Origin of the sequence: Shewanella sp. K8 (assembly GCF_028823715.1) — a bacterium.
GTDB classification, from domain to species: Bacteria; Pseudomonadota; Gammaproteobacteria; order Enterobacterales; family Shewanellaceae; genus Shewanella; species Shewanella algae.
In genome coordinates this window covers 1-99,367 of record NZ_JAPEHY010000017.1, presented here as the reverse complement: position 1 = coordinate 99,367, position 99,367 = coordinate 1, and the positions used below count along the sequence as shown (strand labels likewise).

General features: G+C 54.5%; 78 protein-coding genes and 1 riboswitch. Of the genes, 39 read left to right on the top strand and 39 right to left on the bottom strand.

What is annotated here, in order from left to right; translation table 11 throughout:
- Nucleotides 1-240 precede the first annotated feature (240 nt).
- Both ON072_RS11105 and ON072_RS11100 read right to left on the bottom strand, forming a co-directional pair.
- On the bottom strand, nt 241-429 hold the full coding sequence (locus ON072_RS11105) for a hypothetical protein (RefSeq protein ID WP_025008933.1): 189 nt from the start codon (nt 427-429) through the stop codon (nt 241-243).
- Nucleotides 430-617: 188 nt separating this feature from the next.
- Complete coding sequence (locus ON072_RS11100; RefSeq protein WP_144380369.1) at nt 618-2,726, bottom strand: winged helix-turn-helix domain-containing protein; 2,109 nt, start codon at nt 2,724-2,726, stop codon at nt 618-620.
- Between the two features lie 197 nt (nt 2,727-2,923).
- Between ON072_RS11100 and rluA the strand changes: the two genes are divergently transcribed.
- Nucleotides 2,924-3,601, top strand: a complete 678-nt coding sequence (gene rluA, locus ON072_RS11095; RefSeq protein WP_261753019.1) for a bifunctional tRNA pseudouridine(32) synthase/23S rRNA pseudouridine(746) synthase RluA — start codon at nt 2,924-2,926, stop codon at nt 3,599-3,601.
- Between the two features lie 108 nt (nt 3,602-3,709).
- Entirely contained in the window at nt 3,710-4,171 is a 462-nt protein-coding gene (asnC, locus tag ON072_RS11090) for a transcriptional regulator AsnC (RefSeq protein ID WP_025888669.1), read from the top strand.
- Between the two features lie 152 nt (nt 4,172-4,323).
- On the opposite strand, the gene ON072_RS11085 is transcribed toward asnC, so the two are convergent.
- The 4 genes from ON072_RS11085 to ON072_RS11070 form a co-directional block, all read right to left on the bottom strand.
- Nucleotides 4,324-8,193, bottom strand: coding sequence for a S8 family serine peptidase (locus ON072_RS11085; protein ID WP_274626053.1), 3,870 nt, complete (start codon nt 8,191-8,193; stop codon nt 4,324-4,326).
- A gap of 192 nt (nt 8,194-8,385) precedes the next feature.
- On the bottom strand, nt 8,386-9,492 hold the full coding sequence (locus ON072_RS11080; RefSeq protein WP_261753018.1) for a succinylglutamate desuccinylase/aspartoacylase family protein: 1,107 nt from the start codon (nt 9,490-9,492) through the stop codon (nt 8,386-8,388).
- Nucleotides 9,482-10,849, bottom strand: coding sequence for a lysine-sensitive aspartokinase 3 (lysC, locus tag ON072_RS11075; RefSeq protein ID WP_025008930.1), 1,368 nt, complete (start codon nt 10,847-10,849; stop codon nt 9,482-9,484). Before lysC ends, ON072_RS11080 begins: the two co-directional genes overlap by 11 nt.
- Nucleotides 10,850-10,985: 136 nt before the next feature.
- Nucleotides 10,986-11,162: riboswitch (Lysine riboswitch) on the bottom strand.
- An 82-nt stretch (nt 11,163-11,244) separates the two neighbouring features.
- Nucleotides 11,245-11,679 carry a DUF3293 domain-containing protein gene (locus ON072_RS11070; protein WP_025008929.1) on the bottom strand — a complete coding sequence of 145 codons (435 nt, stop codon included), beginning with the start codon at nt 11,677-11,679 and terminating at the stop codon, nt 11,245-11,247.
- 560 nt (nt 11,680-12,239) lie between these two features.
- On the opposite strand from ON072_RS11070, the gene arcA reads away from it, so the two are divergent.
- On the top strand, nt 12,240-12,956 hold the full coding sequence (gene arcA, locus ON072_RS11065) for a two-component system response regulator ArcA (RefSeq protein ID WP_025008928.1): 717 nt from the start codon (nt 12,240-12,242) through the stop codon (nt 12,954-12,956).
- A 333-nt stretch (nt 12,957-13,289) separates the two neighbouring features.
- On the opposite strand, the gene fusA is transcribed toward arcA, so the two are convergent.
- The 3 genes from fusA to ON072_RS11050 form a co-directional block, all read right to left on the bottom strand.
- Nucleotides 13,290-15,380: an elongation factor G gene (gene fusA, locus ON072_RS11060; protein WP_096140981.1), complete on the bottom strand. Its 2,091-nt coding sequence runs from the start codon at nt 15,378-15,380 to the stop codon at nt 13,290-13,292.
- A 261-nt stretch (nt 15,381-15,641) separates the two neighbouring features.
- Nucleotides 15,642-17,075 carry a diguanylate cyclase gene (locus ON072_RS11055; protein ID WP_107005081.1) on the bottom strand — a complete coding sequence of 478 codons (1,434 nt, stop codon included), beginning with the start codon at nt 17,073-17,075 and terminating at the stop codon, nt 15,642-15,644.
- Nucleotides 17,076-17,229: 154 nt separating this feature from the next.
- The gene (locus ON072_RS11050; protein ID WP_144379650.1) at nt 17,230-21,783 is read right to left on the bottom strand and encodes an ATP-binding protein; all 4,554 of its coding nucleotides are present in this window, start codon (nt 21,781-21,783) and stop codon (nt 17,230-17,232) included.
- Between the two features lie 121 nt (nt 21,784-21,904).
- Between ON072_RS11050 and ON072_RS11045 the strand changes: the two genes are divergently transcribed.
- Nucleotides 21,905-22,816 carry a LysR family transcriptional regulator gene (locus ON072_RS11045; RefSeq protein WP_025008920.1) on the top strand — a complete coding sequence of 304 codons (912 nt, stop codon included), beginning with the start codon at nt 21,905-21,907 and terminating at the stop codon, nt 22,814-22,816.
- Between the two features lie 150 nt (nt 22,817-22,966).
- On the opposite strand, the gene blaOXA is transcribed toward ON072_RS11045, so the two are convergent.
- Nucleotides 22,967-23,836, bottom strand: coding sequence for an OXA-55 family carbapenem-hydrolyzing class D beta-lactamase (gene blaOXA / locus ON072_RS11040; RefSeq protein WP_144128642.1), 870 nt, complete (start codon nt 23,834-23,836; stop codon nt 22,967-22,969).
- 447 nt (nt 23,837-24,283) lie between these two features.
- Between blaOXA and ON072_RS11035 the strand changes: the two genes are divergently transcribed.
- The 12 genes from ON072_RS11035 (at nt 24,284) to ON072_RS10980 (ending at nt 39,169) form a co-directional block, all read left to right on the top strand.
- Nucleotides 24,284-25,432, top strand: a complete 1,149-nt coding sequence (locus ON072_RS11035) for a pyroglutamyl-peptidase I family protein (protein ID WP_144160678.1) — start codon at nt 24,284-24,286, stop codon at nt 25,430-25,432.
- Between the two features lie 72 nt (nt 25,433-25,504).
- Entirely contained in the window at nt 25,505-26,074 is a 570-nt protein-coding gene (locus ON072_RS11030) for a SprT family zinc-dependent metalloprotease (protein ID WP_044735159.1), read from the top strand.
- 95 nt (nt 26,075-26,169) lie between these two features.
- The gene (locus tag ON072_RS11025) at nt 26,170-26,925 is read left to right on the top strand and encodes an endonuclease (RefSeq protein WP_370629046.1); all 756 of its coding nucleotides are present in this window, start codon (nt 26,170-26,172) and stop codon (nt 26,923-26,925) included.
- An 18-nt stretch (nt 26,926-26,943) separates the two neighbouring features.
- On the top strand, nt 26,944-27,675 hold the full coding sequence (rsmE, locus tag ON072_RS11020; RefSeq protein ID WP_144379651.1) for a 16S rRNA (uracil(1498)-N(3))-methyltransferase: 732 nt from the start codon (nt 26,944-26,946) through the stop codon (nt 27,673-27,675).
- A gap of 43 nt (nt 27,676-27,718) precedes the next feature.
- Nucleotides 27,719-28,678, top strand: coding sequence for a glutathione synthase (gene gshB / locus ON072_RS11015; protein ID WP_025889743.1), 960 nt, complete (start codon nt 27,719-27,721; stop codon nt 28,676-28,678).
- Between the two features lie 7 nt (nt 28,679-28,685).
- Nucleotides 28,686-30,002 carry an alkaline phosphatase gene (locus ON072_RS11010; RefSeq protein WP_144163891.1) on the top strand — a complete coding sequence of 439 codons (1,317 nt, stop codon included), beginning with the start codon at nt 28,686-28,688 and terminating at the stop codon, nt 30,000-30,002.
- Nucleotides 30,003-30,126: 124 nt separating this feature from the next.
- Nucleotides 30,127-31,161: a class I SAM-dependent methyltransferase gene (locus ON072_RS11005; RefSeq protein WP_144128648.1), complete on the top strand. Its 1,035-nt coding sequence runs from the start codon at nt 30,127-30,129 to the stop codon at nt 31,159-31,161.
- Between the two features lie 301 nt (nt 31,162-31,462).
- Nucleotides 31,463-33,133, top strand: coding sequence for a DUF342 domain-containing protein (locus ON072_RS11000; protein WP_144191489.1), 1,671 nt, complete (start codon nt 31,463-31,465; stop codon nt 33,131-33,133).
- 94 nt (nt 33,134-33,227) lie between these two features.
- Nucleotides 33,228-33,590: a DUF4144 family protein gene (locus tag ON072_RS10995; protein WP_054743541.1), complete on the top strand. Its 363-nt coding sequence runs from the start codon at nt 33,228-33,230 to the stop codon at nt 33,588-33,590.
- 119 nt (nt 33,591-33,709) lie between these two features.
- Complete coding sequence (locus tag ON072_RS10990) at nt 33,710-34,837, top strand: site-2 protease family protein (protein WP_170946674.1); 1,128 nt, start codon at nt 33,710-33,712, stop codon at nt 34,835-34,837.
- A gap of 196 nt (nt 34,838-35,033) precedes the next feature.
- Nucleotides 35,034-36,095, top strand: coding sequence for an efflux RND transporter periplasmic adaptor subunit (locus tag ON072_RS10985; RefSeq protein ID WP_144191491.1), 1,062 nt, complete (start codon nt 35,034-35,036; stop codon nt 36,093-36,095).
- On the top strand, nt 36,095-39,169 hold the full coding sequence (locus tag ON072_RS10980; protein ID WP_144379653.1) for an efflux RND transporter permease subunit: 3,075 nt from the start codon (nt 36,095-36,097) through the stop codon (nt 39,167-39,169). Before ON072_RS10985 ends, ON072_RS10980 begins: the two co-directional genes overlap by 1 nt.
- A gap of 92 nt (nt 39,170-39,261) precedes the next feature.
- Here the strand turns inward: ON072_RS10980 and ON072_RS10975 are convergent, their stop codons facing one another.
- The 10 genes from ON072_RS10975 to ON072_RS10930 all read right to left on the bottom strand — a co-directional run bounded on the left by ON072_RS10975 (nt 39,262) and on the right by ON072_RS10930 (nt 54,791).
- Nucleotides 39,262-42,051, bottom strand: coding sequence for a M16 family metallopeptidase (locus tag ON072_RS10975; protein ID WP_144379654.1), 2,790 nt, complete (start codon nt 42,049-42,051; stop codon nt 39,262-39,264).
- A 68-nt stretch (nt 42,052-42,119) separates the two neighbouring features.
- Entirely contained in the window at nt 42,120-44,480 is a 2,361-nt protein-coding gene (locus ON072_RS10970) for a TonB-dependent receptor plug domain-containing protein (RefSeq protein ID WP_144163897.1), read from the bottom strand.
- A gap of 353 nt (nt 44,481-44,833) precedes the next feature.
- Nucleotides 44,834-45,691 carry a pirin family protein gene (locus ON072_RS10965; RefSeq protein ID WP_144191520.1) on the bottom strand — a complete coding sequence of 286 codons (858 nt, stop codon included), beginning with the start codon at nt 45,689-45,691 and terminating at the stop codon, nt 44,834-44,836.
- 99 nt (nt 45,692-45,790) lie between these two features.
- On the bottom strand, nt 45,791-46,714 hold the full coding sequence (locus ON072_RS10960) for a phosphatidate cytidylyltransferase (protein ID WP_025008904.1): 924 nt from the start codon (nt 46,712-46,714) through the stop codon (nt 45,791-45,793).
- On the bottom strand, nt 46,711-47,349 hold the full coding sequence (locus tag ON072_RS10955; protein WP_144379655.1) for a lysophospholipid acyltransferase family protein: 639 nt from the start codon (nt 47,347-47,349) through the stop codon (nt 46,711-46,713). Before ON072_RS10955 ends, ON072_RS10960 begins: the two co-directional genes overlap by 4 nt.
- 19 nt (nt 47,350-47,368) lie before the next feature.
- Nucleotides 47,369-47,797, bottom strand: coding sequence for a hypothetical protein (locus ON072_RS10950; RefSeq protein WP_025008902.1), 429 nt, complete (start codon nt 47,795-47,797; stop codon nt 47,369-47,371).
- Complete coding sequence (locus ON072_RS10945) at nt 47,790-49,175, bottom strand: phosphatase PAP2/dual specificity phosphatase family protein (RefSeq protein WP_261753016.1); 1,386 nt, start codon at nt 49,173-49,175, stop codon at nt 47,790-47,792. The genes ON072_RS10950 and ON072_RS10945 overlap by 8 nt, the downstream gene beginning before the upstream one ends.
- Nucleotides 49,175-50,944 (bottom strand): bifunctional alpha/beta hydrolase/class I SAM-dependent methyltransferase, encoded by a 1,770-nt coding sequence (locus ON072_RS10940; RefSeq protein WP_144379656.1) that lies wholly within the window; start codon nt 50,942-50,944, stop codon nt 49,175-49,177. The genes ON072_RS10945 and ON072_RS10940 overlap by 1 nt, the downstream gene beginning before the upstream one ends.
- A gap of 25 nt (nt 50,945-50,969) precedes the next feature.
- Nucleotides 50,970-51,584, bottom strand: coding sequence for a CDP-alcohol phosphatidyltransferase family protein (locus ON072_RS10935; RefSeq protein ID WP_071238429.1), 615 nt, complete (start codon nt 51,582-51,584; stop codon nt 50,970-50,972).
- A gap of 195 nt (nt 51,585-51,779) precedes the next feature.
- Entirely contained in the window at nt 51,780-54,791 is a 3,012-nt protein-coding gene (locus tag ON072_RS10930; RefSeq protein WP_261753033.1) for an ImpA family metalloprotease, read from the bottom strand.
- A gap of 247 nt (nt 54,792-55,038) precedes the next feature.
- Between ON072_RS10930 and ON072_RS10925 the strand changes: the two genes are divergently transcribed.
- Nucleotides 55,039-56,637, top strand: coding sequence for a TerC family protein (locus ON072_RS10925; protein ID WP_208123760.1), 1,599 nt, complete (start codon nt 55,039-55,041; stop codon nt 56,635-56,637).
- A gap of 370 nt (nt 56,638-57,007) precedes the next feature.
- Nucleotides 57,008-58,987, top strand: coding sequence for a GGDEF domain-containing protein (locus tag ON072_RS10920; RefSeq protein ID WP_107353069.1), 1,980 nt, complete (start codon nt 57,008-57,010; stop codon nt 58,985-58,987).
- A gap of 2 nt (nt 58,988-58,989) precedes the next feature.
- Here ON072_RS10920 and ON072_RS10915 read toward each other — a convergent pair whose 3' ends face one another.
- Nucleotides 58,990-59,718 (bottom strand): DUF3581 domain-containing protein, encoded by a 729-nt coding sequence (locus ON072_RS10915; protein WP_123116914.1) that lies wholly within the window; start codon nt 59,716-59,718, stop codon nt 58,990-58,992.
- Nucleotides 59,719-60,119: 401 nt separating this feature from the next.
- On the opposite strand from ON072_RS10915, the gene ON072_RS10910 reads away from it, so the two are divergent.
- From ON072_RS10910 to ON072_RS10900, 3 genes are read left to right on the top strand one after another with little or no spacing between them, the layout of a single operon-like run.
- The gene (locus tag ON072_RS10910) at nt 60,120-61,319 is read left to right on the top strand and encodes a porin (RefSeq protein WP_261753015.1); all 1,200 of its coding nucleotides are present in this window, start codon (nt 60,120-60,122) and stop codon (nt 61,317-61,319) included.
- Between the two features lie 42 nt (nt 61,320-61,361).
- Nucleotides 61,362-61,919, top strand: coding sequence for an FMN-binding protein (locus ON072_RS10905; protein ID WP_274626052.1), 558 nt, complete (start codon nt 61,362-61,364; stop codon nt 61,917-61,919).
- Nucleotides 61,916-62,665 (top strand): PepSY-associated TM helix domain-containing protein, encoded by a 750-nt coding sequence (locus ON072_RS10900; RefSeq protein ID WP_274626051.1) that lies wholly within the window; start codon nt 61,916-61,918, stop codon nt 62,663-62,665. The genes ON072_RS10905 and ON072_RS10900 overlap by 4 nt, the downstream gene beginning before the upstream one ends.
- A 2-nt stretch (nt 62,666-62,667) precedes the next feature.
- Here the strand turns inward: ON072_RS10900 and ON072_RS10895 are convergent, their stop codons facing one another.
- The 4 genes from ON072_RS10895 to ON072_RS10880 form a co-directional block, all read right to left on the bottom strand.
- On the bottom strand, nt 62,668-64,470 hold the full coding sequence (locus ON072_RS10895) for an ABC transporter transmembrane domain-containing protein (RefSeq protein ID WP_391564783.1): 1,803 nt from the start codon (nt 64,468-64,470) through the stop codon (nt 62,668-62,670).
- Between the two features lie 62 nt (nt 64,471-64,532).
- The gene (gene hutZ / locus ON072_RS10890; protein ID WP_025008892.1) at nt 64,533-65,066 is read right to left on the bottom strand and encodes a heme utilization protein HutZ; all 534 of its coding nucleotides are present in this window, start codon (nt 65,064-65,066) and stop codon (nt 64,533-64,535) included.
- Nucleotides 65,063-65,554: a heme utilization cystosolic carrier protein HutX gene (hutX, locus tag ON072_RS10885; protein ID WP_234504051.1), complete on the bottom strand. Its 492-nt coding sequence runs from the start codon at nt 65,552-65,554 to the stop codon at nt 65,063-65,065. Before hutX ends, hutZ begins: the two co-directional genes overlap by 4 nt.
- Before the next feature lie 68 nt (nt 65,555-65,622).
- Nucleotides 65,623-67,674 carry a TonB-dependent hemoglobin/transferrin/lactoferrin family receptor gene (locus ON072_RS10880; protein ID WP_274626055.1) on the bottom strand — a complete coding sequence of 684 codons (2,052 nt, stop codon included), beginning with the start codon at nt 67,672-67,674 and terminating at the stop codon, nt 65,623-65,625.
- Nucleotides 67,675-68,101: 427 nt separating this feature from the next.
- On the opposite strand from ON072_RS10880, the gene ON072_RS10875 reads away from it, so the two are divergent.
- From ON072_RS10875 to ON072_RS10840, 8 genes are all read left to right on the top strand, one after another.
- Nucleotides 68,102-68,908 (top strand): energy transducer TonB, encoded by an 807-nt coding sequence (locus tag ON072_RS10875; RefSeq protein ID WP_107005101.1) that lies wholly within the window; start codon nt 68,102-68,104, stop codon nt 68,906-68,908.
- A 14-nt stretch (nt 68,909-68,922) separates the two neighbouring features.
- Nucleotides 68,923-69,639: a MotA/TolQ/ExbB proton channel family protein gene (locus ON072_RS10870; protein WP_028779489.1), complete on the top strand. Its 717-nt coding sequence runs from the start codon at nt 68,923-68,925 to the stop codon at nt 69,637-69,639.
- Entirely contained in the window at nt 69,636-70,043 is a 408-nt protein-coding gene (locus tag ON072_RS10865) for an ExbD/TolR family protein (RefSeq protein ID WP_025008886.1), read from the top strand. Before ON072_RS10870 ends, ON072_RS10865 begins: the two co-directional genes overlap by 4 nt.
- 64 nt (nt 70,044-70,107) lie before the next feature.
- Nucleotides 70,108-70,947 (top strand): heme/hemin ABC transporter substrate-binding protein, encoded by an 840-nt coding sequence (locus tag ON072_RS10860; protein WP_044735179.1) that lies wholly within the window; start codon nt 70,108-70,110, stop codon nt 70,945-70,947.
- A gap of 2 nt (nt 70,948-70,949) precedes the next feature.
- Nucleotides 70,950-71,969 (top strand): FecCD family ABC transporter permease, encoded by a 1,020-nt coding sequence (locus ON072_RS10855; RefSeq protein WP_243881687.1) that lies wholly within the window; start codon nt 70,950-70,952, stop codon nt 71,967-71,969.
- 59 nt (nt 71,970-72,028) lie between these two features.
- Complete coding sequence (locus ON072_RS10850) at nt 72,029-72,823, top strand: heme ABC transporter ATP-binding protein (protein WP_391564784.1); 795 nt, start codon at nt 72,029-72,031, stop codon at nt 72,821-72,823.
- A gap of 170 nt (nt 72,824-72,993) precedes the next feature.
- Nucleotides 72,994-73,335 carry a DUF2956 domain-containing protein gene (locus tag ON072_RS10845; protein ID WP_025888641.1) on the top strand — a complete coding sequence of 114 codons (342 nt, stop codon included), beginning with the start codon at nt 72,994-72,996 and terminating at the stop codon, nt 73,333-73,335.
- 206 nt (nt 73,336-73,541) lie between these two features.
- Complete coding sequence (locus ON072_RS10840) at nt 73,542-74,600, top strand: hypothetical protein (RefSeq protein WP_208160117.1); 1,059 nt, start codon at nt 73,542-73,544, stop codon at nt 74,598-74,600.
- On the opposite strand, the gene ON072_RS10835 is transcribed toward ON072_RS10840, so the two are convergent.
- Entirely contained in the window at nt 74,502-74,807 is a 306-nt protein-coding gene (locus tag ON072_RS10835; RefSeq protein ID WP_025008880.1) for a winged helix-turn-helix domain-containing protein, read from the bottom strand. The two genes, ON072_RS10840 and ON072_RS10835, sit on opposite strands and share 99 nt — an antisense overlap.
- 225 nt (nt 74,808-75,032) lie before the next feature.
- Here ON072_RS10835 and ON072_RS10830 point away from each other — a divergent pair, with 225 nt between their 5' ends.
- From ON072_RS10830 to ON072_RS10820, 3 genes are read left to right on the top strand one after another with little or no spacing between them, the layout of a single operon-like run.
- Nucleotides 75,033-75,581, top strand: coding sequence for a PH domain-containing protein (locus tag ON072_RS10830; protein ID WP_054743608.1), 549 nt, complete (start codon nt 75,033-75,035; stop codon nt 75,579-75,581).
- A 5-nt stretch (nt 75,582-75,586) separates the two neighbouring features.
- Entirely contained in the window at nt 75,587-77,065 is a 1,479-nt protein-coding gene (locus ON072_RS10825) for a PH domain-containing protein (protein ID WP_274626054.1), read from the top strand.
- 25 nt (nt 77,066-77,090) lie between these two features.
- Complete coding sequence (locus ON072_RS10820; RefSeq protein ID WP_274626050.1) at nt 77,091-77,654, top strand: DUF924 family protein; 564 nt, start codon at nt 77,091-77,093, stop codon at nt 77,652-77,654.
- A gap of 25 nt (nt 77,655-77,679) precedes the next feature.
- On the opposite strand, the gene ON072_RS10815 is transcribed toward ON072_RS10820, so the two are convergent.
- Nucleotides 77,680-78,111 (bottom strand): universal stress protein, encoded by a 432-nt coding sequence (locus ON072_RS10815; RefSeq protein ID WP_025008878.1) that lies wholly within the window; start codon nt 78,109-78,111, stop codon nt 77,680-77,682.
- 89 nt (nt 78,112-78,200) lie between these two features.
- Here ON072_RS10815 and ON072_RS10810 point away from each other — a divergent pair, with 89 nt between their 5' ends.
- Complete coding sequence (locus ON072_RS10810; RefSeq protein ID WP_186295211.1) at nt 78,201-79,445, top strand: lysozyme inhibitor LprI family protein; 1,245 nt, start codon at nt 78,201-78,203, stop codon at nt 79,443-79,445.
- A gap of 51 nt (nt 79,446-79,496) precedes the next feature.
- Here the strand turns inward: ON072_RS10810 and ON072_RS10805 are convergent, their stop codons facing one another.
- A complete protein-coding gene (locus ON072_RS10805) occupies nt 79,497-79,880 on the bottom strand; it encodes an STAS/SEC14 domain-containing protein (protein ID WP_028779496.1) in 384 nt (127 codons plus the stop codon).
- A gap of 199 nt (nt 79,881-80,079) precedes the next feature.
- Here ON072_RS10805 and ON072_RS10800 point away from each other — a divergent pair, with 199 nt between their 5' ends.
- Both ON072_RS10800 and ON072_RS10795 read left to right on the top strand, forming a co-directional pair.
- The gene (locus ON072_RS10800; protein WP_028779497.1) at nt 80,080-81,528 is read left to right on the top strand and encodes a coniferyl aldehyde dehydrogenase; all 1,449 of its coding nucleotides are present in this window, start codon (nt 80,080-80,082) and stop codon (nt 81,526-81,528) included.
- Nucleotides 81,525-82,139, top strand: a complete 615-nt coding sequence (locus ON072_RS10795; protein WP_261753011.1) for a TetR/AcrR family transcriptional regulator — start codon at nt 81,525-81,527, stop codon at nt 82,137-82,139. Before ON072_RS10800 ends, ON072_RS10795 begins: the two co-directional genes overlap by 4 nt.
- A 205-nt stretch (nt 82,140-82,344) precedes the next feature.
- Here ON072_RS10795 and ON072_RS10790 read toward each other — a convergent pair whose 3' ends face one another.
- From ON072_RS10790 to ON072_RS10740, 11 genes are all read right to left on the bottom strand, one after another.
- Entirely contained in the window at nt 82,345-83,130 is a 786-nt protein-coding gene (locus tag ON072_RS10790) for a CsgG/HfaB family protein (RefSeq protein ID WP_025008874.1), read from the bottom strand.
- The gene (locus tag ON072_RS10785; RefSeq protein WP_025888631.1) at nt 83,127-83,519 is read right to left on the bottom strand and encodes a curli assembly protein CsgF; all 393 of its coding nucleotides are present in this window, start codon (nt 83,517-83,519) and stop codon (nt 83,127-83,129) included. Before ON072_RS10785 ends, ON072_RS10790 begins: the two co-directional genes overlap by 4 nt.
- 12 nt (nt 83,520-83,531) lie before the next feature.
- A complete protein-coding gene (locus ON072_RS10780; RefSeq protein ID WP_037436138.1) occupies nt 83,532-83,954 on the bottom strand; it encodes a curli production assembly/transport protein CsgE in 423 nt (140 codons plus the stop codon).
- Nucleotides 83,955-84,118: 164 nt separating this feature from the next.
- Nucleotides 84,119-85,453, bottom strand: coding sequence for a sensor histidine kinase (locus ON072_RS10775; RefSeq protein ID WP_144220450.1), 1,335 nt, complete (start codon nt 85,451-85,453; stop codon nt 84,119-84,121).
- Entirely contained in the window at nt 85,450-86,880 is a 1,431-nt protein-coding gene (locus ON072_RS10770; RefSeq protein ID WP_144220449.1) for a sigma-54-dependent transcriptional regulator, read from the bottom strand. Before ON072_RS10770 ends, ON072_RS10775 begins: the two co-directional genes overlap by 4 nt.
- A gap of 126 nt (nt 86,881-87,006) precedes the next feature.
- Entirely contained in the window at nt 87,007-88,206 is a 1,200-nt protein-coding gene (locus ON072_RS10765; RefSeq protein ID WP_025008869.1) for an ABC transporter permease, read from the bottom strand.
- Nucleotides 88,207-88,216: 10 nt separating this feature from the next.
- The gene (locus tag ON072_RS10760) at nt 88,217-89,527 is read right to left on the bottom strand and encodes an ABC transporter permease (protein WP_025888626.1); all 1,311 of its coding nucleotides are present in this window, start codon (nt 89,525-89,527) and stop codon (nt 88,217-88,219) included.
- Nucleotides 89,528-89,538: 11 nt separating this feature from the next.
- Nucleotides 89,539-90,261 (bottom strand): ABC transporter ATP-binding protein, encoded by a 723-nt coding sequence (locus ON072_RS10755; RefSeq protein ID WP_044735187.1) that lies wholly within the window; start codon nt 90,259-90,261, stop codon nt 89,539-89,541.
- A 35-nt stretch (nt 90,262-90,296) separates the two neighbouring features.
- A complete protein-coding gene (locus tag ON072_RS10750) occupies nt 90,297-90,545 on the bottom strand; it encodes a hypothetical protein (protein WP_208139248.1) in 249 nt (82 codons plus the stop codon).
- A 10-nt stretch (nt 90,546-90,555) separates the two neighbouring features.
- Nucleotides 90,556-91,818: an efflux RND transporter periplasmic adaptor subunit gene (locus ON072_RS10745; RefSeq protein WP_025008866.1), complete on the bottom strand. Its 1,263-nt coding sequence runs from the start codon at nt 91,816-91,818 to the stop codon at nt 90,556-90,558.
- 268 nt (nt 91,819-92,086) lie between these two features.
- Nucleotides 92,087-92,851 (bottom strand): cobalamin-binding protein, encoded by a 765-nt coding sequence (locus ON072_RS10740; protein WP_261753031.1) that lies wholly within the window; start codon nt 92,849-92,851, stop codon nt 92,087-92,089.
- A 369-nt stretch (nt 92,852-93,220) separates the two neighbouring features.
- Here ON072_RS10740 and ON072_RS10735 point away from each other — a divergent pair, with 369 nt between their 5' ends.
- From ON072_RS10735 to ON072_RS10720, 4 genes are all read left to right on the top strand, one after another.
- Nucleotides 93,221-94,627 (top strand): glycerophosphodiester phosphodiesterase, encoded by a 1,407-nt coding sequence (locus ON072_RS10735; RefSeq protein WP_244997873.1) that lies wholly within the window; start codon nt 93,221-93,223, stop codon nt 94,625-94,627.
- A 10-nt stretch (nt 94,628-94,637) separates the two neighbouring features.
- The gene (locus ON072_RS10730; protein WP_261753010.1) at nt 94,638-96,989 is read left to right on the top strand and encodes a PEGA domain-containing protein; all 2,352 of its coding nucleotides are present in this window, start codon (nt 94,638-94,640) and stop codon (nt 96,987-96,989) included.
- A gap of 12 nt (nt 96,990-97,001) precedes the next feature.
- Entirely contained in the window at nt 97,002-98,675 is a 1,674-nt protein-coding gene (locus ON072_RS10725; RefSeq protein ID WP_261753009.1) for a hypothetical protein, read from the top strand.
- A 73-nt stretch (nt 98,676-98,748) separates the two neighbouring features.
- Nucleotides 98,749-99,312, top strand: a complete 564-nt coding sequence (locus ON072_RS10720) for an imm11 family protein (RefSeq protein ID WP_109248346.1) — start codon at nt 98,749-98,751, stop codon at nt 99,310-99,312.
- The last annotated feature ends 55 nt before the right edge of the window (nt 99,313-99,367 follow it).

Genomic DNA, 99,367 nt, shown 5'->3' with positions numbered 1-99,367 from the left:
CCCGACTTGACGATCACCACCTCCATAGGAGGTGGTTTTGGGGTGACAATAAAAAGGGGCGCGGTTTCCACCGTGCCCCTTTGGCTTGGAAAGGGAGAGTTATTTGTCCTTAGGGTCGAGCAACCTTGATTCTTCGGACGCAAGAACCAAGTTTAAAAACAGGTAGTACACCAATACAAAAGCGCTCAGTGAACCAACCAAATAGAGAGTGACCTGCAACATGATGGCCTCCAATGACGGTTATAGATTGATGGACTCATCGGGGATCTTGTAAATCACACACTCTGGATACGGCTCACACAGAGATGGCGTATTGACTTCATCCTTGCCCTTGGTGGGTGTCGACGCCAGCAGTAACGGTAAAGCAAACAGAGTAGAAAGTAACGCAAATCCAATCGCATTTTTCACAAACTGATTCAAACTTTTCATCGTCTTTTCTCCTGCTGGGAAATGGGTGGGCGCAAACTGCGCCCGAGATTGCTTTGACCTTTTGGCCCGGTACTCAGGGTAAAAACCAAGCGCTTTGGTGGTCAGGCAATCAACCTTGTCCCTAAAGCTATCTCAGGCAGGGAAAAGCACCATAATGAAAAGGTGACGGAAAGGTGATGTCTTATAAATCAGTTAATTACTTCAACTATATCTGTATTGGCAGGCCCCAATAATGCCAGCGAAATCTGGCCGTCATCTGTCACTGACAGCAATCTTGGGGAAACTTTCTCCATCGGAATGTCGCGCCCCTCTCTCTTGCCCGTGTGGAGATCTATCTTGAGAATGCCCATGGCATTGTCGTTGGGCCGCAGCAACCAGAGTGCCTCGGAAGCCAGTTGCCAACTGCTGCCGAAGTGGGGGGTGTATTGGTCATAAAAGAGTTCTTCGACGCCCTGTTTCAGGCGCCAAATCCCTTTCTTGTACAGGCGGGTAAAATAAAGAGTACCGTCGGCGGCGTACTTGGCGGAAAAGCCATCCGTCAGCAAAGGTTGCTGCTCGCCACTGTCCAACAGCAGACTGTTTATCTGCCAGCGACCATCGACGCTGACGGCTGCCAGCAGTTCATTGCTGCTGCGCCCCCAACTGACATTACGAACATTGCCCAGCTGAGGGAAAAACTTGAGTTCACCGTTTTCAGGGTTGAGGACAAACACCTGTTGGTTGAGGCTGCCGGCCACCAGCTTGTCATCGGCTGAATAACTGAGTTCATCTATATGGGAAAAAGTGCTCAGGCGACTCAGTTGTTTCTCCGTGCCCTGTTCGTCCCGACGCCATAGTTGTGGCAATCCGCTGCGATTGGAAACAAAGATCAGCTCCTTGCCATCGTGGCGTAAGGTACCGGCGGTATCACGGCGACTGGACGCCACAAAGCGCTGCGGTTTGGAAGTCTCATCAAAGGGCGATGACCAAAACCAGATCTCCTCTTCAAACAGTTCACCGACAACCGCCGCCATGCGTCCGGCACTATTGGCCGAGGGAGAATTGATTTCCTGCAACACGCTCGTCAGCCGGGTTAACTTACGGGGTTTGAGTTGCAAGCGGTGAAGTTGTCCCTCTTCACCTCGGTATACCAAGGCGTTACCGCCTTTATCCCAGGCGATACTGCGCAGTGGATACCCCACCCGCTGCAGGTTTTGCCAATCACCAGATTCGATATCGAACAGTAAGATCTGGGTGTCGAACCAGTTGATACTGCGCAGCACGGCCAGACTGTGACCGTCGGGAGACAAGGCCAGGGCATAGTCACCGCGTCCCACCACATGTGGTTGACTCAACTGCTGACGCCGACCGTCGCTGAGGCTGAGCAGAAAAACGCGCTTGAAACCTTCAACCCCTTCGGCATCGACATAAAACAGCGAGCGGTTAGAGGGACTCCAGGCGATGCTGGTCGACTGCGTCGTCTGATGGCACTGGCTGACTATGCGGCTTCGCATCCCCTCTTCGGTCAGCTCTGTCACCATAATGCGACAGCCCTGAGTCTCACTGAATGCCAAATAAGCCAAGGCCTTGCCATCATGGCGCCAGGCCGGGTAGCGCAGACTGTAATCACCCACAACCGGAATGGTTTTGATGACTCTGTCTCCGAGTGCCATCAGCTCAATATGCCACTTATCGGCGTTCAGTTCCCGATAGGAAAATGCCAGCATGCTGCCATCGGGGGACAGGCTGGGGTCCACCTCCTGACCATTGAGCGAAGTCAGTGGAGTCAGACGCCGGATGGCCACATCTGTCAACTCAAGCTGGGGGTTTTCCTGGGCAGGAGCCAGATAGAGCCAACTGGCAATACCCGCCGCCAGCACTCCGAAGGCGCCGCCCAAATAGCCCCACTTGCTGCCGCCAGCCGCTATCTTTTGCTCAGTCTCGGCGTCTGCCAGTGTTGCCGGTAAAGGTTCATCCTGCGAATCGTCATCGAGCGTCGTCTCGCGTACTTTCGCTATCAACACATAGCCCTGCTTGGGCACTGTCTTGATAAAACGTGGCTCTCTGGGATTATCCTGCAGATGCTGACGCAGCAAGCCGATAATGCGGTTAATGGCATTATCGGTAATTATGCCGCCGTGCCAAACCTCCTGGATCAACATTTCACGACTCACCAGGGTGTTGGCATGATGGATAAGACACAGCAATACCTGCATCACCCTGAGCTCGAGCCGCACTTGAGCCTCTTCGCGGCTCAGCGTACTCATCTGAGGGTCAACCAACCAATCTTCCAACAGGTAACCTGAGCGCCTTCCCATATCAATCCATTTTCAATTCAAACACTAAGATACTAATTGCCCATGTTGTAAAAGAGAAGTAAAGCGCTCAAATTAACCAAAGGCAGGTGCGAATAATTCCCAGCCTGCTCTGAAGCCTGGATGCAACAACGCCCAAGAGCTTGCATCTACCTGCAGCCGCGGTTATCTTTGCCGTCCATTTTCATTGAGGCCATGACATGCCAGATTTTGTCTACAATCCGCCAACCGAACCTTGGCTGGATATTCTCTATCAAGACAAGGACATCATAGTCATCAATAAACCTTCAGGACTTCTCTCGGTTCCCGGACGGGATCCGGCCAATCACGACAGCGCCTATGCCAGAGTCCTGGCCGAACATCCACAGGCACAAGTGGTTCACCGCCTGGATATGGCCACCTCGGGCGTGCTCTTGCTGGCACTGAGGCGCAGTGCCGAACGGGAGCTGAAACGTCAGTTTCGAGACAGGGAAACCCAAAAGAGTTACTACGCCAGAGTCGCCGGCCATATCAAGGCCACTCAAGGCAGTATAGAACTACCACTCATCTGCGACTGGCCCAACAGACCCAGACAGAAAGTCGATCATCAAGTGGGTAAGCCGTCATTGACCCACTATGAAGTGATTAGCAAGGGGCGCTATTCAACTCTGGTCATGCTGATCCCCATCACAGGGCGCTCACACCAACTCAGGGTGCATATGATGGCATTGGGTCATCCCATTCTGGGCGATGGTTTCTACGCCGACTCCTGGGCAAAAAGATTGGCTCCCAGATTGCTGCTGCATGCCGCCAGCCTCAGCATCAAGCATCCTTACTCGGGCGAACCCATGAGCTTCAGTGCACCTGTGCCTTTTCTCGCGCCCGAAGGTGAGCAATAACGGCTAACGTCACCATAGATGTTGAGCCAAAAGTCGCCATAAGACTGGCAATTTTACAATAAAACACGTAGATTCATGCCTGATTACAAGCAATTTAGGCGTGATGCTGTGGATACATCATTTCAAAGAGATCAACTGGACAATCAGATCCTGGAAGCCCTGATGCAGGATGCACGAACTCCTTTTGCCGAGCTGGCCAAACGCTTCAGCGTCAGCGCAGGCACGATTCATGTCAGGGTCGAAAAGATGAAACAGGCAGGTATTATCACCGGTGCCCAAATAACGGTTAACCCCAAAGCTCTGGGCTATGATGTCTGCTGCTTTATCGGCATCAATCTCAAGAGTGCCGGTGACTATCCCGCCGCCATCTCCAAGCTCAATGAGTTGGAAGAAGTGGTAGAGGCCTACTACACCACAGGCAACTACAGCGTATTTGTCAAAGTGATGTGTCAATCTATAGATGCCCTGCAGCACGTGCTGATTAACCGTATCCAGTCGATAGACGAAATTCAATCTACCGAAACCCTGATAAGTCTGCAGAATCCAATTGTCAGGGCGGTAAAACCTTAACAACAGATAAAGAAAAGGCTGCCAAATTGGCAGCCTTTTTCAGTTTAAGGCTTAGGGAAGGTGCAAAGGACTATGGCCATTTGCTGCAAACCACGCCTTGCATCCAGGCCTGTAAGCCAACGCAGAGCACACAGGACTTGCTCGCACCTTCCTTAGCTCGATTTCCTGCGCAGCCACCCCAAAGGCAGCAATAGCAGCGACAACCAACCCAGCGAACCACCACCGTCACGCTCGAAGTCAAAGACCACTATGCTGACAGTTTCTGTGGTGCTGTTACCCTTGGAGTCACTCACCTTCAGATTGAAAGTCAGCAAATCGCCAGAGCCTCCCACTTCAGGTGCCGTCAGCTCCAGCTTGGCCGCCGAGCTGTCAAACTTCAGTGGTGCACCGGCAATCTGAGTCCATTGATAGCTGACAGCATCGCCATTGGGATCGGCCGAGGCAGACGCATCGATAACAAAGCTCTTGCGCTCTGCCACTCGGTCCGGTGCATCAACTTTGATAACAGGGGCCCCTTCTTTAACATCGAACAGATACTCCTGAGTCAGCACCTCGGCGGTATCATTGACTACGGTATTGCTCAATATCAGCTTATTGCCCTGCCCCTGTTTACGCGGGATAAACTTGAAGCTCAGCGTTTTGGCCGGATCGCCGGTTTGCATCACATGAGTCCAACTCAATACTCCTTGAGCCAGTTCTCCTTGGTCGCTGATAGCCGTGACTTCATGTCCTTCCGGCACCATGGCCTTGATTTGATATTCCCGAGCCTCCGGGGAAGCATTGGCAGCAATAGTTACAGCCATGGTTACTGGCTGTCCGGGGGCCATCTCTCCACTGAGCACACTGGCCGCAGGCATTTGCACATCATCAACGACTCGGCTGAAAGCAACCGGCAAGTTCTTGGCCGCGATGCTGGTATCGCTGGACGTCAGAGTTACTACGGCATAACCCAGGTCGCTGGCGGCAAAATTATCCTTCCAGGCAAACTTCAGTGAGAAGTCCTCGTTATCACCCGTCTTGGTCAGAGTAAAGTTGTCCTGAGCCGGACCTGCCTCTACCACTGAAGTTTTCAGGGTGAAGGGATCTTCGGCATTGGCGGCTGAGGCCTCATAGTTTTGCACAAAGATATAGTAATCACCGGCTTCTGGATTACTGATGCTGACAGATTCATCAGAACCGGCTCTGGCCGATTGGCCAACAAGGGCATCCAGCGCCCCGTCACCGTCCCTGTCTATTGCCACATAGAGATCCAAATCCGGAGAGTTGGTGGCAGTAATGGCCGTATTGAACAGCTTGGCACCATCTTCAACACTGTAAACAACGTAGGCAACGCCGTCGGTAATGTCGTCCAGGAAGCTACCAACATCCGAATCTTGCTTCAGCACGCCTTCAAAGCTGTCGGCCAGTGCCAAGGCAGATACCTCTGCATCCAGTCCCGTCATATCCAGCGATTTGAGCTGGCTGAAAGTCAGCTCATCGGCATCTCGTCCTGCCCGGATGGTAAAGCTGTCCGGCAGGTTGTCACGGGAAGCCTTGACCGCCACCGGCATAGCCGCATCAGGGTGGTTGCTCGAGGTCAACAGCAGGTTACCAAACGCCCAATCACTGGAGCTCACCCCTGTGATATCGGCAGTGACAGTCACCACCTGTGACTGCCCCTTGGTCAGAGTGAAGTTTTCAGGCGAAACCGTTATTTTCAGCCCTTCAGTCGTCGCCACCCCGGCAGCGCTCCATACGCCGTCTTTGGTCGCCGTGACTTTTCGAGTCCAACTGCAACTGTTAACACATTGGCTAGTGGACATGCTGGGAAGATTCAAACGTCTGGGATCACCACCGAGTTCTGGATTGGCAAACTCATAATTGTCCGCCAACTCATCCATGATGAGCCCTGTCTTGGCGGCCAAATCGACCCGGATCCGGCCGGCACCCACATCAAACGGATCCGCGGTAGTCTTGCCATCGGCCTTGGTCATAGCACTGGCCGTAGTTGCCGTCAGCATCAAGGCTGAACGGATATTATCCGGTGTCCACTCAGGATGAGCCGACTTCAGCAGCGCCCCGGCGCCCGCCACATGAGGGCTGGACATGGAAGTACCGGACATCAAGGTATAATCGGCAGGATCTGTCCCTGTTACTTCATGGCCATACTGCTCATCGGCATAAGCGGCATAGATGTCCACACCCGGTGCTGAAATCGAAGGCGCAATCACATCGAAGTAACGATTTGGCCCGAGTAGAGAGAAGTCGCCCAACACATCTGCCTGACGCTCAACGGCCGATGGAGTGGCATTGATTTTGGCCACCAGCCCTGGCGTGGCCGCCAGCGCATCCACAACAGCCAAGCCATCAATATTACCGATGAAAACAGAAGGGATACTGGTGTTGCCCAGTCCGGACATCTTGGTTCTGACGTTGCCTTCACCGTCTTTGTTAAAGACGATAACCCCTACTGCCCCCGCATCTTTGGCATTATTGACCTTATCGGCAAAGTTACAACCGCCGCGCTTAATCAGCGCCAACTGTTCCTTGAACGCATCGGCGGCAAAGGCGTTACAACCTTCGAAATTATCAGCTGCCAAGTCACCGGCATACACCAAAGGTGCACTGATATCTGTAGTCATTACCGGCCCGGTTCCCTGAGTGTAGTCCAGTTGGTCACCGTTGAACTCCAGAATGGAACGCACTTCCCGGTTGTGGGTAGATGCCGCGACTGAGGTATACCAGGGCGCATTTTTGGGTGAAGAAAAGGGAACTTGGCTAACCGAAGCAGAGGTATTTCCGGCCGATACGGCAGAGAAGATGCCGGCATTACGGGCAGCCAGGAAGCTCATCTCTGTCGCGCTTGACCAAGGGAAACCACCGCCGCTGATGGAATAGTTGATCACATCCACACCGTCGGCAATGGCATCATCCAACGCTTTGAGAATCGCCGATGTGGGACAACCTGAATATCTATCGCCATTGTTGCCCGGACGGCAGATCTGATAGGCAACAATGTTGGCATGGGGGGCGACCCCGGAGATCTGTGTAAATTCGAGCCCGGTCTCAATGCCATCCCCCTGAGCCTCACCGACTTCACCGGCAACATAGGGAACATTCTTAAGGATATTGCCCGCAGCAGTACTGGCAGTATGAGAACCATGGCCCCCATAATCCTCACCATTCTTGGCAGGAGGTGTTGGGCCAAAGACCTCTTCATCATCATAACTATCGGTAATCTCGGGATAACTTCTGACCCCGATTAGCTTGTCGTTGCACATGTCAGAAAACTCTGCTGCACAGTCACCGACGTAGACCCCCTGTCCCCAGGGGTTAGTATGGTCGTAACCATCTCCCCCAATGTCGGCAAAGGATGGATGATCACTGTTGATCCCCGAATCGATCACCCCGACTATGACCCCTTCTCCCATAGCCCGGGTCCCTGTTGCACTGCCGTCCCACACTTTGGGAGAACCTATCATGCTCTGGCTGCTGTCGGTATCCATTGAATAGAGACTTTCCCGCTCAATGAACGCCACTTCGGGTAACTTGGACAGGGCTTCAGCCTGCTGCTGATCCATGGTGACCGCCAGGCCATTAAAGGCATAGTGATATCTGGCCTTGGCCTGCAACTGAACCCCTTGAGCCGCGGCACTCATTAAAAAGTTCTGTTGTTTGGCATTCAAATACTTCACGTAGGACTTCACCGCCACACTGGCGGTATTCAGCTTGGGAGCCTTTTGGGGCGCCAGCCCTTGGCTTCGTTGTGGACTGGTGGCTTCAAGCCCGGCAATACCACCGGCATAATTCGCCACAGAGGGATCTTTAAGGCGCACTATATAAGTGTATTTACCCTCTGCAAGTCCAGGCTCTTTGACAAACTTATGTTGCCCCCCCCTTTGCTGTTGTCCTTTGAGGCCGCTGGACGCACTAAGCAGATCCGACGAAATAAATGGATCCGATACGCTCACTGGCGCGGCTTCTGAATGGAATGCCATAGATAACAGCGCTGCTGAAACGGCTATTGCAACTTGACTCTTCACTTGTCTACTCCCTATAAGACTGCTTATTGTTGTTTTATGTTTCCATGCTCAAAAACACTCCCTTAATACAAAGGGATTAATTCTTGTAACATCAATTGATACAAACAAGAAACAAAATACACAAAATATTACAAATTATCAGCTAGTTACAGAATGGCAGACGCTAAAAAGGATTTCATATCCGGCTCTGACTTAACCAGAAAGAGTGAAGTAGTTGGTCATCACCTTGTAGAGCTCAGTTCCCTGGTGCACAGACGCCGAGGCAAAATGCAGCACAGGGATCACATCCTCATTGAGCGAGAGCCTGGTGACTTCAGTGCCGGCATCGACTCGGTCGAGCCTGAGCATATTGACCAGAGGCGCACCCGCAGCCAAAGGTACTCCCGGCTCGGCCAGATACTCCACCATACCTGCCATAGGTGCGTGAAACTTTCGATAGTCTTTCAGCATACAAGCAAAACGCAACATCACCTCGGGCTGTATGCTCTGGGCTATCACCTCTCTATAGCTCAGATAACTTAATATGCCTTCCGCATCTCGGCTGGCATCGGCAAGATCGATACGCTCCTGGCTGCCAAGCTCCAAAGTAAAGGCCGACACTGCGACTTTCAGCTCTCTGCCCCGGCTATTGGCATAGTCGCTGAGCTGCCACCAGGGATTGAAGGCCGCTTCATCCATGGCGCCGCCAAAACCTTTAGGCATCACCAGGGTATAGGGAATATGAAAGTAGCCGGCAGCGGACAGCTCATATTCGGGGCAATAGAGATGTTTACAGGACTTGGGGCCGGTGTGCAGATCCAGCACTATGTCAGCGCCGTGCGCCAGTTTTTGCAGATTGAGCGCCAATCTCTGCCCGGTCGTCACTCCCCAGGGATTGGCCAATGCCTGTTCACAGTTGGCAATAAGAAGACGACGAAAAGCGTCAAACAGTGCTGGCTCCGGCAGCTCACTATGCTGCAGATACCAGTCATCCAGGTGGACAGCCTGATCCAGATAGGCTCGGTTCCAGTTGATACCTGTGATGGGATCGAAACGGCCCAAGGTAAACTCACCGCTTTTCTGGTTAATCCCCAAGGGGTTGGCCAGAGGCACCAGGGTGATATCTCCCAGAGGCGGATGAGCCTTGAAGTACTGCAGCAATTGCAAAATCACCGCATTGCCCTGCACCTCGGCGCCATGCACATTGGCCTGAATATAGACGCTGGGCGCCGCATCGCTGGTACCTTTGAAGCGATAAACAGGTATGGTCAAGGGCTGGCCGGCAGCCAGCTCCCCAACCGGCAGATGTTCAAGCTGCATCCTGAGCCCCTTCAAACAGGTTACGATGCAAAGCGGCAACAACATCACCGGCTTCGGCTTCCGACACCAAGACACAAAGATTGTGCGGACTGGCGCCCTGACAGATCATCCTGACGTTGTGGGGTTCGAGCACTTCAAATACCCGGCGACAGATCCCGGCAGTAGTGGCTATCTTGTTGCCTATGATGGCCACCAGAGCCAGCTTATCTTCCACCCGCACACGGCAGTTTTGCGACAATTCCTGCAGCAGGGCTTCGGTCAGAAGCCCCTTGCCGGCCGAATCTGAGCCCGTTTTGTCCAGCGTCAGCGACACGTTCACCTCTGAGGTGGTAATGAGATCGACACTGATCTTGTGCCGCGCCAACACGGCAAAGGTCTCTGCCAAAAAGCCCTGGGCATGCAACATCTGCAAACTGTGCAAGTTAAGTAGGGTCTGATCTCGTCTCACCGCAACGGCCCTGAATACCGGCTCATCTTCCACTTGGTGACGGATCCAGGTGCCACCTTTTTCCGGTGCCCGACTGGAGCCGACAAACACCTGGATCTGTTGACGCACCGCCGGCAAGATGGTGGCAGGGTGCAACACCTTGGCACCGAAAGTAGCCATCTCTGCCGCCTCATTAAAACTGATTTCTGCGATAGGCCTGGCGTTGGGAGCCAGTCGGGGATCCGTGGTGTAAATCCCTTCTACATCGGTCCAGATCTCGACCGCATCGGCTTCCAGCGCCTCAGCCAAAAGGGCCGCAGAATAATCGCTGCCACCACGCCCAAGCGTAGTGGTTCGGCCATCGGCATCGGCGCCGATAAAGCCCTGGGTCACCAGCAGTTGCTGCTCAAGCAAAGGTTGCAATTTCTCTGTCGCCAGTCGCTTCAACTCGGCGATTTGTGGCTCGGCCTTACCGAAATGGCTATCGGTACGCATCACCTGGCGCACATCAAAGGCGCTGGCCTTGGCACCACGTTCTCTCAATACCGCGGCAAACAGCGCTGAAGAACACTGTTCGCCCAAAGATAGGATCTCATCGACCATAGCATGACTCGGCGCCTGCAATAACCTGGCACTGAGCGTTGCCATGCGGCTGAGCAAAGCATCCAGCGCCGCGGCAACATCTGCCGGTCTGCCAAGTTTATCCAGAATTGCGTATTGAATGGTGGCTATCTCTTTCAATAGCTTGAGACGGCGCTCATCCCCCATGTCTGCCTGGGACAGCTCCACCAACAGATTGGTTACGCCACTGGATGCACTGACCACAACCAGACGGGTGGCCGGGTTTCCAAGCACTATATCGGCACAGCGATTCATCGCCTGATAATCGGCAACTGAGGTACCACCAAACTTGGCAACAACAAGAGACATCAGCGCATTCCCCCACAGGCAGGTAACAGGGAAAGGTCGATAACGAGAATAGATTTCATGAGTTAAGCTCCGAACAGATAACGTTCGAAGAGCCTGGTGCAGAGATAACGCACCCTATAGCAGGGAAACAGCGATCGTCACCAGAAGCTCTCCACCAAAACCAGGTGACAGTCGCCAGGATTCAGCCTGACCAACCGACCGGAAGCATAGCCAATACGCATCCCGACCTCGGCGTTAATCTCCCTCATGAGCCGTCATTGGAGAATTGGCCTCCTCTGACTCACTACCTAGTTAACGCACCTCTTCTGTTCCTTTCTCGCGAAAGGGATGAAAAAATTAGCAATAAAGTCCTTATGAAGTCAATGCTAATTTGCGCAGGATGAAATTTCCTCAACTCATCCGTCACTGAGCTCGGGTAACTCGCTGACCAGGCGCGCCCTGGCAGCAAACTGTCCAAGCGCCACCTCTCGCTCCCCTTTCAGGCAAGGCACCAAGGTCAAGAGCCCACTATCAACGTAGTAAAGGGCATTTTGGCGATACTTTGATGCCAGTTCGATTGCCGCGGCCTTATCCAGAAACAGAGCCCAGCTTTTTTCCATATGACTGAGATCATCGGCAGCGCCTATGATCGCCCGGTAAGGAATGCCCAGCTTATCAATATCGTGTTGTAGCTGCCGATCGAGAAGGCGGTTTTGGCAAGAAGTGAGTTTTTGCCCAAGGGGATTATGGGCGGTGACAATAGCGAAAGGAACAGCGGAAGAAAACGACTGAGTCAATAAAAAGCATGCGCTCTGGTAGTACTGCCAGAGACTTTCAAATGCAGCATCCATTGTAGTATCTGTCTCTAATGAACCGGATTTATTCTAGCAAAGGCTTTTGCATTCCCCTAGCCCCGTGAGCAAGCTCACAGTAAGACAAAATACAAAATGCTTATCTTTCAATAGGTAACGTAAAAACTTGTGATATAGATCATAGTTAAACATTAATTTGTTAACATTTCATTTGTTAACAAATGCCCAATCCTAGTACAATGGATTGTATCGACAGAGGCTTAGAGTTAAGTGTGTGACCCGGCTAGCGCCATTACGCTACAGCATAAGTCTCTATCGATAACGACTCTGTACCAAATGTAATCTGGTTTTAAGATGACATTTTCTGGATTTTCCATGTCTTTCAGGAACTAAATCCCGCCACTGGGAATCCTAGACAGTACAGTTCGCGCCTCTCCGGGTGGAGAGCATACTTTTTGCTAATCATGAAGTGTGTTGCCGTTTCATTTCAGTTTTGAACAGCACTTACGTGAACCCTGTGAATGTTGGCGTTTTAGAGAGTATAGCGGAGCGTCACCCGCGCTCATGGTTAGATAAACTGATTTAATTAGGTAAATAACATGCAAAACCCGCACATTCTGATCGTTGAAGATGAAGCCGTTACCCGTAACACGCTGAGAAGTATTTTCGAGGCAGAAGGTTATGTGGTAACCGAAGCCAATGATGGCGCAGAGATGCACAAAGCCTTGCAGGAAAACAAGGTGAACCTGGTGGTTATGGATATCAACCTGCCAGGTAAGAATGGTTTGCTGTTGGCGCGGGAATTGCGCGAAATCAACAATATCGGTCTCATCTTCCTTACTGGCCGTGACAACGAAGTGGACAAGATCCTTGGATTGGAGATCGGTGCCGATGATTACATCACCAAGCCGTTCAACCCTCGTGAACTGACCATTCGTGCCCGTAACCTGCTGACTCGAGTCAACAGCTCTGGCGCTGAAATTGAAGAAAAGGCTGCCGTTGAATACTATCGTTTCAATGGTTGGAGCCTGGAAATCAACAGCCGTTCTCTGGTGAGCCCACAGGGTGAATCTTACAAGCTGCCACGTAGCGAATTCCGCGCTATGCTGCACTTTGTGGAAAACCCAGGCAAGATTCTCAGCCGCGCTGAGCTGCTGATGAAAATGACCGGCCGTGAGCTCAAGCCACACGACCGTACTGTTGACGTGACTATCCGTCGTATTCGTAAGCACTTCGAAAGTGTGCCTGATACACCGGAAATCATCGCCACCATCCACGGCGAGGGCTACCGTTTCTGCGGTAACCTGGAAGACTGATAAACACGCGTTATCGGCCCTGCACAAAGCCAGCTTATCGAGCTGGCTTTTGTTTATCTGCTCACCTATTTCGGTTCCCCCAGCTACTGATATTCGCAGTGGCTTCCTCACGGCAATTCTCTGCCAATCCCAGCTCCTTTATCTCCTTTATCTTAGGTAGCTCCTTTGCCACATATGCCACTTTCGGAAACAGTTGCCATACGATTGCCCATTGATATTCATCGGCATCCGCCGAGCTGAATGCAAGTTTGATTCTGCTGGCTTCGCGGCACTAGATATTCGCCCATAAAAAAACCCGCCATCAAGGCGGGTTTTTATCAGGATAATTAATCCTTATTTCTTGGCTGCGTTACGAGCCTTGGTTTCTGCGATAACAGTCTCAGCCACGTTGGCAGGACATGGAGCATAGTGAGAGAACTCCATAGAGAACTGACCACGACCAGAAGTCATGGTACGCAGGTGACCGATGTAACCGAACATTTCTGCCAGTGGCACGTCAGCCTTAACACGTACGCCAGTCAAACCAGCTTCCTGATCCTTGATCATACCGCGACGACGGTTCAGGTCACCGATAACGTCACCAACGTGATCGTCTGGAGTGAACACGTCAACCTTCATCACAGGCTCCAGCAGCTGAGGCTTGGCCTTAGGCATAGACTGACGGAATGCACCCTTGGCAGCGATTTCAAACGCGATTGCTGAGGAGTCAACTGCGTGGTAACCACCGTCGAACAGTTCAACTTCAACGTCCAGTACTGGGAAGCCAGCCAGAGGACCTTCGTTCATCATGTCTTCGAAGCCGCTTTCAACTGCTGGCCAGAATTCACGAGGTACGTTACCACCAACAACGCTGGAGGTGAACTTGAAGCCACTACCAGCTTCGCCTGGACGGATGCGGTAGTCGATCTTACCGAACTGGCCAGAACCACCAGACTGCTTCTTGTGAGTGTAGCTGTCTTCAACGGCTTGAGTGATGGTTTCACGGTAAGCTACCTGTGGAGCACCAACAGTCAGTTCAACACCGTGAGTACGCTTCAGGATGTCTACTTTGATGTCCAGGTGCAATTCACCCATACCCTTAAGGATGGTTTCACCAGTTTCTTGGTCGGTTTCAACCTGGAATGATGGATCTTCTGCAACCATCTTACCCAGAGCAACACCCAGCTTCTCAGAAGCGCCTTTGTCCTTAGGAGTTACAGCGATAGAGATCACTGGCTCAGGGAAGATCATAGGCTCCAGAGTACATTCGTGCTTAGGATCACACAGAGTGTGACCAGTCTGAACGTTCTTCATACCTACAACAGCGATGATGTCACCGGCTTGAGCAGAATCGATCTCTTTACGATCGTTAGCGTGCATCTCAACCATACGGCCAATACGCTCGGTCTTACCGGTAGCAGAGTTCAGGATAGTGTCACCTTTCTTCAGCTTACCAGAGTAGATACGGATAAAGGTCAGGGCGCCGAAACGGTCATCCATGATCTTGAACGCCAGTGCGCGCAGTGGCTCATCGGCAGATACAGTAGCTACTTCACCGGTTTCTTCACCAGTTTCTGGGTCAGTCAGAGGCTGAGGCTCAACTTCTGTTGGAGATGGCAGGTAGTCAACAACTGCATCCAGAACCAGCTGCATACCCTTGTTACGGTAAGCAGAACCACAGTATGTGGGGAAGAATGACAGGTTGATGGTACCTTTACGGATACAACGCTTCAGGTCTTCGATAGAAGGCTCTTCACCTTCCATGTAGGCTTCCATCAGGTCGTCGTCCTGCTCAACGGCAGTCTCGATCAGTTGCTCACGGTATTCTTCAACCAGATCAACCATGTCTTCTGGAACTTCTTCTACAGAGTAGTTTTCTGGCAGACCAGACTCATCCCATACATAGGCTTTGCGGTTCAGTACGTCAACAACACCCTTGAACTCGTCTTCGATACCGATAGGCAGAGTCATAACCAGTGGTGTCGCAGCCAGAACGCGCTTGATTTGACCAACAACACGCAGGAAGTCGGCACCCATACGGTCCAGCTTGTTTACGAAGATGATACGGGCAACTTCAGATTCGTTAGCATAGCGCCAGTTGGTTTCGGACTGAGGCTCAACACCGCCGGAACCACAGAATACACCAACACCGCCGTCCAGAACTTTCAGAGAACGATATACTTCAACGGTGAAGTCAACGTGTCCGGGGGTATCGATGATGTTGAAGCGGTGATCTTTCCAGAAGCAACTTACCGCAGCAGACTGAATGGTAATACCGCGCTCAGCTTCCTGCTCCATGAAGTCAGTAGTGGTGGTACCGTCATGGCTGTCACCCATCTTGTGGATTTTGCCGGTCAGTTTCAGGATACGTTCTGTGGTAGTGGTTTTACCCGCGTCAACGTGAGCAAAAATACCAATGTTTCTGTATTTTGATAAGTCAGTCATGATTCAACTTCAAATGATTAGTTAATAGGAGACGGAGTATGCCACTTCAAAGCTGCGACAGACGGAACCCCATAAATAAGGCGCGTATTATAACACCGAAACCCCTATAGGCTGCAATCAGCAGTTTCAATTTTCACCAGTTTGTCATCACAGACGGGCAACAAAAATAAAATTCATTAAATTCAACATCTTGAAATTCAATATTTTCTATATTCGAGCGATTAATGCAGAAATTGATTGTATAAAAGCGCCGCTACAGCGCTAAGCTGACGAATTTGAGCTGATTTTATCGGCTCGATCGGATTCGGGATCGCAGCAGATCCTATTGCGACCTTCCGACTTGGCCCGGTACAAGGCCAAATCTGCCCGATCAAATGCACTCCAGATCGATTCACCGGCTTTAAGTTCTGTCAGTCCAAAACTGCAACTCAGGCTAACACCGGCTGAAAAGGGATAAACCTTCATCGCCAGTGCCAGACGCTCACATAAACGCCCCGCCTGCACACAGTCGGTATCCGGGCAGATGATCATAAACTCCTCACCACCCCAGCGTGCCACCAGATCCTGTTCACGGGCACCATCTTTGAGCAGAGCCGCCAGTTCGCGGAGAATCGAATCTCCCACACTGTGGCCATGACGATCATTGATCTCTTTAAAAAAATCTATGTCTATTACTATCAGCGACGTGTGCCCTTGCGCCGAGTTACTGCGGTGTTCGGCGGCGAAGTGTCGGTGGAAATAGTGACGGTTATATAACTTGGTCAAAGGGTCGTGGGTCGAAATGAACTCCAGTTCTCTGTTGGTTTCCAGCAACTGATTGCGCAATTGTTCCAGTTGTTGATTCTTGGCTGTCAACTCGCGGTTGTATTTACTGATCCAGCGGTTACGTGCCAGCAAGGCACCGAAGATCAATGTTGCCACCGCCAACAACTGCCAGAACATTCGGTAATCTGTCTGTTCCAGCACCGCCATATTGCTCCACTGCCGGTACAGCCTGGCCCTGTGTTCATCGGAAATCTGCGCCAGTAAATGATTGAGCTCGGGTAACATCCATTTGGCATTCTCTGTTACCGCCATCCGGAACTGATCCTCTGGCCCGGCCCAACCAGCGATTTTGAGATTGAACAACCCACTCTGCTGAATGCGGGCATTGATGGAATACATAGAGCCGATAAATAGATCCGCCTCACCGCTGGAGACCATCTCCAATCCCTGCTGCTCTGTCTCGGCCAGAATAATGCGGATCTTGGGATAGTTCTGGCGCACATAATCCAGCAAGCGGTAACCTCTGGGGATTGCCAAGCTTCTATCACCGACCTGTTCCATACTTTGCAGAAAGGGTTGCTCGTGGCGGGAAACCAACACATTGGGAGAACGGCTATAGATATCGCTGAAATATAAGAACTCAGCGCGCCTGGGAGTGTAGTTGAGCATGGGGGTGAATACACAGCGTTGCTGCTTCAAGTAGGCTAATGTCTGTTGCCAGCTCTCGGTGGGCACCAGCTGAAACTGCCAATCTGTCTGCTGATCGATAAGCTCAAGAAAGCCGGAAGAGATCCCCACGTGCTTGCCTTGGTCTATGCCTTCATAGGGCATCCAGTCGGGGTCGACACAATAGGGAATCGTGACTGCATTGACTGCGGCCGTTGCCAGTAAAAGGCTGCCAAACAATATGGGCCGCAAATATCTCAGCAATCTGTAAGCTCCGGCGATTCAGGATACATTCAATATTAGTTCAAAAACATCAGCTTCTGGTCATATGCTGCGCCATCTGAAATTGAATCCAACCGTTAAGAAACAAAAGACCCGCACATGGCGGGTCTTTTCGGGTTACTGACAATCAGCAGCCTCAGTCTTCCACAGGGGAGACCACAAACAGCAGATCGCCTTGAGAGACCTGTTGGCCATTGCTGTTGAGGATCCGCTCAATGCGGTATTTCTTATCCTCTGGATACAGCTCGGCACCCTTGCGGTTGAAGCCTGCCAGTGTCACCTGAGAGAACATCTTCATCGCTTCGGTCAGTGCCAGCGTTTGATCGACAGTCACTATGTCGCCTTCCTTGACGAAGTCGGCTTCGCCCGGCGCCGGAGAGGTATAGAAGATACCCGCGCCCTGAGCCAACACCTTGAGCTCGTTGGACTCACCCACACGCAGCGATTCGGTATCCACACCTTGAGTTTCGGCGGCGGCTTCCATTTCGGCGATCAGGGCTGGGATATCCAGCTCGGCCATCAGGCGCGGCAGATAGTTGGTGTCATACACGCCTTCACGGAAGGTCTCGTCGGCCAGGATCCGCTTCAGCAGCGGGATGTTGGTGGCGATCCCCTTGATGACCACCTGATCCAGATAGTCATACATCTTGGCAATCACATCGTCCCGGCTTTCACCGCGGATGATGATCTGGGCAATCAGGCTGTCGTAGTATGGCGACACTTCTTTGCCATCGGCCGCGATAGAGATGATTTCCACATCATCGCGCTCGGGCATCACGCACTCAGTGATAAGCCCCGGGTTTGGCACCAGCTGCAGTATGCCCTGGCTATCCAGCGCAGCCTTCTCGGCTGTCACCCGCACTTCCATCGCATAGCCAATTTCCTGCGGCTGCAGATCTTCAATGGAGCGACCGGCTGCCACATCGAATTGCGCACTGACGATATCAATACCTGAAGTCGCTTCGGTTACCGGGTGCTCTACCTGCAGACGGGTATTCATCTCCATGAAGTAGACTTCGTTGGCATCCAGGTTATAGATGAACTCAACGGTACCAGCACCCATATAGTCGGTGGCATCACCCAGAGCACGGGTGTATTCCATCACTCTCTGCTTGAGTTCTTCAGGCAGCATGGTGGAACCGGACTCTTCAATCACCTTCTGGTTGTTACGCTGCACCGAGCAGTCACGCAGACCCAGTACCTTGGTGTTGCCGAACTTGTCACGCAGCAACTGAACTTCGATATGACGCAGTGAAGTCACATATTTTTCCAGGTACAGGTCACCATTACCAAAGGCGGCAGCCGCTTCGGTGGAGGTTTTCTGGAACAGGCCAATCATATCCTCGGGGCGCTTAACCACTTGGATCCCCTTACCGCCACCACCTTGTACCGCTTTGAGCAGCACTGGGTAGCCGATTTCGTTGGCCACGTTAACCGCTTGCTCGGCGTTGGTCAAAATACCGTGAGAGCCTGGTACCACGGGCACATTCTGCGCCTGAGAGGTCTTGATGGCGTTGGACTTGTTACCCATGGTTGTCATCGAGTGCACACTTGGACCAACAAAGTTCACGCCGTTGTTCACACACAGGGCGGCGAACTGTGGGCTTTCCGACAGGAAGCCGATACCTGGGTGCAGTGCGTCTACCTGCTCATACTCGGCCACTTTCAACACTGAGTAAGCGTTCAGGTAGGACTCGTCGGAAGTGTTACCGCCGAGACAAACCAGCTTGTCGTTTTCCTTGAGCATGTCGGCAGGAACCGAAGTCATATCAGGATCGGACGCCACCAGTACCACATTAATGCCATTGTCGTGAGCCTTGCGGATCAGTTTCACCGCAGTACAGCCTCGGGCATGTACAAGCACCTTGTCGATAGGTTTCATCAGGGCACGAGGATCGTCCTGAACTATCTCCTCACTGACCTCTTCAACTTCAACCACCAGAGTCGACAGTGCATTGGTCAACACATCACTTATCTCGGCGTTAGGCATAGGCATCAGAGGATCTATGCTCTTGAGCTGTTCATCGAGCTGAGTGCTGAATGGGTTGTTGACCAGGCCATTCATCGCTCCGGGCACCTTGGACAGGTAGTTGGACAGAGTCGAAGTGGATGGCAGGTAAGCTGGTACCACCATCTGACCGGCAAACGGCATATTGGTACCGGACAGATAATAAGTCTGCACCAGAGGGTGAGTCACGAAGGATGCCTGGGCTCCACCGGTACAGTCACCGAAACCGAACATCAGCACAGGCAGTTCGTTGTCACGCACGAAACGGGTAATACGGTCGTTTACCACGGCCATGGAGAACAGCGCAGCAGCCCCTTCTTTGGTCTGCATACCGCCGGAGCTGATAAAGCAGATCACCGGCAGCCTGCGCTTGGCACACTCAATAAGCAGCGCAGAGAACTTCTCGGCACTGGCCATATCGAAGGCACCGGCCTGGAAGGCGGTGTTGGATACAGCAACCCCGACACGCAACGCCTTGCCGCCATGTTCAAAGTCCGCCAGACCCGTGATCAATCCACAGGGGCGAATGCCCTTGTCGAGTGCATCTTCAATAGAGAGACGGAAGCCCGGGAAGTTGAGCAGGTTGGCCGACATCTTGTCGCCATTGATCTCATCGAAGTTCTTGAAGAACTTGGCGATGATATTCTCCCAGGTCATATTGCCGGCTTTCTTCTCGTCACGCAGCACCTTCTGGATCAACAGATCCTGATACCCCATGGTCAAACGGTTCCAGAAGTCCTTACGACGACCGATACGCACCGGGTTGATGGCACCTGTGTACTTGCCCTTGTCCTCTTCGCTGTCGAAGTATTCCGGCAGCAGACGCTCGAAGAAGTAAGTCAGGATAACGAACAGCGAATCGTTCAGTTGTGGGAAACCCACACTCTTCCACTGCTCTGTCTTGGTCAGCAGTTCGGCACGGTTGGACTGTGACATGAAGTACTTCAGCCACTTGTAGAACTTGCTCTTGTCGTTGGCGGTATCCTGAGTGGAAATCGCCCGGTCGATAGACTTGTGCAGCAGGCCATCAACAGACTGACGCGACAGGCTCTTGGCCATCATGGCTTCCTTGGCGATAGAGGCCAGGTTACCCACGACATTGTCGTACAGCGCGTTAAAGATCAGGATGTTGTAACACTGCCAAATGAAGTCTTCACGCAGCTCTTCATTGACCACTACATCCAGTACTGTCAGCTGGTTCAGTTCAGGCCAAGGCGCCTGAGTCACTTCTGCCGGCAGAGTTTCCAGATAGTGGATAAGCCCCTTGAAGTTGTTGGCGGCATTACTCTTCCAGCGGTGATACAAAGACCAACCTATGTTGAACAGCAGCGCCTTACGGGCCTTCTTGTAGTTCTCTTTCGGCTCACCCAGGATCAGACGGGTCAGCATGTTACGCTCGGTGGAAACATCATCACGCTTGGAGATGAAGTTACTCCACAGCTTGTTGAGTTCTTCGTCGTAAACCAGCTTATCCGGGCTGGACAGCCAAGCCTGGAACACCTTCTCCTGCTCCTTCTGGATCCGGGCCAACAGATCCCCTTCGGGCACACTCACTTTGGACAAGCGACCATACTGATCCATGGAGATGGAGTGAATACGGCTACGCAGAGTCAAATAACGCAGATAACGGTAGGCGCTGCCGAACAGGTTAAGGTGCATGGTCGGGCTGATGGCAACCGACATTTCCGCGTTGGACTCCAATGCCTTGAGGCTCTTGGAAGGTTCGAGGAAACGCTTGAGGCTGCGATCATAGTGTTCGCGCAGGTCATCGGATTCTTTTACAAACTGCACTGCGGCACATTCAATGGCTTCGATGGCGCTGATGATGGCGCGGCGCAGGTTGTGCTGACGCTCGTCGCGATCATAAGGAGAGAAATCCACAATGCCGTCGATACAACCTGAGGTATAGAGCTCTTCCGGGGACACACCCACAGACTTGGCACACTCCTGCCATGAAAGGTTGTACTTGCGGGCGATGCTCTGCAGGCCCTGAGGCTGAATGGTGTTGAAAATACCATCACGCAGCGACAACAGTATATTGGCCGCCGCCAGTGGGATAGCACCACCCGAGTAGCCGGCGCCAATCACTATACCCAGAGTCGGCACATCGACGTTGGCACTCTCGGCAATCGCCTTGGAAATAGAATGCGCCTGGTTGTGACTGTTGGCCACCTCACCGGCATCGGCTCCGGGGGTATCTATCAGGTAAACTATGGGCATGGACAATTCGGCAAAATGGCGAATCGCCTCACAGGCCTGCAGGTGGTGCTCGGGCATCCAGGCACCGTTGGCCGTGGTGCGCTCCTGGGCGATAAAGCCGATGCGGCGGTTACGACCACCAAAGTTCAGCTCTATTTCGGCGCTGTAGAATGGGCCGTTGTGGCTCTCGGCGATCATCTTGCCTTTCAGATCGGCAATGATTCGCTTGGCACCTGGGCGGTTCTTGTCCTGGGTAGGCTGGATAACTTTGGCAACATAGCCATCCACATCCAACTGCGCCAATGACTTTAAGTTACTCTGGATGGCATCGTCATCCAACAGACCCTTTATCTCTTCAGAAAGGCTCTGTTTGCTGTGCTCTGGGAACAGCGAAAAATCCTTAGCCAAATGCTCCGCCTGCAGAAACAGGGGATCCGGAGTCTGGGCTTGAGTCGTGTTTGCGGGCTGCTTCTTGCTGGTCATCTATCGATCCTCTGCTAAGCCTCTGAAATTTTTTAGCCAATAAATATACCTTTGTTATCCCGTCAAATGCCATTAAACTGCCTTAGACGCTATGTTCCATTTTTGAGACAGTAATAAAAACATGCCAGATTTGAATGGGATGCTCCTATTTGCAGCAGTGGTCAGAGCAGAAGGCTTCTCTCAGGCGGCCCGTGAAACCGGCCTGCCAAAGTCTACCATTAGCCGAAAAATCGCCCAACTGGAACAACAGCTTGGGGTCCGTCTGCTGCAACGAAATACCCGCTCAATAAGCCTCACTCAGGTGGGCGCGCTCTTTTATCAACACTGTGACAGCATCTGCAACGAAGTGGAAGCGGCAAAGGCCACAATCGAGAATACCCATAACGATGTTTCCGGTTCATTGCGGATTGCGATCCCGGTTTCATTCAGCCAAGAGTTAATCGCCAATCTCTGCAGCGGCTTTATGCGTCTCTACCCCGGCGTCGAACTGGATGTACAGTTTACCGATGCCGATGTGGGCTTGGTAGGCGAAGGCTATGATATCGCCATCAAGTATGGCCCACTGCAGCCTTCGGATCTTGTCGCCCGGCTCCTGTTTGAACGTCAGCCGATTCTGGTGGCTGGCCCCGGCTATCTCAAGTCCAAAGGAACGCCGGCAACCCCGAGAGATCTGGCCCGTCACGATGGTATCTTGCTGGGTACCTCACGCTCGGCCCCCATCTGGCCGCTGGGCAAGGGGAGCCGCAAAACCATGGCCAGCTTCAGGCGCCGCACTCGAGTGAACAGTGCCATCATGGTCAAGCAGCTGGCACTGGATGACTTTGGCATCGCCATGTTGTCCCATTCGGTATGCAAGAACGAGCTGGCCAGCGGCGCCCTGGTGCCGCTGCTGCAGGAGTGGCCCATAGAACCCTTCAAGGTCTATGGCGTCTATTCCTCCCGTCGACAACTGGCGACCAATATCAGTGTGTTTCTGGACTTCTTTACCAAGCGCTTCAACAGTCAGGAGTCGCTGCAATCTTTGATGATGTAGCCAATCTTTGATGATGTAGCCAATCTTTGCTGATGAAGAAGGCTAAAGACCCCAGCCTTGGCCGGGGTCTTATATATGAATCAATAACACAGCACACAAGTTGGCCTTCTCTGACTTATGTCTTGGTTCTCTATTCCGTGCCAGCCAGACTCAAGGCAGCAGCTGTTCCTGCTTGAGCACCTGTTTCACCAGTTGTTGGCGTAACGGTAACTGGCTGGCCGAGGCCAGATCCAGGTTAATGGCGAAATAGACAGTGTTGTCGTCCAACTCCAACCAACCGACCCACCAACCTATGGCCGGCGTACGCCGCACACCATAGCCTGTCTTGGCGCGAATAATATAGTCAGTACTCGCTTCGGTCAGCATCATCTGTTTGACAATTCGCTGGCTGCGCTCGGACACAGGTAACTTGTTGTCATGCAGTTGCCTTAGAAAATCCACTTGTTGAAATGCTGTAATTCTCAGTTGGCCGTCGAGCCAGAAGCTGTCCGCTTGGCCACCGATATCCTGATTGCCATATTCCAGCTGCCGCACCATAGCCGCCATCACTTTGGGGCCTATCTCCCTGGCCAACTGCTGATACACAGGCACCACAGAGTACTTCATTGCGGTGCGAAAACTCTGGTCCCTGTTCCAGGCGGCAATTTCACGAACCTTTCCGTCCCAGCTAAAACGACTGGTTTCATCGCGCACCGCCCCGGTTTCCAACGCAATAAGGCTGGAGGGGATCTTGAAGGTGGAAGCCGGAATAAAGCCTTCGGCGGCGCGACTTAGATTGTTGGAGAGCCCCAAAGAACGCTTTTGATCCCAAAGCAGTAAACTGCCTTTAACACCTGCGGACTCGAACAGCTTGTCCCAGCGGCGTACCTCTTGCCAACCCTCGGCCGTGACCTCAGAGCCGACGTCACTGACCTTGGTCTGCTCAGCTGCCACAGCCTGCGTTTGTTGAGCCAATAAACACAGCAACATGGGCAGCAGCAAACGCTTACTCAGGCGCTTTCTGTGCAAACCTTTATTCATCTCATTCCCCTATTATTCCCGGCGGTCAAAGCAACAAGCATACAGCCCTGGGGTGAATAATGGTCTGGCAAAGCCCTGCTCAATTGTGGCAACAATCTGGCAAGGTAACAGATAGCTTTCCAGTTGCTGACGAGTGTTGCATACTTGAGGAAGGTGCAAACAAGTCCCATGTGTGCTCTGCGTCGGCTTACAGGCCTGGATGCAAGGCGTGGTTCGCAGCAAATGGCCTTAGTCCTTTGCAAGAAGCACAACACAGCAGGCAGACCTGTAAACCACGCCCTTCGGGGCTTTCACAGCAACCGGCTCTCTGCGTTATCTGACTTCGACAGGCCCCGGCATGCCTTCCGTCAGATGCCTTGAACGCCAATTGCTGTGCAAGCCAGAGTGCCACGAGGACTTATTCGCACCTTCCCTAACTTTACAACTCTATAAGCGAAAGGAACTGCCATGTTTAAGCCCAGCCTGGCCATAGCCCTGCTGTCGGGTACTCTGGTTTCTCTGTCGGCTCAGGCCGGTGTCGAAGAGGATCGCCTGCCTGCCGCCAACGAAAAAATGCCTCAAGTCGTCCAGCGCTATCAGGCATTGACAGATGATCTGGTAACGAAATACCGCCAACATACCGATGAGCTCAAGGTTACCCAGATGGTGGCGCACCAGGGGCAACGCCTGTGGCAACAGGCGGTCAGAGATGTGCAGTCAGGTCACAGCGACGACCGCTCCCTTTACTGGAGCCGGTTGCAGATGCGAGCAGAGCTGGGCAAACAGTCGCCCAAGTTCAATATCGCCTCCTGGCAAAGAGAAATACTGACCAAGGCGGTGGAAAAGTCATCCCGAGGTTTCAGCGATATCGACTTTAAGGATGATGCCAGCATCAAGATACTGCTAACCGGATTCGACCCCTTCTTTCTCGATCGCAATATAGAGCAGAGCAACCCTTCAGGTCTGGTCGCCCTGGCATTGGATGGTTACCGCTTCTCGGTTAACGGCCGCCAGGCACAGATAGAGACAGTGATGATCCCGGTACGTTTCGCTGACTTTGATGAGGGCATCATAGAGTCGCTGTTGACCCCGGTTTATCGCGACAAGAGTGTCGACATGGTGGTCACTGTCAGTATGGGGCGCAGCGACTTCGATCTGGAACGCTTTCCGGGCCGCAACCGCAGCGCCGAAGCCCCGGACAACCGCAATGTTTTTACCGGCGCCAGTAAACAGCGACCTCTGCCACCCAAGCTGGAAAACGACACCCTCAATGGCCCTGAGTTTGTCGAGTTCTCCCTGCCGGTAGCAGCCATGCAGAGCGTAAACGGCCGCTGGAAAGCCAACGACAACCATATTGTCAGCACCCTTTCCCGTGGCGAGTTTCAGGCAAGCAGCCTGAGCGAACTGCAAAACAGCACTTCGGTGGAGGGGTCTGGCGGCGGTTACCTGTCCAATGAGATCTCCTACCGGGCTATCCTGCTGCAAAACCAACTCGGTAGCCGTATTCCCACCGGGCATATTCATACCCCGAGAATTGCCGGTTTCGAGCCCGCTACCGAAGAAGCGATAGTCGAGCAGGTCAAAGCCATGCTGACAGCGGCGGCCAAAAGTTTATAATCCCTGATTCAACAGAGGCGCAGTTGCGCCTCTGCTTATTTGCCACCAATTAATGCCAATTCGAGTTTTCTCATGCTGAGTCAGTTGTTCAGATCCCTTAAAAACGCCGGCACTTCTGAATACAACCAAGCACCTGAGCCACAGCCTCAAGCTGCCGCTAGTGAGGCGCAGCAGGCAGTGCTCGATGCAATAGAACTTTGCTATCTCAAGGCGGAGGCCGCCCTGGGCCGAGCGCTAAAGCGCCCTTCGGTCAGCTTTGCCCTGCGAGGCCGCAGCGCCGGTACCGCTCATCCAACCGAGAACCGCTTGCGCTTCAATCCGGTGCTACTGGAGCAAAACCTGCACACCTTCACCCATGAGGTGGTTCCACACGAGATTTGCCACCTGCTCTGTTTCCAACTGCATGGCAAGACCCGACCTCATGGCAAGGAGTGGCAAAGCCTGATGCGGCGGATTTATGGCCTGGCGCCGCGTACCACTCACTCGATGGATATCAGCTCGGTCAAACCCAGAACCCTGCCCTATCAATGTGGCTGCGGTGTAGTAGAGCTGAGCATTCGCCGTCATAACAAGGTCGTGCGGGGCCAGGCTAAATATCAATGCCGCCGCTGCGGCCAACTGCTTAGCCCTCAGCCATCCTGAGCCAAGTTGCCAAGCCTGGCGGCTTCTTTTACTATCTGCTGCAACAATTCCAAGTCTGGCACCTGAGGTATCGGCTGTCGGCACCCGAAGTTATGATTTTAGGGAATAGCGTGATTTCATTGCACCTGCGGCCACTCGTGGCCCTGCCGCTGCTTTTGGCGGCCTCTTCTGTGCTGGCATCGCCCAGCCATCCAAGCAGTTTTTCCGAAGCCAAGAAACGCGCCAAGGTGATTTACAGTCAAACGCTGCCGGCAGTCAGTTTCTACTGTGGCTGTGCCATCAAAATGGAAGGCAAGAAATGGCAGCCGGATTTGGCAAGTTGCGGTTATCAGATTCGCAAACAAGAGACCCGTGCCAACCGCATCGAATGGGAGCATATAGTACCTGCCTGGGAGTTTGGCCATCAGTTGCAGTGCTGGCAAAACGGCGGCCGTAAGAACTGCAGCAGCAAAGATAAGACCTTTAAGCGCATGGAGGCCGACCTGCACAATCTGGTGCCGGCCGTGGGAGAGGTCAATGGCGACAGATCCAACTTCAGGTTCAGTCAGTGGAACGCCAAGCCAAGCCAATATGGCCAGTGTCAGATGACAGTCGACTTCAAGGGCCGTAAGGCAGAACCGCCAGCGCAGGCAAGAGGACGCATCGCCCGTACCTACCTTTATATGCAGCAGACCTATGGGCTCAAGATAGCCTCCAGCCAATTAAAGTTGTTCAAGGCGTGGGACAAAAGCTATCCAGTTGATACTATTGAGTGCCGGCGAGATCAGGTAATAGCCGCCTCTCAGGGCAATCACAACCCATTGGTGCAGAAAGCCTGCAACCAAAGCGGCCTCAGCGGCAGCGCAGAATAAGCCTAAGGAATACAGAGCATGAGAGTGCCGAGAATTTATCACACAGGCCCGATAACCCCAGGCAAAGTTCTGTCATTGGATGATGACGCCAGCGCCCATGTCGGCCGAGTGCTGCGCATGAGCAGCGGCGAGCAAATAAGCCTGTTCAATGGTGACGGCAAAGACTATCCGGCCACTATCGTCAGCGCCGGAAAGAAAGCCGTGGATGTACACGTGCTGTCTGCCATGGACAATCCCTCTGAGTCCCCCCTGGATCTGCACCTTGGGCAAGTGATCTCCCGCGGCGATCGCATGGACTTCACCTTACAAAAATCGGTAGAGTTGGGGGTTAACACCATCACGCCACTGTTTTCAGAGCGTTGCGGCGTTAAACTCAGCGGCGACAGGTTGGAAAAGAAACTGCAGCAGTGGCAAAAAATTGTTATCAGCGCCTGTGAGCAATCCGGCCGTAGCCGGGTCCCTGAAGTGAGACCGGTAATGGAGCTGGCAGCCTGGTGCGCCGAGCCCACGACGGCACTGAAACTCAATCTGCATCCCAGAGCCGCTCACGGCATCAATGGCCTTGAGCTGCCAAACAACAAGGTGCGGCTCTTGATAGGTCCGGAAGGCGGCCTGTCGGAGCAGGAAATTGCCATGACAGAAACCCAGGCATTTACCGAAGTTCTGCTCGGCCCCAGAGTACTGCGCACAGAAACCGCGGCGCTAACCGCCATTACCGCATTGCAGCTCAGATTCGGCGATCTGGGCTAACCATTTTCTGCCCTGTGGGCGCAACGAATAAAGGAAAGGCATCATGATCAAGCTCGGCATAGTGATGGACCCCATCAAGGATATCAACATCAAGAAAGACTCCAGCTTCGCCATGTTGTTGGCGGCGCAGTCCCGCGGCTATGAGCTCTTCTATATGGAGATGCAGGATCTGGCACTGCTGCAGGGTGAAGCCTGGGCCAAGATGCGGCCGCTCAAGGTTCAGGAAGATCCCACTGATTGGTACCAGTTGGGTGAAGCGACCGACACGCCGCTCAAGGAGCTGGATGTGATTCTGATGCGTAAGGACCCACCGTTCGATACCGAATATATCTACGCCACTTACATGCTGGAGCGCGCCGAAGAGGCCGGGGTATTAATAGTCAATAAGCCACAGAGCCTGCGTGATGCCAATGAAAAGCTGTTTACCGCCTGGTTCAGCCAGTTTACCCCCACGACACTCGTCAGCCGCGATCCGCAGCGGTTACGCGCTTTCCATGCCCAACATGGCGATGTGATCCTCAAGCCATTGGACGGCATGGGCGGCACATCCATATTCAGGGTCAAGCAGGACGACCCCAACCTGGGGGTTATTATAGAAACCCTGACAGATTACGGCCAAAACTATGCCATGGCGCAGGTGTTTATTCCCGAGATCACCAAGGGTGACAAGCGTATTCTGGTCATCGACGGCGAGCCTGTACCCTACTGTTTGGCGCGTATCCCCAAGAAGGGTGAAACCCGCGGTAACCTGGCGGCCGGTGGCAGCGGTGTTGCCCAGCCTCTGTCTGAAAGTGACTGGGCCATTGCCAGAGCCCTGGGCCCTGAGCTTAAAAAGCGCGGCCTGATCTTCGTCGGTCTGGATGTGATTGGGGATAAGCTCACCGAAATCAATGTCACCAGCCCAACTTGCATCAAAGAGATTGAAGCGGCTTTCGATGTCAATATCACCGGCATGCTGATGAATGCCATTGAGCAAAGACTGCAACAAAAACAACAAGGATGAGACTCTGATGAAACTGAGCCAACTCACGGGCGCATTGCTGGGACTGTCATTGCTGCTGCCACTGGCAGTCGATGCCAATCAGTTGCCCAATCCCGCCCCTTCCAGACCCCAAAATATCGTGATCATGGTCGGTGATGGCATGGGGCCGGCTTATACCAGCGCCTACCGGTATTTCAATGACAACCCGGATACCGAAGAGATAGAACAGACGGTATTCGATCGCCTGTTGGTCGGTATGGCCAGTACCTACCCCGCCAGAGTCAGTGGCTATGTCACCGACTCCGCCGCCGCGGCAACTGCGCTGGCAACCGGAGTAAAAAGCTATAACGGCGCCATCTCGGTCGACACCCAGAAGCAGCCGATCCCGACCATAATGGAAAAGGCCAAGCAGCGGGGCATGAGCACGGGTGTGGCAGTCACTTCCCAGATAAATCACGCCACGCCGGCGGCCTTTCTGTCTCACAGTGAAAGTCGCAAAAACTATGTCGAGCTGGCCAACAAGTATCTGGAGACGGATGCCGATGTGATGCTGGGGGGCGGCCAGAAATACTTCGATCAGGAGCTGCTGGCCAAGTTTGATGCCAAGGGCTATCAAATTTTGCAGGAGTTCAGCGCGCTTGAAAGCATCAAACAGCCCAAGGTAATGGGCCTGTTTGCAGAAGTGCAACTGCCTTGGGTGCTGGACGACAAGGATGGCCATCGCCTCAGCACCATGACAGGCAAGGCACTGGAGCTCTTGTCACAAAACCCCAACGGCTTTGTGTTGCTGGTTGAAGGCAGCCTGATCGACTGGGCTGGTCACAACAACGACATCGCCGCCGCCATGGCGGAGATGGATGAATTTGCCCATACCATGGAAGTGGTCGAACAGTTCGTGCGCCAAAACCCCAATACCCTGATGGTGGCCACCGCAGATCACAATACCGGTGGTCTCTCCATCGGCAGCAAGGGCAAATATGCCTGGAACCCAGAGGTGCTCAAGGGGCTGTCTGCCAGTATTGATACCCTTGCCGCCGCTGCGTTGACCGCAGAAGACTGGCAAGCGCCGCTGGCTCAAGGCCTGGGTTTTGAGCTGGAACCCGCGTTGCTTGAACAATTGACCAAGGCCAGAATGCAAGGCAAAGAGACGCTGGCCAGCGCTATCAAACAGGAAGTGGATCGCCGCTCCAACACAGGCTGGACCACCGGCGGCCATACGGGTACAGATGTGCAGGTGTTTGCCACAGGCCCGGGCGCCGAGCTATTTATCGGCAACCAGGACAACACGGATATCGCCTCCAAACTGATAAGCTTGCTGCCCAAGGGGCAAAGGTCTGCTCAGTAATGCTTAACCTTGCAAAAAGCGGCCTTGGCCGCTTTTTTTATGTTTGCCGGCCATAACTCTTGCCCGCTGCCACCACTGATTGGCTATAATGCGCGGCAGATTTTATCCTTGGAAGTCCCCAATGTTGCTGACACCGCCATCGCAATTACTGCTGCGCAACAGTGCGCTATTTGAAGGCCAAAGCCTGCTGCTGCTCAACCATGAGAGCGACAACTGCGCCAGAGAGCTTTTGAACCTGTGCCCGAGAGTCGATGCCCTGGCGCTGGATTTCAATCACTTCCAACAGCTTAAGTCGCAAGCCAAGGCCGAGCTTCATTGTTACTTTGGCCACCAGTTGCCCCATACTGACAGGTTCGAGACGGTTGTGGTCTACTACCCCAAGGCCAAGCCGCTGCTCGCTTATCTGCTGGAACTGGCGGCGCTGCACCTGCAACCGGGAGGTCAACTACTAGTCATAGGGGAAAACAAAGGCGGGATAAAGTCGTTTGCCAAACAGCAAAGCCGCTGGTTCAGCAATGCGGCCAAACTGGACAACGCCCGTCATTGCCTGCTGTTTGCCGCCGAGGCCATCGCCAGCCCAACTGCGCTGGATATTGAAGCCTTTGTCAGCCATTACAGCTTGCCCACTCCCCAAGGGGACATACAAATCTGCAATATGGCCGGGGTATTCAGTGAAAAACGCCTGGATCTGGGCACTGAGCTGTTGCTGTCTCATCTGCCCAAGCTCGAGGGACGGGTGCTGGACTTTGGCTGCGGCGCCGGAGTGATTGCCGCCGCCCTGCTCAAGGTCCAGCCGGAGCTTAATCTGGATTGTGTCGACATCAACGCCATGGCGCTGCTGTCCTGTGAGCAGACACTGAAGGCCAACGGCCTGAGCGCCAAAGTCTATCCATCCGATGGCTTGAGCGCCACTCAAGGCGAGTTCGACGCCATCATCTCCAACCCGCCGTTTCACGATGGCTTGGCAGCCACCACCCATATTGCCGAAAGCTTTATCGCCGACAGCGCCAACAGGCTAAAAGACAGAGGAGTATGGCAGATAGTGGCCAATCGTCACCTGCCCTACGGCGACACAATCGCGGCCCATTTCGGTAACGTGAACGTGATTGCCGAAAACAACAAATACAAGCTTTACCGGAATATCAGTAACAAAAAGTAACGCCGGGCAATTTAAGTAACTTTTCGCTAAGAGATCAAAGATTTTTATAAGTATTCAGGGCTATTATCTTTTGAGCAACTGCTAATAATATGTTAACAACAGGCTTCGTTTTGGCGAGCTTATGTTGCTATACTCAACAGCAGTCGGGAAAATAATAATAGTACCATTCCGTACAGAAGTTGATTCAGTCGATACGCGCCTGTTGTCTCGCCATAGCATAGTTATGGCGTCAACAAACAGCTTGGTACTCGATGTTTAAACTTCGAAAAGGAAGGGTATAACTAACCTGGATAACTTTAATATGCTGGCGCCGGATCTCGTTGAACTCAGCAGCAATAAGCAATTTGCCGAGCTGAGGCTCATCCCCAAAACCCATGGCCCCGTGACCGAGGAAGCCATACGTCATCTGTTGGCCCTACCAGACTTCGCCAATCTCTGTCCGCTGGATAGTCAAATCGCCAAAGCCGTCAAGGACATCAATAAGCTTTACGCTGAAGAAGATGGTCAGTTCGAGCAGTTCTTTCAGATAGCCGAGCGCCGTGACGGCCAGATATCACTCCAGCCCAGTAAAGATAAGATGCAAGCCGGTATGACCCTCACTGCCGCCTGGGGCGGTAAAGAGATCACCTTGCCGGACATTCTTCGCCGCCTGAAAGAAGAGAAGATCTGCATGGGACTGTCGAAAATCAAGATAGAAACCATGCTCAAACGCCTGAAGCAGAGTAAACCAGGCGAAACCATAGAAGGCACTATTGCCTGTGGCAAGGCGGCGGTGAACGGCAACCATGCCAGATTGGATCGTAAAGTGCCCCTGGCCCGTGAGCGCCTGCTGCACCCACAGGAGCGGGAGGATGGCACAGTGGACATGCGTAACCTGGGCGCAGTCATCATGGTCAATGCCGGCGATCTCTTGATGGAAAGGATCCCCGCCACTCAAGGAACCCCAGGATACAATGTCTTCGGCGAAGTATTGCCGGCCAAGCCGGGGAAAGATCTGGAGATGGTGGCCGGCAAAGGTACAGAGTTCAGCGCCAAAGACAGCAACAAGCTTATCGCCACGGTTGCCGGTCAGCCGGTGGAAGTCCGCAACGGCATGCAGGTAGATGATGTATTGCAGATAAAAGATGTGGACGTGGGCTACGGCAATGTCGACTTCAAGGGCAGTATCCTTATCAGTGGCGACGTCCACGAGGGGATGCAGGTCAAGAGCAGTGGCGATATCACTGTAATGGGTTTTGTCGACTCGGCATCCTTGATGGCCGAAGGGGATGTAACCGTCAGCAAGGGCATCATAGGCAGGCAGATCCGCGCCAATGAGTTGTCGACCCAAATCAGAGCCAAGGGGCAGATATCGGCCCAGTTTGTGCAATATTCCGATCTCCAATGCCAGGGCGATATCCTGGTGACCAAGCAGCTGCTGCACAGCAATAGCCGTACCGACAGTAAACTCACAGTCAGCGACGCCAACGGCCGCCGCGGAGATCTGGTGGGAGGAATTGCCAAGGCGGAAAAAGGCATCAAGGCCGTCGCCATAGGCGCTACAGCGGATACCAAGACAGATCTCTTCTGCGCCATGCGTTTGGGAGAGTACCGCCAAAACCTCAAAGATCTGGAAGAAAGTGTCCGGATTTTGGTGGTAGCCGGTTTGGATATGGAAGCCAGACTGAGAAAATTGCCACCCAAGAGCGAATGGCAGGCAGATCCGGCCATGGTCGAGCAGGTCAAAATGATGCTGGAAGAGAAACACCGTGTCGATGATGAGCGAGTGCGGGAAGAAACCGAACTCGAGCTGCTGAAGGCGGAAACCGAAGGCTACTATCGCCATTACTTTGTCGAAGCCCTGAAGCATATCTACTCCAATGTGGAAATTCACATAGGCCCGGCGCAACAGCGCACCCAGAGGGAACATGGCCCCTGTGTGGTTCAAAACCAAAACGGAGAAGTCCATTTCGACTACAGCAGTCGCGGCTGATATTAAACCGGGCCTCGGTTCGGCGCGGGATAATTAATCGCAACGCCAGGCCGTTGTGATAAGGTGTTGGAGACAACTTATTCCTGGAGCCCCTATGACACAGCCAGCCTGGCCAGCCATTCTGAAACCGGCAGATTCGGACGAACTGGTGTATCTCGAGAATGAAAGAGACTGGCTGGAATATATCTGCCTGAATCAACACCTGAGTTGCCAGGGTGATCAACTGATAGATTCCGGCGGCTTATGTTATCCCATACTTCCGGCCATTCGCTGTGACGAACCTGTACTGGCCTCATTGCCACAAATAGGCCCGAGCCATGCACAGCTCGAACTCACAGATCTCAAGCTGTTGGTGCAAAAGCACGCCGCCGCGCTCGGCAGTTGCTGCGTTGCCAAGTTAGCCTTTATCACTTTTCCCCAAGGACTGGAGATGGTGCGTTATCTCGACAGTCTCTAAGGCGTTCTGGCAAAGGACTGGGGCCATTTACTGCGAACTGCGCCTTGTATCCAAACCTGTAAGCCGATGCAAAGCCCCCACGGACATGTTCGCACCTTCCCTGACAAAGCCCGGTGCCCATGGGTATAATCGGCGCGTTTTCTCTCACCGGAGTCATAGATTTGCAACTTCTGAAAATAGATTGCTTAGGGAAGCCCCTGAGGCTGGAAGGTTCCATGGCGGGTTGGCAGCAACTTTTTTGGGATAACCAATTAGTCTCACAACAAGCCGCCAGCGCCGATGACCAAGGCATTGGCAGCCATGAGTTCAGCCTCAGTCGCGCCGATGGCAGCAGCATCAAGGTACGCCTGGAAACCCAGCTCAACTGGCAACCCTTTGAGCTGAGCTATCGCTTGCTCATCGATGAGCAAGTCACGATTGAAGGCAGCCGCAATAGCAAAGATATTGAGCGGCAAACACCGGACATAGCGCCGGTAAAACAGCAGAAACTGAGTCTGGTGGGGCTGGTGTCTCTGGGCTTCAAACTGCTCAAGAGCGCCAAGGTGATCAAGGTCGTTCTGGCAGGAGCCAGTATTGCCGCCTACTCCTGGCTGTTTTCCCTGCAGTTTGCCCTGGCTCTGATAGCCTGCCTGGTGTTTCACGAGTACGGCCATATCCGGGCGATGAAATATTTTGGCATGAAGACCAAGGGTATCTACCTCATCCCCTTCATGGGCGGCCTGGCCTTGTCCGATGAGAAGATCAACACCCGCTGGCAAGACGTGGTGATCTCCATCATGGGGCCAACCTTTGGCCTGTTGATGTCCCTGGCGGCACTCGTGGCCTACTGGATCACAGGCAATCCCTTCTTTGCCGGTCTGGCGGCCTTTAACGCCTTGCTCAACCTGTTCAACCTGCTGCCTATTTTGCCGCTCGATGGCGGACATATTCTCAAGAGCATCAGCTTTTCGATGAACAGTGCTATCGGCCTTATCGCCTGTATTCTGGGTGCTGCCATAGGGGTATTTATCAGCTACAGTCTGGGGCTGGCACTGCTGGGGTTCCTGTTGTTGATAGGCAGCGCCGAGATTCTGTTTGAGTGGAAACAGCGTCATCACAGTCATCTGCTGCCGCTGGACAGGTATGGGCAAGTGTTTTCCATTGTCTGGTATCTACTGACAGTGGCGGCCCTGGTGGCTGTTATCTGGCACCTGGCCGGCAGCGGTGATGACATGCTGGGACTGCCACTCAAGATATTGCAAAGCTGATTTAACACTCAGATTGCAAGGCTGCCACAGCCGCGCGTCCTGGGTGCTACATTCAGGCAAATTAGTGCTTGAAAATCTCTATTGGGATCAAAAATCACAAAGATAGATCACCAATGCCTTAAATTGTCGGAATGCCCTGGATCCTGATTAAGGTAAACTGAATTGCTTACCGCTTAATCCATGATACAGGGCGTTTATGAAAACACTTTCAGGCTCCAGTCTTTGGTTACTGATCTTTTGTCTGCCAATTTCCCTATCACTCTCGGCGCAGGAGGTTCAACCCCCTCCGGTAACCGTAGAAGCGGTGAAACAGGCATCCTTTAGAGATGTCGCCAACGAAGTCGGTAAAATTCGGGCTATCGACTCTGTGGCCCTCAGTTTCAACGCCAGCGCCAAACTCACGGCGATCCACTTCAAAAACGGAGACATGGTCAAACAGGGTGACTTGATTGCCGAACTCGACAGTGTCAAGGCGCAAGCCGATGTCGACAAGGCCCGCAGCACGCTGGCTCTGGCGAAAACCAAACTGGAGCGAGTCAGAGGCCTGCTAGCCAAAGAGCCGGATTCACTGTCAAAACAAGATGTGGATGAGCTGGAAGAAAATGTGCAACTGGCCGCCGCCGATTTCAAACAGAAACAGGCCACCCTCGCCGATTACAGCCTCATCGCCCCCTTCGATGGCCAATTAACTTCCTTTACCCCCTCTATCGGTGCCCAAATAACCGCAGAAACACCTCTGGTAACCCTGTACCGCTTGGATCCGGTTGAAGTGCATTTTGCCATCAGCCAAGTCGAGTTCGGCAAGGCGCAGCGAGGTCAGGAGGTGCATCTCACAGTGGAGGCCTACAAGGGACGCGAGTTCAAAGGACTGGTCAGCTATGTAGCGCCGGCTGTCGATGAGAGTTCGGGCAGGGTGGAGGTTCATGCGCAACTGAAGAACCCGGATCATGCCTTGGCTCCCGGAATGTTTGCCAACGTCAAACAGATATTCAGCAAGGGGATCAAGCACTTGTTGGTGCCACAAAATTCCGTCATTGCCAATAATGAAGAACGCTTTGTCTGGGTACTGCAAGGCGACAAAGTCAGCAAGCGCCCTGTGTCACTTGGGCGCAACACCAATGACGGTTATGTCATCATCAAGTCGGGGCTGCAAAACTCAGATACTGTGGTGCGAACAGGCATGCAGAATCTGCAAGAGGGAGGTGAAGTCAGAGTCCTGACCAATGCCTTATTGGCCACCGAAGAGGACCAACTCTGATGCGCCTGCCGGAAATCTGTATTCGCCACCCAATTTTCGCCTCGGTGATTAGCATAATGATAGTGCTGATCGGCCTGGTGTCTTTCGGCAAACTGCCGATTCAATACTTCCCTGACTACAACACTCACTCGGCTTCGGTCAGCGCATCCATCAATGGCGCCAGCGCCGAATTCATGTCCGAGAATGTCGCCGATAAGCTTATCGACGCCGCCTCCGGGCTGGATAAGGTCGATACCATGACCACCGACTGTCAGGAAGGCAGCTGCACTCTGTCCATCAACTTCAGCAAAGAGATAGATGACATCGAATACACCAATTTGATGAACAAGCTGCGCTCCAGCGTTGAAGCCATCAACGACTTTCCCCAAAGCATGATAGACAAGCCCAGAGTGACAGATGACGTGTCGGCGACCCATTCCGCCAGCAATATCATCAGCTTTGTCAACGAGGGCGGTATGACCAAGCAGCAGATGTATGATTACATCAGCCAGCAGCTTGTACCTCAATTCAAACATCTGTCCGGTGTGGGCGCTGTATGGGGCCCCTATGGCGGCTCACAGCGCGCCGCCAGGGTTTGGCTGAACCCGGATCAGATGAAGGCGCTCAATATCAAGGCCGCCGATGTGGTGGCCACCCTGAGCACCTATAACGCCACTTTTACCTCGGGCACCATAGTGGGCAAGTCCCGCGACTTCTCCATCAACCCGCTCAGCCAGGTTGAAAACATAGAAGATATTCGCGATCTGGTAATCCGGGTCGATAACGGCAAAATAATCCGGGTGAAGGATATCGCCAATGTCGTGATGGGCGAGGAGAGCCTGCGGCCCAGCCTTTTGAGCATTGGCGGACATCAGGCGATGTCGCTGCAAATACTGCCGCTGGCCAACGCCAACCCTGTGACAGTGGCACAAACCATACGTGCCGAAATCGACAGGATGCAACACCAGTTGCCGGCCGGTCTCAAGATGCAGTTGGTCTATAACCAAGCCGACTTTATTCAAGCCTCTATCGAAGAGGGTTTCTCTACCTTACTGGAAGCCATAGTGCTGGTGTCACTGATTGTGGTGCTGTTTCTCGGCTCACTCAGAGCCGCTTCGATTCCGATTATCACCATTCCCGTCTGTGTCATAGGGGTATTTGCCGTTATGGCCTGGCTGGGGTTCAGTATCAATGTACTGACCATATTGGCAATCATCCTTGCCATAGGTCTGGTGGTGGACGACGCCATAGTGGTGGTGGAAAACTGCTACCGCCATATAGAAAAAGGTGAAACGCCTTTTAACGCTGCAATCAAGGGCAGCCAGGAGATCATCTTTCCCATCATAGCCATGACACTGACACTGGCTGCCGTTTATCTGCCGATAGGTTTGATGTCCGGACTGACGGCCGATCTGTTCCGCCAGTTTTCCTTCACTCTGGCGGCGGCGGTGATCATCTCAGGGGTGGTGGCCTTGACCCTCTCGCCCATGATGAGTGCCTACTTGATTCAGCAAAGCCACAAACACCCGGCCTGGTTTCAGCGGGTCGAGTTGGGGCTGGAACGTTTGATTGAGCGCTACAGCCAGGAACTGGAGCTCTGGTTCAACCGTAAGCGTCTGTTGGCCGCAATCGCCTTGCTGTTGGTCGTTTCGGGTGGCGTACTCTATTGGTACATGCCCAAGGTACTGCTGCCCACAGAAGACAGCGGCTTTATCGACGCCAGCGCCAAGGGCCCCACCGGCGTTGGCCGCCAATATCACCTGAATCACAACGCCGAGCTCAACAGCGTTATGGATGACAACCCCAATGTAGCCGCCAATCTGGCTTATATCGAAGGCGGCCCGGTCAACCATGTGCTGCTGAAACCTTGGGGAGAACGCAGCGACACCGCCGCCGAAGTGATAGATCAACTGATAGCCAAAGCCAAACAGCAGGTGTCGGCCTACAACATGTCGTTCAGTGTTCGCTCCGCCGACGGCTTGAATATCCCCACCAATCTGCAACTGCAGTTGATGACGCTGGACAGAGACAAAGATGCCTTGGCCCACACCGCCGAGAAGGTGGTTAAACTGCTGGAGGACTATCCTGGGCTGACCAATATCAACAACTCGACCCTCAGGGACTTGCCACGCTTCGATCTCAGCATAGATCGCAATGCGGTGATCCTTTCCGGCGCCAGCTACAGCGATGTGACCAATGCACTGTCGACCTTTTTAGGCTCGGTCAAAGCCGCCGATCTGCACTCGGACGACGGCTTCACCTACCCTATCCAGGTTCAGGTTAACCTGGAGATGCTGGGAGACTTCAATGTGCTCAGTAAGCTGTATGTCACCTCTGAATCGGGTGAGGCGCTGCCGTTGTCGCAATTTGTCACCATAAAGCAGGCAACCGCTGAGTCGAATATCAAGACCTTTATGGGTCGCGATGCCGCCCTGATCAGCGCCGATCTTATGCCGGGTTACTCCCCGGGAGAGATCAAACTCTGGCTGGATGAGCAACTGCCGTCGCTGCTGGCTCCATCTCAGGGCTACGCCTACAACGGCATCATCAAAGAACTGATGGACTCCCAGGCAGGCACTCAGTCACTGTTTTTGCTGGCTTTGGTGTTTATCTATCTGATCCTGGCGGCGCAGTTTGAGAGCTTTGTCGATCCCTTGATCATTCTCCTCACTGTGCCCCTGTGTCTGGTGGGAGCCTTGCTGACTCTCAACCTCTTTGGCCAGAGTATGAATATCTATTCCCAGATAGGTTTGTTGACTCTGGTAGGCCTGGTGACCAAACACGGGATCTTGCTGGTCGAGTTCGCCAATAAGCAGCGCCAGGCCGGCAAAAGTGCCCTCGATGCGGCCATGGCCAGCGCCCGCTCAAGGCTGCGTCCTATTTTGATGACCTCGCTGGCGATGATCCTCAGCGCCATCCCATTGGCCATAGCCTCTGGCCCCGGCTCTCTTGGACGGATAAACATAGGCCTGGTCTTGGTAGGTGGCTTGTTGATGGGCACCTTCTTCTCGCTGTTTGTGGTGCCTGTGGCCTACTTGGCCATGAGCCAGTTAAAACAAAAAGATGTGCTGGCCAAGCTCAGAGGCAAGATCTAAGATTTTCGCCAACGCTCTATCACTTCTTACTCACACACTTTCCAACTCGCAAAAAAGCGCCACCCCGGGGGTGGCGCTTTTTTGCCTGAGTTTTACTCGCTTGCCGGCAGCATCACGGCCTCAAAGACCCGGCTTTGCCGGATAAACTGCTTAAGCAGGTTATTCAGCTCAGCGGCAGTGACCTCCTCATTGAAGCGAATGTTTTGTCCTATCTGCTGCGGCCCACCCACTGTCATATAGCTTTGGCTGACCGCCTCCAACCAACCGAGATTGGATTTAAGCTCCCGCTGCAGCCTGTCCTGACGCTGACGGCGCTTATTTTCCAGCGAATGGGGCGATACGCCCTCATCAGTCATCCGCTTGAGTACCAGATGCAGTTGCTGGATCAGTTCATCGACCCGCTCCGGATCGCTGCTGAAGCTGATACGGCCGGAGCTGAAATCTTCCCCCGGCTCCTGCCAGAACCAAGCGGTTACCCCATAAACGCCGCTGGCCTCCTCCCTGAGTTTGAGCCTCAGCTGCTCCTGAATAAGCTCCCCCATGAGCGACAACTGATAGGCTTGCTTTGCTGACCAAGGCTGCGGATAGGAAGTTAGATAGACCTCTGTTTCGGCTCTGGGCTCACCAGAGACAGGCATCTGCAGACGCTCCTTTGGGGTCGCCGGCCGAATTTGGTATTGCTTGCGCGCTTCGCTTTTTACCTCAATCCCCGCCAGATACTGCTCGGCCAGGCGAATGAGGCGCGCCTCGTCGATATCGCCGACAAAGAACAGAATAAAGTCGGTATTACCCAGCATGTGACGGCGATAATCGGCCCGCAGCTCATCCTCGGTCAGGGTAGTCAGCAACTCGGGATCCGGGTTGTAAACCGTCGGCACTCCGGGATAGCGCTTGGCATCTATGGTGCGGGCAAACTGCTCCCCAGGGTCATTGGCATATTGTGCCCGGGTCGCCTGATACTCTTCGCGCCAGTGCTTCAAGGCATTCGATGCAAACTGTACCTGTTGCAACTTGAAGCGAAACAGCTGCAGCAGCGCCGCCAGATCATCCCTGTGGGCCCAGCCGGAAAAGCCTTGCGTCTGGCCGTCCAGCAAACTGGAAAGCACCAGAGGATAGTCGCTGTCATAGTTGATGATCGCCTGCTGCGGCACCTCGCCGGCGCCGAACTCATCTGCCAGGTTCACAGCCAGACGCAGCTTTTGCGCCTCCGAAGGTGCCAGACTGCCCATCCCCCCGACAGTCAAGGCCTTGAAATGCACTTCACCTGGGTTGAGATCAGATTGGCTGAATACCAGACGCAACCCGTTGCTGAGTCGATACTCCTTCAGGCGTCCATCGGCGGCTTCACCGATAAAGCGACTGCTGCCGGCCTCGGCCTTGAACTCGGGCATCTCAGCGGTCTGTTGCCCGGCTTCAAAGTCGCTGTGCTGCCTGCTCATACTCTGCTGCCATAATGCATTGGCTTCAGCACTCGTCAGTGCCGATATCTCCCCGGCCCCAAGAGTCTGCAGCAATAAGCGGGAACTTGGCGCCGTTAAACGCGCCAGCGCCTGATTGATATCCTCGGTCGTCAGCGAGCCAATCAGCTCCAGGTTGAGCCGGGCTCTGTCTTTATAGCTCAACCAGGGGTCGAGATTGGCAGCGGTAGTGACCAGGTCGCCGGCAATATCTATGCTGTAAACCGCCTTATCGGCGCGGCGCTGTTCCAATTTCAGTTGGCGTTTCAGCTGGGAAGCCACGGCCTTATCGCTGAAACCATGCTGCTTGAGGGTGGCCAGAAGATCAAACAGTGCACTGGCGGCGCTATGGTACTCACCCTTCTTGAGCTGCAAGGTGAAAATGCTCTGCCTGGTCTCGCGGCCAATGGCCGAGGAGAAGAAAGCGCCCGACAGCAGCCAGTCTTGATGTTGCTTCTCCCACTGCTGCAAACGCAGATTCAGCATACGCCCGGCTATCTGCTCGGCCAGCTCGCGGCGATAACCGGCCCGCGAATAATCCGACTCAAGCGGCGAGAAAAAGCTCAGCTCCAGCGCCGGCTCTTCGGCGCCTACTTCATGCACCTTGGCGGCCCTCAGGCCATCTTGCAGCGGTATGCCAAAGTCCACGGTTTCCAGTGGTGTAGTGGCCGTGGGCATGGCTCCCAGATATTGCTCGACCATGGCCTTGAACTTGGCGACATCTATATCACCGCTCGCCACCAGCGCCATATTATCCGGCCGATACCAGCGGCGATAAAAGTCGGCCACCCGCTTACCGGACACCTGGCGTATGGTTTCGGGATCGCCTATGGGATCGCGCGTCGCATAACGGGAACCGGCCATTTCGATGGCAGACTTTTTGTCCCCCAAACGCAGCATAGGCCCAAGCCTTGCCCGCCACTCCTCCAGCACTATGCCACGCTCGGCATCGAGATCGTCGCGGGCAATGCTCACCTCTGCCGCCCAGTCGGCAATAATTCTAAGCGCCAGCTCCAGAGTCTGCGGCCGGTTATCCGGCAGATTGAGCAGATAGACGGTATTTTCAAAGTCAGTGAAGGCATTGACATCTATGCCAAACTTCAGCCCGGCATCCTCCAGCGCGCTGATGACGCTGTTGCCCTTAAAGTGCTTGCTGCCGTTAAAGGCCATATGCTCGACCATATGGGCCACGCCCCTTTGGTCGTCATCTTCATGCATGGAACCGGCGTTGACTACCAGACGCAGATACACGCGTTTGGCCGGGGCATCGTTGGGGGCCAGATAATAGCGAAAGCCATTGTCCAGCCGGCCCTGAACCAAGTCAGGATCACTGTTCAGAGGCAGCATATCGCTGGTTTGACAGGCCGCCAGCAGGCAAGCCATCGCCGCCATCATCAGGCGGCCGAATCGTGTTTTAACAATCATCTCAGGATTTCCAGAACTCAACAAAAAAGCAGCTTCCGGTGAAGCTGCCCATCACCACCACTCAGGGTTTAGAAGCGATAACCCACTTCCAGCCAGAACTGACGCCCTGGGGTATAGAGGCCGTATTCGCCGTTCTGGTTAGCCTTGAGGCTATACTGGCGCACCTGGTTGAGCACATTGTTGATATCCAGCTGCAGATAGACCTCACCGCCCAGCGCCTGCGGCTCCCAGCGAATACGGCTATCCCACTGGGTGTGACTGCCGAAGTCATAGCTGCGGTACATCTCCAGCGCCGCCTGGCTGTTTACCGACTCATATCCCCGTACCGGCGCCTTGACATAAAGCTTGTTGCCCCAGGTAATATTCCAGGCCGGTAACTCCATATCCAACCCAAGACGCACCATCCACTCTTCCTGGGATGAGTTGACCTTCTGCTCCATCTGGCGACGGCTCATCATGGCGCCATCGAGCATCACGGCCTCATCCGGGTTCATCGCCTTATCCAGATCGTTGCGATCTGTCTCCAGCCAATCGGCCGCCAGCGACCACTCCCATTGACTGGCACCTAAGGTCAGCGGCGCTATGTTATTCAGTTGCAGGGTATAGACATGAACCTTGTAGTCTTCGCCATTGCGATAGTCGTCCACCTTGACGCTGCCTACCTGGCTTCTATGGGTCACCAGGCGATCGCGATAGTCCCTCAGGGTATAGCGACCACTCAGGCTTAAATTGCCTAGATTCTGGTGCAGCGCCAGGGTCAACTCATCGGAGAAGGGGGTTTTCAGATCCTTGATGCTTTCGTATCTGCGGGTGTGATCCTGGCTGAGTTTAAGAATTTCATCCGCCAGCTTCATCGAAGCGAATGAGCGGCCATAGTAACGGTTAAGCCCGATATCCACCCGGGTGCCCTCGACGACATCCCAGTTGAGTGCCAGCCGCGGCGCCAGGTTGAGATTATCCAGGTAGTCATCATGCTCAAGCCTCAACCCGGGGCGGAATTGCCAGGCGCCGAATTTTATGATGTCCTGCAGATAAGCCGCCGAGTTGCGGTGGCGGGTGTCTATGCTGCCGGCCAATACGGTTTGCTCATCGAGCGGCATCTCCATGCCCGACATTATCAAGCGGATCTCCTGATTGACCTCCCTTGGGCGGTAAAAATCATAGTCGGTCTGCTGGAAACTCAAGCCGGTTTCCAGGCTGTGACTGACATCGCCCCAATAGAGGCGTTTGAAGCTGACATCGGCCAGCAGTTGCAGATTTCGCTGCTTGAGACGACTGTCCCCATAGCCCCCCTTCTGGTAATCCAGCCCGGTATCGGCATCACTGATCACCAGCACGGTATCACTCTGGGAGTGACGCTCATCCTCAAAGCTGTCGTAGGCCGCCTTGAGGGACAAACTTCCCAGGCTGAACTCCCGCTCCAGACTCAGGGTCGACCCCAGTGCCGAGTGGCTGTCTTCAAAGTCATTGTCTATGTTCTCGCCCATAAACAGGCCTTCACGGTAGGCCGAATAACGCCAGTCCCAGTCGATTCGGGTCAGGGGATCCGGCGTCCAGGCCAGATTCAGCAACAGGTTGTCCGATCTGCGGCTCTGATCCTGAGAATCAACCGTACCTTCTGCATCCATGATCCGGCTCTGGCGAATGCTGGAGCGGCGTTGACCAAAGGCCAGCACCATGCCCAGCTCGTCGTTAATCCCCTGCTGCCACTGCCCCGAATAACTGTGTTTAACAAAATCGGGCTGATAGATGGCCTTGCCCCCGTCGGGCCTGGCCTGCTGCAAAAACTCGTTAATATTGGGATCAACCTTCTGGCTGGTCCAACTGCTGCGGCTGGTACGGTAACGCAGCTGGCCGCCGTTGACGCCGTTGTAGCTTAGGGTATCGGCCACTACGGCCCCGCCGGTAAAGCCCCCCAGGCTGGCCGGCACATTGTTGTCATAAACGGTGATCCCGGCCAGCATGGCGGCGTCGAAGAAATAGGCCTGTTCCGAGCTCATCCCCGGTAAGACCCCGACACTGCCGTCAAACAGGCCTGAGCTGGGATCCAGATCGTTGTTGATATTGATGCCATCAATAAGAAACGCTGTCTGTTCAGACTCGGCGCCATAGATGGAGATCTTCGACGGTTTGATTTCACCGCCACTAAACCCCTCATCCAGCCCCTCCAGGCGCACCGCAGGGTTGGATTTGACCAAGTCGCTCAAGTTGCCATCGGCCGAAGGGGTACGGCGGATCATCTGCTCATCCAGAGTGCTTTTGCCATCCAAACCGTTATCGGCTCTGTCTTTGACTGTCACAACCGCGCTGGTTTCGGGCGACTCATTCGAAGAGGGCGCTTGTTTATTTAGCGTTTCGGCGCCGGATGCGGCGCAAAAGAGTACGGCTGCCACAGCCAAAGCCACGGCAGAAGGTGCGGGGTATTGCATATAAAACCTGACCAATGAGAATGATTCTCATAATTGTTACAGGCAAAATATTTCCCGACAAGATAGCCAAAATTCAGCCAAGGTAACAAGAATGTTTCGCAAAAAGCGCTACAAGTTTAACTTTTGGTAACTTTTTGAGAAAGGAGCAAACAATCAGACCAAGGCTAACCTTTAAAATCAATCAAAGGTGGGGTTGGACAAAACCCATCACAGGTTAACCGCACTGTATTCCAAATGACTTTTTAACGAAAAAATCTTAAAAATTTACATTTGTGTCAGCGCTGATGTGTTGTTTAGGCGAATAAAAGGCAAGAGGCGGCCACAGCAAAGCAGCCGTCTGTTGCCTATGTCAGTTAAACGGAACCGGATGGGATCTCACCGAAATCACCGTTTTGGTAGTCACGAATGGCCTGCAGGATCTCCGCCTGGGTATTCATCACAAAAGGCCCCATCTGCACCACGGCCTCACCAATGGGGTTACCGGCCAGAATGAGCAGGCCCGCGCCCTTGAAACCGGCTTGCAGCTCGAGAGGATAACGACTGTCGAGCAGCAACATATTACCGGCCACCAGTTGTTTGCCATCCGGCAGTTGCAATTCACCACTGTGCAGATAGAGCGCCAGTCGCCCCAGATGACTGAGATCCAACTTGGCTTGGGCATCAGGCGCCAGCGTCAAATCGGCAATCGCCGCATCGCCGGCCAACCCGGTCAAGGGAGCACTGGCTTCAGTACCGGCGAAACGCCAGTCACCGGCCAGCAGTCTCAGGCTGGCGCCGTCAGTTTCAAGCTGTTGGTGTTCATCGGCTGCGCTGTCCTGATACCTGGGCGGCCGCATCTTGTCCTTGGCCGGCATATTGAGCCAGATCTGAAAGCCATGCAGCCCCTCTTTGGCATCGGCCAGCGGCATTTCGGAGTGGACCACACCGCGGCCGGTACTCATCCACTGCACCTTGCCTTCGCGGATGGCGCGGACATTGCCCAGTTGATCCCTGTGCTCAAAGCCGCCCTTGCGGATATAAGTAAAAGTTTCCATACCGCGGTGGGGATGCGGCGGAAAACCGCCGAGATAATCGCGTTCATCGTCGGAGCGGATCTCATCCAGCATCAGATAGGGATCCAACGCCAGAGCCTGAAAATCGGCGACCCGGCTGATATTGACCCCATCGCCGTCAGAGGTGGGTTGTGCCGGCAGTATTTGCAATATTTTCATCATTGGGCTCCTTCACTTTGGAATAGCCCCAGCTTACTGCCGACAAATAACAACAAAAAGCGCATTTATCCGCTATGAGTCTTCGACTTTATAGAAAGGTCACACCCACCAATAGCGCACCACATGGAAGAAAACCGGCGCGGCAAAACAGACAGAATCCATGCGATCCAGCATGCCGCCGTGGCCCTCTATCATATGGCCCCAATCCTTGACGCCGCGGTCACGCTTGATGGCCGACATCACCAGTCCCCCGGCAAAGCCGAGCAGGTTCACCAGTAAAGCTATGATTGCCGCCTGCCAGGGGGTGAATGGGGTGATCCAGAACAGCGAGGTACCCACCAGCGTCGCCAGCAATACCCCACCGACCAGGCCTTCCAGGGTCTTGGAGGGCGACAGCTTGGGTGCCACCTTGCGTTTGCCAAACAGCTTGCCACAGCAATACTGCAGCACGTCGGAGAGTTGCACTACCAGAATGAGCCAGGCAATCAGCAGCAAGTTACGCCCTTCATAGCCCTCTATCTTCAAGGTCATCAGCGCTGGCACCGACGAGACACAATAAACGGCTATCATCAGCCCCCACTGCACCTTGGCGGTACGCTCAAGGTAACGTGTAGTATCGCCGCCAAGTGCTGCCAGAATCGGCATCAGCAGGAACAGATACACGGGAATAAAGATACTGAACATGCCGTACCAATGGATGGCAATAAGCAGATACTGCACCGGCAAGGCAAAATAGAAGGCGGCGACCAGGGCCGGATAATCGCTGGCCCGGGTCGGTGTCAGGGTTAAAAACTCCCTGAGCGCATAGAAAGATACCAGGGCAAACAGCAATATCACCCCATAGAGCCCGAACAGGAAAGCTATGCCTATGGCCAGCACCATCATCCACCAGGCATCGATTCTGGCATTGAGATTGGCAATAACGGCGTTGTTGCCCTTACGCCAGGCCAGCAAACGACCTATCAGGGTCGCTACCACCAGCAGTAGGCCTATACCGGCAAACAACCACAGTGTCTGGTTCATACTTCCTCCCGTGACATCGCCAATAGTGCCAAACGCAAACGCTCGAGAAAGGCCACCTTGGTTTCCTGCGGCTGCAGCTTGATAGGCGTGCCGAAACTCAAAGTGCAGAGCAGCGGCAACGGCAGATAACACCCCTTGGGCATGGCGCGATTGAGGTTGGCAATCCACACGGGGATCAGTTCCAGATCCGGGCGCGAGTGCGCCAGATGATAGATTCCACTCTTGAACGGCAACAATGGCGCCTCGCTCAGATTACGGGTACCTTCCGGGAAGAAGATCAGCGAGTCACCCTCGGCCAGCGCCTTTTCCACCGGCGCCAAGGGATTGCCCTCACCATGGCTCTCTCTTGGAATAAGCACGGCATTGAATACCCGCTGAATAATAAAGCGCCTCAGCGCCGTCTTCTGCCAATACTCGGCGCCGGCGACCGGACGTGTCTTGCGTCTCAGCAAGGCAGGCAGTGATGCCCACAGCAACACAAAGTCACCGTGACTGCTGTGATTGGCAAAGTAGAGCCGCTGATTGTGATTGGCGCGGCAGCCAAGCCACAGGGCGCGGGCACCGGTGACCAACCTGGCCGCCGAGGTGATCCCAAAGGCGGTCAATCCCGCGAGCCAGCCGATTAGGGTATCCATAGATAAGGGTAAACTCCTCTTACAGGAAAAAGCGCCAGACGAGTAACAACACCAGCGCCGCGGCCTGCCCGGCAAAGCAGAGGAACAGACGCTTTAGCAGCGCCTGCGCCCCTTGGGCGCGCTGCAGCATACTGCGACCGGCCTGTTCTTCTTTAAGCCAGCCGAGCTGCTGCATGCTGTGATCCAGACGTTCGCAGGAATGCTCCCCTGCCAGAGCGGCAAACAGCTTGGCATCCAGCGCCACTCTGAGGCCGAAATACTGTCCGGCCAGTCCGAAAAGCACCATCAACAGGGCACTGAGCAGTTCCGGCCATCCCTGAAGCTTGCCGCCCCAGAGAAGCAGCAAAGGTGCCAACATCAAAACCGCACTGAACCAGCGCAGCGGCGCGGCATTGCCCAATAAAGTGGCCACCAATTTAGCCAGATCCCGCTGCTGCGACTCAGGCATGTTGCACCTCTGGCGGGCAAAAACCTGACTTGAGCCGCTCCAGGTAAGCCAGAGTCTCTGGCTTGAAAACCACCTTGGGCCTAACGGCGGCAATCATCTTTGCGGCATCCAGGGCACTGCCGGCCCGACCGCTCAGCAGCAACCAGGCTGCCAATACCAAGGCGCTACGGCCATAACCCAAGGCGCAACATACAAGTAGAGTACCTGAGGTACGCAAACACTCGAGCCGCCTGACCGCTTCCAGGCAGTCCTGTTCATCCGGCAAACATAAATCCAGCATGGGCATAGGCTGATACCATTTGAGCTTGCCTTCGGTCATCCCCCGAGCGGGTGTCAGCAAAGCCTTGCCCGAATAGGGAAAGGGCAACTCGGCGCAGAGATCCAATATGGCATCATATTGCTGCGCTTCACTCATGGTGGGCATGCGCCCGAGCCAAACCCCGGGCAACACCTCTTGCGCCGCCACCTGGCCACCGGTCCAGAAACGGATATTGAGCCAGGCAAACAAACGATAAGGTAACAACAGCCAGCGACTGGCGAAGCTGGGATGGCCCAACTCACCCTTTTGAAAACCCGCGGCGGCAAACAGGAGATAATTGAGCGCCACCATGGCCAGCGCCAAGGCCAGCCAAAACAGCAGCATGCCAAGCAGACTCATGGGCCAGAGCAAGGCCGCGAGCAGCAGCAAGACGGCGCCCACGCCATAAGCCGTTGCCAGCTTGAGCCTGCGGGGTTCCCTCGCCAAACTCAAGCGGCTGAACGAATTTCGTGGCCACAGCCAGAGGCAGAACAGACCGGCCGCCAGCCCTGTGGGCAGGTCGATAAAATGATGTTGCCAGGTCGTCAGCACAGACAGGCCAATCAAGACAAACCAGCCGTGGAGCAGATAACGCCAGGCGCCCTTGGCCCGCTGACTGTATTCACTCCAGAGCACCACCAAGAGGGCGATGTGCAAAGAGGGCGCCTGATTGAAAGGCTTATCAAACCCCATCAGGAGATCGAACAAACCACCAAAAACGCCGTCGAGCGGCGGGCGCTCAAAACTGAATTTAAGTGGCCAGATGAGAAAACAGCCGATACACAGAAGCTGTACGCTCAGCAGCCTGAGCCCCAGTCTGTCTATCCCCTTGCGGCTGAGGGGGAGCAGAAACGCCAGGCCGTAGAGAAGATCTATCGACCAGTAAGGCACTATGGTCCAGGGCCAAAGCGGAATGGCGTGCTCCCAGGAAAACACCAGACTGGGAACCTCACTTTGCTGCGAGGCATACCAATTGGCAAAACCATAGCTGGCAAAGAAAAACGGTGCCAACAAGGCCAGCCAAAGCAGGCCACGGCGAATGGTGCCGACCTCGCGTCGACGGGCGGGCAACTCAGGCATCAGTCGGCCTTACGCGCCATGGACACGGTAAATATGCCCCACTCATCCACTCTTTGAGTCAACTTGTGAAAGCCGTTGGCTTTGGTCAGTTGATCCATCTCCTGCTGACTGCGGCGACGCATCACCCAAGGCTGACCGTCTCTGTGGCTGGTCAGGGCCCGGCCGATGAATTCCAGCTGCGGATGCCAGGGCTGGCCCGTGTAGATAAGCAGGCCTCCGGGCGCCAGCGCCGCGGCAATACCCGCCAGGGAGCGGGACACCATCTCATTGTCACCAAACAGCTCGTAAAGGCCGGAGACTACCGCCAGGGTTGGCTTGGGCTCGACCGCCGCCAGCGAATCAAAGTCGAAGGCATCGCCCTTTTCAAAGCGCACTATGTCACTGAGGCCAAGCTCATCGATGAGGGCGCGGCCGTCGCGGATATTGATATCACTGTAATCACGCAGCAGCACAGAATCGGGCTTGATATCGCTGTTCGCCAGGCTCTCCAGCAGATAGCGGCCATGTCCGGCGGCCACATCCATCAAATGCAGCGGCTTTTCTTCCTTTCTGAGCGTCGACAGCGCCTGCGCCAGCAACTCTTCGATATGGCGTTTACGCTGGCGTATGCCGCGCCAGCCAATGGCATTGAGATATTGTTTGTCGACAAAACGGCCAAACTCCCCCTTGCCGGAGGGGGTGTTGCGATAGACATAGTCCAGGGTGCTGCCCGAGTCGAAGCCGCGCTCGAAACCCAGGGCGATACCCTCTGAGTATTTCTCCCCCAGCTTCATCACTGCGCGGGTGGCTTGCCAGTACTTGGCCTGCCAGGAAGCCTCGGGCAGAGGGGCGGCGAGCGATTCACTCTCGGCGCAGCTCGGGCCGAATTTATCTTGCTGCAACAAATTCACTGCCGCCTGCGGCGAGGCGATATTGGCCCGCAGGAAGCGTCTAATCCTGGCTATCGGGTCGGCCCGGTCCAGCTCTCCCAGGGTGTCATGGTAAAAACCGGGCAGCAGGTGCAATTCTTTACGCTGGGAACCCAAACGCTCAAAAAACTGCTGCTGCGGCTTGCGCCGAACCACATAGTCGGCGCCCGAGATCAGTACCTGAGTCGGTACAGTAATCGCCTGGGCATTGGCCACCACCCTTTCAGCGGCATCATAAAGTCCCAACAACACATTGACCGAGATCGGTCTGGCGATCAGTGGATCTGTCTCAAAGCTGTATTGTCTGGCTGGGTCATGGGTCAACAGCTTGGCCTTAACATAGCTGTTGACGAAAAAGTTGCCCTTGAGGCTCCTCAGCAGCTTGAGCCCAGGGATAGCAAAAGGCACATAGAGTTTGACGCTGAAGGCCGGCGACGCCAGCACCAGCGCACGAATAGAAGGCGCATAGTCATGCACCCAGGTGCTGGCCAGCACGGCGCCGACACTTTGGGCCACCACACACAGCTGCTCTTGGCTGAAACCATGTTTGCCCTCTATGTGTTCCACAAAGGTCTGAATGTCGCGGACACTGGTACCGAAGGAGGGACTGTCGCCTCTGGCGCCCGGTGATTGCCCATGACCACGGGCATCCCAGGCGAAAAAAGCCTGCTCAGGCAGCGCCAGTTCATCCACCAGGTGCGCCATTCGGCCACCGTGTTCATGGCCACGGTGAAACAGCAACACGGCCCCGGGATCCTCTTGTTCATTGGTTTCCAGCGCCGGCCAGAAACGATAAAACAGCTGGAATCCATCATGGGTAGTAAAAAAGTGTTCCTCGGGTACCCTTGCGGCATTATCCATATATTTCATTCCTTTGATAAACAACTTAACTTGCGCTCTCGCCCTGCTTCAAACCGGATTTTACCCGGTTGAATATGGTCAGGCAGAGTAACAGGAGAACCAATGACAGGATCAAATTGAGCCAGAATGGCGTCAACCAACCCAAGGCGACGGCCAGCCCCAGAATACCGAAGACAAACGCGCGATCGCTCTTGCCCATGGGGCCATCATAGCGGCGCTCTGCCCCCACCATCAGGCCTAGCACTCCGGCGTATTCACTGGCAATGGCCAGTAAGGTCAGGGCGATCACCAGTGCAGGTTCCACACCACCGAGCAAGGCAAAAGGCAGATAGAGTATCGCATCCGAAACAATATCGGCGAGCTCATTGAGATAGGCGCCGAGACGGGATTGCTGCCCAAACTCGCGGGCTAACATGCCATCTATGGCATTGAGCGCCATTCTTTTCAGCATCCAAATCGGGATGAGGGCAAAGAGCCAAGGATGAGGCCAGATAAGCAACAGGGTTCCCAGCAGTATAGAACCCAGCGCCGCCAATACCGTGACTTGATTGGCGCTGACGCCGCGCCGATACAGACGGGTAACCAGTGGCCTCAGTAGGCCCTGAAAGCGGGATTTCAACTGATAAACAGACAAACTCATTGGCTACAACATCCTAATCGAGAAAGGAAAGTTCTCACAGTCATCCTTGAGTATCGAGCAAATGACCAGAGTGCACTATGCCTGATTTTTAGTGTGCTTCAAAGTGCTTGAGGGAAAAAGCCGCGGCTGAATCACGCCTCAATTACAGTGCTGTCGGCAATAGGGAAAGAGCGCCGAAGCGCCCTTTCCTCTCAGTTACCAGTTGGCATCCAGAGTGAGCTTGGGCACCGCCAGCTCAGCACATTGGCTCGAAAGACGATAGAACACGGCTTCAGCGGCCGGGTAACCATAGGCAGCTACCTGGTTGGCGGCCTGGGCCTGATAGCGCACACCCCAGAGATCAAACCAGGGACGCATATCCAGTTGCAGCAACTTCGACAGGCTGAGCAACATGAAGTCGTTGCCATCCAGGTTCGGGGCATCGATATAACTGCTCATGCCCAGTGCATCCCTCATCTCGCCCCAGCGAGCGGCGTCGGCAATCGCATGGCTGAACAGACGCTCATGCAGATAGAGCAAGGTGAAAATCTGCCAGCCGTTGTCCAAACCTGCATGCTCTTCGGCCAATGCCGCCAGCTGCAGATAGAAATCCAGTCTGGGCCCGGCGTTGTCATAGGTGCCGGTCTGACTCCAGAGCTTGTCGTAGACAGAGGTCACAGGATCGCTGCTGTTTTGAGCCTGTTTCAGCCACTCGAACGTGGTTTGAGGTGACTGGCGATCGCAGCTGGCGATCCGCTCACCACTATCTTTAAAGCGTTGCCAGCCCTTGTACAGAGGGAAAATATTATTGGAGACTTCACCGGAGCGGCCACCATAGATTTTCAGCCGGTTACGCTGCAGATTGTGGCCTATCTCGTGACTCTCGCCCCAGCCGAAGGGGCTCAATACCCAGGCTTGATCATAGGGGTTACCCGAGCAGCCGCCACCGCAGTGTGCCGCCTCATCGACATTGATGTGCTGCACCTTGGGTTTGGCATGGATCTGTTCATTTTGGCAATCCCACCCCAGCAGGGCGCAGCGGGCAGCCACGCTGGGTGCCAGCGCCAGCCCTTCGCCACTGAAGCCAGCCAGATCATAGGTCCCCTTGATCATATAGCGCCAAACATCATTCAGGGCCTGCTCCACATCGCCGCGGTAAGGCTCGGCATAGATGAACTGTTTCATCATATGCTTGCGGGAGTTAATTTCGACAAAGTCGGTACGCAGCCCGGCCCAGCTCAGCGGGCTGGTTTCAAGCGCCGTCAAATAGCCACTTGCTTGGTTGAAATCCTTGAGGTAGGGATAGGCCAGTACATTTTGTGCTTCAACACTCACCACGCCCTCACCGGCCGGCAGTTGCAGCATCAAAGTCCCGCCATAAGGGCTGCTCAGGGTCAGAGGTTGCCCGGGTTTCAGGGTCAACTCGACCGAGCGCAAAAATTTGGGGCGCTGGTATCCCTGGTTATTGAATTCCCGGGTTGAGCCGGTTCTCTGGGTATTGATAAAGGCCTTGACCGTCAGCGGCAGTGTGTCTTTACGCTCGAGACGCACGCTCTGGCCGGGCAACAAGTAAAAACCGCTGCCGCGATAACCACTCTCTTTGCCCAGTGCCATTTCCAGGCTGACGTTTTCAAGAGTTAGCGTTTGCGGCAAAGGATCGCTGAAATTGCCCAAATCCGGCTGCGCTGGATTATTCCCCCTCAAATACAGCACCAAGTGGTCGGCCAGGTAGGCCGCCAGAAAACGCCCTTGCGGCGTGGTTTCCTTATCCATGGGATAAGCTATGTCGGCACGGTAAAGATCGCCCAGCAACACAAAGAGTTTCAGCAGCCTGCGCCCCTCGTTGCCGAACAACACCTGACCACGGCTATCCAGTTGATTGAGTGAGTTTTTAAGCGCTCTGGCACCGGCAAGGAACTCAGATTCAAAGCCGTTGACCTTGTCACAGCTCACTTTACCCACATAGGTTTCACAGCCGGACCAGTCAAAGTTGAAGTCATCATCAATAAAGTGCTGTGTCAGGCGCTGCTCACCGCCAAGCAGTGGGAAAGCGGCCGCCATGGCCGTGGCCGAAGACCAATCGGCAGCGGCGCTGGCCCAGAAGTTACCGCCATAGGGCAAACTGACCCCCATGGTTCCGGCAATGGCGTCGGCCACCGCATTGGTCGCTTCATACCAGTTGTGCTGATAATAGAGTGCCTTGCCCGATGCCAGCGCCCGGGAATAGACGCCGGCTATCTGCCCGGCATCGGTATCGGCCGCGCGCCAGCCACTGATTAACAACTGGGCATCGGCGATACAGGCTTCCAAAGTAGCGACCTGATTACAACTCTTGATGGTCCAATTGGGAAACCGCCCTTGCAACCAACTGCGACTGGCACTCTCCTGACCACCAAGAAAGCTCAAGGACACGGTCAATGGTTGCTGCAGTTCTGCCGCTTGCGCTCTGTTCAGCAACCAAGCCAGCAGATTGTCATTGGCTGGCTCCATGGCGGTGAGTTCACCGGCATGGAAACGGGCAAACAGATGGGTACCAAAGGCCGCAAAGCGCCCGGTATGCTGCTCGCCGGCGACGGCCAAGACCTGACCCGTGTTGGCACGCAGCAGAGGTGTGGCCATTTCCGGCTCGATGATATTGAACAATTGAGTTCGGTTGCCTGGTGCATAGGCCAGCGCCGTATCGGCAAATACCCTTTGCCGCAGGGCTTGCTCATTCGAGCGCAGCTGCGTTATCTGTGCGGCAATCGCCTCAAGCAGAGTATCCGGGTCCAGCCCGCTTGCATCACCACTTGCCAGCGCCCGCTCCAGAGGGCTTTGACCGTCCACACCAAAAACTGCCAACTTGAGGCTGACGCTGCCACCACGGCCATCACTAACCTGCAATAGCCCTTGATCGCTGCCCTTGGCATCTTTATCTGCTTTGTAGCTCAGCATATCGCCATCGAGACTGAACTGCCCCAGCTTGCCCTGCTCGGCAATGCTGGCCTGCAAGGGATCGCCATCGGGATCTGACACATAACCTTGCCAGTTGACCGCAATACTCTGCAGCGAGCTGTCATAAGCCAGCTGAATATCGTCACCCTTAGGCGCTTGGTTGACGCCGGCAGGCGGCTGCAGATTATCGTCGCTTGACCCGGCACCACTTTCATCATCACCACCGCCGCAAGCGCCAAGCAGTAAACTACCCAGTAATATCGAGTGCAGCAACAGGGGCTTTTTTCTTGCCATCACAGATGTTTCCCATTTGTTATTTTGGGTTAATTCTAAAGTCTGGCCAGGAAAGATAAAACCTTTATAATCAAGTTTTTAAATAATACACAATACGTAAATTTTATGACTCCAAGGCAGTTTTTTGACACTCGTTCAAGCACTGCTGCGCCAGCAAAGGATTAACCATAATTAATTCAGCATTCCGCCCAATTTGTGCTGCAATAGGCCCAAGTTAAACCCACTTTGAGGCCCTTGGTTCACCACTATGGAACTTTTGCTCGACCCACACATATGGATCGGACTCTTTACTCTTATCATCCTCGAGATAGTTCTCGGCATAGACAACCTGGTATTTATTGCCATTCTGGTCAAAAAACTCCCTCAACATCAAAGAGACAAAGCCCGGGTCATAGGCCTGTCGCTGGCCCTGTTGATGCGCCTTGGCCTGTTGGCCGTGGTGTCCTGGCTGGTCACCCTCAACCAACCTCTGTTCAGCCTTGCCAATTTCAGTTTTTCCGGACGGGATCTGATCCTGATATCCGGTGGTCTGTTCCTGCTGTTCAAGGCCACCAGTGAACTGCATGAACGGCTGGAGTCCAAAGAGCCGGAAATTGGCCAGAAAGTCGCCTACGCAAGTTTTGGCATAGTTGTTACCCAAATACTGGTGCTGGATGCGGTATTCTCCATCGACTCCATTATTACCGCGGTCGGCATGGTGGATGAACTCTGGGTGATGATGACAGCAGTAGTGGTGGCCATGACAGTGATGTTACTGGCCTCCAAACCGCTGACCCGCTTTGTCAACGCGCACCCAACCGTGGTGGTGCTCTGTCTCAGTTTCCTGCTGATGATAGGTTTCAGCCTGGTAGCCGAAGGCTTTGGTTTCCATATTCCCAAAGGTTATCTATATGCCGCCATAGGTTTCTCCATCATGATCGAGTTCTTCAACCAGTTGGGGCAACGCAGGTTCGAACAACGTGAGGCCCGTAAACCCTTGAGGGACAGGACGGCCAACGCCATCTTCAAGCTGATGGGCGGCAAGAAACAGTTTGAGGAAATTGAAGAAGATGAAGAGGTGCCCGAAACTGAGCGCGCCTTGAGCAAGTGCTTTGCCGAAGATGAACGCAACATGGTCGGCGAGGTGCTGACTCTGGCCGAGCGCAGCATCAAGAGCATTATGACGCCGCGGGCCGAAATAAGCTGGATTAACCTCAGCCACAGCCCCGAGCAGATAAAACAGCAATTGCATGGCGACAGTTTCAGCCAGTATCCCCTGTGTGACGGCGACATAGACAAGGTCGTGGCACTGGTCAGTGCCAAGGAGTTGCTGGCAGCCATAGAACAACAACAGCCGCTGCAGAGTCTGCGCCCCGGCCACAAGCCGGTAATAGTGCCGAAAAGCATTAGCGTATTCCGTTTGTTGGAAGAGCTGAAACGCGCCAAGGCCGACATGGCACTGGTGACAGACGAATTCGGTGCCCTATTGGGACTGGTCACCGGCCACGACATTCTCGAAGCCATAGTCGGCGAACTGCCCCAGGAAGACGAGGTCGAAGAGATCCGCATCAATGGCGATGGTTGGTGCGCTCGCGGCAGCATAAATCTGCATCAGTTGGAGAAGCTACTGGGCTGCGACGAACTCGAGAGCCATAATCACGAGTACGTCACCCTGGCGGGCATGCTGCTGGCACGCTTTGGCCGGATCCCGGAAGCAGGTAGCGTACTGACTCTGATGCCCTGGCGCTTTGAGGTAACGGCGATGAATCAGCATCAGATAGCCGAAGTCAAAATAAGCCGTCTTGATCAGCAAACTGACAACAGCCCAGCCAGCGACGGCCCCTATCAAACGCTGGCAGAAAACTGATCAACAAGCGCCGATAGCAGCCAGCATTGCTTGGCTATCGGCGCAGCTTTTGCTTTACCCGGATTTCATTTCAACCATCATCCTACTGAAGTTTCAGCTTCTTTCTCTTGATTAACGTCTTTCTTTACTCACTTCTTTTTCGAAGCACTTTCAAGGCAACTCACAATGAACTCCTCACCTTGGATTTCAACCAGGGTTAGCTTCAGGCTCGGCCATGATGTAGCTTTTTTGACCACTCCACCTCTATCAGACAATTCCCAAATCCGGGTAGTTAGTAGCGAATAATTAGACAAACCCCGGCAGCGAACGCGATAATCTCTCCAAAATATGACTTTTATCAGACATTTTCGGTTCAAAGAGCACTAAGAGTATGAAGAAACGCTTCTGCCCCCCCTTGATCGCAATCTTTATGGTTCTGGCGAGCCCGACCTTGTTGGCGGCCAATGCAGAGCAATTCTCCCGCTTGCTTAAAGGGGCCGAAAGCCAACTCTATTCCCTGCCGCAACGGGCACAGGCGCAGCTGTACGAGATGGAAGGCGATCAGCTCAAGGACCTGCCCAAGCCCTTAGTGACCCGTTTTTATCTGACCAAGGCGACAGTGTCTCTGCTGCTGCATGAGGTCCCCGCCGCCGAGCAAGCCGCCAAAGAGGGCCTTAAGCTGGCGGATGCCGGAACCAGCGAACATACCCTGCTGGAGCTGAGACTGGTACAGGTAATGCTGCAAACCGGCAAGGTCAAACAGGCCATCAGCGAACTGCAAAAAATAATAGATCGCAACCAGAACTCTGCCGATAAGGCGGTTCAGGCCGAAGCCCTGCTACTGAAGAGCAAAGCATTTGAGCAGCAAGGTAAACTGGATGCATCCTACGCCAGCCTGATGCTGTCATTGGACGCTGCCGATCAGAGCCAGGACAAGGAGTTGCTTGAACGGATCTCCTTTGGTATGGGCCACCTCCTGGTGCGCCTCAACGGCTTTGAGCGCTCTGAAAAACTGCTCAAGAAGGCGTTTAATTTCTTCAAGGACAGAAGGATGTCCTACAACCAGATGCTGGTGCAATTGGATCTGGCGCAGTTGGCTGAACGTCAAGGCAAGGCTGAAGTCGCCGTTGACAGATATCAAGCGGCGCTGGAGCTGGCCAGAGTGCTGGGTTACGGCCTGTATCGCTTTCGCATCAATGTGGAATTGGCGCTGAAGTACCGGGAGCTGGAAGATGTGTCATCCATGTCCAGGCACCTGCAACTGGCCGACAACCTGCAATATCGTGAGACTTCAACCCTCTACACCAGTCGCTTTCAACTGCTCAAGGCCCAGGACTTGCTCAATAAGCATCAGTATGCCGAGATGGCTGTCTATGTCGACCCTCTGCTTATCGGCTTTGCCAAGGAAAAAACCTTGTTGCGCTCTCAGATAGAGCTGTTAAAGGTCAGCGCCGAAGGCTTTGCCGGGTTAGGCAATTTCAAGCGCGCCTACGAGGTGCTGGAGCAGTATCAGCAGCGCTTCGCCGCATACAGCTCCAAAGAGTTGGTCAGTAACCTGGATCGCCAACAGTTGCTGTTTAACTTAGAGCGCCTCGAGTTTGAGAACCAGGATCTCAACTGGAACAACGTACTGCAAAAGCTGGAGCTGGAAACCAACCGCACTACCCTGAATCAGCTCAATATCATCAGCAGCATAATCCTGTTGCTGCTGTTGCTGGCCACCGCTGTTATTCTCTGGCTCAATCGCTCACGCTTGAAGTGGGGCCTGCTGGCCAAGACTGACAGCCTCACTGGCCTCTATAACCGTCGCTATCTGGCTGGCTGGTTGCTGTACCATCAAGCCACAGAGGAGCAAAACCTGGAAGCGCAGCCCAAGTGGCGCATGTGGCTTGACCGGCTGAAAGAAGTGTTACTGCCGACCAAGGCCCAGAGCAGCCATGGCCCGTTGGCACTGATTACTCTCGACATTGACCATTTTAAAAAGGTCAATGACACCCATGGTCACAATAACGGCGACAGAGTGTTGACCGAACTGGCCAAGGTCATGAAAACCTCGCTGCGGGAAGATGATCTGCTGGCTCGGGTTGGCGGTGAAGAGTTTATGTTATTGCTGCCCAATACCGGCTTGAATGACGCTGTGGCTGTCGCCGAAACCCTGAGGCAGAGTGTGGCCGAACACATATTCACCCTGGAAAGTGGTGAGCCGCTTAGGCTCACCGTCAGTCAGGGGGTAGCTTTGGACGCCGACGGCAGCCAGAGCTTCAGCCAACTCACTGATACTGCGGATAAACTCCTGTATCAGGCTAAGCAGCTGGGGCGTAACCGGGTCGAAAGCAGGCTGGCGCCGGGCTCAGAAGCCGCCGCAGTTTGAATTCAGGCGTTTGTCTGTGAGCCGCTATTCCAGCTGCCATCGCGGCGCGCCTGATACTCGCTGACCATAGCCTCGACAGCCGCCTCATCGAAGGGGCGCAAGCCGCTGAGTACCAAGGTCTTGCGCCCGGTCCCCACCTGCTTGTCATCGCTGATAAGCGCGAAATCCAGCGTCACATCACCGCGCTTGCCATCGACTTTGAGACTGCTGTTAACCAGTTCCAGTTTAACCTGCTCAAACTCCAGGGTGTCCAGCTCAAAGCCCATACTTTCATAGATAACCAATGGCCGCGCCGGATTGATGGTTACCTGATGCTCACGCATCAAAGGCACCAAAACATGGATAAAGTTGAGGCCGGAAAAAGCCACATAACTACGGATAAAGGACTCCAACTGCCGTTCGCAGTGGCGCATTTCACCATCGCGATGGACATTCAGGTAGCGTTTGCCGCGCTCATCTTCTATCGCCAGCTCGGCCCCCTGGTCACTGGGAAAATGCAGACATACGCCGTCTCCTACCATGCCTTCAAACTTGAACTGCATCCGGCGGCTGAGGCCATAATCGTTCAACACCAGGGCAAAAAGGAGATCGCCGGGAACACAAAAACGTTTGGCATCCTCATCATGGATGGGATTGAAATCCCCCGCTACACCCTTGGCAAAATCACTGGCCTGTTTGCGGCCTATGGTTATTTGGTTATTTTCTCTTTTAAAATAATCAACTAGAAACATCTTGTTTGAACACTCACAAAGCCAAGGCTAACCGGAATAAAAAGGCCGATCAGTTTAACCGCCTTTTGACAAATAACTCACCCGATCTGTTGGCCCAGGTCTCCGGCCAAGGTTGAAAGTTCAAAAATTCAGCAATCGCACTTCAGCGGGTTTATCCGGGAATGGCGTCAGGCTCTCCCCTTGCGACTAAAACATAGTCTTAATACTTTAATAAAAAGATCAAAAACTTACATTGTAAGCATCCGTTTTCAGACAAAACATTAACAATAACAAGTAAGTTTACAGATACTGACATTTGTTAATTTTTATCACATTAATAAATGCAAATCGTTTGCATTTATTAAATCAATTGCTAGAATTCGCCCGATTTCAACAACAGTAACATCACAACGGGAAGCAAGATGATCAAGAAAACTCTCATTGCCAGTGCGCTACTGACAGCCCTGTGCGGCCCGCAGGCATTCGCCTCGGACGAGACTCAGGAGCTGCGCAAAATCATCGAACAGCAGCAAAAGGTCCTCAAGGATCTGGAGCGCCGTCTGGCAGAAACCGAAAAGCGTCAGCAACAAACTGCCGAGCGGGTTGAACAGACCGCCGAGGTGGTAGATGCCACGCCGCAAAAAACCGCCACCACTATCGGCGGCTATGGTGAGCTGCACTACAACAACATAGACAACAAGCTGGGCGAGGATAAGAAAGAGTTCGACTTCCACCGTTTCGTGCTCTTCTTCGGCCATGAGTTTACCGAAAACACCCGTTTCTTCTCCGAGCTGGAAGTGGAACACTCCATCTCAGGCGATGGCCAAGATGGCGAAGTCGAGCTGGAGCAGGCCTACATAGAGCACGACTTCAACCAAGCCCTGACTGCCAAGGCGGGTCTGTTCCTGATGCCGGTTGGCATCATCAATGAAACCCACGAGCCACCGGCATTTTATGGTGTCGAGCGCAACCCGGTTGAGAAAGACATACTCCCGGCTACCTGGTGGGAAGCGGGTCTGGCAATGAATATCCAGGCGGCTCCCGGACTGGCCTTCGATGCGGCCGTGACCTCGGGCCTGAATGTCCCTACCACAGGTAAAAATGCCTATAAGCCAAGAAGCGGTCGCCAAAAGGTTTCCGAGGCCAAGGCTGACGATCTGGCCTATACCGGCCGGGTGAAATACACAGCCGTTCCCGGTCTGGAGCTGGCCGCCACGGTGCAGTACCAATCGGATCTGACTCAAGGCGAAGCCACTGTAGACACAGCCTCGGCTCTGATGTGGTCGGCGCACGCCATCTACCACATAGAAAACTTCAGCATCAGAGCCCTCTATGCCGAGTGGGACATAGATGGATTTGAAGCCGAAGCCCTGGGCCGCGACAAACAAAATGGCTGGTATATAGAGCCGTCCTACCGCTTTAACGAGCAGTTCGGCATCTTCGCCCGCTACAACGAATGGGACAACAATGCCGGTGACAATCAAGACACCAAAGAAACTCAAACCAATGTGGGTATCAACTACTGGTTGCACGAGAATGTGGTGTTCAAGGCCGACTACGAAAAACGTGGCGGAAAGTCTGACTCAGATGGTTTCAATCTGGGTGTAGGTTATCAGTTCTGATGATCTTTGGGTGCCCTCTGGGGCGCCCTCATTGAGGCACTTATGAAGACCCTTATTGCACTACTCTCACTGTTTTTGCTGCCACTCACTCAAACCCAGGCGGCGCAAAGCGTTTATCAAAGCCCGGCGGACTTTGTCACCCAGGCCTTGGGAGACCAAAGTAAAAGTCAAGCAAAAGCCAAAGTCTTTTGGTTCAACGCCGAGCAACGCCAGGTCATAGAAGAGATACTGGCCCACGATTTTCGGCCGCTGCGTACCCGCTATTGGCAGCAGGGAGACGACACAGTCTGGATCCTGGAGGAAATTGGCAAAGAAGCGCCAATCACGGTTGGCATTCAGGTGCGCCATGGGCAGATTTATCGCACCAAGGTGCTTATCTACCGCGAGAGCCGCGGCGATGAGGTCAGGCACGACTTCTTTACCGACCAATTTAAATCGGCGACACTCACAAAAGATAAACAGCTGGACAAACATATAGATGGCATTACCGGAGCAACGCTTTCCGTCAGGGCCCTGACCAAACTGGCCCGCATCGCCCTCTATCTTGACCGGCAACTCAGCCTGCAACACGGTCAGCAACAACACAGCGAGCCCAGATGACACGTAAACATCCGGACTTTCGAGTCCGTCTCTTGCGCACCCTGCGCCCCTGGCACAGACGTATTGGCATCATCAGCAGTGTGCTTGTGTTGCTGCTGACTCTGACCGGCCTGGCCTTGAATCACAGCCGTGAGCTGAACCTATCCCAAGGCGTGCACTGGCAATGGCTGCAAGACTATTACGGCATTGGCGCCCCGGAAGATGTCAATGTCTGGCAAGCCCAGCCGCTGGTGGGCAGCAGTCAGGGTCAGGCCTGGATAGCCGGCACGCCGCTAGCCGAGCAAACCGATGAGATACTGGCCATAGCTCCCTTTGAAGACAAGTGGCTGCTGCTGACCCGAAACAGTTTAACGATTTTGAGCCAGGATCTTGCTGTGCTGGAAACCCAAACCGAGCTGACAGGTTTGCCGCCGCAGATAAACGCCATGGCGGTCGAGCCCGGCAGTGTCTGGCTGAAAACACCCCGGGGCCAGTATCGCAGCGACAGCGAACTGTTGGACTGGCAAGCGGCCACCAGCCTGGTCGCCCTCCCCTGGATAAAACCACTCGAAGGGGCAAAGATACAAACGCAGCAGTTGATCGGAGATATTCGCGCCAGTCGCCTGTCCTGGCACAGGGTTCTTCAGGATCTGCACAGCGGCCGAATCTTCGGCGCTGCCGGCAGTTATCTGATGGATCTGGCGGCGATCGCCTTATTATTGCTGGCCGTGACTGGACTGATTATATATTTAAAACAGAAGCGCTAAGATCAAGCCAGCGATGATGCCTGCCCGGGCTCGTGTGAGCTCCCGGCCAGACTATCGGGCGCGAGCAACTGCAGACTGGCAAACTCACGGTACAGCGGGCTGGTTTGCATCAACTCGCTGTGGCTGCCACTGGCCAATAATCGCCCCCGCTCCAGCACCAGAATACGGTCGGCATTGAGCACTGTCGCCAACCTGTGGGCTATGATGAGCGTGGTTCGTCCCGCCATCAACTCATCCAAAGCCTGCTTGACCTTGACTTCACTGACCGCATCCAGGGCACTGGTGGCTTCATCGAGCAGCAGTAAAGGCCTGCGGGCCAAGATGGCGCGGGCAATGGCAATTCGCTGCTTTTGACCTCCGGAAAGGCGCACGCCACGCTCACCTAAATAGGTATCATACCCCTGGGCAAACTCACTGATAAATTCATGAGCTCTGGCGCCCTTACAGGCGGCAACCACCTCTTCCAGGCTGGCCTCCGGGCGGCCATAACGCACATTTTCCAGCACACTGGTGGCGAAGATCACCGACTCCTGGGGCACCAGGGCAAACTGTGCCCTCAGGCTCGCCAATGATACAGAAGCGATATCGACGCCATCGAGCAGAATGCGGCCGCAACTCGGCTGATAGAAACGCTGCAGCAGCTGAAACAACGTACTCTTGCCGGCGCCGCTGGGCCCAACCAGAGCCACCCGTTCACCGGGTTGAATATGGATATTGAGATCCTCAAGCACTGCTGCGCCCTCATCATAGGCAAAACTCAGCTGCTCTATCCTGAGTTCTCCCTTGAGCGGACTGGGCAGCGCCAGCGGCTTGGCCGGCTCGGCAATATTTGCCTTGGACTCGGCCAGCTCCATCAAGCGTTCGCTGGCACCGGCAGCCCGCTGAATATCCCCTATCACTTCGCTTATGGTGGCCACGGCGCCGGCCACCATCATGGCGTAAAACATGAATGCCGACAGCTCACCGGCGCTGACTACACCGGCCATTACGTCTCTGGCCCCCACCCAGGTCACAGCCACTATGGCACCGATAGTCAGCAACATGACAGAGGAGATCAACGCCGAGCGATAGCGGATGCGGCCACTGGCAGCACGCATCACCGCCGCCAGGTAGCCGTCAAAATTGTCGCGATCGCGAGCCTCGTGACCATAGGATTGTACCGTGTGGATCTCATGCAAGGTTTCATCCACATAGGCACCGAGATCGGCGACACTGTCCTGACTGGTGCGCGCAAGCTTGCGTACCCGCCGCCCGAGCAAACCTACAGGCACCAACACCAGCGGTACGGCCAGCAGCACCAAGGCCGTGAGCTTGATGCTGGTAAAAGCCATCATCACCAAGCCACCTATAGTGGTCACTGAAGATCTCAGTGCCATCGACAGGCTAGAACCGATAACTGTCTGCAACAGAGTGCTGTCGGCGGTAAAACGGGAGATGATTTCCCCGGTGCGCAAGCGGGCGAAAAACACCGGGCTTTGTTCCAGTAACCTGTGATACACCAAGCGGCGAATATCGTTGCTGACTTTCTCACCGAGCCAGGTCATCAGATAAAAGCGGCAGAACACGGCCACGGCACTGACCAGGGTGATCCCCAGAATAAACAACACAATTTCGTTGAGGCGGCCCGAGTTGTCGGCCATAAAGCCCTCATCCACTATCAAGCGAACCCCTTGCCCCAGGGCCAGCCAGGCCAGAGACCCCAGCAGCAGAAACAGCAGCGCCAGGGCGACTCGTAGACGATAAGGCTTAAGAAAGCTCAGGATCCAGGGCAGGATCCGAGCCGAAGCGATTTGAGGAGCAGACAAGCGAAAATCCAGACAGTGACTATTAATCAGGATTGTGGCGCCAAAGCGCCGATGAGTCCAGCTCAGGCAGGCACGGCCTTGGGCGTTCCATGGTGGCCATCACGCATCCAGTTGACATCCAACAACTCGGCACCACTGAGACTGAACGCCTGGCCAAAGCCTTTGACATAGAGACCGCGCTCGGGCACCAGCTTAAACAGGTTGAAATCGGTCAATGCCGCCAGGTTATCTATCATCTCACCGAAGCGTCCGGACAGCACCTGTACCCCTTTGGCAAAGCCCTGGCTGTCTCTTGCTATCAGTTCGGCGGCGGCATCAAAGGTCAGGCGGCGGCGGGCAAACACGCTGCGCGCCTCGGCTTCGTCTTCCACCAGCATCACAGATACCCGCGGTGACTGTTTGAGGTTAATACCGTGACGCGCCAGATCGCTTACCAGAATATAGAAGCCATCATCGGCCAGCGCGAACGGCGCATAACTGGCGTTGGGGATCCCGTTGGCATCCTGGGTCGCCAACTGCAAGGTGGTACGCCCCTGTTTGAAATCTTCGATTTCCGGCAGCAGTTTTTCCTGCAGGCGTTGGTTTTCACTGGTCATATTTCCCCCTTTTTGGCAGCCACTTCACCACGGTGACGCCAGTCGGCAAACAGTGCCAACTGTGGCGGCAGCAGCTTGCGTTGTTGATCCCGGCCCAGATAGACCTTAAAAACGATGGCGCCATCAGGGCCAAAGAAGTTAATCGAATGGCTTTCAGTGCCCCGAAATGGACGACTTATCAAGGCGATGGCGCTGAAATTCTCCAATTTCAGATGGCCATGCAGGCCATCTCCCTTGCTGTAGAGGTTAAAGTAGCCATGAGCCGTCTTTCCCTTGGGGAAGTCGCCTTTAAATTCAAATATCTGCCCGGCAACTGTGACTATGGTGGTCAATTTGCCCCACTCAGGCAGTGCCTGCAACAGGGTTTCCAGCCATTCCAGCGGCAAGAATTGCTGCTGCTCGGCCGGTAATGCCTGCACCACCTCAAGCTCAGAAATCCCCAGATTGGCGGCGGCATCGGCCGGTAACCACTCGGGGTGTTCCAGCATGGCGGCGGCTATCTGCAGGCGGCCAGCGGCCGCCCTTGTTGTATCGCTTATCTGCATCTGTTGCTCCATCAGAAACGGTAACGGGCCGAGAGCTTGAAGTTGCGCCCTTGATCCATCAGGGTTTGCCAGGCTTGGATGTATTCTTCATCGCCAATGTTTTCAATGGCAAAGTCGACCCGCAGCCCTTCGAAGGTCCCCATGGCAGGCTCCCAGGCCAGATACACATCCCATAGGGTGTAGTCCTGGTAGCGGTTAACCGGGTTATCTTCGGGCACCCTGTCTTGACTGGCGTTATAGCTGACCCGGGTTCCCAGCTTCATATCGCCCGCCATGATCCCCTGCGACAAGTCGAGCACCAGCTTGTTGGCCGGAATATTGGCCAGATAGCCCCCATCATGTCTGTCTTTGCCTTCAGTCTGGCCGTAGCTGAGCGATAGGCGGGTCTGGTTGATGCGATACTTTCCTGTCAGCTCGAAGCCGGTCAGTCTGGCCTTGTCGACGTTATCCCAGCGGGTGTTCTGCTCGAGCCCGGGGATGCCGTGCAGTGGATTGGTCACCCGCTGCTCGATAAAGTCGTCGACATCGTTTCTGAATACACTCAGGCTCAGCGCCAGTTCATCGTTGCCCGCCAGCTCGGCAAAGCGCATATCGGCCTTCAGTTCCTTGTTCTTGGCCTTTTCAGCCTTGAGGTTTTCATTGACCTCAAAGGTATTGCACAGGCCGTTGGGCAAGAAATTGGGGATGGGAGGAATACAGTAGTGAGTGCCACTGGAGTACATCTCCTCCACTGATGGCGCGCGGAAGGCTTCATCGTAACGGGCGCTGAGTGTCAGCCATGGCGCTGTCTTCCACACCAGTGCCAACGAGGGAGACAAGGCATCGTCATCACTGGAATGGCCCAGGTTATTGCTTTCGTTTTCAAAGCTGTCGTAACGCAGCGCCGGATCCAATGACCAGTTTTCCCCCAGAGCGATATTGGCGGCCAAGAAAGCGCCCCACACCCGAGACTCTCCATCTATGTTGCCGGGACGCTGACCGCTCTGGCCGCTGTCATCACGGAAGGTTTCTATCTGGTCGCGGTAGCCGTCCAGACCATAGGTTAATTTGAGCCCCTGCCATTGACTGCGATTGGCAATACTAAACCCCAGGGTCTCATATTCTGTGGTGTCGAACTGGCCCTTGGTCAGGCGATTCTCATCATAATCTGTCTTATTCCAGTAGAACTTGGCATCCAGATCCAGCAGGGCGTTGCTACTTGGTGCCAGACTGTAGTCCAGGGTCAGGTTGGAATCTTTACTTTCGCGGCGCACCAGAGGCACACTGTTGCTGACATCTGTGGCCGGGTTGCTGGGCACGGCTTCGGAGATCTCATTGATCCTGCCGGAAAGTTGCAGCCTTTGCGCCTCATCCAACTGCCAACCGAACTTGGCCAAGCCACTGCGACTGCGGCTGGCACTGTTTTCCAGGGTATTGTCATTACCTGCCTTGATGTTGTCACCATCGCTGTAGCTGCCGTTCAACAACCAGTCGATACTGCCCTTGGCGCCATAAATGGCACCACTGCTCTTGCTGCGCTGGCCATTGGTTTCATAGCCCTGCTTTAGATAACCACCAAAGCTCTGGCCTTCGTCGAGCATCTCCCTGGCCGACTTGGTGTTTTGTGATACCACACCGCCTATGGCGCCACTGCCCCAAAGGCTGGAAGCCGGGCCGCGTACCACCTCAACAGAACTGAGCAGCTCAGGGTCCATAAAGAAGGTACCTCTGTGGCCGGCGCTGGTGTTTTGCCTGGCGCCATCTATGGTCTGCAATACCCTCTGACCACTGAGACCACGAATTTCCACCTGCTGGGCAGACGCCCTGGGGCCATTGGCGATATTGATGTTGGCTTCAGTCTTGAGCACTTCGGCCACCGAGTCGCCCTGCTTCTCGGCCAACTGCTCTTCGCCGACAACCGCAGCACTGCGGCTGGACTCAGAGACTTTCTCCTGAATGCGGGTAGCACTTACCAGCACCTCATCAAATTCTGCTGTTTTCACCTGCTCGGCAACAGCGGCCAGACTCAGGAAGGGGGTTCCCAATGCCAGAGTAATAGCCATAACCAGCGGCTTTCTATTCATCATCTTGATCCTCAAACAGATTATCAGGCTGTATCTCCAGCCTTTCTCATGGAAGTGGTGTTTCTGAAAAACAAGTTGAGACAGAGGGCCGCAGGCCCGGGATAACACCACTTAAGCTGGCACTCTAGCTTAGCTTTAGAAAAGGATCAAATAATAATTATTATCATTTGCGATCTTATTTCTACTCGTATATCTTAACCCAAAGGAAGGGTAAGTTCCGGGAGTGGTGCCGTCTGTAGCGGCAGAATAGCGGCGCTATCCAAACGGTAAAGGCTGGCCGGACAGTAAAGGCAGGAACCATGGAATGGTGGCGGCTCAGGGACAGAGCCGACCCAAGACAGAACAGCATTGAGCCTTACGGGTCATTGCTTAGTTGAATTTGAACATTCACCCGCCGCAACAAGCGGTTGTAAACAGGAGTAACGGCGTGACCCCCAAGCGTTATTGTGGTTTTGCGCTCATGGCATTGTCACTTCAGAGTGCCGTATTGGCCTCTCAGACTGCCACCCCAGATCCTTTGGTAATGCCCACCAAGGGCGGTTTGCAGTTGAGTTTCAGCGCAGCTCCTGCTGCAGCGTCCCAAACTGCCTCTGCCCAGACTCAAAACCAGACTGCTACCGCCGAAAGCCACCCTGCGACAAAAGCCCCATCCGCTAAGCATAAAGAAGCTGAACATAAAGCCCCTCAACATCAAGAACCGCTGAAACAGAATGTGGCAAAACCTGAGCCGCCAAAGTCTGAGCAGCTCAAAACCAAGCCGGTCAAAGCGAGTCAGAAACAAACTTCAAAGATAAGCAAGCCACAACCGACTCAGGAAAAGCCGCGAGAGAGAGCAGAAAAATCTGAACCGAAACACGCCTCAACGACTCCGCGAGAAGAGCCTGTGCCCCATGAGGAGAAGCCGGGCATTCCTTCGTCGCCGGTTCAAACAGCCGGCACCTCAGGACTGAATCACACCATAGAGCTGGCTGAGCCTGTATTTGCCAGCCCGCCGACGCCGCCGAGCTACCCCAGACTCGCCCGCAAGCGGGGCTTTGAGGGCACGGCTCTGGTGGACATCTTCTTTGATCATCAAGGCAAAACCCAAAACGCCCTGCTCGTCAGCAGCTCAGGCTATTCCATTCTGGATGAAGCGGCATTGGCCGCTGTACGCCACTGGCAGTTCAGCATTCCTTCCCAAGCCTCAGCCGCCCGTTTCAAAGTCAGGGTGCCGGTTCGCTTCGCCCTTAATTAACAGTTGGAGACACGATGGAATTAAGTTTGTACCAAAGCCTGCACCAGCAACTTGGCGATCTCACCTGGCCTTTGCTCATCTGCGCCTTTCTGACCCTGATGATATTGCTGGAGCGCTTTGCCATCTTGTTGCCGAGCCTGTTCAGGCGCCAATCCTGGCTCGGCGAATTGCGCAGCGGCACACTGGATGAAAGTTGTGACAGCCTGCTTGAACGCCTGAAAGATAACCGGGGACTGATTTCCTGCGGTGCCCGCCATTTGCTGAGGCAGGCCGCACAACCCAAGGCGCTGCGGGAAGAGTTGTTGTCACTTTGGCTGGCAAAGGAGAAACGCAAACTCCACGCCGGGCTCAAGTTGCTGCAATACATAGGTGCCATCAGCCCGCTTCTGGGTTTGCTCGGCACTGTGCTGGGGTTACTGGAGATGTTCAACGATATTGGCGCCAATCAGAGTGACAGCATCACTCCGGCCTTGTTGGCTTCAGGCTTGGGATTGGCCATGTACACCACAGCCGCCGGCCTGTTGATCGCCGTACCCGCGCTGTTGGGAGCACAGCTGTTCGGACTCTGGGCCGAGCGCTCAGTGGCCTCCTGCGCCCATGTACTGAATCAACTCAACCTTTGGCTGGAAGGGGTTCCACTGCAGGGCGAAGACAATGATTACGCTGCTTTTAACCTGACCAAACTCAGTCAAATCAATGGCAAGCGTCGCCATCCGGAGCCGCTGTCATGATTGAAATTAAGGAAGAGCATGGCCTGGATAGCGGCCTGGATCTAACCCCATTGATAGACATCATCTTCATTGTGCTGGTGTTTTTGCTGCTCACAGCCAATCCCAAGTTATTGAGCCTGCCGATTGAAGTGCCGGATAACAGTGCCACAACTTTGAGCCCACAAGCACAGACTCAATTGACGGTAAGCGTGTTACCCCAGGCGCCGTTCTGGGCGCTCAACGAACAAAAATTTGCCCGGTTCGACGCGTTCGAGCAGGCACTGACTCAGGCGCTGGCCGACAATCCCGAACTGACTTTGGTGGTAGCCGCCGACAAGGAGGCAAGAGTCCAGCCGCTGATGCAACTGCTGAGTCTGCTGCAACGGCTGGAGATCAGCCAGACCAGGGTCCTGATGGAACCCTAAACAACTGATGAAACCTCAGACACAAGTCTGTGGCGATGAGTCCCTGAATTATTTTGGAGCTAGAATGAAAAACTCTCTTATCTTCCTCTGTGGCCTGCTCGCCATGCCGCTTTTTGCCGCTGAAGAGCCCCCCAAGCGAGTGATCAGTGCCGGTGCCGGTGTCACTGAATTGGTGCTGGCATTGGATGCCGCCCCACAACTGGTGGCTGTCGACGCCAGCAGCGCCCTGCCAAAGAAGCTGAAACTGCCAAGACTCGGCTACCACAGAATGCTGTCAGCCGAGGGCATATTGGCGCAAAAACCGGATCTCCTGATTGGCACCTCTGTGATGGGACCGGCCAGCAGCATAGATCTGGTAAAACAGGCCGGTGTGCCGGTTATCACCCTGAAGGCGGCCGATACCGCCGAGCAACTACAGCAAAATATTCTCACTCTGGGAAAGGCCCTGAATAAGGAGAAAGCCGCCACCGAACTAGCCGATACCCTGGGTGGCAGGTTACAGCAGCTGGCGCAATCTGCGGCCAAATTCGAACATCCACCCAGAGTCATGTTTATGTTGCTGCAGTCAGAGCGTCCCGCCAGGGTCGGCGGTGCTGATACGGCCGCCGATATCATTATCCAGCTGGCCGGTGCCACCAACGCCGCCGACTTCAGCGGCTACCGTAGCCTGTCTCAGGAAGGCATTCTGGCGCTCAAGCCAGAGCTGATTTTACTCTCAAGCGCCAGCGAGCAACCCGAGCCTCAAGCCGATAAGCTACTGAAGAGCATGCCGCTACTGGCCCATACTCCGGCCGGAAAAGCCGGTTTGATCCGGGATCTTCAACCTCAGGCATTACTCGGGGGATTGGGTATCTCCGCCATTGAAGCGGCCGAGTCCCTGAATCAGGAACTGCTGGAGCAATAATCATGGCTGCCGTGCTGCCCATCCACCGCCATCCCTGGCTCTGGCCTGGACTCGCCAGCCTGCTGGTGTTTTCCGCATTGCTCTCGATAGCAACCGGGCCTGTGACCATAGGCTTGAGCGATATAATCGACTCCCTGTTTGGCTCAGTCGCCGCCGGGCAGGAAGCCAATGCCCTGATAGTGCAAAATGTCCGTCTGCCGAGAACCTTGCTGGCACTGATTGTCGGCGCCCTGTTGGCACAATGCGGCGCCGTAATGCAAGGCCTGTTTCGTAACCCTCTGGCGGATCCCGGCATCATAGGTGTGTCCTCGGGCGCGGCGCTGGGAGCCGCCATCTGCATAGTGCTACTGCCAAATCTTGGCAGCTATGCCGTCCCCCTTGGTGCTTTTCTCTGCGGTCTGGCAACCAGTTTACTGGTTTACCGGCTCGCCACTTCAGGTGGCAGCACCTCAGTGGTGTTACTCTTGCTGGCAGGGGTGGCTATTACCGCCCTGGCCGGTGCCGGAATTGGCATGCTGACTTTCCTTGCCAACGACATGGCGCTGCGGGATCTCAGCCTGTGGCAACTGGGGGCCATCGCCGGTGCCAGTTGGCAATCCGTATTTATCTGTCTGCCGGTACTGGCCTTGGTGAGTTGGCAGTTCAACAAACAGGCATTGGCGCTCAACGCCCTGTTGCTGGGCGAATCCGAGGCGCGTCATCTGGGCATAGAGGTAGACAGGCTCAAGCTGAAGTTGATCTTGCTCTGCTCTTTGGGTGTCGGTGTTGCCGTGGCGGCCACCGGCATCATAGGTTTTATCGGACTGGTGGTACCGCATCTGGTGCGGCTGCTTAAGGGGCCGGATCATCGGCAACTGCTGCCGCTGAGTGCCATTCTCGGCGCCGTGCTGCTGGCCTTGGCCGACTCAGGGGCCCGCACCTTGATGTCACCGGCCGAGATCCCTGTCGGCCTGATGACGGCTCTGCTCGGCGCTCCCTTCTTCCTCTATCTGCTGCTGAGTCAGCGACGTAAGCTTTATTGAGGTACTCCATGCCTTCACTCGAATCCGTGACCACGACAACTGCCGCACAAACACCGGCTATGTCATTTGAGTCCACCGCGTTTACTGAGCAAGTACTGGAGCTCAAACATCTACATGCCAGAGTCGACAACAAGCCCTTGCTGACCGATGTCAGTTGCCGACTGCAAAGCGGCCAATTTTATGCTCTACTGGGGCCCAATGGCGCCGGCAAGTCCAGTCTGCTGCGGTTGTTGACTCAGGAGCTCAAGGCCGATGCCGGGCGGATAAACTTTCACGGCTCGCCTCTTGGGCAGTGGCCGAAGCAAGCCTTGGCCAGGCATCTGGCCATGTTGCCGCAACACTCGAGTCTCAGCTTTCCCTTCAGCGTTCGTGAAGTGGTAGCCATGGGCCTGTATCCTCTCAGTCTCAGTGCCAGAGATGCCGCCCGACTGGTTGAGCAGCAACTGTGGCGTCTGGATCTGGCTCACCTGAGTGAGCGCAGCTATCCGGCACTGTCCGGCGGTGAACGCCAGCGGGTTCAGTTGGCCAGGGTTTTGACTCAATTGGCCCAGGCCGAGCACTCGCCTGTACTCTTGCTGGATGAACCCACTTCGGCGCTGGATTTGGCCCAGCAACACAGAGTACTGCGACTCGCCAGAGAGCTGGCTCATGAGCAGGGCTACACTGTATTGGCCGTGCTGCACGACCTCAACCAGGCCAGTCACTATGCCGATCAGTTGCTGGTTATGGACAAAGGAAAACTCCTGGTTCAGGGCGAGCCCCAACAGGCTTTGACGCCTGAACTGATTTCCAGGGTCTGGCACTATGAACCGGGAACCTTCGCCGACGCGCAGGGGCAGAGACTCTATTTTTGAAGCGATCAAAATCTTGCCAATAAAGGCCCTTGCAATATGACCCCTGCCATAAGAGCATTTGACCCCGAACAAGTTCAGCACCGGCAAGCGCCTTTGATGTGAGGCCGTCTGTGGTCAGAACTTCAAGCAGGCAGGTATAATCCTTGGGTCAGTCATCAACCCCATCAGAGATGAATAAGAAGCCAGCGATTTCCAACGAAACCCAAACCGAAGCCATGCGCATGGCCAAAGCCACTCAAAAAGCGGGGCAAACCAAGGAGCAAACCCGCCTCATTGCCCAGGGCATAGAGAAAGGCATTGCCGAATACAAGAAGCAACAAAAGGCCAAGGCCAGAGCAAGAGACAAGGCGCGCAAGCAAGAGCTGAGACAGAAAAACAGGCTCCAGCACGACTCGGATGACAGCGCGGATGCGGCAGAAATAACGCCATCCCATGCCCCCAAGTGGCTGCTGTGGTTTCCCTGGATACTGCTTGGCCTTAGCTGGCTTGGGTTTGCTCTCTACCTAGCTTGAAAAACCTGGTCTTAGAAACCAGACTTGAAAAAGCCGGGCTTGGCCATAAAAATGTAAACAGTGCCAACTCGCGACAGGGCTACTCTGTCGCTGCGCATAGAAGCGGATTTATTTAGCGAAAATGAGTGGCGAAAGCTATTAAATAAGCCTTCGCAACACCCGCGATTTTGCGACTCACCCTTTAGGAAGCCTGTCAGGAAGACTCGATGAAAACCACTACTCTCTCGGCCGGCATGGCTTTGTTGTGTAGCTTACTGCTTTGCAACTCAGCAATGGCCTATGATCCCAAACCCGGACACCTGCGCCTCACCGAACTCAGCTATCAGAAACTGGCGCAATGCCGCGGTGAAGTAGTCAACCCTGCCAGATTACAGCGACTGCAGGACGGCAACCTGGCCATGGATGAAGGCGCCGCCAAACTGCCCTCTTCCCTGTATGATAATCCCTGGAGTGATCAACTGTTTCCGGCCTATCGCCGCGTTGGCAACTGGCACTTTTATCATCCGGATAAAACCGACAAAGAGACAGTGCAGCCCGGCCTTGTCAATATGTCACAGCAACGCCTGTGGGCCAGGGCGCAACTTGGGTTAACCATGGCCAATGACTCGGCCCAGCGGGATTACTTTGTCGGTGCCCTGCTGCATCTGTTGCAGGATGTCAGCGTGCCCGCCCATGTCACCCCCGTCTATCACGGGCCGTCCCTTGTTGGCCTGTTTCCGCTGTTCACAACCAAGCTTACCCACTATCTCAAGGGGGAGCGCAGAGCCAAGTTCTATGGCATCAAGGATCCGATAGATTCATCGCCGGTTACTATAGAGCTGGAGGATTTACCATGCCCAACAACCGACTCAAAGCTAAATTATGATGCCATTCGTGAGCTACTGGCACGGCAAACCCTGGCGGCCATGGCCGAGCCCATTCCCAACTGCGGGAACAATCGTTGGCAACTGTTTTGGAACAAAGAACTGCCCCACAACTATTTCAAAGGCTATAACCTGGAGTTACCGCCATTTGGCAGCAATGGTGATCTAGTCGTGGGAATGCAGACGCAGTGCGAATTTAAGGCTAAAGGCAATCAACTGCAGGATCAGCGTTACTATGAATTTATCCAGCAGCGCCATATCCAGGCGGTTCTGGCCGGTATGCTGCTGTTACAACAGGCGGATTCAACTGTCGGCGAACAGCAGGGCGCGGATCTGCTCCAGGTGAGTGCCGACCCAGGCGCTGTTAATCGGGCCCCAGGTGCGGATGTGGTAGTGCCCTGAGTTATTCCGGCGGCCATCCTGAATAAAGTCCACCTGAATACCTATATCGCCGAAGGCGGCAATGGCATCCTGCAAGGTGCGGCGCGGCATACCGGTTTCCTTCTGTAAGGACAACAGGTTATGTTGGGTATCATCTATCAGATGTGCCAGATAGAGCTTACGCAGAAAGGCGGTTTGCTGTTTGGATACCTTATCGGCTTGGAACATACTCATCGTCCTGATGGTTTACAGCCAGTAGCGGCGCGTTTGGGAGGCAAGCGCCACACGGGCAACAAAGTCTTGCTACCAAACTACTTGATATCCAGTTGTTAACACAAGTGCAATCGCTCAGGATCCGGAACTGCATCAAGTCTCTGCCATCCAAGCTAGCGGCTTGAAGCGACAAACTCTCTATTGCTATAGTCAGGTCAATGCCTCAAGGACTCAAAGCACATGGATACCCGCTCGCCCCACTCGCCCCTGCCTCAGCAGCAGTGGTTGGGCTTTGACAGCCAACCCTTGACCCCTTTGTCTCCCCGCTACCGCCAACAATTGCTGTGGCAAAACCTGCTGCTGATGGCGCTGGTCATACTGCTGCTAGTGCCTGCGTTACTGCTCAGCGCCAAGCTGAGTGGTCTTGGAGTCATCATCTCGGTCACGCTGGCACTGCTGCTTTTGGGATTCAAGACCTGGCTCAATCAAAAACAAGCCGAAGCCATGGCTTATGGCGTTTGTGAATATGGCATTTTGCTGCGTGAAGGGCTTTGGTGGCAGAGCCATACCGCCATGCCGGCCAGCAGGCTGCAACATGTGAGCCTGTCTCAGGGGCCATTGCAGCGCCATTTCGGGCTGACAAGTTTGCGCTGCTACAGTGCCGGCAGTTCGGCGGCCGAGGTCAGCCTGCCCGGGCTGGATATTGAAGTAGCCGAAGCGCTGCGCCAACATCTGTTGTCTCTGGCGGGGAAGGATGGCGGTGAAACCTCGATGGAGACGCCGAATTGAGCCAGGTGCAGCAAGCCAACTGGCACTCGCTCTCACCCTGGGCGATCATCAGTTTCAGCCTCACCAGCCTGAAACACTTCCTCAGCAACGGCTATGCCCTGGTGCCTATCCTCTATACCGGCTGGCAGCAGGGATTTGACTCCGTCTGGCTGCCACTGGCACTGGCATTGACCCTGATAGTGATTTTTGCCCATGGGCTGTTGAGCTGGCGCAAATTCCGTTATCGCTTGACTCGAGGACAACTCGAGGTCCACAGTGGCGCCCTGTTCAAGCGCAAAGTCGAGCTGCCGATAGACAGAATTCAGAATGTGCGTCTGGAACAGCCTTTTTACTTCAAGCCGTTGCGACTGGGTAACTTGATAGTGGAAACTGCGGGTTCGGCCAAGGATGAAGCCTGCTTAAGTGCAGTCACCCAAGCTCAGGCCGAGTCACTGAGGCAGCAATTGATGAAACGGGCCGACACAGACGAAAGCGCCCCCACCTCAGCACCGCCAAACTCCCGCTTACTGGTGAAGAAGTCCCTGGCAGAGCTGGCACTCTTTGGCCTGTATCAGAATAATTTTGTTTGGTTTGCCGTCATTGCAGGACCAGTACTCAGCCAGCTCGAAGGCAGTCAACTGATGGAGCTGGGGCTGACACAAGTCTTCGACTGGCATCAGCAGCAGCTCAGTGGCAACCTGCTGCTGGAGCTGGGGTTCCTTGTTGGCCTTCTGCTCCTTGGCTATCTGCTGTTTTCCTTGATCTCAATAGTCGCGGCGCTGCTGAAATATGCCCCCTACCGCCTGACCCAGGAACTGGAAACATTACAGCGTAGCGGCGGCCTGCTGTCCCACCAGCAAGACATACTCAAGCAGCACAGAATTCAACTCATCAGTTTGCAGCAGCCGCTACTGGCCCGCTGGCTGAAACGCTGGACTCTGAGCTTCAAGCAGGTAAAAGGCAATGAGGTGGAAGGCGGCAGCAACAATCACATGTTGGTGCCATCGCTCGGTAGAGGCGAAGTGCACCGCCTGCTGAAAAGGCTCAACCAAAGAAGCAGCAAGGCCGACCGTATTCCGAATCGTTGGCACCCCATTCACCCGAGCTGGTTTTACTATAGGGCGCTGTGGTGCTTAACGCCGGCGCCGCTGACATGGGCATTTACCGGCCCTACAGCAGAGACCTGGTTGCTGTTGCTGGCCGGAATGTTGGCTGTCCTGGCGCTTTATCTGCGCTATCGTCAATGGGGTTTTTGGCGGGTTGAAAACGATCTCTGGATCCACAAGGGGCTCCTAGGCCACAGTTGGCAGTTGGTGTCGCTGAGCAAGGTGCAACATCTGCAGCTGATCCAAAGCCGGGGGCAAAAACGCCGAGGCCTCGCCAGCCTCAAACTTGGGCTGGCCAGCGGCGAACTGACACTGCCTGCCATTCCGCTGGCCAAGGCGCAGGATATCGCGGCGCAAACCCTTGGGCTTATCGCCCATGATCACAGCAACTGGATTTAATCCCATTCAAATAGAAGGAATTGCCATGTCAGTTCAAATCGCTTCCGAGTACAGGCCACAACAGATAATCCATTTTTGGTTTGAGGAGATAGGCCCCAAGGCTTGGTGGGTCAAGGATCCTGAGTTTGACAACACAATTGAGCATCGTTTCGGTGCCTTGCTGAATGCTGCCCGTCAGGGCGAGTTATGGCATTGGCGACAAACACCACAAGGGCGCCTGGCGGAAATTTTGCTGCTGGATCAGTTCTCGCGCAACATTCACCGCGACACTCCTGATGCCTTCAGTGCCGATCCCATGGCATTGGCTCTGGCGCAGGAGGCGATCAGCATAGGCGCCGACAAACAGCTGCAAGCCCCTATGCTGGCATTTCTTTATATGCCCTTTATGCACAGCGAGTCGGCGGTTATTCATCAGCAGGCACAGAAACTGTTCGCCTCGGAACAAACCAAGGACAACTATGACTTTGAGTTGAGGCACAAGGCGATTATTGACAAGTTTGGCCGTTATCCCCATCGCAATGTCATATTGGGACGGCAGTCGACCGCCGAGGAGCTGGCCTTTCTCGAGCAGCCCGGCTCCTCGTTCTAGTACTCATTCAAGCCGCATCGACTTGTTACTTCACCACCAACACGGGGCAGCGAGCCTTGTTGGCCACGGCCTCGGCCACATTGGTACTGAGAAAATGGGCCAGGCCGCTACGACCGTGGCTGGCAATCACTATCATACCGACATCGGCAGACTCGGCTTCGGCCAGGATCTCCTCAACTGCGTCACCGCGGCGAATGACAGTTTCAATTTTCAGTGGACTGTTCAGCTTGGCCAGCAACTCATGCATCTTCTCGGCGGCGGCCTTCTCCATGGTTTGCGCCAACTCTTCCGGAGTGATGATCAACAACTGATAGTTTTCATCACCTATGGGCTGATCCACTACGTGCAAAATACGCAGCCCAACATGGTAAAGGTTGGCCATTTCAATGGCATATCTCAATGCATTGGCAGCTGTATCACTGAAATCAGTGGGCCAGAGGATATCTTTGTTACGCATAGTGACCTCCTTGACACGACAGGCATCGACTGATGAGATACCTGTCGAATAATATCAACAAGTTATATTGCAATATTTTGAAGCACCCTATGAATACTTTACTCCATTTACCCGCAGCAGTAAGCCTATTGGTGATTATTTTTACTCCAGTTTACGCCGAGGATGCCGCCAGCCTGGTAGAGCGTGCCAAGGCGCTGCAACAAGCCGGACAGAGCCAGCAGGCCAAGCCGCTCTATGAGCAGGCTGCGGCCCTTGGCAGCAGAGAAGCCCACTTCATGCTGAGCTACAGTTATTCCTTACCTTTGGCTGAAGACATAGCGCATTTAAGCCAGGCTGCAAGGGCCGGTCACCCCAAGGCATTCTATTACCTGACAGATCGCCTGTTGACCCGCGGCGGCACAGAAAACAGTGCCGATCCTGTCAGGCTGGGCGAGGTGTTAAAACAGTATCAAAGTCACCATCCGGACTTTAACTTCGACTATCAAACCACACTGGATGCCTGCATCTATGCCGGCAAGCCCGATTTCAACCGGCTTAATGCTCTGAGCGCTCCCTTAGAGGAAGGCTATAGCTATCGTTTGTGGCAACAGGCTGAAAACCTCTCCAAACTGCAAGATGGCAACAATTATGATCGCCAGGTGCTGCAGCTCATCTGTTATGGCGCCGAGGTACCGGCCGAGCTGGATATCGCCGTCAAAGACAGACTCAAACTCGACCCTGGTGCCAAACAGACCACTGAATTTGATCTCTGCAACGCGATTACCAGTGGTATGGGAATGGGCTTTTGCGCCTCACGGGAAGAGAAGCGACTGGAGCAACAGCGCCTCGCCAAACAAGAAGGGATCAACCAAAGCATCAAGCAACGCCTGGGGCAAGCGCCGCTTAAATTGCTCGAGCCGGCCAACCGCGCATTCGAGCTGTGGCTGCAAGCGAAAACCTCAAGGGAAGAAGGCCATGGCGGCAGCGGGCGCAGCGCCTTTATTATCGGCTCCCAGAGCGAGCAGCGGCAAGACTATCTGGCACGTTTGGAAAAGCTCAGTAACGAAGAGCAAGTGGTGAGCACTTTCCCTGACTTTGCCGGCGCCGACAAAGAGCTCAACCAGCTGTACCGCGCCTTGATGAAGAAACTGCGCCCGGCGGATGACCCCGAGCTTTATATGTTTGAAGTGACCAAAGAAGACCTTCGCGCGGTGCAGAGGTTGTGGCTTAAATACCGCGACAGCAATGCACGCCTATTTGCCGCGCTCCAGGAATCCACCACTGAGCAAGAGTGGCAAGCACTCTTGACTCAGGAGCGTAGCGAGCAGCTCAAAACCCTGTTGGAATGGCAATAAAAAAACGCCCGCACCTCCTCACAGGTCGCGGGCATTTCATGGCAAGGCGGTTTAGTCTTTCAGCCAGTCGATGGCATCGAGGCGATCAACAAAGAACTTCATGTCCCCTGGCGTAAACCAGTCGGCCATCTTGGTCATCCATTCCTGCAAACTGGTATTGCCTATGATGGCAATCTTCTCGAAATGGCGCCCATGCTTGATCCCCAACTTGAGATCGTCCCACATGGCCCTGGCTTCCCAACCATCCATTTCGGTGACATCCAGCAGAGCGTAAATATCCGGATCCTTCACACCGGCTATCGCCGATTCCAGCATAGGCACCATGTATTCATAGTCTTCGTGGGTCAGTTTTCCCACGGCTTTCATGGTGACAAAGAAATCGTCATCACCATAACGCTCAATTCCGATTGAAATACCATGCATGTTCAAGCTCATCATCAATTCCTTATGTCAACGATTTCAAAAACAAGGCCCCATCTATTCGATTTCAGTCTAGTTGGCGGCCGTGATGCATTCTGTGATCCATATCAAATATAGCTCTGCTATTGCCAACCGGCGCAGACTGAACTAACATCAGACCGACTAATCAGTCGGTCACTTTAAAGACAGCTTAATGGCTGCCGAAGGAGGCAAAATGTCGCTTGTTAACCCAGAGCCGCTCACAGTGGAGAATCAGCAACTGCTGCAAAAATTCACCGTGCAGCGCCAGGCTTTCAGTGCCGCCCCCATGCCAAGCCTTGGCGAGCGCAAGGCCAAGCTCAAGGCGCTGAAACAAGCCTTGCTGAAACACCAACAGGCCCTCACGGATGCACTCAGTCGCGACTATGGCCACAGGTCGACCGACGATAGCCTGATCTCCGACATACTGCCGGTCGTTACCCAGATCAACTACAGCCTCAGGCATCTCAAACGCTGGATGAAACCCAGTCGCCGCCATGCCGGATTATTGCTGGCCCCGGCCAGCGTCAGGGTGGAGTATCAGCCCAAAGGCGTGGTGGGCATCATAGTGCCGTGGAACTTCCCTATCATGTTGTCCTTGAGTCCGCTGGCCACAGTCATTGCCGCCGGTAACCGCGCCATGTTGAAGCTGTCTGAATTTACTCCCCACACCAATGCCGCCCTGCGTACCCTGCTGGCCGAAGTCTTCGATGGCTCCGAGGTCTGTGTGATTGAAGGGGAAGCCGAGATTGCCGCCAGTTTCTCCGCCCTGCCCTTCGATCACCTGCTGTTTACCGGCTCGACTCAGGTAGGACGCCATGTGATGCGCGCGGCGGCCGATAATCTCACCCCTGTCACCCTGGAGCTGGGAGGCAAGTCTCCTGTGTTAATCGCCCGGGACATGCCCATGGAGACAGCGGTAGAGCGCCTCATCTACGGCAAGTGTCTCAACGCCGGGCAAATTTGTGTCGCCCCCGACTATATTCTCTGCCCCAGTGGTAAAGAGGCCGAGTTTATTAGCGCCTATCGGCGCCGCTTCCAGCAGTTCTACCCCGACTTTGCCAACACCCCGGACTATGGCCAGATACTCAACGAGCGTCAGGCCGCCAGACTGGTCGCCCTCCTGGAAGATGCCACCGCCAAAGGGGCACAGGTATTTGCCGCCGACCGCGAGCAACCACTCAGCAAACTGCCCAGTGCCGAACAGCGCAAATGGCCCACCTTGCTGCTGACAAAGGTCAGCGATGATATGAAACTGATGCAGGAAGAGATCTTCGGCCCTTTGTTGCCCTTGGTCAGTTATCAAGAGCTGGGGCAGGCGCTCGACTATATCAAGGCGCGCCCCAGACCTTTGGCCCTGTATCTGATGAGTTTCGATAAAGAAGTGCAGCAGCAGGTATTGTCCCAAACCCACTCAGGCGGTGTCTGTATCAATGAAACCGTGTTTCATGTGGCCGCCGACGATGCCCCCTTCGGTGGCATAGGCCCGTCCGGCATGGGACACTACCACGGCCAGGAAGGGTTTCGCACCTTCAGCCACGCCCGCACTGTACTGTCCCGGGGGCGACTCAATACCGGCAAACTGGTGCATCCTCCCTATGGCAAGGGGATCCAGAAGCTGTTGCTGAAGGTGTTTCTCAGATGAAGCGCAGCAACGAAGCAACCCGGGCATTGAGCGGCAAACAGGACAAGAAGCAGCAGATCCTGGGCAGCGCATTGCAACTGTTTGTCGAGCAAGGTTTCTATGCCACCTCGACCGCCAGCATAGCCCGCCACGCCGGCGTGGCCACGGGCACCTTGTTCCATCACTTTAGCAGTAAAGAAACCCTGATGGACCAGCTGTTTCTGGCCATCAAAACAGAGTTTGCCGACGCCATTTCAGCAAGCTTGCCAAAGGCGCCGGCAACCACCACTGAATTGCCGCAGCGGGCAGAAATGCTGTGGCAGGCCGGGCTCGATTGGGCGCTGGCACAGCCTCTGAAGCTGAGCTTCTTCGTGCAATACGCCATGTCACCCAGTGTCAGTGAAGCGGTCAGGCAGCAGGCAATGCATGGCATTCTCGGCTTTATCTCTGAACTGTTGGAGCAGGGCATCAACCAAGGGGTATTGGCAGACTTACCCAGAGAGCTGTTGCTGGAAGCTTGCCACAGCCAGTTCCTGGCGGCGGCGCGCTTCTTCTGCAACCAGCCTCAGAAGGCTACCAGAGAGGCCAGAGACGCCAGCTTTCGCCTATTCTGGCGCGGTGTGGCAGCCTAGCCATTTGAAGCCAAAATCCAATGGCAGCCGGAAACCTGCCTCTTGAAATCGGCCTTCTGAAATCGGCCTTCTGAAATGAGCCAGCTGAAATGAACGCCCTGGAGTTAGTCAAACAAAGGGCCCGCAATTGCGGGCCCTTCTTTTTGAAAATCAACAAACTGCGGTTTACCTATCGCTCAAGCTGTTGCTCTCTCGCTCAAGCTGTTTATCCCTGACTCAGGCTGTTGTCGTCGCCCGAGGCCTCGGCGCTCCAGTAACCCATGCGGCTCCCCTTATCGATAAGCTCGGAGACCGCCAGTTCTATCGCCTGCAACACACAAAACTGTACCGGCTCATTGGTGGTAAAGCCCACTTCGGCCTCGGCCAGGCGGTTCAAACTGGTGTAACGGAACAGGCCGGCACGCATCTCCTGAGAGAACACCCGCTTGGTGGTATTGACCGACATTAGCACCTTACCTGTGTGTACATCCACCGCCCTGAGATAAATGGTCACCTGATCTTCCCGGTACAGCTCGGAGGCGCCTATGCCGTAGTATTCCACACCGCTGCCGCCGGTTTCCACGTTGGTTTCATAGCTGATGATCCCGCCTTCCAGAAGCAGCCTGGCATTGGTCAGGGTCGGCACTTCATTATTGCGCCCCTGCTGCTTACCTGAGATCTTGCGCTCGGTCAGCAGGTTCTGCAGCCCTTCCCGCTCCACAGGGGTAAACCACCTGGAATCCAGCAGAGTCTGCACCAACATGGAAGTGGCCCCCTGGGTCACTGCGGTCGAGAAGGAACTGACATTGGCCTGGGGCTTATATTGCCCGGTCTGATCCCGGAAAGAGTAAACCGCAACCGGGATAGGAAAACGCGGCCCGGGACGCGACTGCAGCGCCTTCATGGTTTCACTCAAGGGATTTACCTGGGCCTCATTGATATTCAAATCAGGCTTGGGAACCAGGCTGCAGCCCCCCAGCAGTAACAGTGGAACCAGTGCCAGCCACCTCATGGATTACCTCCATAGATAGGCATCTCTATCACTGTGACTTCGCCGGAAAGCAGGTTGGTAATGGTCAACATCACGCCGTTGCCGGTGGAGGCGACTTCGACGCGGTAGTCCCCCGTGTCATACACACCGTCGGTTATCTCACCGTCGGCCACACCGCGGGTGATTGAGTTGATAATGTTACGCTCCAGCGACTCCTTGAAGCGGGTAACAAAGTCCTTTTCATTGCCGGCGGCCTGATTGTCATTTTGAGCCTGGGCCTTGCTCAGCAGAAACGAACCGTTGAGAGGGTTACCGCCAAAACTGGGGTTGATTGGGGTATAGACCAGTTCGGTGGCCTGCCCCGCAAAAGCCAGCAAGGCGCCGGCCGCGATTAACATCCTGAGTGTCATTGTGCTTGCTTCCTAAATTCCATCCCAATTGGATCCCAATTCCCCTGTCATGGATTGGGCTCTGACCGAGGCGATATAATCTATGGTCAAGAGAATCGCCTGTTCGGCCCGCTCCTTGATGGGACTGGCTCTGCGGCCAAAATGGGTTTGGTAAATACGGGTACCGTTAACCTCCAGTGTCAGCAAGGTGCCGGCCTGAGGGAAAACCGTCTCGTAAAGGGTGACATTGAATCCCTGGGTAAAGGGCAGATCCCGCCAATACCCCGAGTAGTAAAAACCAAAATCCTTGCCAAAGCGGGTCAGGGTTCTGTCTATGACCAGGCCACTGATCTCTATGTCATCCGCCTCGGCTGCGGCCAACGCCGGAGCAGACGCAAGTGTCAGCATCAGTAAGCACAAGATACAGCGCATGGATAACAAGACAGAGTGCGGCATTGTCCCCGAAAATTCCCTTTGTTGCCTGAAAAGGCCATTCCTTTAACAAGAGCATTACATTAACAGCAGCGCCGGAACCGAGTCACCCGCCAGCGACATATTTACCTGAAAAATAGCTATTTCGGATGAGTCGAGATCCGTTAAAAATCACCCGAAAGTATGACTCACTGTTGCGGTAACCACAGCTGAACCAACAAACCACCATCCTGACGGTTTTGCAGGCTGAGACGACCGTCGTGAGCCTCGGCAATCTCTCGGCACAACGCCAGTCCCAGGCCACTGCCCTGAGGCTTGGTGGAATAGAAGGGTAACAGCGCCTGCGACAACACCTCTGCTGACATGCCACTGCCGCGATCCATCACGCAGATACTGACGCCGGCAACCGGGTCGGCAGCATCGCTGCGCCAACCGGAGCGGCTGGCTATCTGCAGCTCAATCTCCTCAGGCGCCGAGCCGGACTCATGGGCGTTTTTGAGCAGATTCAGCAACACCTGCTCCAGTTGCACCTCATCGGCCAGCAAAGTCAGCGTAGGGGTCTCCCGGCAGACAAAGGCGTAATGCTCAGCCAACTCAGGCAGCAAGCGGGCCCATGGAATAACGTGTTTCCTGGGGCTGGGCAGTTTGGCAAAACGGGCATAACCCTCGATAAATTGCCCCAGATGATTGGTGCGATTTTCTATGGTATCGAAGATCAGGCTCAGCTTGGGATCGCGGTTCTCTGTGGTCAAGCGCCGACCCGAGTTGACCATGGAGGCAATAGGCGCCAGCGAGTTATTGAGTTCATGACTGATTACCCGGATCACCTTCTTCCACACCGCCACCTCCTGGCGGTTGAGCTCACGGGTCATCTGCTTGAGCAGCAGCAACTGATGCTGCTGACCATTGAGGTTGAACTGGCCGCGACTCAGGTGCCAGCTCTGGTTTTCGCCTTCCGGCAAGCCGAGATTGAACAGACCATCGCGCTCACTCTCCAGCATTTGGCGCATCTCTTCGCTCACCTTGGCTTTGAGCTCAGAGAGGCTGCTTCCTTCCAAGCCTTTCCTGGCATTGAACAGATGTTTGGCGGCGTCGTTGGCATAAATGATATGACCCACGCTATCGCACAGCAGCATGATATTGGGCGAGTTTTGAATGACCTTATCCAGCAACAATTCCCGCTGATAGATATGCTGCCGCTCCTGCCTGAGCCTGGCCGACGCCTCGTTGAACAGTTGAGCCAGTCTATCCAGCTCGCTGATGCCGCTGTCCGGCAACGAGACACTAAAATCTCGATCAATCAGGTTAAGCATGCCGATTTCCAGCCCCGCCAGGCTATCACCCAGGGTTCGGGTCAACCTAAGCCCTATGCCCAAAGCTGCCAGCAACCCCGCCACCACCGCCAGCCATAACCATTCAGGCCCCAACCACAACAGACAACCCCACCCGAGCAGCAAACCCAGCAAGGTGCTCAGCAGCATGCCCAGCAGCAGCCTGTGTCTTAGACTGAGTCCTCCTGTCATGCCTGCCTCTTGCCGTCGATACCAAACTTCTCCATCCGCCGATAGAGCGCCTGACGGCTGATGCCAAATGACTTGGCAACCCTGGCGATAACGCCGCCGTGCTCGGCCAGCGCCGCTTCTATTTCCGCCTTGCCCGGCTCCTCTGCCCCGGCTTGTTGTCCACGGTTCTCTGGAGCTTGGCCGACACTTGAATCCAAGATAGTTTTCGAGGCGGTTCCCGCTGCCAAACCGAAATCACTGCAGCTCAAGGACTCGCTGCGACTCAGCAAAACCGCGCGTTTACAGGCGTTTTCCAACTCGCGTACATTACCGGGCCAGTCGTGGGCCAGCAGCGCCTCTTTGGCACTCTTGTCCAACGTAAGGCTCTTGCTCAACGCCGCGCTCTTGTTCAAGGCCGCGACCGCGCCGGCACAAAAGTGCTCCACCAGCGGCAAGATGTCGTCTTTGCGCTGCGCCAATGGCGGCAATGCCAGTTCCACCACATTGAGGCGATAGAAAAGATCCTCGCGAAAACGGCCTTCGATAATGTCCTGGCGCAGATCGGCGTTGGTGGCACTCAGCAGCCTGACCTTGACCTTACGGGTCTGGTGGCTGCCCAGGCGTTCAAACTCGCCGGTCTGCAATACCCGCAGCAGTTTTATCTGCCCGGACAGCGGCAGGTTGCCTATCTCATCCAGAAACAGGGTACCGCCATCGGCCGCTTCGAAACGGCCGATACGGGCCTTGGTGGCGCCGGTAAATGCACCGGCCTCGGCGCCAAACAGCTCGGCCTCCATCAGCTCCATCGGCAAGGCGCCGACATTGACCTTGATAAGCGGCTTGTGTTTCAGTGGCGAATTGGCGTGCAGTATGTCCGCCAGCTTATCCTTGCCTGCGCCGTTGGGGCCTGTGATCAGCACAGAGACATCCGAGCGTGCCAGTTGCAACGCCAGATCAATACAGCGCTCCATGGCAGCGCTGGCAAATACCAAACCACAGAGATCGGCACCATCGAATACCGCCTGCCGTTGCTGCTCACGCTGCTGCAACTGCTGGTTATCCTGTTGCAGCTTGTAGAGGGAAATCAGGTTGGCGACACTGTTGAGCAACTTGTTGTCATCCCAGGGCTTGGCCAGATAATCGGCGGCTCCGGCCTTCATCAATTCCACTGCCATTTCCAGCTCGGTCCAGGCGGTGAGCAAGATGATTGGCAGTTGCGGCTGGCGACTGCGCAAGGCGTGAAACAGTTCCCGCCCTTCCTCCCCCGAGGTGGTGTCGCGGCTGAAATTCATGTCCTGGATCACCAGGCTGACCTCTTCTTGCTCAATAAAGTACAGCGCCTCCTGAGGGCTCTGACAACTGAGCGGCCGGTAACCGGCAATTTCCAACATCAGCGACAACGCCTGACATACGGCCTGATTGTCATCGACAACGAGTACAGTATCCATCATGCCTGCTTGTTACATCCTGTTATATCTATTGTAAAAATTATGGGTAAAACTACCCTAAAGCTGCCGCCAACGCGAGCCAAACTGCATGAGCCATGCCGTCGACTCGAATGGGCGGCAGGCGGTTCAGACGCTGCGGGTCGCCATTGCCGGTGAGATATTCGCCGCCCTGCGGGCAGGCAATACCACAGCCACTGTCGTCACCAGCAACATGCCCACCACTGTCAGCAGCGGATAGATGAGGTCGAGCTGTGGCAGGTCATAGTGCTGCATCAGTTGTTGCCCCAACACCACGGCAAGACAAGCCCCCAACAGCCCTCCGGCGATACAGATAAGGTAGTTTTCCGTCAGAAACAGACTCAGGATATCGGCCTTGGTGGCCCCCAAGGCCCGCCGGGTGCCAATCTGTTTGGTGCGGCGCTGAATGTTGAACATCACCATACCTGTCAGGCCTAAACTGGTGATCAGCAGCAGCAAAATCACCATCATGGACAGCACGCTGACCATGAGCTCGTGGTCACGATAGGAGCTTTGCTTTACTTCCTGGATAGATTGGAAATCATCGATCACCCGATTGGGGTTTTCCTTCATCAAGGCCTCGAGGATCTGCTCTTTCAACGCCTTGTGATGCTCGCTCGGCGCCCGCACCATGTAGAAATGTCCGGTGTAATCGACGTTCTGGATCAGGCTGTACTCGAGATCTTTGCTGTCCACCCAGGCACCCTGCAGTTTGTCGACCACACCTATCACTGTGACATTCTCGTCCCTGTCGGCCCAGAGGGTCTTGCCCACAGCGGACTCATTCGGCCAAACCTCATCGGCCAGCGCCTTGCTGATGATCACCAGCTTATTGCTGCCGTTAACATCATCATTGATCTCGTTGGCGTAGAAGTTACGCCCATCCACCAACTTGACCCCCAAGGTTTCCAGGGTATGCTCTGTCCCCAGGTACATGGCAAGCTGAGGCGTCGTCTTGGACGTTTCCGGATCCGGCCCCAGATTCAGCGTGGTGGACCAGCCACTGCCACTGAGCGGCAACATATTGGTGGACGTCGCCGTGACAACATTGGGCAGGCGGCGGAGGATCTGCTGGTCGACCTTGTTCTGCAGCTTGGTATCTATATTGGGGTCGAAGTTGTAGACGGTAAAGGCCAGGATCTCCTGCTCGGCAATCCCAGAATCACGCTGCATCATGGTCAAACGTTCATGGATAATAAAGCTGGCATTGGCGACTATGGCCACCGATAAGATGATCTGCATCAGCAGTAGTATCGGGCCGCTCTTGCTGCGCATCAGGCTGCTGAAAACCGGTTTAATATTTAGCATAGTCAATCCCTTACTGGCTCTTGAGGTAAACGCTTGGTTTAGTGCGGCACACAACCCAAGCCGGATAAAGACCCGCCAACATGGCGGTTCCTACCGCTATCCCGGGGGTGATAAACCACATACTCAAAGACAGGTGCGTCAGCCCTTCGGCAACCCCGAAGCGCGCCGACAAGCTATAGAGTGCTCCCCAGGCCCAGGCGAGACCGAGAAAACCACCCAGCAGCCCGATCACGCCCACCTCGACCATGTATTGAGAGAAGATCTGCCCGCGGCTGGCCCCAATGGCGCGGCGCACGCCAACCTCGGGAGCTCGCTTAAGGAACTTGGTCAGCATCAATCCCAGAATATTGACCAGGCAAACACTGAGAAACAGTATGCTCAGCCCCACCAGAATCTTATTGTCCTCGGGCACTACATGATTTTTCTCCAGCCAGGCGTCTACATCGGACAGCTGCGCCGACTCAGAGGGAGACTTGCCATCGGTGAAGCGCCCCAGTTCTTTTTGCTGCTCGACATACTGAGCGAGGAAGTTCTTATAGGCGGCTCTGTCTTCTGCGCTTGGCAGATCGACCCAGTACTCGAGCCAAACTTTCTCTGAAACCAGTCTGTCCTGATAGTTGTCCAGACGCTCATACTTCCAACCTGAGACATTCCCCCAAATCGGAAACTCTTCATGGGCGGCCAGCGAAAACGGAATATACACCTGCTCAGCACTGGCAAAGGCGCCGCTGGTAGGATCGTAATACTTGGGCTGAGGGTTCCAGTCGGCTATCACGCCCACCACCTGAAAGGGTTTGCGGTTGAGATAGACCGTCTTGCCAACGCTGTTCTCGCCGCCAAACAGCTTCTGGTTCAGCTTTCTGCCGATAACCACTTGATAGGCCGCTTGCTCGTCCACTGATTTGTCCCAAACGTTGCCATAGAGAAAAGGCACTTCGAACAGCGGGAAGAAGCCGCGGTCTGTCACCCTGACGCCCTGCAACATGGGTAGAACTTCAGGGTCATCCGTTTGCACCGCCATACCACTGCGGAACATGGCGGCCTGCGATTTGGGAAGATCCCCCTTACGCAGATTCATGGCATCCTGAAAAGTGATCAGCGAGTGAAACTCATCCCAGGAATCGGGTCCCTGGCTCCACAGCTGCACTGTGTTGAGTTGCTCGGCGCGATCCCCGGCCGGGTTGAATGACATCATGCTGTACACGTTCAGCGTGGTGATGGTGATCCCTATCCCCACTGAGATGGCCAACACCATCAACAGCGACAATATCGGCGTCTTTTTGATGCTGCGCCAGGCCAGGTCAACATAATAAATAAACATGCTCGCGCTCCTTAGCTGGCCACTTGTTCGGCCACATCCAGCTGCGGCGCCTGTTCGGTTTGATAGCGGCTGAAGTCACACACCTGGCCATCCACTATCTGGATATTGCGCTGGGCGCGGCGGGCCAGCTCCGGGTCATGGGTCACCATGATGATGGTCGTGCCGGCCTTGTTGATCTCTTCCAGCAGTTCCATCACCTGGCGGGCCATCAGGCTGTCCAGGTTACCCGTAGGTTCGTCGGCGAGCAGGAATCTCGGCTCCCCGGCCAAGGCGCGGGCGATGGCCACCCGCTGCTGCTGACCACCCGAGAGTTGTGAGGGCAGATGCTTCATTCTCGCCCCCAGGCCCACCTGCTCCAGCGCCTGCTTCACCCGCTTCTGGCGCTCCTTGGCACCAAAGCCGCGATAACGCAGTGGTACTTCAACATTCTCCGCCAGATTCAAGTCAGGGATAAGATTAAAACCCTGAAAGATAAAGCCAATTTTCTCATTGCGGATGGCCGCTGCCTTGTTGTCACTCAGGTTGGAGATATTGACATCATCGAGAAAATACTCGCCATGGGTAAAGCCTTCGAGCAGACCGGCGATATTGAGGAAGGTGGTTTTACCCGAGCCCGACGGTCCGGTCACGGCAACAAATTCCCCCTCTTGCACCGCCAGATTGAAATCCCGTAACGCATGGGTTTCCACTAAATCCGTTTTGAACACCTTGTTGATATTTTTCATGGTTAACATGGTCTTAGTTCCTTATTTTTGCGTTATTCGGTGAGTTATTTTAGTTTCGTCAGGGCAGACAGGCATTGCCCAAGCCACTGGCCCGGCGCCATCGCGGTATGGCTGACATCGGTAACTTGCCCTGGCTCGGCCGACACAGAGTTGACTGTGGTGGCTTCGATAAGATTGAGTCCCAGCAGGAACCAGTCCGAGGTATCTCGGGTATAGATCAGAGTCGCCACCAGCAACAGCATAAGAGCCAGGGCCGCCACCAGACGTTCGGTGTTGAAGTTTTCGGTTTTCATTCTTCTCTCCTCAGCGAACCAGCACTTGCTCGGCGTCATTGAACAGATCGATATTGGAAATCACCCATTGGTCGCCCACCTCGCCGCCTTCCAGCACCTCGATATGGCTCATGCTGCGGGCGCCGAGTTTGATCTCGGTGCGCTCGGCAATATCTCCCTGGAGACGGTACACCAGGCGGCCACCGCCACTGTTCACGAAGGCGCCGCGCTTGACCATCAGCACATCGGCACGGTTTTCCAACAAGACTCTGGCCGACAGGCGCTGATTCTGCCTCAGGTGCAAAGCGGTATCCTGCTGGAACCGGACCCGGGTAGAGACTTCGCGGTTACGTACTTCGGGGGAGATGGAGGCCAACTTGCCCATCACCATCACGCCGCCGAAGTTGAGTTCCACATCCATCCCCAGCCCCAGTTCATCGGCGTAGGTTTCCGGCACTGCCAACTCAGCCTCGAAGGCACTCAAGTCCACTACGGTCAGGATCGGCTGGCTCTGGGCGATACGGGCTTTTTGTTCCGTCAGCCAGTTACCTATGATGCCGCCAACAGGGGCTGTGATGTTCAGTGCTGCCACCTGACGTTCCAACTCGGCTACCACCAGTGCCTGACGATTGACCTCGGCCGCCTTGTTTTGCAGCTCAAAGGTCAAGGTGTCTTTCATCAGTGCGGCTTCCTGCTGGGCATGGGCATACTGCAGCTTGGCCTTGTGCAGCTCATCCTTGCTCTTCTCGTAATCTATCTTGGAGATCAGGCTGGTTTCGATCAGTTGATCGCCGCGGCGGCTCTCCCTGTCTGCGGCCTCCAGATCCACCTTGGCCATATCCAGTGTCTGATTCGCCTTGAGTTGATTACGTCTGGCATCCAACTTGGCCCGTTCCAGGGCACTCTTCATCCCGTCGAGCAGGGCCTGCTGCTGCTTGAGGCTATTGGTCAGGCTGTGGCTTTCTATGGTCGCGACCACCTGGCCCTGCTCGACCCTGTCCCCTGGATTGGCTATCAGAGTCACAGTGCCGCCTTCCGGGCTGTAGAGGATTGGTGCGTTGGCGGCGACTATCTTGCCTGTAGTGGCGATATCCCGAGTCAGAGTGCCGCGCTCCAGAGTGGCGAAGCGCAGCTCACTGCGATCTATGGATTCACTGACACCGCTGCCACTGACACTGGCCCACACCAGGCCCGACAGCAACAATACTGCCGCGCCCAGGGTAGCCGGCCACTTGAGGCGACGCGCTAAACTCGGCGCCACTTGCTTGTCTTGTCCGCTGGTATCCTTAATCATCCCGTTTGTTCCTCAATTGAGCTTGTGACCATCTTGTTGCAACTAGGTTTACAAAGCTTGTGCCAAGTTTAGATAGTCATAGTTATCAATTGGTTGGAAAGCAGTGGAGATTTTATTTGTGTCCGCGGACAAGCGGATACTGTCCGCTTTTTGCAAAAGTGTCCGCCAGGCGGACACTTAGTAACAGATGAATAAATAGAGGACGGGCTTAAAACGCCTGGCCTGCAGCAGGATTACCAGACTGGCGCCGAAGCCGGGATGATGATTGTCATAGCCGCTGCCCTTCGCGGACCTTGTCGAGCACCTTGCAGATAGCCTCAACACCTTCCAGCGCCCTTGGGGTCGCCCGGTGCAGAATATCGGCGTTAAGTGTGTAGATTTGTTCCGTTTTCACCGCAGGGATCTCCTGCCATTGACTCCAGTCCAACCGCTTCCCATCGCCCTTTTCATCTGTCTTGATGATCACCTCGGGTTGACTGAGAAGCACATTTTCCATGCTTACCTGCGGATAGGGAGAGCTGCTGTCCTTGAAGACGTTGTTGCCATGGCAGACTTCCAACAATTGCTGGATCCAACTGTCCTGGGCCACTGTCATCAAAGGCTCGGACCAGAGTTGATAGAACACCTTGATCTCCGGCTTGGCGGCATTGTCCCGGCGCAAATTTGCCAATTGCTGCCGGTAGTCGGCAGCCACTTCCCCGGCCTGCTGTCTGTGACCGGTGAGACGCCCTAGCTGTTCCAGCTCTTCGGCAATGCCTTCCAAGGTCTTGGGGTCACTGCCGTAAATGCGATACCCAAGCTTGGTCAGCTGTTCTATATCTTCGCTGCGGTTACCCGTGTCCCAGACCACCACCAGATCCGGATTCAGCTCTATCACTCTTTCTATCTGTATGCCGTAGTAACCGCCTATACGGGGAATGGCCTTGGCGGCCTCGGGGAAATCGGCATAGTCTGTGGTGGCCACTATCTGTTCACCCGCGCCTATGGCAAACAGCATCTCCACCGCATGGGGAGAAAGCGCCACTATGCGCATGGCAGGCCTGGCACTGACGCTTTTGTTGCCCCCCTTGTTGACAGCTTTGTCGGGCGACTTGGCCTGGGCGACAGGGCTCAGAGCCAAACTGCAAAGCAGGCAGAGTATCAGTCGGTTCACCTGGTTTCCTTGGTTATTCACAATTGTGCTTCAAGCATACCTCAAGCAAGTTGTGAGTAAAACGCGCATCCCAGGTTCTGCGTCCGCAAAAAAGCGGACGATTTGACCAATTAAAAGTCAGCCAATGTTCAGTTTTGAGACAGCACAAGTAAAACTTGTTAAACATTGGCATTACAGGTTGACCGACGGTAAATAATTAATTTTAATACCCTTAATTTATAAATACTTATAGAGCACCAAGGAACCCCTGTGCGTCTCTTTTTCGTCCTGATATTTTGCTGTTTCGGCCTGCTTGGCGGCTGTAAAAGCACCCCATCCGCCCCAGAACCTCAACCCGTAGATCCGCAGAAACTGGCATTGGAACAAGCCTTCAACGCCAGAGGCTTTACTTTGTCACCACTGGATAACATCAATTATCTGGGGGCCAGGCAGTGCAGCAACCTGGAGCTTCAGGCCCACAGAGGCTCGATACGTTTTCCGGAAAACTCGCTGGAAGCCGTCATTGATGCCCTGGATAACCAGTTTGATGTGATTGAAATCGACGTGCGACTGACCCGGGATGATGTCTGGGTCATTCATCACGATGGCCGCACCGGACGTGAAACCGGCACCATAGACAATAAGCGCCGCAAGATAGAGTCGATTCGCTATGAGAAAGAGTGGGGCTATCTGCGCCAGCGGGACATGCAAACCGGCGCCCTCACAGATACGGTACCGCCCAACTTTCGCCAACTGGCGCAGGTGTTCAGTCGCTATGCCCATAGCGGACAGAAGCTGAATATTGAGATCAAGAGTCGCGCCGGCAGCCAGGATCTGGAAATGCTCGACTATCTGGCCTTCAGTATCATAGGCCAGGGGCGCTACTTCTACAGCAGTCTGGAGCTGGAAAACCTCAAAAAAATGAGGCAGATAAACGACGCTGTATTCCTGTCCTTTATCCAGAGCCCGGCCAAGGCCTCGATGAACAAACTGGCGGCCGATATGAAACGCGGCGCAGGTCAAGACCCCATCTTTTTGCGCAATCAATCCATGCTGGAAGATATTCAGGGTTACGCCAACCGCCGCTACCGGGAAAAGCGTTATGACTCCTCGGCCGGACTCAATAAGCTGAAAAAGGCGCTCAAGTCCAACTTCGGTATCGCCCTGGACATACGCCACTATCGGCAAAACGCCTCTGGGTTCAAATCGGTGGCCCATAACCGCGGCATTCCTGTAGCCAGCTATACCATCAATGGTCATGATTACCACGAACAGAGCCTGCTGGGACTCAAGCGCAGTCAACTGCCCGACTCTGTGATTATCGACGACAGTCTCTATGGCTTTTGCAGCCGCTTCGCCCTGCCGCCCATGCTGCCTTATCAAGGCAGCACTGAGCTGACCCGCAAGCTGGCCACGCTGCCCAAGGATCTGGATCTCTCCAAGCTCTCTTTGCTGGAAACCTACTGGCCCAACGGCCTGTATCCGGCGGTGGATGGCAAACTGAAGTCCTTCAAGACAGGCGCTGTGGCCAATAAAGGCAAGGCGTCCGAGTCTGGCGGCGGCTTTGTCCCTGTGATCATGAAAACCCAGGCCGGCCCCAGAGAAAACCAGACCCAAGTAGATCTCACCGCCGATGATGCAGTGAAAATAGAGCTGCGCCGCAGCGAGCAGCAGTGAGGAACCAAGGATGAAAAAACTGTCCTGGCGGGTATTTTTCCTGCTGCTGAGCGCTGCCTATCTGATCCCAGAGGCCATCTTCAACGCCCAACTGGTTTCTTTGGTGGGCTTGGGCACCCCCAAGCCTGAGCAACTCGAGCACCTGGAGATATACGGCCGCACCATTTCCGGAATAGGTGTGACCCTGCTGCTGGCCGATCTCTTGCCGGCGCGGCTGTTCAAAACCGGCCTGAGAGGCAGCCTGACCCTGTTGCTGCTCACCTTGTGCGTCTGGCCCAGCGTGTTTTTCGGCCAAAAATACCTGATAGAGCAATGGCTGATTGAACCCTCTACCCCGGAGCAGCGTCAATACGCGGCCTACAGCGCGGCGCTGCGTGATGCCCTGGCGGTTAATGCGGTCGAAGTCGAAGGTCTCAACTACGATCCCAAAGAGCTGCACAGCTCTGAAAACCTGACCTTTCTGGCCCTGTTCGGCGGCCTGGCCTATGCCGACCACAACCTCACCGACAACCTGGATGATTACAAGCAGAAGATCATTCACAACTTCGTGCAAAAGCGGGCCTATCGCGACTTTGACCAGCACTATCACGACTTTGGTCAACTCTATGATGAGCTGTCGGCCAGCTATCGCAGTTATGCCGAAGGCTCCAACCGCTACAACCAGACCCTGGCCGGGATCCCGGAGCGGGAGATGGGTTACTGGCAAAACATAGAGCAGGAGGTCAATCAAGGCTGGGGCAAGTATCAACAGGCGCAAAAGGCCCATGTGGCCAAGGCCGGTGCCAGGGCCCAGGAATACGGCCCCAAGATCTTCGCCTACCATGAAGACACCAACCGCTGCCAGGAACGCTACAAGAAGTCGTCCCAGAAAGAACGTCGCTATCAATGTATAGAACGGGAAAACGCCCGCTACAAGACAATGATCTCCAAGGCGGGGCTCGGCTACATAGATCCCAACTACTGGTTAATAGTCGAAGATATCAGCACGGGCGAAAACCTGCTATCCAGCGCCCTGTTCGGGGTGATGACCGCCGGTGTCGGCACCGCCATGCAGGCGCTGAGTCTGGCTACAGGTGGCGATGGCGGTCTCAAGGACAAGCGCTATAAGTACACAGACGATCCGGATCATTACCAGCGCCTGTTCTTGGCCCATCCCAAGTTCCAGGTGATGTTTGAAAAGGAAACCGGCTATCCGTTCAACATAGCGTCACTGGCCGACTTCAGAGTGCATCCTGTGACTCAGGTGAAACTGCGCCGGGCCCTCAAGGCCAAGGGGCTGAAACTGCCTGACAGCTGGCATATCAGCAATCGTCCGCTGTTTAGTCAAAGCGTGGCCAAGACGGTTAAGGCCGAAGCCGATGCCCGCTGGCAGAGCGAGATGCGTAAACGCGGTTTGGACTTGCCCATCAACTTAAGTTGGAACGCCTTCCAGTTGCATCCGCAGATCCAACGCAAGATAGCCGCTCGTATGGGCGATCTCTATGTGCCGAACGTCCGCGCCGACTGGAACCAGGCCAACTTCAAACGCCATGTGCTGGATCCCAACATCCAGAAACGTACCCAGAGTTACCTGCAGATGTTGGCCGAATCAGAGCGTGAATTTGCCGATGGCGGACGCTATGCCGAGCAAGGCAAGCAGGCGCTGCGATCTGTGATTATTCCGCCCATCTCCATGTCACTCAGCCTGTTTTTGATCTGTATGACCTTTATCAAACTGCCGCTGAAGACGCTGCAGCTGTTCCGGCCCGGCACGAGTCAAGCAAATGCCAGCGAAGACAGTATCGGCATAAATGAGAATGCCAATGAAAGTGCCAAGTCCGGCAAACGCCGCTGGCTGGCATTGACCGCTAAGCTGTTGCCCCCCCTGTTGCTGCTGACCTTGCCGGTGCTTTTGGTGCAAAACCGCTACACCCAGGATGATACCAGCCCGGTGAACTACTTCCTCACCAAGGTGGAACAGTCCGGCAATATCGGCTTTGCCTACGCCCTGCGCTGGACACTGCACGCCCAGCCGCTGCTGCATCCTTTGGGGCTGAGCTTTGAGCAACACACGGGTATCTATCAGGCCTTCTCGCCACTGGCGCATTCACTGGCCAAGATAGACTTGCTGCACAAGAGCACTCCAGCGCCACTCAAGGCCAGCGAGCTGGCACCGACCGAGACACGCCTCAAGGTCGAAACCAATGTGAACAACGCAAATATCAGGATCATGAACATCGGCCCCAAGTATCACCCGGGGATCCGGCTTAAACCGGGCAACTACGATGTGCAGGTAAGCGCCCCCGGTTATCAGACCTACCGCAAATGGCACAGCCTGAATGGCGGCGAACAAACACTGACAATCCGTCTTTTACCCCATTGACAAGGAAACTGAATGCACCACTGCAATCAACCCATTTATGCCAAGGAAAACTTCTGCGGTCACTGCGGAGAGTCCCTGCCTGAGCAGCCCAAACTGAAGAATATTGAGGATGTCGCCCCTGAGATCCTAAAAGATCTCAAACCCCACTATTCCGGCGCCAGGACCTTCACCGGCCGGGTCAACTCCAGCTTCCTTTACAAGCGGCGCCGGGTAGACAGTGGCAATAACCTCACCTACAGCTACTGGTGGCTTGAGCTGGAAGACAAGGACGGCAACATAGAGCGGGTCAGTGTCAATGCCGAGAACAAGTTCTACGACCAGCTTCGCCGCGGCGATGTGCTGACCTTGTTTTATCCGACAGACTACACCCTGAATTACCGCATCGAAGGTAAAGACGCCAAACGCCTGGTCAGCCATAACCATATGGCTCCGGCCGCTATCAGTCATGAAGCCGACGGTCAACGCTCCACCATAGTGCCCGACTATGAGCCGGGTAGCCAATCCAGCGCCTTCTGGTGGCTGCTGCTGGGGATTGCCAGCGCCTTGTTGCTGTACTTTGGTGCCAAGCAATCCACAGAAATCGCTATCGGGGTGGCCGTGGTTCTGTCTGTGGTGTGTTTCATTCTGGAGCGTCAACGCAACCAGAAGAAGCACACCAGGGAACTGCGCCGCTACGAGTCGCTGCAACTGGCGATGAAACGCCTGTTGTCTGTCACCCAAGAAGCGCTGGGCTACCATATCGCCCAGCGGCCGAGAAAAGACTCGGATATTTTCTGCTTCAAATGCCAGAGTCGCATCGACGGCGAGCACGGCTACTGTGTTCAGTGCGGCAGCTCGCAGCAGCAGGCACCGGCAACGGCCGCCAACAGCCTCAGCGTCCGCGATGAGGAAGAGGCCATGATGCGGCAATACAGCCTGAGTTACCGTGAGCCCTATCTGCACAAGCATGTCTTGGCTGGCGATGAAAAGGGTGAAGTCAGCGTCTCCTGTATCATGGGCAAAGTGCTCGACAGAAGTGCCAGCGCCAGTGTCGATGACTTCACGGTCACCACCACTAAAACCACCACCACAGACCATTATGTGGGTAACAGATTTTCCCACAGCACCACAGACACTGAAACCAGCAGCCATCGCAGCCGCACCTCCAACGTTGATGGCGAAGTCTTGCTGCAACTGGCCGATGGTGAAGTGCGGGAGATGCGCTTCAGCGAAGATCTGTTGGGGGATCTGGATGTGGGCGATTGGATGATTTACGCCAGCTCAAGGGCCAAATTGGGCGTTGATGACTATAACCGTGAGTACGCCTATAACCTGACCAAGAGCAAACGTTATAACAACACATCTTTCCAGCAATACGGCAAGCTCAACGGCGCAGGCACCTGGATCTTGTTGGCGATTGCCGCCTTGGTCTTCAACTTCTGGGGCCCGGATCATATCTGGTATCCGCTGTTCGATATGCTCTACTTCCCGCTGCTGGATCCCATCTACAGCACCTCCTTCTTTAGACACAACCTGACCCTGGTAGTGTTTATCATGGTCAGTGCAGTACTGCTGGTTTGGACCCTACTGTATGGTCGGCGTAACCAAGAGCGTAAACGTAAACTGCTGTCACGCCTGACCGACCATATCGATGGTTTTACTCGCGCCATCCCAGAATTGAAGGAAAAGCTTAAACGTATGGGCTAACGCCGGTTTATACTCCCCAAGCCACCTCACGAGGTGGCTTTTTTGCCCCAGAGAAAAATGTAGAGAATTGAGAATGCAAGTAGCCTATATAAACGAAGACATGAATGAAGGGGAATCACTATTTAGTGCGGTCGATATTCGCTCGTCACTTTATGATGACAATGATTTTATCCCAACAAGTTGTCTGAATGAGATTGTATGGCAGGACACTGACATCCTCGATATTGAAGCGTTGGACTTAATCAGAGGTGGCGCTTTTAATGTTACCAAGGAGATAGCTGAATTAATCATGAGCTTTGACCCTTACGGGGTCGAAGTCTATCCCTCCAAGTTAACCTGCGCCGGCACAGGGGTTTTATCCGATCGTTATATACTGGCAGTAGACAACTTGGTGGATGCCGTCGATACCGAAAACAGCATCAAAATAACCAACGCTACCACCCGGTTTTTCTTATCGGCTGAAAAAATCAACAAACTTCCCGAAAGTAAAAGACATGTGTTCAAACCGATAGGAATGACGAAAACATTCTTCTCTATTGAACTACTTGAAGCCCTCATACGCCTGGACGAGGAAGGAAAGATAAACACCAGCATTGTGGCATTCTCATTTGATACATCTGAAGAAGCACCTAAATAACTTATATGGACACCTCTCCGATGCAAGCACCGGCAGGTCTCTTTCTGACAAAGTA

Bases quoted from the DNA above. Each gene is read 5' to 3' on its own strand.
- ON072_RS11105 (WP_025008933.1), bottom strand. From the start codon at position 429: ATGAAAAGTTTGAATCAGTTTGTGAAAAATGCGATTGGATTTGCGTTA.
- ON072_RS11100 (WP_144380369.1), bottom strand. From the start codon at position 2,726: ATGGGAAGGCGCTCAGGTTACCTGTTGGAAGATTGGTTGGTTGACCCT.
- rluA (WP_261753019.1), top strand. From the start codon at position 2,924: ATGCCAGATTTTGTCTACAATCCGCCAACCGAACCTTGGCTGGATATT.
- ON072_RS11080 (WP_261753018.1), bottom strand. From the start codon at position 9,492: ATGCAGCTTGAACATCTGCCGGTTGGGGAGCTGGCTGCCGGCCAGCCC.
- lysC (WP_025008930.1), bottom strand. From the start codon at position 10,849: ATGTCTCTTGTTGTTGCCAAGTTTGGTGGTACCTCAGTTGCCGATTAT.
- ON072_RS11070 (WP_025008929.1), bottom strand. From the start codon at position 11,679: ATGGATGCTGCATTTGAAAGTCTCTGGCAGTACTACCAGAGCGCATGC.
- arcA (WP_025008928.1), top strand. From the start codon at position 12,240: ATGCAAAACCCGCACATTCTGATCGTTGAAGATGAAGCCGTTACCCGT.
- fusA (WP_096140981.1), bottom strand. From the start codon at position 15,380: ATGACTGACTTATCAAAATACAGAAACATTGGTATTTTTGCTCACGTT.
- ON072_RS11050 (WP_144379650.1), bottom strand. From the start codon at position 21,783: ATGACCAGCAAGAAGCAGCCCGCAAACACGACTCAAGCCCAGACTCCG.
- ON072_RS11045 (WP_025008920.1), top strand. From the start codon at position 21,905: ATGCCAGATTTGAATGGGATGCTCCTATTTGCAGCAGTGGTCAGAGCA.
- blaOXA (WP_144128642.1), bottom strand. From the start codon at position 23,836: ATGAATAAAGGTTTGCACAGAAAGCGCCTGAGTAAGCGTTTGCTGCTG.
- ON072_RS11035 (WP_144160678.1), top strand. From the start codon at position 24,284: ATGTTTAAGCCCAGCCTGGCCATAGCCCTGCTGTCGGGTACTCTGGTT.
- ON072_RS11030 (WP_044735159.1), top strand. From the start codon at position 25,505: ATGCTGAGTCAGTTGTTCAGATCCCTTAAAAACGCCGGCACTTCTGAA.
- rsmE (WP_144379651.1), top strand. From the start codon at position 26,944: ATGAGAGTGCCGAGAATTTATCACACAGGCCCGATAACCCCAGGCAAA.
- gshB (WP_025889743.1), top strand. From the start codon at position 27,719: ATGATCAAGCTCGGCATAGTGATGGACCCCATCAAGGATATCAACATC.
- ON072_RS11010 (WP_144163891.1), top strand. From the start codon at position 28,686: ATGAAACTGAGCCAACTCACGGGCGCATTGCTGGGACTGTCATTGCTG.
- ON072_RS11000 (WP_144191489.1), top strand. From the start codon at position 31,463: ATGCTGGCGCCGGATCTCGTTGAACTCAGCAGCAATAAGCAATTTGCC.
- ON072_RS10995 (WP_054743541.1), top strand. From the start codon at position 33,228: ATGACACAGCCAGCCTGGCCAGCCATTCTGAAACCGGCAGATTCGGAC.
- ON072_RS10990 (WP_170946674.1), top strand. From the start codon at position 33,710: ATGGGTATAATCGGCGCGTTTTCTCTCACCGGAGTCATAGATTTGCAA.
- ON072_RS10985 (WP_144191491.1), top strand. From the start codon at position 35,034: ATGAAAACACTTTCAGGCTCCAGTCTTTGGTTACTGATCTTTTGTCTG.
- ON072_RS10980 (WP_144379653.1), top strand. From the start codon at position 36,095: ATGCGCCTGCCGGAAATCTGTATTCGCCACCCAATTTTCGCCTCGGTG.
- ON072_RS10975 (WP_144379654.1), bottom strand. From the start codon at position 42,051: ATGATTGTTAAAACACGATTCGGCCGCCTGATGATGGCGGCGATGGCT.
- ON072_RS10970 (WP_144163897.1), bottom strand. From the start codon at position 44,480: ATGCAATACCCCGCACCTTCTGCCGTGGCTTTGGCTGTGGCAGCCGTA.
- ON072_RS10965 (WP_144191520.1), bottom strand. From the start codon at position 45,691: ATGAAAATATTGCAAATACTGCCGGCACAACCCACCTCTGACGGCGAT.
- ON072_RS10960 (WP_025008904.1), bottom strand. From the start codon at position 46,714: ATGAACCAGACACTGTGGTTGTTTGCCGGTATAGGCCTACTGCTGGTG.
- ON072_RS10955 (WP_144379655.1), bottom strand. From the start codon at position 47,349: ATGGATACCCTAATCGGCTGGCTCGCGGGATTGACCGCCTTTGGGATC.
- ON072_RS10950 (WP_025008902.1), bottom strand. From the start codon at position 47,797: ATGCCTGAGTCGCAGCAGCGGGATCTGGCTAAATTGGTGGCCACTTTA.
- ON072_RS10945 (WP_261753016.1), bottom strand. From the start codon at position 49,175: ATGCCTGAGTTGCCCGCCCGTCGACGCGAGGTCGGCACCATTCGCCGT.
- ON072_RS10940 (WP_144379656.1), bottom strand. From the start codon at position 50,944: ATGGATAATGCCGCAAGGGTACCCGAGGAACACTTTTTTACTACCCAT.
- ON072_RS10935 (WP_071238429.1), bottom strand. From the start codon at position 51,584: ATGAGTTTGTCTGTTTATCAGTTGAAATCCCGCTTTCAGGGCCTACTG.
- ON072_RS10930 (WP_261753033.1), bottom strand. From the start codon at position 54,791: ATGGCAAGAAAAAAGCCCCTGTTGCTGCACTCGATATTACTGGGTAGT.
- ON072_RS10925 (WP_208123760.1), top strand. From the start codon at position 55,039: ATGGAACTTTTGCTCGACCCACACATATGGATCGGACTCTTTACTCTT.
- ON072_RS10920 (WP_107353069.1), top strand. From the start codon at position 57,008: ATGAAGAAACGCTTCTGCCCCCCCTTGATCGCAATCTTTATGGTTCTG.
- ON072_RS10915 (WP_123116914.1), bottom strand. From the start codon at position 59,718: ATGTTTCTAGTTGATTATTTTAAAAGAGAAAATAACCAAATAACCATA.
- ON072_RS10910 (WP_261753015.1), top strand. From the start codon at position 60,120: ATGATCAAGAAAACTCTCATTGCCAGTGCGCTACTGACAGCCCTGTGC.
- ON072_RS10905 (WP_274626052.1), top strand. From the start codon at position 61,362: ATGAAGACCCTTATTGCACTACTCTCACTGTTTTTGCTGCCACTCACT.
- ON072_RS10900 (WP_274626051.1), top strand. From the start codon at position 61,916: ATGACACGTAAACATCCGGACTTTCGAGTCCGTCTCTTGCGCACCCTG.
- hutZ (WP_025008892.1), bottom strand. From the start codon at position 65,066: ATGACCAGTGAAAACCAACGCCTGCAGGAAAAACTGCTGCCGGAAATC.
- hutX (WP_234504051.1), bottom strand. From the start codon at position 65,554: ATGCTGGAACACCCCGAGTGGTTACCGGCCGATGCCGCCGCCAATCTG.
- ON072_RS10880 (WP_274626055.1), bottom strand. From the start codon at position 67,674: ATGAATAGAAAGCCGCTGGTTATGGCTATTACTCTGGCATTGGGAACC.
- ON072_RS10870 (WP_028779489.1), top strand. From the start codon at position 68,923: ATGGAATTAAGTTTGTACCAAAGCCTGCACCAGCAACTTGGCGATCTC.
- ON072_RS10865 (WP_025008886.1), top strand. From the start codon at position 69,636: ATGATTGAAATTAAGGAAGAGCATGGCCTGGATAGCGGCCTGGATCTA.
- ON072_RS10860 (WP_044735179.1), top strand. From the start codon at position 70,108: ATGAAAAACTCTCTTATCTTCCTCTGTGGCCTGCTCGCCATGCCGCTT.
- ON072_RS10855 (WP_243881687.1), top strand. From the start codon at position 70,950: ATGGCTGCCGTGCTGCCCATCCACCGCCATCCCTGGCTCTGGCCTGGA.
- ON072_RS10850 (WP_391564784.1), top strand. From the start codon at position 72,029: ATGTCATTTGAGTCCACCGCGTTTACTGAGCAAGTACTGGAGCTCAAA.
- ON072_RS10845 (WP_025888641.1), top strand. From the start codon at position 72,994: ATGAATAAGAAGCCAGCGATTTCCAACGAAACCCAAACCGAAGCCATG.
- ON072_RS10840 (WP_208160117.1), top strand. From the start codon at position 73,542: ATGAAAACCACTACTCTCTCGGCCGGCATGGCTTTGTTGTGTAGCTTA.
- ON072_RS10835 (WP_025008880.1), bottom strand. From the start codon at position 74,807: ATGTTCCAAGCCGATAAGGTATCCAAACAGCAAACCGCCTTTCTGCGT.
- ON072_RS10830 (WP_054743608.1), top strand. From the start codon at position 75,033: ATGGATACCCGCTCGCCCCACTCGCCCCTGCCTCAGCAGCAGTGGTTG.
- ON072_RS10820 (WP_274626050.1), top strand. From the start codon at position 77,091: ATGTCAGTTCAAATCGCTTCCGAGTACAGGCCACAACAGATAATCCAT.
- ON072_RS10815 (WP_025008878.1), bottom strand. From the start codon at position 78,111: ATGCGTAACAAAGATATCCTCTGGCCCACTGATTTCAGTGATACAGCT.
- ON072_RS10810 (WP_186295211.1), top strand. From the start codon at position 78,201: ATGAATACTTTACTCCATTTACCCGCAGCAGTAAGCCTATTGGTGATT.
- ON072_RS10805 (WP_028779496.1), bottom strand. From the start codon at position 79,880: ATGAGCTTGAACATGCATGGTATTTCAATCGGAATTGAGCGTTATGGT.
- ON072_RS10800 (WP_028779497.1), top strand. From the start codon at position 80,080: ATGTCGCTTGTTAACCCAGAGCCGCTCACAGTGGAGAATCAGCAACTG.
- ON072_RS10795 (WP_261753011.1), top strand. From the start codon at position 81,525: ATGAAGCGCAGCAACGAAGCAACCCGGGCATTGAGCGGCAAACAGGAC.
- ON072_RS10790 (WP_025008874.1), bottom strand. From the start codon at position 83,130: ATGAGGTGGCTGGCACTGGTTCCACTGTTACTGCTGGGGGGCTGCAGC.
- ON072_RS10785 (WP_025888631.1), bottom strand. From the start codon at position 83,519: ATGACACTCAGGATGTTAATCGCGGCCGGCGCCTTGCTGGCTTTTGCG.
- ON072_RS10780 (WP_037436138.1), bottom strand. From the start codon at position 83,954: ATGCCGCACTCTGTCTTGTTATCCATGCGCTGTATCTTGTGCTTACTG.
- ON072_RS10775 (WP_144220450.1), bottom strand. From the start codon at position 85,453: ATGACAGGAGGACTCAGTCTAAGACACAGGCTGCTGCTGGGCATGCTG.
- ON072_RS10770 (WP_144220449.1), bottom strand. From the start codon at position 86,880: ATGGATACTGTACTCGTTGTCGATGACAATCAGGCCGTATGTCAGGCG.
- ON072_RS10765 (WP_025008869.1), bottom strand. From the start codon at position 88,206: ATGCTAAATATTAAACCGGTTTTCAGCAGCCTGATGCGCAGCAAGAGC.
- ON072_RS10760 (WP_025888626.1), bottom strand. From the start codon at position 89,527: ATGTTTATTTATTATGTTGACCTGGCCTGGCGCAGCATCAAAAAGACG.
- ON072_RS10755 (WP_044735187.1), bottom strand. From the start codon at position 90,261: ATGTTAACCATGAAAAATATCAACAAGGTGTTCAAAACGGATTTAGTG.
- ON072_RS10750 (WP_208139248.1), bottom strand. From the start codon at position 90,545: ATGAAAACCGAAAACTTCAACACCGAACGTCTGGTGGCGGCCCTGGCT.
- ON072_RS10745 (WP_025008866.1), bottom strand. From the start codon at position 91,818: ATGATTAAGGATACCAGCGGACAAGACAAGCAAGTGGCGCCGAGTTTA.
- ON072_RS10740 (WP_261753031.1), bottom strand. From the start codon at position 92,851: ATGCGCATAGTGGCGCTTTCTCCCCATGCGGTGGAGATGCTGTTTGCC.
- ON072_RS10730 (WP_261753010.1), top strand. From the start codon at position 94,638: ATGAAAAAACTGTCCTGGCGGGTATTTTTCCTGCTGCTGAGCGCTGCC.
- ON072_RS10725 (WP_261753009.1), top strand. From the start codon at position 97,002: ATGCACCACTGCAATCAACCCATTTATGCCAAGGAAAACTTCTGCGGT.
- ON072_RS10720 (WP_109248346.1), top strand. From the start codon at position 98,749: ATGCAAGTAGCCTATATAAACGAAGACATGAATGAAGGGGAATCACTA.